Origin of the sequence: Roseovarius sp., assembly GCF_030373445.1 — a bacterium.
In the GTDB taxonomy this organism is placed as follows: domain Bacteria; phylum Pseudomonadota; class Alphaproteobacteria; order Rhodobacterales; family Rhodobacteraceae; genus Roseovarius.
Genome location: NZ_JAUCYU010000004.1, coordinates 54846 through 169508, shown reverse-complemented (window position 1 = coordinate 169508; position 114663 = coordinate 54846). Strand labels below are relative to the sequence as shown.

General features: G+C 64.2%; 106 protein-coding genes and 1 tRNA gene (2 of these 107 running past the window's edge). 36 read left to right on the top strand and 71 right to left on the bottom strand.

The genetic code is table 11. From position 1 onward, the window contains the following. Together QUV18_RS09200 and QUV18_RS09195 are read right to left on the bottom strand one after the other, a co-directional pair. On the bottom strand, nt 1-995 hold the 5' portion of the coding sequence (locus QUV18_RS09200) for an META domain-containing protein (protein ID WP_300893491.1). It extends 238 nt beyond the left edge of the window; only the first 995 of its 1233 coding nucleotides appear in the window; it begins with the start codon at nt 993-995; its stop codon lies off the left edge, out of view. Nucleotides 996-1187: 192 nt separating this feature from the next. Continuing rightward, nucleotides 1188-2951 carry a VWA domain-containing protein gene (locus QUV18_RS09195; RefSeq protein WP_300893490.1) on the bottom strand — a complete coding sequence of 588 codons (1764 nt, stop codon included), beginning with the start codon at nt 2949-2951 and terminating at the stop codon, nt 1188-1190. A 69-nt stretch (nt 2952-3020) separates the two neighbouring features. On the opposite strand from QUV18_RS09195, the gene QUV18_RS09190 reads away from it, so the two are divergent. Next, on the top strand, nt 3021-3143 hold the full coding sequence (locus tag QUV18_RS09190; protein WP_300893488.1) for a hypothetical protein: 123 nt from the start codon (nt 3021-3023) through the stop codon (nt 3141-3143). Here the strand turns inward: QUV18_RS09190 and QUV18_RS09185 are convergent. The 4 genes from QUV18_RS09185 to QUV18_RS09170 all read right to left on the bottom strand — a co-directional run bounded on the left by QUV18_RS09185 (nt 3134) and on the right by QUV18_RS09170 (nt 6613). Next, the gene (locus tag QUV18_RS09185; protein ID WP_300893487.1) at nt 3134-3670 is read right to left on the bottom strand and encodes an RNA polymerase sigma factor; all 537 of its coding nucleotides are present in this window, start codon (nt 3668-3670) and stop codon (nt 3134-3136) included. The two genes, QUV18_RS09190 and QUV18_RS09185, sit on opposite strands and share 10 nt — an antisense overlap. Nucleotides 3671-3822: 152 nt before the next feature. Then, nucleotides 3823-5301 carry an NAD-dependent succinate-semialdehyde dehydrogenase gene (locus QUV18_RS09180; protein ID WP_300893486.1) on the bottom strand — a complete coding sequence of 493 codons (1479 nt, stop codon included), beginning with the start codon at nt 5299-5301 and terminating at the stop codon, nt 3823-3825. A 116-nt stretch (nt 5302-5417) separates the two neighbouring features. Then, nucleotides 5418-6119, bottom strand: coding sequence for a response regulator (locus QUV18_RS09175; RefSeq protein WP_300893485.1), 702 nt, complete (start codon nt 6117-6119; stop codon nt 5418-5420). Continuing rightward, the gene (locus QUV18_RS09170) at nt 6116-6613 is read right to left on the bottom strand and encodes a MarR family transcriptional regulator (protein ID WP_300893483.1); all 498 of its coding nucleotides are present in this window, start codon (nt 6611-6613) and stop codon (nt 6116-6118) included. Before QUV18_RS09170 ends, QUV18_RS09175 begins: the two co-directional genes overlap by 4 nt. A gap of 170 nt (nt 6614-6783) precedes the next feature. On the opposite strand from QUV18_RS09170, the gene QUV18_RS09165 reads away from it, so the two are divergent. Together QUV18_RS09165 and QUV18_RS09160 are read left to right on the top strand one after the other, a co-directional pair. Further along, nucleotides 6784-7650: a branched-chain amino acid aminotransferase gene (locus QUV18_RS09165; protein ID WP_300893481.1), complete on the top strand. Its 867-nt coding sequence runs from the start codon at nt 6784-6786 to the stop codon at nt 7648-7650. A 234-nt stretch (nt 7651-7884) separates the two neighbouring features. Continuing rightward, nucleotides 7885-9435 carry an alkaline phosphatase D family protein gene (locus QUV18_RS09160; protein ID WP_300893480.1) on the top strand — a complete coding sequence of 517 codons (1551 nt, stop codon included), beginning with the start codon at nt 7885-7887 and terminating at the stop codon, nt 9433-9435. A gap of 70 nt (nt 9436-9505) precedes the next feature. Here QUV18_RS09160 and QUV18_RS09155 read toward each other — a convergent pair whose 3' ends face one another. The 11 genes from QUV18_RS09155 to eutB form a co-directional block, all read right to left on the bottom strand. Then, the gene (locus QUV18_RS09155) at nt 9506-10696 is read right to left on the bottom strand and encodes an ABC transporter permease (protein WP_300893478.1); all 1191 of its coding nucleotides are present in this window, start codon (nt 10694-10696) and stop codon (nt 9506-9508) included. Nucleotides 10697-10702: 6 nt separating this feature from the next. Next, nucleotides 10703-12343 (bottom strand): ABC transporter permease, encoded by a 1641-nt coding sequence (locus tag QUV18_RS09150; RefSeq protein WP_300893797.1) that lies wholly within the window; start codon nt 12341-12343, stop codon nt 10703-10705. A 197-nt stretch (nt 12344-12540) separates the two neighbouring features. Continuing rightward, nucleotides 12541-13656, bottom strand: a complete 1116-nt coding sequence (locus QUV18_RS09145) for an extracellular solute-binding protein (protein WP_300893476.1) — start codon at nt 13654-13656, stop codon at nt 12541-12543. 111 nt (nt 13657-13767) lie between these two features. Further along, nucleotides 13768-14871 carry an ABC transporter ATP-binding protein gene (locus QUV18_RS09140; protein ID WP_300893474.1) on the bottom strand — a complete coding sequence of 368 codons (1104 nt, stop codon included), beginning with the start codon at nt 14869-14871 and terminating at the stop codon, nt 13768-13770. 231 nt (nt 14872-15102) lie between these two features. Next, the gene (locus QUV18_RS09135) at nt 15103-16473 is read right to left on the bottom strand and encodes an aspartate aminotransferase family protein (RefSeq protein WP_300893472.1); all 1371 of its coding nucleotides are present in this window, start codon (nt 16471-16473) and stop codon (nt 15103-15105) included. 78 nt (nt 16474-16551) lie between these two features. Further along, on the bottom strand, nt 16552-18027 hold the full coding sequence (locus QUV18_RS09130) for an NAD-dependent succinate-semialdehyde dehydrogenase (RefSeq protein ID WP_300893471.1): 1476 nt from the start codon (nt 18025-18027) through the stop codon (nt 16552-16554). 158 nt (nt 18028-18185) lie between these two features. Further along, a complete protein-coding gene (locus tag QUV18_RS09125) occupies nt 18186-18677 on the bottom strand; it encodes an Lrp/AsnC family transcriptional regulator (RefSeq protein ID WP_300893796.1) in 492 nt (163 codons plus the stop codon). Between the two features lie 6 nt (nt 18678-18683). After that, nucleotides 18684-19442, bottom strand: a complete 759-nt coding sequence (locus QUV18_RS09120) for a nitrilase-related carbon-nitrogen hydrolase (protein WP_300893469.1) — start codon at nt 19440-19442, stop codon at nt 18684-18686. Beyond that, nucleotides 19439-20431 carry a cyclodeaminase gene (locus QUV18_RS09115; RefSeq protein WP_300893467.1) on the bottom strand — a complete coding sequence of 331 codons (993 nt, stop codon included), beginning with the start codon at nt 20429-20431 and terminating at the stop codon, nt 19439-19441. The genes QUV18_RS09120 and QUV18_RS09115 overlap by 4 nt, the downstream gene beginning before the upstream one ends. Next, the gene (locus QUV18_RS09110) at nt 20421-20999 is read right to left on the bottom strand and encodes a flavodoxin family protein (protein WP_300893466.1); all 579 of its coding nucleotides are present in this window, start codon (nt 20997-20999) and stop codon (nt 20421-20423) included. Before QUV18_RS09110 ends, QUV18_RS09115 begins: the two co-directional genes overlap by 11 nt. Next, nucleotides 20996-22003 (bottom strand): hydroxyectoine utilization dehydratase EutB, encoded by a 1008-nt coding sequence (gene eutB / locus QUV18_RS09105; protein ID WP_300893465.1) that lies wholly within the window; start codon nt 22001-22003, stop codon nt 20996-20998. Before eutB ends, QUV18_RS09110 begins: the two co-directional genes overlap by 4 nt. A 166-nt stretch (nt 22004-22169) precedes the next feature. On the opposite strand from eutB, the gene QUV18_RS09100 reads away from it, so the two are divergent. Then, the gene (locus QUV18_RS09100) at nt 22170-23354 is read left to right on the top strand and encodes a M24 family metallopeptidase (RefSeq protein ID WP_300893464.1); all 1185 of its coding nucleotides are present in this window, start codon (nt 22170-22172) and stop codon (nt 23352-23354) included. Nucleotides 23355-23406: 52 nt separating this feature from the next. On the opposite strand, the gene QUV18_RS09095 is transcribed toward QUV18_RS09100, so the two are convergent. The 4 genes from QUV18_RS09095 to QUV18_RS09080 form a co-directional block, all read right to left on the bottom strand. Further along, nucleotides 23407-23718, bottom strand: coding sequence for a type II toxin-antitoxin system RelE/ParE family toxin (locus QUV18_RS09095; protein WP_300893795.1), 312 nt, complete (start codon nt 23716-23718; stop codon nt 23407-23409). 20 nt (nt 23719-23738) lie between these two features. Beyond that, the gene (locus QUV18_RS09090; RefSeq protein ID WP_300893462.1) at nt 23739-23984 is read right to left on the bottom strand and encodes a type II toxin-antitoxin system ParD family antitoxin; all 246 of its coding nucleotides are present in this window, start codon (nt 23982-23984) and stop codon (nt 23739-23741) included. A 178-nt stretch (nt 23985-24162) separates the two neighbouring features. Beyond that, nucleotides 24163-25560 (bottom strand): aspartate aminotransferase family protein, encoded by a 1398-nt coding sequence (locus QUV18_RS09085; RefSeq protein WP_300893461.1) that lies wholly within the window; start codon nt 25558-25560, stop codon nt 24163-24165. Between the two features lie 90 nt (nt 25561-25650). Beyond that, nucleotides 25651-26358 (bottom strand): GntR family transcriptional regulator, encoded by a 708-nt coding sequence (locus QUV18_RS09080; protein WP_300893459.1) that lies wholly within the window; start codon nt 26356-26358, stop codon nt 25651-25653. Nucleotides 26359-26504: 146 nt separating this feature from the next. Here QUV18_RS09080 and QUV18_RS09075 point away from each other — a divergent pair, with 146 nt between their 5' ends. The 5 genes from QUV18_RS09075 (at nt 26505) to QUV18_RS09055 (ending at nt 31754) form a co-directional block, all read left to right on the top strand. After that, nucleotides 26505-27590: a polyamine ABC transporter substrate-binding protein gene (locus QUV18_RS09075; protein WP_300893457.1), complete on the top strand. Its 1086-nt coding sequence runs from the start codon at nt 26505-26507 to the stop codon at nt 27588-27590. Between the two features lie 69 nt (nt 27591-27659). Then, the gene (locus QUV18_RS09070) at nt 27660-28784 is read left to right on the top strand and encodes an ABC transporter ATP-binding protein (protein WP_300893456.1); all 1125 of its coding nucleotides are present in this window, start codon (nt 27660-27662) and stop codon (nt 28782-28784) included. 3 nt (nt 28785-28787) lie between these two features. Continuing rightward, nucleotides 28788-29678 (top strand): ABC transporter permease subunit, encoded by an 891-nt coding sequence (locus QUV18_RS09065; protein WP_300893452.1) that lies wholly within the window; start codon nt 28788-28790, stop codon nt 29676-29678. A gap of 82 nt (nt 29679-29760) precedes the next feature. Beyond that, nucleotides 29761-30576: an ABC transporter permease gene (locus QUV18_RS09060; RefSeq protein WP_300893450.1), complete on the top strand. Its 816-nt coding sequence runs from the start codon at nt 29761-29763 to the stop codon at nt 30574-30576. Beyond that, nucleotides 30573-31754, top strand: coding sequence for an FAD-binding oxidoreductase (locus QUV18_RS09055; RefSeq protein WP_300893448.1), 1182 nt, complete (start codon nt 30573-30575; stop codon nt 31752-31754). Before QUV18_RS09060 ends, QUV18_RS09055 begins: the two co-directional genes overlap by 4 nt. 9 nt (nt 31755-31763) lie before the next feature. Here the strand turns inward: QUV18_RS09055 and QUV18_RS09050 are convergent, their stop codons facing one another. The 15 genes from QUV18_RS09050 to QUV18_RS08980 form a co-directional block, all read right to left on the bottom strand. After that, complete coding sequence (locus QUV18_RS09050) at nt 31764-32714, bottom strand: DMT family transporter (RefSeq protein ID WP_300893446.1); 951 nt, start codon at nt 32712-32714, stop codon at nt 31764-31766. Nucleotides 32715-32965: 251 nt separating this feature from the next. Further along, nucleotides 32966-33967 (bottom strand): GlxA family transcriptional regulator, encoded by a 1002-nt coding sequence (locus QUV18_RS09045; protein WP_300893445.1) that lies wholly within the window; start codon nt 33965-33967, stop codon nt 32966-32968. Beyond that, nucleotides 33967-36438, bottom strand: a complete 2472-nt coding sequence (locus QUV18_RS09040; RefSeq protein WP_300893442.1) for an FAD-dependent oxidoreductase — start codon at nt 36436-36438, stop codon at nt 33967-33969. Before QUV18_RS09040 ends, QUV18_RS09045 begins: the two co-directional genes overlap by 1 nt. 47 nt (nt 36439-36485) lie before the next feature. After that, entirely contained in the window at nt 36486-37190 is a 705-nt protein-coding gene (locus tag QUV18_RS09035; protein ID WP_300893440.1) for a hypothetical protein, read from the bottom strand. Nucleotides 37191-37192: 2 nt separating this feature from the next. Beyond that, on the bottom strand, nt 37193-38221 hold the full coding sequence (gene tdh, locus QUV18_RS09030) for an L-threonine 3-dehydrogenase (RefSeq protein ID WP_300893794.1): 1029 nt from the start codon (nt 38219-38221) through the stop codon (nt 37193-37195). A gap of 16 nt (nt 38222-38237) precedes the next feature. Further along, entirely contained in the window at nt 38238-39161 is a 924-nt protein-coding gene (locus QUV18_RS09025; RefSeq protein WP_300893439.1) for a cysteine synthase family protein, read from the bottom strand. Beyond that, complete coding sequence (locus tag QUV18_RS09020) at nt 39158-40354, bottom strand: glycine C-acetyltransferase (RefSeq protein WP_300893438.1); 1197 nt, start codon at nt 40352-40354, stop codon at nt 39158-39160. Before QUV18_RS09020 ends, QUV18_RS09025 begins: the two co-directional genes overlap by 4 nt. 162 nt (nt 40355-40516) lie before the next feature. Beyond that, the gene (locus QUV18_RS09015) at nt 40517-42517 is read right to left on the bottom strand and encodes a hydantoinase/oxoprolinase family protein (protein ID WP_300893436.1); all 2001 of its coding nucleotides are present in this window, start codon (nt 42515-42517) and stop codon (nt 40517-40519) included. 44 nt (nt 42518-42561) lie between these two features. Next, nucleotides 42562-43617: a tRNA epoxyqueuosine(34) reductase QueG gene (gene queG, locus QUV18_RS09010; RefSeq protein ID WP_300893434.1), complete on the bottom strand. Its 1056-nt coding sequence runs from the start codon at nt 43615-43617 to the stop codon at nt 42562-42564. 89 nt (nt 43618-43706) lie between these two features. Beyond that, nucleotides 43707-44372, bottom strand: a complete 666-nt coding sequence (locus QUV18_RS09005) for a glutathione S-transferase family protein (RefSeq protein ID WP_300893793.1) — start codon at nt 44370-44372, stop codon at nt 43707-43709. Nucleotides 44373-44431: 59 nt separating this feature from the next. Then, on the bottom strand, nt 44432-45163 hold the full coding sequence (gene mtgA, locus QUV18_RS09000; RefSeq protein WP_300893432.1) for a monofunctional biosynthetic peptidoglycan transglycosylase: 732 nt from the start codon (nt 45161-45163) through the stop codon (nt 44432-44434). Between the two features lie 60 nt (nt 45164-45223). Next, the gene (locus QUV18_RS08995; RefSeq protein ID WP_300893430.1) at nt 45224-45595 is read right to left on the bottom strand and encodes a DUF4189 domain-containing protein; all 372 of its coding nucleotides are present in this window, start codon (nt 45593-45595) and stop codon (nt 45224-45226) included. A 232-nt stretch (nt 45596-45827) separates the two neighbouring features. Continuing rightward, on the bottom strand, nt 45828-50360 hold the full coding sequence (gene gltB / locus QUV18_RS08990; protein WP_300893427.1) for a glutamate synthase large subunit: 4533 nt from the start codon (nt 50358-50360) through the stop codon (nt 45828-45830). Nucleotides 50361-50364: 4 nt separating this feature from the next. Next, complete coding sequence (locus QUV18_RS08985) at nt 50365-51141, bottom strand: hypothetical protein (RefSeq protein WP_300893425.1); 777 nt, start codon at nt 51139-51141, stop codon at nt 50365-50367. Nucleotides 51142-51238: 97 nt separating this feature from the next. Continuing rightward, nucleotides 51239-52675 carry an NAD(P)-dependent oxidoreductase gene (locus QUV18_RS08980; protein WP_300893423.1) on the bottom strand — a complete coding sequence of 479 codons (1437 nt, stop codon included), beginning with the start codon at nt 52673-52675 and terminating at the stop codon, nt 51239-51241. Nucleotides 52676-52902: 227 nt separating this feature from the next. Between QUV18_RS08980 and QUV18_RS08975 the strand changes: the two genes are divergently transcribed. Further along, on the top strand, nt 52903-53706 hold the full coding sequence (locus tag QUV18_RS08975) for an undecaprenyl-diphosphate phosphatase (RefSeq protein WP_300893421.1): 804 nt from the start codon (nt 52903-52905) through the stop codon (nt 53704-53706). A gap of 2 nt (nt 53707-53708) precedes the next feature. On the opposite strand, the gene QUV18_RS08970 is transcribed toward QUV18_RS08975, so the two are convergent. Continuing rightward, a complete protein-coding gene (locus QUV18_RS08970; protein WP_300893419.1) occupies nt 53709-54698 on the bottom strand; it encodes a complex I NDUFA9 subunit family protein in 990 nt (329 codons plus the stop codon). A 148-nt stretch (nt 54699-54846) separates the two neighbouring features. Here QUV18_RS08970 and QUV18_RS08965 point away from each other — a divergent pair. Both QUV18_RS08965 and QUV18_RS08960 read left to right on the top strand, forming a co-directional pair. Further along, a tRNA-Leu gene (locus QUV18_RS08965) sits at nt 54847-54933 on the top strand. Nucleotides 54934-55048: 115 nt separating this feature from the next. Continuing rightward, complete coding sequence (locus QUV18_RS08960; protein ID WP_300893417.1) at nt 55049-56065, top strand: glycosyltransferase; 1017 nt, start codon at nt 55049-55051, stop codon at nt 56063-56065. Here the strand turns inward: QUV18_RS08960 and QUV18_RS08955 are convergent. Then, on the bottom strand, nt 56055-56876 hold the full coding sequence (locus tag QUV18_RS08955; protein WP_300893415.1) for an ABC transporter permease: 822 nt from the start codon (nt 56874-56876) through the stop codon (nt 56055-56057). The two genes, QUV18_RS08960 and QUV18_RS08955, sit on opposite strands and share 11 nt — an antisense overlap. An 89-nt stretch (nt 56877-56965) precedes the next feature. On the opposite strand from QUV18_RS08955, the gene QUV18_RS08950 reads away from it, so the two are divergent. The 9 genes from QUV18_RS08950 (at nt 56966) to QUV18_RS08910 (ending at nt 64291) form a co-directional block, all read left to right on the top strand. After that, nucleotides 56966-58477 (top strand): sugar transporter, encoded by a 1512-nt coding sequence (locus tag QUV18_RS08950; RefSeq protein WP_300893413.1) that lies wholly within the window; start codon nt 56966-56968, stop codon nt 58475-58477. An 8-nt stretch (nt 58478-58485) separates the two neighbouring features. Beyond that, entirely contained in the window at nt 58486-59139 is a 654-nt protein-coding gene (locus tag QUV18_RS08945; RefSeq protein ID WP_300893412.1) for an ABC transporter ATP-binding protein, read from the top strand. 84 nt (nt 59140-59223) lie between these two features. After that, entirely contained in the window at nt 59224-60381 is a 1158-nt protein-coding gene (gene glf, locus QUV18_RS08940) for a UDP-galactopyranose mutase (RefSeq protein WP_300893411.1), read from the top strand. A 95-nt stretch (nt 60382-60476) separates the two neighbouring features. After that, entirely contained in the window at nt 60477-61088 is a 612-nt protein-coding gene (locus QUV18_RS08935) for a ribonuclease D (RefSeq protein ID WP_300893410.1), read from the top strand. Nucleotides 61089-61090: 2 nt separating this feature from the next. Further along, nucleotides 61091-61705, top strand: a complete 615-nt coding sequence (gene lptC, locus QUV18_RS08930; protein ID WP_300893409.1) for an LPS export ABC transporter periplasmic protein LptC — start codon at nt 61091-61093, stop codon at nt 61703-61705. 98 nt (nt 61706-61803) lie between these two features. Continuing rightward, nucleotides 61804-62205 carry a lipopolysaccharide transport periplasmic protein LptA gene (gene lptA, locus QUV18_RS08925; protein WP_300893792.1) on the top strand — a complete coding sequence of 134 codons (402 nt, stop codon included), beginning with the start codon at nt 61804-61806 and terminating at the stop codon, nt 62203-62205. Continuing rightward, nucleotides 62202-62966, top strand: a complete 765-nt coding sequence (gene lptB / locus QUV18_RS08920; protein WP_300893408.1) for an LPS export ABC transporter ATP-binding protein — start codon at nt 62202-62204, stop codon at nt 62964-62966. Before lptA ends, lptB begins: the two co-directional genes overlap by 4 nt. Before the next feature lie 248 nt (nt 62967-63214). Beyond that, complete coding sequence (gene raiA, locus QUV18_RS08915) at nt 63215-63778, top strand: ribosome-associated translation inhibitor RaiA (RefSeq protein ID WP_300893407.1); 564 nt, start codon at nt 63215-63217, stop codon at nt 63776-63778. Between the two features lie 48 nt (nt 63779-63826). Then, a complete protein-coding gene (locus QUV18_RS08910) occupies nt 63827-64291 on the top strand; it encodes a PTS sugar transporter subunit IIA (RefSeq protein WP_300893406.1) in 465 nt (154 codons plus the stop codon). Nucleotides 64292-64298: 7 nt separating this feature from the next. On the opposite strand, the gene QUV18_RS08905 is transcribed toward QUV18_RS08910, so the two are convergent. The 8 genes from QUV18_RS08905 to cysQ all read right to left on the bottom strand — a co-directional run bounded on the left by QUV18_RS08905 (nt 64299) and on the right by cysQ (nt 73380). Beyond that, entirely contained in the window at nt 64299-65726 is a 1428-nt protein-coding gene (locus tag QUV18_RS08905; protein ID WP_300893405.1) for a sulfotransferase family 2 domain-containing protein, read from the bottom strand. A gap of 6 nt (nt 65727-65732) precedes the next feature. Then, nucleotides 65733-67433: a beta-1,6-N-acetylglucosaminyltransferase gene (locus tag QUV18_RS08900; protein ID WP_300893404.1), complete on the bottom strand. Its 1701-nt coding sequence runs from the start codon at nt 67431-67433 to the stop codon at nt 65733-65735. Nucleotides 67434-67452: 19 nt separating this feature from the next. Then, nucleotides 67453-68439, bottom strand: a complete 987-nt coding sequence (locus QUV18_RS08895) for a glycosyltransferase family 2 protein (RefSeq protein WP_300893403.1) — start codon at nt 68437-68439, stop codon at nt 67453-67455. 220 nt (nt 68440-68659) lie between these two features. Then, the gene (locus QUV18_RS08890; protein WP_300893402.1) at nt 68660-69682 is read right to left on the bottom strand and encodes a glycosyltransferase family 2 protein; all 1023 of its coding nucleotides are present in this window, start codon (nt 69680-69682) and stop codon (nt 68660-68662) included. Between the two features lie 44 nt (nt 69683-69726). Continuing rightward, nucleotides 69727-70710 (bottom strand): UDP-glucose 4-epimerase GalE, encoded by a 984-nt coding sequence (gene galE / locus QUV18_RS08885; protein ID WP_300893401.1) that lies wholly within the window; start codon nt 70708-70710, stop codon nt 69727-69729. A gap of 15 nt (nt 70711-70725) precedes the next feature. Then, a complete protein-coding gene (gene galU, locus QUV18_RS08880) occupies nt 70726-71619 on the bottom strand; it encodes a UTP--glucose-1-phosphate uridylyltransferase GalU (protein WP_300893400.1) in 894 nt (297 codons plus the stop codon). A 163-nt stretch (nt 71620-71782) separates the two neighbouring features. Continuing rightward, entirely contained in the window at nt 71783-72583 is an 801-nt protein-coding gene (locus QUV18_RS08875; protein ID WP_300893399.1) for a manno-octulosonate cytidylyltransferase, read from the bottom strand. Further along, nucleotides 72583-73380: a 3'(2'),5'-bisphosphate nucleotidase CysQ gene (cysQ, locus tag QUV18_RS08870; protein ID WP_300893398.1), complete on the bottom strand. Its 798-nt coding sequence runs from the start codon at nt 73378-73380 to the stop codon at nt 72583-72585. The genes QUV18_RS08875 and cysQ overlap by 1 nt, the downstream gene beginning before the upstream one ends. Nucleotides 73381-73515: 135 nt before the next feature. On the opposite strand from cysQ, the gene QUV18_RS08865 reads away from it, so the two are divergent. After that, on the top strand, nt 73516-74337 hold the full coding sequence (locus tag QUV18_RS08865; RefSeq protein WP_300893397.1) for an ABC transporter permease: 822 nt from the start codon (nt 73516-73518) through the stop codon (nt 74335-74337). After that, a complete protein-coding gene (locus QUV18_RS08860) occupies nt 74334-74945 on the top strand; it encodes an SH3 domain-containing protein (protein ID WP_300893396.1) in 612 nt (203 codons plus the stop codon). Before QUV18_RS08865 ends, QUV18_RS08860 begins: the two co-directional genes overlap by 4 nt. On the opposite strand, the gene QUV18_RS08855 is transcribed toward QUV18_RS08860, so the two are convergent. Further along, on the bottom strand, nt 74942-75547 hold the full coding sequence (locus QUV18_RS08855) for an alpha-ketoglutarate-dependent dioxygenase AlkB (protein ID WP_300893395.1): 606 nt from the start codon (nt 75545-75547) through the stop codon (nt 74942-74944). The two genes, QUV18_RS08860 and QUV18_RS08855, sit on opposite strands and share 4 nt — an antisense overlap. Before the next feature lie 216 nt (nt 75548-75763). On the opposite strand from QUV18_RS08855, the gene dnaK reads away from it, so the two are divergent. Both dnaK and dnaJ read left to right on the top strand, forming a co-directional pair. After that, nucleotides 75764-77680 carry a molecular chaperone DnaK gene (dnaK, locus tag QUV18_RS08850; RefSeq protein WP_300893394.1) on the top strand — a complete coding sequence of 639 codons (1917 nt, stop codon included), beginning with the start codon at nt 75764-75766 and terminating at the stop codon, nt 77678-77680. A gap of 65 nt (nt 77681-77745) precedes the next feature. Beyond that, entirely contained in the window at nt 77746-78900 is a 1155-nt protein-coding gene (gene dnaJ / locus QUV18_RS08845) for a molecular chaperone DnaJ (RefSeq protein ID WP_300893393.1), read from the top strand. A 42-nt stretch (nt 78901-78942) separates the two neighbouring features. Here dnaJ and QUV18_RS08840 read toward each other — a convergent pair whose 3' ends face one another. Beyond that, on the bottom strand, nt 78943-79785 hold the full coding sequence (locus tag QUV18_RS08840) for a DUF305 domain-containing protein (RefSeq protein WP_300893392.1): 843 nt from the start codon (nt 79783-79785) through the stop codon (nt 78943-78945). A 185-nt stretch (nt 79786-79970) separates the two neighbouring features. Between QUV18_RS08840 and QUV18_RS08835 the strand changes: the two genes are divergently transcribed. Together QUV18_RS08835 and radC are read left to right on the top strand one after the other, a co-directional pair. Further along, the gene (locus tag QUV18_RS08835; RefSeq protein ID WP_300893391.1) at nt 79971-80396 is read left to right on the top strand and encodes a PACE efflux transporter; all 426 of its coding nucleotides are present in this window, start codon (nt 79971-79973) and stop codon (nt 80394-80396) included. Nucleotides 80397-80986: 590 nt separating this feature from the next. Then, a complete protein-coding gene (gene radC, locus QUV18_RS08830) occupies nt 80987-81751 on the top strand; it encodes a DNA repair protein RadC (protein ID WP_300893390.1) in 765 nt (254 codons plus the stop codon). 6 nt (nt 81752-81757) lie between these two features. Here the strand turns inward: radC and QUV18_RS08825 are convergent, their stop codons facing one another. The 3 genes from QUV18_RS08825 to secA form a co-directional block, all read right to left on the bottom strand. Continuing rightward, on the bottom strand, nt 81758-83320 hold the full coding sequence (locus tag QUV18_RS08825) for a phosphate ABC transporter substrate-binding/OmpA family protein (protein ID WP_300893389.1): 1563 nt from the start codon (nt 83318-83320) through the stop codon (nt 81758-81760). 24 nt (nt 83321-83344) lie between these two features. Continuing rightward, nucleotides 83345-84382: a hypothetical protein gene (locus tag QUV18_RS08820; RefSeq protein WP_300893388.1), complete on the bottom strand. Its 1038-nt coding sequence runs from the start codon at nt 84380-84382 to the stop codon at nt 83345-83347. Between the two features lie 106 nt (nt 84383-84488). Further along, the gene (gene secA, locus QUV18_RS08815; protein WP_300893387.1) at nt 84489-87191 is read right to left on the bottom strand and encodes a preprotein translocase subunit SecA; all 2703 of its coding nucleotides are present in this window, start codon (nt 87189-87191) and stop codon (nt 84489-84491) included. A 185-nt stretch (nt 87192-87376) separates the two neighbouring features. On the opposite strand from secA, the gene QUV18_RS08810 reads away from it, so the two are divergent. From QUV18_RS08810 to QUV18_RS08795, 4 genes are all read left to right on the top strand, one after another. After that, a complete protein-coding gene (locus QUV18_RS08810) occupies nt 87377-88234 on the top strand; it encodes a peptidylprolyl isomerase (protein WP_300893386.1) in 858 nt (285 codons plus the stop codon). 2 nt (nt 88235-88236) lie between these two features. Further along, nucleotides 88237-89466: a bifunctional glutamate N-acetyltransferase/amino-acid acetyltransferase ArgJ gene (argJ, locus tag QUV18_RS08805; RefSeq protein WP_300893385.1), complete on the top strand. Its 1230-nt coding sequence runs from the start codon at nt 88237-88239 to the stop codon at nt 89464-89466. After that, nucleotides 89463-89861 (top strand): 8-oxo-dGTP diphosphatase MutT, encoded by a 399-nt coding sequence (gene mutT, locus QUV18_RS08800; protein ID WP_300893384.1) that lies wholly within the window; start codon nt 89463-89465, stop codon nt 89859-89861. Before argJ ends, mutT begins: the two co-directional genes overlap by 4 nt. A 142-nt stretch (nt 89862-90003) precedes the next feature. After that, nucleotides 90004-90216, top strand: coding sequence for a hypothetical protein (locus tag QUV18_RS08795; protein ID WP_300893806.1), 213 nt, complete (start codon nt 90004-90006; stop codon nt 90214-90216). Nucleotides 90217-90293: 77 nt separating this feature from the next. On the opposite strand, the gene infB is transcribed toward QUV18_RS08795, so the two are convergent. The 7 genes from infB to pip form a co-directional block, all read right to left on the bottom strand. Further along, the gene (gene infB, locus QUV18_RS08790) at nt 90294-92795 is read right to left on the bottom strand and encodes a translation initiation factor IF-2 (protein WP_300893382.1); all 2502 of its coding nucleotides are present in this window, start codon (nt 92793-92795) and stop codon (nt 90294-90296) included. Continuing rightward, nucleotides 92792-93424, bottom strand: a complete 633-nt coding sequence (locus tag QUV18_RS08785; protein WP_300893380.1) for an RNA-binding protein — start codon at nt 93422-93424, stop codon at nt 92792-92794. The genes infB and QUV18_RS08785 overlap by 4 nt, the downstream gene beginning before the upstream one ends. Before the next feature lie 26 nt (nt 93425-93450). Continuing rightward, nucleotides 93451-95082: a transcription termination factor NusA gene (nusA, locus tag QUV18_RS08780; protein ID WP_300893378.1), complete on the bottom strand. Its 1632-nt coding sequence runs from the start codon at nt 95080-95082 to the stop codon at nt 93451-93453. 2 nt (nt 95083-95084) lie between these two features. Beyond that, nucleotides 95085-95657: a ribosome maturation factor RimP gene (gene rimP / locus QUV18_RS08775; protein WP_300893377.1), complete on the bottom strand. Its 573-nt coding sequence runs from the start codon at nt 95655-95657 to the stop codon at nt 95085-95087. Nucleotides 95658-96060: 403 nt separating this feature from the next. Beyond that, entirely contained in the window at nt 96061-97482 is a 1422-nt protein-coding gene (locus QUV18_RS08770; RefSeq protein ID WP_300893375.1) for a pyridoxal-dependent decarboxylase, read from the bottom strand. 117 nt (nt 97483-97599) lie between these two features. Beyond that, nucleotides 97600-98226 (bottom strand): CDGSH iron-sulfur domain-containing protein, encoded by a 627-nt coding sequence (locus tag QUV18_RS08765; protein WP_300893373.1) that lies wholly within the window; start codon nt 98224-98226, stop codon nt 97600-97602. Between the two features lie 78 nt (nt 98227-98304). Then, entirely contained in the window at nt 98305-99303 is a 999-nt protein-coding gene (pip, locus tag QUV18_RS08760; protein WP_300893372.1) for a prolyl aminopeptidase, read from the bottom strand. 49 nt (nt 99304-99352) lie between these two features. Here pip and ubiG point away from each other — a divergent pair, with 49 nt between their 5' ends. Beyond that, on the top strand, nt 99353-100099 hold the full coding sequence (ubiG, locus tag QUV18_RS08755) for a bifunctional 2-polyprenyl-6-hydroxyphenol methylase/3-demethylubiquinol 3-O-methyltransferase UbiG (RefSeq protein ID WP_300893371.1): 747 nt from the start codon (nt 99353-99355) through the stop codon (nt 100097-100099). Nucleotides 100100-100102: 3 nt separating this feature from the next. On the opposite strand, the gene QUV18_RS08750 is transcribed toward ubiG, so the two are convergent. Genes QUV18_RS08750 through QUV18_RS08735 form a run of 4 tightly spaced genes read right to left on the bottom strand, consistent with a single transcriptional unit; the run spans nt 100103 to nt 102399 of the window. Beyond that, nucleotides 100103-100549, bottom strand: a complete 447-nt coding sequence (locus tag QUV18_RS08750) for a MarR family transcriptional regulator (RefSeq protein WP_300893369.1) — start codon at nt 100547-100549, stop codon at nt 100103-100105. Then, a complete protein-coding gene (locus QUV18_RS08745; RefSeq protein WP_300893368.1) occupies nt 100546-101379 on the bottom strand; it encodes a carbon-nitrogen hydrolase family protein in 834 nt (277 codons plus the stop codon). Before QUV18_RS08745 ends, QUV18_RS08750 begins: the two co-directional genes overlap by 4 nt. Beyond that, a complete protein-coding gene (gene grxC / locus QUV18_RS08740; RefSeq protein WP_300893367.1) occupies nt 101376-101633 on the bottom strand; it encodes a glutaredoxin 3 in 258 nt (85 codons plus the stop codon). The genes QUV18_RS08745 and grxC overlap by 4 nt, the downstream gene beginning before the upstream one ends. A 34-nt stretch (nt 101634-101667) precedes the next feature. Then, nucleotides 101668-102399, bottom strand: a complete 732-nt coding sequence (locus QUV18_RS08735; RefSeq protein ID WP_300893366.1) for a double zinc ribbon domain-containing protein — start codon at nt 102397-102399, stop codon at nt 101668-101670. Between the two features lie 15 nt (nt 102400-102414). On the opposite strand from QUV18_RS08735, the gene QUV18_RS08730 reads away from it, so the two are divergent. Both QUV18_RS08730 and hemH read left to right on the top strand, forming a co-directional pair. Continuing rightward, nucleotides 102415-103230 (top strand): methyltransferase domain-containing protein, encoded by an 816-nt coding sequence (locus QUV18_RS08730; protein ID WP_300893364.1) that lies wholly within the window; start codon nt 102415-102417, stop codon nt 103228-103230. A gap of 54 nt (nt 103231-103284) precedes the next feature. Then, the gene (hemH, locus tag QUV18_RS08725; RefSeq protein ID WP_300893362.1) at nt 103285-104343 is read left to right on the top strand and encodes a ferrochelatase; all 1059 of its coding nucleotides are present in this window, start codon (nt 103285-103287) and stop codon (nt 104341-104343) included. 15 nt (nt 104344-104358) lie between these two features. Here the strand turns inward: hemH and QUV18_RS08720 are convergent, their stop codons facing one another. Together QUV18_RS08720 and QUV18_RS08715 are read right to left on the bottom strand one after the other, a co-directional pair. After that, nucleotides 104359-104934 carry a DUF1801 domain-containing protein gene (locus tag QUV18_RS08720; RefSeq protein WP_300893360.1) on the bottom strand — a complete coding sequence of 192 codons (576 nt, stop codon included), beginning with the start codon at nt 104932-104934 and terminating at the stop codon, nt 104359-104361. A gap of 130 nt (nt 104935-105064) precedes the next feature. Further along, entirely contained in the window at nt 105065-105667 is a 603-nt protein-coding gene (locus tag QUV18_RS08715) for a L,D-transpeptidase (RefSeq protein WP_300893358.1), read from the bottom strand. 172 nt (nt 105668-105839) lie between these two features. Between QUV18_RS08715 and QUV18_RS08710 the strand changes: the two genes are divergently transcribed. Continuing rightward, a complete protein-coding gene (locus QUV18_RS08710; protein ID WP_300893356.1) occupies nt 105840-106382 on the top strand; it encodes a CAP domain-containing protein in 543 nt (180 codons plus the stop codon). Between the two features lie 12 nt (nt 106383-106394). Here the strand turns inward: QUV18_RS08710 and QUV18_RS08705 are convergent, their stop codons facing one another. The 6 genes from QUV18_RS08705 to QUV18_RS08680 all read right to left on the bottom strand — a co-directional run bounded on the left by QUV18_RS08705 (nt 106395) and on the right by QUV18_RS08680 (nt 112975). Continuing rightward, nucleotides 106395-106892 carry a L,D-transpeptidase family protein gene (locus QUV18_RS08705; RefSeq protein ID WP_300893354.1) on the bottom strand — a complete coding sequence of 166 codons (498 nt, stop codon included), beginning with the start codon at nt 106890-106892 and terminating at the stop codon, nt 106395-106397. A 79-nt stretch (nt 106893-106971) separates the two neighbouring features. Continuing rightward, the gene (locus QUV18_RS08700) at nt 106972-108195 is read right to left on the bottom strand and encodes a class I SAM-dependent RNA methyltransferase (RefSeq protein ID WP_300893351.1); all 1224 of its coding nucleotides are present in this window, start codon (nt 108193-108195) and stop codon (nt 106972-106974) included. A gap of 3 nt (nt 108196-108198) precedes the next feature. Beyond that, on the bottom strand, nt 108199-110064 hold the full coding sequence (locus QUV18_RS08695) for an ABC transporter ATP-binding protein (protein WP_300893349.1): 1866 nt from the start codon (nt 110062-110064) through the stop codon (nt 108199-108201). Between the two features lie 172 nt (nt 110065-110236). Further along, complete coding sequence (locus QUV18_RS08690) at nt 110237-111391, bottom strand: CCA tRNA nucleotidyltransferase (protein WP_300893347.1); 1155 nt, start codon at nt 111389-111391, stop codon at nt 110237-110239. After that, complete coding sequence (locus tag QUV18_RS08685) at nt 111388-111987, bottom strand: CoA pyrophosphatase (RefSeq protein ID WP_300893345.1); 600 nt, start codon at nt 111985-111987, stop codon at nt 111388-111390. The genes QUV18_RS08690 and QUV18_RS08685 overlap by 4 nt, the downstream gene beginning before the upstream one ends. Next, nucleotides 111980-112975, bottom strand: a complete 996-nt coding sequence (locus QUV18_RS08680) for an Hsp33 family molecular chaperone HslO (protein ID WP_300893343.1) — start codon at nt 112973-112975, stop codon at nt 111980-111982. Before QUV18_RS08680 ends, QUV18_RS08685 begins: the two co-directional genes overlap by 8 nt. A gap of 76 nt (nt 112976-113051) precedes the next feature. Here QUV18_RS08680 and QUV18_RS08675 point away from each other — a divergent pair, with 76 nt between their 5' ends. Further along, the gene (locus QUV18_RS08675) at nt 113052-113495 is read left to right on the top strand and encodes an NUDIX hydrolase (RefSeq protein WP_300893342.1); all 444 of its coding nucleotides are present in this window, start codon (nt 113052-113054) and stop codon (nt 113493-113495) included. Here QUV18_RS08675 and QUV18_RS08670 read toward each other — a convergent pair. Continuing rightward, nucleotides 113482-114663, bottom strand: partial view of a SpoIIE family protein phosphatase gene (locus QUV18_RS08670; protein ID WP_300893340.1) — the 3' portion only. 84 nt of this gene lie beyond the right edge of the window; 1182 of the gene's 1266 nt are visible here — the last part of the coding sequence; its start codon lies beyond the right edge, outside the window — the gene reads right to left on this strand; the stop codon is at nt 113482-113484. The genes QUV18_RS08675 and QUV18_RS08670 overlap by 14 nt on opposite strands.

The following is a 114663-nucleotide window of genomic DNA, read 5'->3' as shown; positions in this document are numbered from 1 at the left end:
ACCCGGCCATTGGCGTCAAAGCTGATGGTGATGTTCGAGCCGTCGATGATACCCATCTCGCCGACATCCTCGATCTGCCATTCCGCCCCGGTCAGCAGGCTCGCGGCATCGCCGCCGCAACCGCGCATCTCCTGCCCGTCCAGCGCCAGCGCGGCGCGGTGCGGATAGGGCATGCCGGTGGCATCGTCGTAGCAGATTTCCTCCTCCAGCCGAAGCCGGGCCTCGATATCGGGCATGTTGAGCACGTAGGCCCCGGGTTCGACCGCGACCTCGGGCCGCGGGGTCTTGAGCTGAAGGTCGCCGTAATCGGCCACCACCTCTGCCTCGGCCTCGCCGATGGTCACGTACCAGCCCGGCTCGTTGCCGACAGCGGTATAGGGCTCGGGCGTATGCTCGACCCTGGCACAGCCCGGCTCGGGCTCCGAGCCCAGCGTCAGCGTCGCCTCGGTGCCCTGCGACCAGAAGGTCACCTTCGGATCGGCCTGCGCGACATAGCGCGTGCCTTCATCCGCCGGGGCCTCCTCCATCGCGTAGTCCTGCCCGCCGACCCGCAGGGTGGGGGTGTCGTCGACCATGCCGAATTCCACGCTCGTCTCCCCGCAGGAGAAGTAAGAAGTGAAGGCCAGCGGCGTGTACTGCCGAAGCCTTACGTCACCCAGGTCGACATCCTCCGACCCGGCGCCGATGCGGATCCCCTGGGCCAGCCACATCGGGTCGCCATCGACCCGGACCATCGCGGTCAGCGTCCCGCTCAGCCCGCCGGGCACCTCCACCTCGAAGGGCATCGGCACCTGTTGTCCATCGGTCGTGAACCGGCTTTCGCCCAGCGTCGCATCCAGCGCGCCTTTCACCTCGACGGCCACCTCCGCCCCCTCGGGCAGGGCGATCCTTTGCAGGTAACTCAACTGGCCGGAAATGGTCCGGCCGCCCTCCTGCGCGCTCGCCGGCAGGCTCAGCACCAGCGCAAGAAAAAGGGACAGGGCAAATCGCACCATGTGACATCTCCAACAGGGATCGTTTCCATTAATACCACTTAGGCCTTGAACCCCTGAAGACGAAGGCCGTTCCATTGTTTATTCGCAAGAAACCGCGCGCGCCGGGACAGGGGCGCGCGCGGGGGCGGCAAGACGGCGGAGCTACACCGCCTTGCCGCGAGGGCCAGATAGCTGCTCGATTTGGCCCTTGTCTCAGTTCCGATCCAGACTTTGTGCCAGCCGCATCAGCCGCACCGCCTCGGCGCGATAGCCATACGCATCCTCGCCTTTCGCGGAATTCGCCAGCGCGATGGCATCGTCATAGGTCCAGCCGTTCAGGTAGGGGCTGTCCTGCAGGATCTGCCCGAACCCGGCAATCGCGGCGGCAAAGCGCATGTCGTCGCTGGTCTCTCCCCCGGCCACGATCGGCGTTTCGATCAGCTGGCTGGTCTCCTCGCCCGGCGCCTTGTAGCGCAGCTTGAGATAGCCCAGCTCCTCGCTCGCGCTCTGCGTCTCCACCGCGCCATAGCGCAGCGGGTCGGTCAGCCGCCCGTCGGAATCGACCAGCGTCACCTCGTAGATCGCCGTCACCGAATGGCCCGCGCCGATATCGCCGGCATCGACCGCGTCGTTGTTGAAATCATCCCGGTTCAGCGCCCGCGTCTCGTACCCGATCAGCCGGTACTCGGCGACGACACCGGGGTTGAACTCCACCTGGATCTTCACGTCGTCGGCAATCGGGTAGAGCGCCCCGGTGAACTGGTCCACCAGCACCTTCTGCGCCTCCGACAGCGTGTCGATATAGGCCGCCTGACCGTTCCCGTTCTGCGCCAGCGACTGCATCACCGCGTCGTCGAGGTTGCCGCGCCCGAAGCTCAGCACCGACAGGTAGGTGCCACTGTCGCGCTTGCCGGCGATAAACCGTTCCAGCTCCTCCGGGTCGCTGATCCCCACGTTGAAGTCGCCATCGGTGGCAAGGATCACGCGGCTTACCTCGCCCTCCTCGGTCATACCCTCGGCGACGGCATAGGCCTGCTGCAACCCGTCCTGCCCGGCGGTGTTGCCCCCGGCGCTCAGGTTGTCGAGCGCACCCAGGATGGTATCCCGCTCGGCCGCCGACGTCGGTTCCAGCACCTGCCCCGCACTGCCGGCATAGGTCACGATCGAGACCTGGTCCTGCGCCGACAGCTTCGACAGCATCAGCGCCAGCGACTGCTTCAGCAGGGGCAGCTTGTCCGGATGCTCCATCGACCCCGACGTATCGATCAGGAAGACAAGGTTCAGCGGCGGTCGGTCCTCGACCGCCGGCAACTCTCCCTGGATGCCGATATGCACGAGCTGCGTGTCGGGGTTCCACGGCGTGTCGGTCACGCTCACGGTCGACCGGAACGGCGCCTCGCCCTCGGCCGGTGCGGCATAGTCATAGGGGAAATAGTTGATCATCTCCTCGATCCGCACCGCCTCGTGCGGCGGCATCACGCCCCCGATCAGCGAGGAACGCACCACGGCATAAGAGGCCGTGTCGACGTCGATCGAGAAGGTCGAAACCGGGTCCTCCGCCGTCACCTTCAGCGAGTTCGGCTCCGCATGGGCATACGCCTCCGTATTGTTCTCGGGCCGGATCAGCACGTCCCGCTGCCCCGCCGGAGCGGTGTTGTTCAGCGTCCCGGCGGCGTAGCCCCGCAGCGCCTCTGTCGGCGCGGCCTGCATCCGTGGCGCCGGGCTGGGCGTCGCGGCGCCCGCCATCTCGTCGACGGCCAGCGACTCGGCGGCTTCCATCTCGAACAGTCCACCCACGGCGTCCGCTGGCGGCTGGGACAGGTCTTCCTCGGTCGCCACGGTCTTCTGCACCATAGGCCCCGGGCGCAACATGTCACGCCCGGCCTGCCAGTCGGGCACCACCACGACGAGACCCAGCGCCACCAGGGCCGTGGTCGCCGACATCATCCCGCGCGACGAAAGTTGTGTCGTTATCATTCTTGCTACTCCTCTGAACCAGCCCCTCCCAGGGCGATCAGAGGTAAGACGCACCCCCGCCCGGCTTTCTTGGAGCCGGTCGAAATTTTCCTGCGCGACGGTGAAATTCGCAGCCTTCCGGCCCGCGTCTGGCGCGGGGGTGGCGGCCTGCATCGCCTGTTTCAGATCATCGAGGTCGTCGGTCATGCCTGATCCTCTTTCTCGCGCTGCGCGCGCAACCGCTTCTTTGCCTCCGAGATGCGCCAGCTCACCGTGCCGGGCGCCACGCCCAGAACCTCGGCCGCCTCGTCATGGCTGAGATCGTCCAGCACCAGCGCCAGCGTGTCGCGCAGCTCTTCCGGCAGCGCCCGCATCGCCTGTGTCAGCCAGTCCACCGCCTCCGCCGCCTCGTCCTGCACGGCGCGCCGGTTCACTTCCCAGTCACCCCAGCCCTCGGCATGGCGCGCCCGCGTCGCGGCCTTGCGCCGCCGGTCATGGGCGGCGTTGACCACCACCCGCCACAGCCAGGTGCCGAACCTTGCCTCGCTGCGAAACCCCTGCAACCGCGAGGGCAGCGCCGCGCAGACATCCTGCGTCAGGTCCTCGGCCTCGGCCGCGGCACCGGTCAGGCGGAACGCCAGCCGGAAAACCCTGTCGTAATGCCGCTCCAACAGCAGGGTGAAGGCGTGCCTGTCCCCTCCCGCCGCGGCCCTTGCAAGGCTTTCATCACTTGTTTCCATGCGCATCACGTTTGTTGGACGCGCGCGAATGGTCAATCCTTGGCGGACCCGAAAGATTTTTTGGAATCTTTTCGGGGGACACATCGGCCCCCTCAAAAAGAAACGCCCCCGCAGTTTCTGCGAGGGCGCTCCGTCTTGACTGTTCCCCGGCCTCAGACCGAGGTGCAGATGTATTTCATCTCGAGGAAATCATCCATCCCGTGGTGGCTGCCCTCGCGGCCGAGGCCCGATTGCTTGACCCCGCCGAACGGCGCCACCTCGGTCGAGATGATGCCGGTGTTCACCCCGACAATGCCGTATTCCAGTGCCTCGGCCACCTTGGTGACGCGGCTCAGGTCCTTGGCGTAGAAATAGCTGGCCAGACCGAAGATCGTGTCATTCGCCATCTCGATCACGTCATCCACCGTGTCGAACTTGAAGAGCGGCGCCAGCGGCCCGAACGTCTCGTCCTTGCTGACCACCATGTCCTGCGTCACACCGGTAAGGATCGTCGGCGGCAGGAAATAGCCCTGCCCCTCCATCGGGTCGCCGCCGCCCATCAGCACGTTGGCCCCTTTCGACGTGGCGTCGGCCACGTGCTCCTGCACCTTCTCGATGGCGTCGCCATTGATCAGCGGCCCAAGCGTCGTGCCCTCTTCCAGCCCGTCGCCGATCTTCAGCTTCTCGACCGCCGCCTTCAGCTTCTCGGCAAAGGCGTCATAGACACCGGCCTGAACGTAGATCCGGTTGGCACAGACACAGGTCTGCCCGTTGTTGCGGAACTTGCACATGATCGCGCCTTCGACGGCGGCATCGAGATCGGCATCGTCGAACACGATGAACGGCGCGTTCCCGCCAAGCTCCATCGAGCATTTCATCACCTGGTCGGCCGCCTGCCGCAGCAGGATCCGGCCCACCTCGGTCGAGCCGGTGAAGGTCAACTTGCGCACGATCGGGTTCTCGCAGAATTCCTTGCCGATCTCGGACGAGCTCGACGAGGTCACGATGCTGAACACCCCCTTGGGAATGCCCGCCCGCTCGGCCAGGACGCCCATCGCTGTCGCCGAAAGCGGCGTCTCGGCTGCCGGACGCCCGACAAAGGCACAGCCCGCGGCCAGCGCCGGCCCGGCCTTCCGGGTGATCATCGCGTTGGGGAAGTTCCAGGGCGTGATCGACGCGGCCACGCCGATGGGCTGCTTGATCACCGTGATCCGCTTGTCGCGCTGGTGGCCGGGGATGGTCTCGCCGTAGATGCGCTTGGCCTCCTCGGCGAAGAACTCGATGAAGGACGCGCCATAGGCGATCTCGCCCTTGGCCTCGGCCAGCGGCTTGCCCTGTTCGGCGGTCAGGATGGTGCCCAGGTCATCCTGGTTCTCCATCATCAGGTCGAACCACTTGCGCAGCACGGTGGCGCGTTCCTTGCCGGTCCATTGCGCCCATTCCTTCTGCGCCTTCCCGGCCGCCTCGATCGCCTTGGCCACCTGCGCCCGGCTCATGTCGGCCACGTTGGCGATCACGTCGCCGCGCGCGGGGTTGGTCACCTCGAACGTGCCGTCGTCGCCATCCACCCACTCGCCGCCGGCATAGGCCTGCTCGGCCAGAAGGCTGGGATCCTTCAGAAGGGATTTCAGGTTCGTCGTCGTATCAAGCATCGGTCGGTCCTCCTGGAACTTGGTTGGCCAAAGGGAAACCACTTGGCGGCCGGAATGTCCAGATCACCCGGCCCCCCGCCGTTCGTCTTACCACGAAGACCCGGTATCCCGCTGCCTCAGTCCGGCGCCAGCATGTAGCCTTCGCCCCGCACCGTCTGAAGGTAGCGCGGCTGCTTCGGATCGGTCTCGATCTTCCGCCTGAGCCGCGTGATCTGCACGTCGACCGCGCGCTCCTGCGCCTGGCCCTTGTCGCGGCCCAGGTCCTCGACCAACTTCGCCCGGCTCACCGGCTCGCGCAGATGCTCCGAAAAGATCCGCATGAGCTGCACCTCGGTCGCGGTCAGCCGCACCGGCTCTTCCCCGCGCAGCAACTCCGACCGCTCGATATCGAACCGAACGGCGCCGAGTTGCAGCACCTTCGGCGCCATCGTCTCGGCCGGCGCCGCCGGCATCCGCCGCAAGATCGCGTTGATCCGCAGCAACAGCTCCTTCGGCTCGAACGGCTTGGCAAGGTAATCGTCCGCCCCGGCTTCGAGCCCCTTGATCCGGTCCTCGGTTTCGCCCTTCGCGGTCAGCAACAGGATCGGCGTCAGGATCGTCTCACGCAGCGCCTTGGTCAGCGCCACGCCGTCCTCGCCCGGCATCATCACGTCAAGCACGATCATGTCGAATTCCAGCCCCGACAGGATTCGCCGCGCATGTGCCGCATCCCGCGCCGCCGACACCAGGAACCCGTGCCGCGCAAGGAACTTGCGCAGCAGCCCGCGAATCCGCTCGTCGTCATCCACGATCAGCAGGTGCGGCGCCGGCTCGCTCATGCGCCGTTCTCCCGGATGCGGTGGTACATCTTGCGCAGCTCCGGCTCCATCATCGCCTCGAGCACCTGCCGGAACCCGGCCACCGCCTCCGGCCCCGCCGCACGATACGCCGCCCGCATCCGCGCCCTCTGCGCATCCGAAATCTTCCGCTCCAACGCGATCCCGTCCTCCGTCAGGAACAGGTTCCGCTCACGCTTGTCATTCGCCCCGATCCGGCTTTCCACCAGCCCGTTCTCGATCAGCGTGCGCAGCACCCTATTCAAAGATTGCTTGGTCACGCCGAGAATGCCAAGCAGGTTGTTCACCGTCGTGCCGGGACTGCGGGCGATGAAGTGCAACGCCCGGTGATGGGCGCGGCCATAATCCATGGTCGCAAGAATCCGGTCCGGGTCGGCGGTGAACCCGCGATAGGCAAAGAACATCGCCTCGATCCCCTGTCGAAGCTGCTCGTCGGTCAGAAACAGCAGGTTTTCACCGCCCTGAACGTCCGGCATGGCTCCTCCAAATCACAAGTTCCGCATTCCGCCACCGACATTATGTCAGCTTTGTTGACATTCCAAGATCAAACTGGTAGCGAATCGCAGTTTCCACGCAACTTTATGTCCGGATCGGACGTAAGCAACGCAACAAATGGAAACGCAAGCCTTGAACGAGGAGAACGAAGATGGCTGGCTACGACGATCGCGACGGAAAGATATGGATGGATGGCACCCTCGCCGACTGGCGCGATGCGAATGTACACATCCTGACCCACGCGCTGCACTATGCCAGTTCGGTATTCGAGGGCGAGCGCGCCTATAACGGCAAGATCTTCAAAAGCCGCGAGCATTCCGAGCGGCTGCACTATTCCGCCGGACAGCTCGATTTCGAGATCCCCTTCACCGTCGACGAGATCGAGGCCGCAAAGCAGGAAGTGCTCCATGCCAACGGCCTGACCGACGCCTACGTGCGCGCCGTCGCGTGGCGCGGCGCCGGCCCCGACATGGGTGTCGCTTCCGCCGCCAACCCGGTGCGGCTGGCCATCGCCGCCTGGGAATGGGGCGCCTATTACGGCGACGCCAAGATGAAGGGCGCCAAGCTCGACGTCTCCAAGTGGAAACGCCCGAGCCCGGAAACCATTCCCAGCCACGCCAAGGCGGCCGGCCTCTACATGATCTGCACCCTGTCGAAACACGCGGCCGAGGCGAAAGGCTGCTCCGACGCGATGATGTTCGACTACCGCGGCTACGTGGCCGAGGCGACCGGCGCCAACATCTTCTTTGTCAAGGACGGCGAAGTTCACACGCCCAAGCCTGACTGCTTCCTCAACGGCCTCACCCGCCAGACGGTGATCGGCATGCTCGAGGAACGCCAGGTCAAGGTGCACGAGCGCCACATCATGCCGGAAGAGCTGGAAAGCTTCCAGCAATGCTGGCTTACCGGCACGGCGGCCGAGGTCACCCCCGTGGGCCAGATCGGCAACTACAATTTCGAGGTGGGCTCCCTCGCCCGCGACATCGCCGAGGGCTACGAGCAACTCGTTCGCACCTGAGCGGCGCAGGTCCGCGCGACACCCGATCAAGCATGGCTGAAGGACAGCATGCGCTGTCCTTCCCGCACCCGGGGCGGCCGTCCAGGGCGGCCACCCGGTAACGGCATTTCCGCCGCCCCTCGCCCCGTCACAAAACCTTCGCCATTTCTTCAAACAGCCTTCGACATCCGGTCACGAAACATCGCTCTTTTCCGCGGCACACCGATCTTTCAGGAAACCGCGAAGGAGACCCACATGACCAAGCTGATCCGCCCCACCCGCCGCGCCGTTCTGGCCTCCGGCACCGCGTTCGCCGCCACGCTCGCCATGCCCGCCCTCAGCCGCGCCGCGTCGCGCCCGGCCTTCACCCACGGGGTGCAGTCGGGCGATGTCGATACGTCCTCCGGCATGATCTGGACCCGCACCGACCGCCCCGCCAAGGTCATGATGGAAGTCTCGACCACCGAAAGCTTCGACAACGCCATGACGCTTCCCCCGCTCGATGCCCTGCCAGAAAGCGATTTCACGGTGAAACGGCTGATCGACGGCCTGCCCTCGGATCAGGACATCTTCTACCGCTTCACCGCCCATGACCTCTCCGACATCAACGGCATCAGCGAACCGGTCACCGGCCGCTTCCGCACCGGCCCCGCCGGCCGCCGCGACATTCGCTTCGCATGGTCGGGCGACACCGCCGGCCAGGGCTGGGGCATCGACGACGAGGGCATGGCCACCTACGCCACCATGGCCAAACACACCCCCGATTTCTTCCTGCACTCGGGCGACACCATCTATGCCGACGGCCCGATGACGGACGAGGTCGAACAGGACGGCCAGGTCATCTGGAAGAACACCACCCTGATCGACGAGAAGCGCAAGGTCGCCGAAACCCTCGACGAGTACCGCGCCCAGTGGAAATACAACATGATGGACGAGCACGTGCTGGCCCTCAACGCCACCGCGCCGACCCTCTTCCAGTGGGACGACCACGAGGTCGTCAACAACTGGTCCTCCTCGCGCTCGCTGATGGAGGATGACCGCTATTCCGAGAAGTCCATCCACGTTCTCGCCGCCCGCGCCGCCCGCGCCTTCCACGAGATGACCCCGATCCGCTACACCCCGGCAGAGCCGGGCCGCGTCTACCGCAAGGTATCCTACGGGCCGATGCTCGAGGTCTTCTTCCTCGACCTGCGTTCGTATCGCGGCCCCAACTCCGAGAACATGCAGGACGACCTGACCGACGCCAGCCGCATCCTCGGCGCCCAGCAGATGGCCTGGCTCAAGCGCGAGCTGACGCAATCCTCGGCCACGTGGAAGGTCATCGCCTCCGACATGCCCATCGGCCTTGTCGTGGGCGGCGGCGAGGAAGCGGTCGCCAACGGCGACAACGGCCCGGCCAAGGGGCGCGAGCTCGAAATCGCCGAGCTTCTCCGCTTCATCAAGACGGCCAACATCACCAACACCGTCTGGTTCACCGCCGACGTGCACTACACCGCCGCGCATTACTACAACCCCGACAAGGCCCAGTTCCAGGATTTCGCCCCCTTCTGGGAGTTCATCTCCGGCCCGCTGCACGCCGGCACCTTCGGCCCGAACGACCTCGACATGACCTTCGGCCCCGAGGTGAAGTACGTGAAGGCCCCGACCGAGGAACAGGGCGCCAACCTGCCCCCCTCGGCCGGCCTGCAATTCTTCGGGCTGGTCGATATCGACGGCGCCACCCAGCAGATGACCGTCCGCCTGTTGGACCGCGCCGATACCGAGCTGTGGAGCATCACGCTCGACCCGGAAGGCATGGCGATCTGAGTCAGCGCCCGCGACAAACAAAAAAGGGCGGCGCATAACGCCGCCCTTTTCTTGTTGTTACCATTGGAACTCACCCCGGCGAAAGCCCCCGCATCCGCTCCGACCGGCGCCGCAGAAACTCCACCGTCGTCAGCAGCACGATCGAGATCGAAACCAGGATGGTGGCAACCGCCAGGATCGTCGGCGAGATCTGCTCCCGTAAACCGATGAACATCTGCCATGGCAACGTCTTCTGCCCGGCCGAGCCCACGAACAGAACCACCACGACTTCGTCGAACGAGGTGATGAAGGCAAACAGCCCCCCGGAAATCACCCCCGGAAGGATCAGCGGCATCTGCACCCGGAAGAATGTCGTAACCGGGTCGGCCCCCATGTTCGCCGCGGCCCGCGTCAGCGACCGATCAAAACCCACCAGCGTCGCCGTCACCGTGATGATGACGAAGGGAATCCCCAGCGCGGCGTGTGCAAGAACGACACCCCAATAGGTCCCCTGAAGCCCCAGCCGCGAATAGAAGAAATACATCCCCGCCGCCGAGATAATCAGCGGCACGATCATCGGCGAGATCAGGATCGCCATGATCGCCCGGCGAAACGGCACATGCTCCGAGCTCAGACCGATCGCCGCCAGCGTCCCGAAGCTCACCGACAGCAGCGTCGCCACAGGCGCGATGGCCACCGAGTTCCACAGCGCCTGCTGCCAGTCCGGCGATGTGAAGAAATCGCGGTAGTGCTTCAGCGAATACCCCTCGGGGTCGAACGACAGCATCTCCGGCGTGAAGGTAAAGAAATCCTCGGCGTTGAAGCTCAGCGGCATCACCACCACGATCGGCGTGATCAGGAAAAAGAAGATCATCCCGCAGATCACCCGGAATGCGAAATGCCCCAGCACCTGCCCCGGTGTCAGGTAGGGCAACAGCTTCTCCCGGTACCGGCCCTGTCCGATCCAGTAGATGAACCAGCCGTAGAACACCCCGAAGATCGCCCCCACGACGATCCCCGGTATCTCGCCGAACACGTAGCCCCCGGCGGCGAACAGCACCACCATGCCCCAGCGGAACGGTTTTTCCATGCTCTCGCTCAGCACGCCCTGCGCCAGGAAAGTCAGGATCGCCATAAGCACCGCCCCGGCAAGAATCCCCTGCCAGATCGAGCCCTGCGCGGCCCCCACGAAGATCCCGGCAAACGCCCCCGCGGCGGCCACCACGGGCACCGAAAAGCTCAGCGGCTTCTTCTCGACATACTTGAGTGTGTACGTGGCCATCTGCGCCTACCCCAGCTTCACGTTGTCGATGCCCACGATCCTGTCATAGGCCCAGTAAAGGATCAGGACCGCCGCCAGCAGGATCGTCCCCAGCGCGGCCGCGAGGCCCCAGTTGAGCGAGGACGAGATGTGATAGGCGATCCGGTTGGAAATGAACGTGCCGGTCGTGCCACCGACGATCTCGGGCGTGATGTAATACCCGATCGCCAGGATGAAGACGAGGATCGAGCCCGCACCGATTCCCGGCACCGATTGCGGGAAATAGACCCGCCAGAACGCCGTCCACTGCGTCGCGCCAAGCGACCGCGCAGCCCGCACGTAAGAGGGCGGGATCGTCGACATCACCGAATACATCGGCAATATCATGAACGGCAGAAGAATATGCGTCATCGCCACGATCGTGCCGAACTGGTTGTTGATCATCACCAGCCGGCCGAAATCATCCACCAGCCCCAGCCAGACCAGCACGTCGTTGATCACCCCCTGCTGTTGCAACATCACCTTCCACGCGCTCGTCCGCACCAGAAGCGAGGTCCAGAACGGCAGCAGCACAAGGATCATCAAGAGGTTCGCGGTTCGCATCGGCAGGTTCGACAGAAGATACGCCACCGGGTAGCCCAGAAGGATGCAGGACCCGCAGATCACCAGCGACATGAACAGCGTCCGCTGGAACAGCATGATGTAGATCTGCTGGTTCTCCGGCCGCGGCTCGGCGCCGTCGATTCCCTTCTGCATGTCGATGGCATTGAGGAAATACCCCTCGGTCAGCTCCGGGCTGTAGGTCTGGATCGTGCGCCAGTTGGCATTCTCGCCCCAGTCCTCGTCCATCTCGATGAAGGCATCCTTGAACGCGATCTGCGGCTGGTCCGCCAGCATCTCCTGCGCCGCGCGCAGCTCCTCGGCACCGGGGCCGTCATACTCCGAAAGGTCGGCGCCCGCCTGAAGCTCCTGGATCAGGGCGACCTTGACGGCCTCCCACGGCTCTTCCTCGGCAACGACATCCTCGTCGGCGAACACGGTAAAGAGGGCAAAGGCGGCATATTGGTTGACGGTGCGCGGCAAGACCCGCGTGATCGCCGAACCCGGCAGGAACCCGACATCGCCGCTGAAATTGTCTCCCGTCAGCCTCTCGAGCATCCCCCGCTGGATATCGAGCGGCTCGGCAGTCGGGGCCGAATTTTCGCCGCCCGTCATCAGCTCGTACCAGAACGCCTCGTCTTCCCACGCCTCGTTCAGGTCTTCCAGCGCATCGATCTGTTCCTCGCCGACGTCGTCGACGCTCCGCCCGCTGCCCCGGAACAGCGAGGACAGGCCGGTCTGCTCATAGTTCAGCCGCGAGCCAAGCCGCGTGTGCTCCTTGGCCTCGGCGGCGATGAACAGGTCATAGTAGAAATTCTCGAAAACCTCTTCGCCCGGCGCCCCGTCCTGCGACGCGTCCCAGTCCGAAAGGCTGGCCACCGTGCGCGGCAGGGTGTTGGAAACGATCTGGTTTTCCACCGACCGGAACAGCATATCGACGATCGGCGCAATGAAGGTGACAAGCACGAAGATCAGCAGCGGCGCGATCAGCATCAGCGCCCGCATCTTCTGAACCCTGAGCGCCCGGGCAAGGCTGCGTTTCAGCGGCGTCCCGTCCGCCGAGAGCATGCGCCCGTCCTTGTCGACATTGTCCGCGGCCTTGGCCTGGTCGCGCGGGTCGTCCGCTTTCGGAGCATCGACCGTCTTCGGATCGGTTGTGCCGTCGCTCATGCTGGTCCCCGTCACCCTGTTGGGTTGTCTCTGTCTTTGCAGCGAGGGCCCGGATGCACCGGGCCCTCCCCGTTTGGTTCAGCTACGCGGGCCTGTCAGCCGGCCAGCCACGACTGGAATTTCGCGTCGATATCGTCGCGATAGTCAGCCCAGAACTCGTAGTTGTAGAGGAAGGTGTTCTTCGAGTTCTCCGGATCGGTCGGCATGTGCGGCGCCATGTCGATACCCAGGTCGGCGTGCTGGCCAACCATCGGGGCCGACGATTCACGGGCCGGACCGTACGAGATGTACTTGGCCTGGTCCGCAAGGCGCTGCGTGTCCGTGGCGAAGTAGATGAAGTCGAGCGCACGGGCCAGGCGATCTTCCGGCAGGTTCGCCGGGATGATCCAGCCGTCAAGGTCGAACACCTGCGCGTCCCACATCATGGCGACGGGCTGGCCCTGCTCCTCGATCACGCTGAACAGGCGGCCGTTATAGGTCGAGCCCATGAAGACTTCGCCATCCGCCAGAAGCTGCGGCGTGTCGGCGCCGTCCGACCACCAGATCACATCGTCCTTGATCGTCGCCAGCTTGTCGAGCGCCTGCTGCTGGCCTTCTTCGGTGGCCAGAACGTCATAGACCTCGTCTTTCGCGACACCGTCGCACAGAAGGGCCCATTCCATGTTGTTGATCGGGCGCTTCTCGAGCGCGCGCTTGCCCGGATAGGTTTCCAGGTCGAACACGTCGCAGATCTCGCTCGGCGGCTCGACACCTTCCGGCACCATGTCGGTGCGATAGCCGAAGGTCGTCGAATACACGATCTGCGGGATGAAGCAGTCGCCGACAAGCATGTCGCCGAAATCATCCTCGGCCGAGGTGCCATCGGGCGCTTCCGCCAGCATCTCTTCCGGGTCGATCTCCATCGCCAGGCCCTCGTCGCACAGGCGCAGCGCATCCGCCGCAACCACGTCGACCACGTCCCAGGTGACGTTGCCCGCTTCATCCATGGCGCGCAGCTTGGCCACGGCCTCGTTCGAGCTTTCGTCCCAGACGATCTCGAGATCGGGGTTCATTTCCTTGTAGGGCTCTGCATAGGCCTTGACCTGGCTGTTCTGGTAGGCGCCGCCCCAAGAGACGAGCGTCATAGAATTCGCCATGTCCTGGGCCGTGACCGCACCGGCGGTCGATACGGCAACCGCCGTGGAAGCCAGGAGAGTCGTCGTCAGTTTCATGTCATTCTCCCATTTCATTCCCGTTTCTTGCTCTATGGGCCTCGCTCTACGGGTGAAGATCACGGGGCCTCACGTCATTCGCGCCCTTCGGGGCACGAAACTCTCTAAACTCTAGACCGCATCCAGCGCGCGGCAATCCTCGGGCAGCCAGCCGATCTCGATCTGTTCGCCCGGCTGAAGCCGCCGCTGGTCGGCGGAGTTCCGGGTCTTGATGATGAAATCGTCCTTGCCCGCCACCTTCAGCCGGGTGCGGAACACGTCGCCCATGTAGATGAACTCGGCCACTTCCGCCTTCAGCGTATGGGCCTTGTCGCCCAGCTTCTTCACGTCGACCTCGACCCGCTCGGGCCGGATCGAGATGGTCGTCCGCTCGCCGGGCTGGCTGACGTTCACGGGCTTCGCATCGATCAGTTCGCCATCGTCCAGCTCGACCACGGCAAGGTCGCCCTTGATCTCCTTGATCGTGCCTTCCAGCGTGTTGTTCTCACCGATGAACTGCGCCACGAAGCTGTTCTCGGGGCTTTCATAAAGCACGTCCGGCGCGGCGATCTGCTGAATCCGCCCGTCATCGAACACCGCCACCCGGTCCGACATGGTCAACGCCTCGGTCTGGTCGTGCGTCACGTAGACCGTGGTGATCCCAAGCTGGTGCGCAAGGTTGGTGATCTCGAACTGCATGTGCTCGCGCAGCTGCTTGTCGAGCGCGCCCAGCGGCTCGTCCATCAGCACCAGCTCCGGCTCGAAAACAAGCGCCCGTGCCAGCGCGACCCGCTGCTGCTGTCCACCCGACAATTGCGCAGGGCGCCGGTTGCCGAAATCGCCCATCTGTACCATGTCGAGCGCGCGGCGCACCTTCTCCTCGCGCTCCGACTTGCCCAGCTTGCGCACTTCCAGCGGAAAGCTCAGGTTCTCGGCCACGGTCATGTGCGGGAACAGGGCGTAGTTCTGGAACACCATGCCGATCCCGCGCTTGTGCGGCGGGATGTTGTTGATCGACACGCCGTTCAGCAGGATCTTCCCGTGCGTCGCCGTCTCGAACCCCGCCAGCATCATCAGGCAGGTCGTCTTGCCCGATCCCGACGGGCCCAGCATGGTCAGGAACTCGCCCTTCGGCATCGACAGGTTCAGGTCTTTGACGACAAGCGTTTCCCCGTCATAACTCTTTTGAACGCGTTCGAACGCAACGAACGCATCGCTGTTCTGCGATTCAGTCAAAAACGGCTCCCCATCAGTGTTACGCCGCGTGTTCTCCCGCGGTCATTCAAACTAAAACCACAAACCGGCTTCTGTGCAAGCAGGCTAGCGAAGTTTTTTAGGGCTTCAACCGGCAGCAGGAAAATCGATCAGATTTTGATCAAACTTAAGTCGATTTTCCTGCCGTCTCCCCGGTTAAAGCTTCAATTTCATGTCACCTTTTCGGTGATCTTGCCCAGTTCAGCGCCGGAATCAGCCCAGGATTTTCTGCGTTGCGGCAACAGTCTTGGTCACCACCTCGTCGGCCTCCTCCTTGGTCAGGCAGAAGGGCGGCGCAAAGCCAAGGATATCGCCCTGCGGCATCGCCCGTCCGATCACGCCGCTCTCGGCCAGCGCCCCGGCCACCTGCGGCCCGATCTTGTCACCGGCGTCAAAGAACGTCCGGCTATCGCGATCCTTCACGAATTCCACCGCGCACAGCATCCCTTCGCCGCGCACCTCGCCCACGTTCGGATGATCGCCCAGCGCCTCGGTCATGGTCTTCTTGAGATATCCGCCAACCTCGCGGTTGTTCGAAATCAGGTCCAGCTCGTCCAGCAGCTTGAGGTTCGCCACCCCGGCCGCCGCCCCGATCGGGTGCGCCGAGTAGGTCCAGCCATGGCCGATCGCGCCGAACTCGTCGGTGCCCTGCTCCAGAACCTTCCACATCTTCTCGCCCACGATGCTGCCCGAAAGCGGCGCATAGGCGCTGGTCAGCCCCTTGGCGATGGTAATCAGATCCGGCTTCAGCCCGTAATGGTCCGACCCCATCATGCTGCCCAGCCGCCCGAACCCGGTGACAACCTCGTCGGCCACGAACAGGATGTCGTGCTTGTCCAGAACCTTCTGGATCGCCTCCCAATAGCCTGCGGGCGGCGGCACGATCCCCCCGGTGCCCAGCACCGGCTCGCCGATAAAGGCGGCAATCGTGTCGGCCCCCTCGCGCTCGATCATCTCCTCCAGCTTGTCCACGCAATGCTGCACGAACTGCGCCTCGCTCTGGTCGAGATTATCACGGCGATAGTAATAGGGCGCCTCGGTATGCTTGATCTGCACCAGCGGCAGGTCGAACTTCTTGTGGAACAGCTCCAGCCCGGTCAGCGACCCGGTGATCAGGCCAGACCCGTGATACCCCCGCCAGCGGCTGATGATCTTCTTCTTCTCCGGCCGTCCGAGGATGTTGTTGTAATACCAGATCAGCTTGACGTTGGTCTCGTTCGCATCAGACCCGCCCAGCCCGAAATAGACCTTGCTCATGTGGTCCGGCGCCCGGTCGAGGATCATCTTCGACAGCGTGATACTGGCCTCGGTCCCGTGGCCGACATAAGCGTGGTAATAGGCCAGCTCGCGCGCCTGCTCGGCAATCGCGTCGGCAATCTCCGTCCGGCCATACCCCACGTTGACACAGTAGAGCCCGGCAAACGCATCGAGCAGCCTGTTGCCGTCACGATCCTCGATATGGCTGCCGCTGCCCCCTTTCACGATCCGGTTCGGCGCCTCGCCCCGCGCGAATTGCGCCAAGTGCGTCGAAGGGTGAAAGAAATTCTCGCGGTCCCACTGGTCCAGTTGATCGTTCCTCAGCATGTTCTTTCCTTTCCTTGGGGGCGTTTCACCCCTGCTTTCATCTTTCCAAAAATACTCAAGATCCCACGGCCGCCGCCATCACGCCCAGTCGCGGCAGACGTACTTGATCTCCATGAACTCTTCCATGCCCCGGCGGGCCCCCTCGCGGCCAAGGCCGGATTGCTTCACGCCCCCGAACGGGATCGGCGCGCCGGTCACCTTGGTCCGGTTCACCGCCACCATCCCGAACTGCAGCGCCCGGGTCATCCGGTAAATCCGCCGCGGATCATGGCTGTGCACATAGGCCACCAGCCCGTATTCCGTGGCATTCGCCTTGGCGACAACCTCTTCCTCGGTATCGAAGGGCGCAATCGGCGCCACCGGCCCGAACGTCTCATCCCGCATGATCAGGGCCTCATCCGGCACATCGGCCAGCACGGTCGGCTCATAGAACAGGGGCCCCAGCTCGTGTCGCTTGCCCCCGCACAGAAGCTTCGCGCCCTTATCCAGCGCATCCGCCACGTGCTCCTCCTGCTTGGCCACCGCGCCCTCGTTCATCAGCGGGCCGATATCGGGGTCATCCATGCCCCGGCCAATCGACAGCGCCTGCGTCGCCTCGGCGAACCGCTTGCAGAACTCCTCGTAGACCGGCCGCTCCACGAAGATCCGGTTCGCACCAAGGCAATCCTGCCCCGAGGTCGCGAACTTGGCCTTGATCGCCTCGCCCACGGCCCGGTCCAGATCGGCATTCTTGAACACGATCACCGGCGCATGCCCGCCAAGCTCCATCACCAGCTTCTTCACCGTCTGCGCCGAGTCGCGATAGAGCAGCTGCCCCACCGCCGTCGACCCGGTGAAGGACAGCGCCCTCACCCGCGCATCCGCCGTCCACGGCGGCACCACGGTCGAGGCCCGGCCCGTCACCACGTTGAACACCCCCGCCGGCACGCCTGCCCGCTCGGCCAGTTCCGCCAGCGCCAGCGCAGAGAACGGCGTCTCGTGGCTCGGGTGCGCCACCACGGAACACCCGGCCGCAATCGCCGCCGCCGCCTTCCGCGTCAGCATCGCCGACGGAAAGTTCCACGGCGTGATCAGCGCCACGACCCCCACCGGCTCCAGCCACAGCTCGACCTCCGCATCGGGAAGGTGGCTCGTCACCCCCTCAATGTTGGGTCGCTTGGCCTCCTCGGCATAATACTCCACGAAGCTTGCGGCATAATCGATCTCGCCCCGCGCCTCCGACAGGGGTTTGCCCTGTTCCAGCACCATGATCCGCGCAAGGTCTTCCTTGTGCTTGATCATCAGGTCGAACCACCGGCGCAGGATGGCCGACCGCTCCTGCGGCAGGGTCATCGACCAGCCCTCGAACGCCTCCTGCGCCGCGTCCACCGCCCCGGCGCTTTCCTCGGCCGACAGCATGGCCACCTCGCCGATGAAATCGCCCGTTGCCGGGTCATTGACCGCCAGCGTCTCGCCCGAGCCCGCCGCGCGCCACTTGCCACCGATATAGGAAAAGCTGCGAACAAGGGCCTTGTCGCCGATATCCGCCGTCGCCGTGATTGCCGTGTCCAGCATTGCCATACTCCATCTCCTTGTTGAGCCGAAGTATGATCCGTTCCCCAGGGAGGTGAGACTGAACAATGCCGGGCTTGCAGAAGAATCTTCTGCGTCTTCCCCGTAACCCGTAGGCCGGGCTTCAGCCCGGCACAGCCCCTATCCTCCCAGGCGGTGCCTCAGCCCGGCACCCCGCCATCCCCCAACAAAATATCCAAAGGCGGCGCCATGCCCCCCTTCACCCGCTTCGTCACCACGTAGGTGAAATACTTCGCCAGCCCCACCCGCGCATCCAGCATCGCGTCGATCAGGCGCTGGTAACTGTCGATATCCCGCGTCACGATCTCCAGCAGGTAATCGAACCCGCCGCCCAGCGCCCAGCAGCCGACAATCTCGTCATATCCCTGCACTGCATCCTCGAACACGCGAAACGCCGCCGCCGTATGATCGGCCAGCTCCGCCGCCACGAAGACCCGCACGTAAGGCCCCAGTTTCTTCAGGCTGATCTCGGCGTGATACCCCTCGATCACGCCCGCCTTCTCAAGCTTGCGCAGCCTCTCCCAGCACGGGCTCGCCGAAAGTCCCACCTCTTCGGCCAGCTCCGCCTTGGTAATCCGCCCGCGCACCGACAGCACCTTCAGGATGTCGATATCGCGGTCGTCCAGACGCACCATGCCCTACAGTTTCCGACTATCGACAAGGTAGGGCAGCCTTGCCTGCGCCGCCTCGACCCGGTCCAGGTCGATATCAATGGTCACGAACCCTTCCTCGCCCACCGGCACGGCACTCACCTCGCCATCCGGCGCCACGATCCGCCCGCCGCCGTAGAACCCAAGCCCGTGCAGCTCGCCCGCATGGTCCGCATACCCGATATAGATCCCGTTCTCGAAGGCCCGCGTCGGCACCACCTTTTCCGCCACGATGCCCCAGTCGCGGCCCAGCGCTGTCGGCACCAGCACCAATTGCGCCCCGCCCAGCGCCGCCTGTCGCAGGCTCTCGGGAAACTCAACCTCGTAACAGATGATCATCGCCACCCGCACACCGCCCACCTCGGCAAACGTCACCGCCTCGCCCAGCCCGAACGCCTCCACCTCGAAACTCTGCGGCGAGGCCAGCCTCTTCCGGTGATTGGCCAGCATCTGCCCCTCCGGCCCGAGCAGCGCGGCGGAATTGTAAACGCCATCCTCCCCCCGCTCCGCATAGCCCCAGGCCAGGGCCGTGCCGTGCAAAATCGCCAGCCCGGCCATCCGCTTCGCGAATGTGCCAGTAGGTGCCTCGGCCAGCTTCCCGTAATCGGCCTTCTGATCATACCCCGTCGCGAACAATTCCGGGCACAGCACCAGGTTGCAATGCTGCCCTGCCATGTGCTTCTCAAGCCCGGCCAGCTTCTCGTCCTGCGTCGCCGCCGCGCGGCACTGATAGACCCCCAGCTTCATGACTTTATCACCGTCCCGGCATCCCCACCGGCCAGCTTGGCCGCAACGTGGCTGGCAATCGCCGTATCCTGCGCGCCGGTGCCCGTCAGGTCGGCAATGGTAATATCCTCGGCGCTCTTGCGCCCTTCACTCTTCTTCGTGATCACATCGCCCAGTTCCACCGGCGTGCCTCCTGTCCAAAGCCCCGCCGCGATCGCACTGCGAAGCTCGCCCACCTTCTCGGTCTGGCTGCCCCGGTCGGCGACATACAGATCCGCCTTCACCAACGCCGCCGCCTCGATCTCGTTCTTCCCGTCCTGGTCCGACCCCATCGCCGTCACATGCAGCCCGGGGTGCAGCCACTCGGCCTTCAGCACCGGCTCCTTCGCCGGCGTCGTCGTCACAACCAACTGGCTTTCGGCCACGAGTTGCGCCGGATCAGAGACGATTTCCGCCTCCACGCCCAGCGAATTCTTCAGGTCCTTCGCACATTCCGCCGCTTTCTGCTCATCCCGCCCCCAGACAATCACCCGCTCGAAGGGCCGAACCAGGTGCGCCGCCTGCATCTGCAACCTCGCCTGCACCCCGGTGCCGATCACCCCGGCCGTCTTCACCACCTCCGGCGCCAGGTGACGCGCCGCCACGGCGCCAGCGGCAGCCGTGCGGATATCCGTCAGGTAGCCATTGTCCAGGAACAGGGCCTTCACCAGCCCCGTCTGCGCCGAGAACAGGATCATCAGCCCGTTCAGCGACGGCAGCCCCAGCTTCGGATTGTCGAAGAACCCCGGGCTCACCTTGATCGCGAACCCCTCGAAACCCGGGATATAGGCGGTCTTCACATCCACCTCTCCATTCGCCGCCGGCAAATCCATCGACAGGATCGGCGGCATCACCACCTCGCCCCCCGCCAGCGCGGCAAACGCCGCCTCGATCACGTCGACCGTCTCGAGGTCCAGCGCCACGACCTCGCGCAGCTCCGCCTCGGTCATGATCCGGATATCATTCGCCATCACTCTCTCCCTTCACCAGCTCACCGGCCAGCGTTTCAGCACGCTCCAGCGCCTCGGTGTCACTCATCACGTCGCCCGCCGCCCGCACGTTGCACGACCTTATCAACTCCCGCCGCTTGAACCCGATCCGGTTCAGCGCCGGCCCGTACTGCTCCAGCAGATCGCCGTACAATTCCGGCCCCTCGCCCTGCACCTGCACCAGCACCAGCGCCATGCCGGGCTTGAACTCCGTCGGCTCCGGATTAGTCAGGTAATCGGGTCTGAACAGGCCGAAAAACCGGTCCAGCGCCAGCTTCATCTGCCCGGTAATGTTGCAGAAATAGATCGGCGTCGCCAACACCAGCACATCCGCGCCTTTCACATCCTCCAGCACCGGCGTCAGGTCATCCTCCGGCCCGTCGAGCCCGGCGCTGCCATCACCCACATAGCCCGAATACTGCAACCCGCGCAGCGCATGGGTCACGATCTCCGCCCCCTGCTTCGCCGCCACCTCGCAGAACCGCGACGCAAGCTGGTCACTGTTCCCGCCCGGCCTCGGGCTCCCCAACAGACAGACAATCTTGCTCATGCCGCCCTCCGATAGGGCTTGCCCGCAACCGTCACGTCACCCAGTTGCACATCCTGCCCCGTCATGATTCGCGTGAACATCTCCATATCGAGGTTCCGCCCCGTCACGATCGTCGCCGTCGGCCCGCTCAGCGTCACCTTCCCGGTCAAGACCGCCGCCATACCGACCACGCAAGCCCCCTCCGCCACGATCCGGTCCTCGTAATACAGCACCTGCATCGCGTGATAGATCTCGTCCTCGCTCACCAGAACCACCTCATCCAGCAGATCCCGGCACATCGGGAACGACAGCTTGTTCGCCATCCCGATTCCCCCGCCCAGGCTATCTGCCAGCGAGGCCACTTCCTCGACCTCCACCGGCCGCCCGGCCCTGATGCTTTCATACATCGCCGCGCCCCGGTCCATGGTGATCCCCACCACCCGGATATGCGGCTTGATCGCCTTCGCCGCCAAGGCCACCCCGGCGGCCAGCCCGCCACCCGACAAAGGCACCAGAATCGTCTCTAAATCGGGCCGTTTCGCCATCATCTCCAGCCCGATCGTCCCCTGCCCGGCAATCACCGCCGGGTCATCGAAGGGCGAGATTTCCACCAACCCCTCCTCCTCGACCAGCCGCAGCGACTCCGCCAGCGCATCATCCTGGCTCCGCCCGGCAATCCGCACCTCCGCGCCCAGCGCCCGGATGCCATCAACCTTCGCCTGCGGCACCAGCTCAGACATGCAGATCACCGCCCGCATCCCTTTTTTCCTTGCCGCGAACGCCACCCCGCGCCCGTGATTGCCCGTCGAACAGCACGTCACGCCCGGCGCATCCATCACGTTCGCGACCGCATTGAACGCCCCCCGCAACTTGAAGGCGCCAATCGGCTGCATGTTCTCCAGCTTCAGCAGGAAGTCCTGCCCCCCGGCCTCGGTCATGAACGGCGACGGCACCAAAGGCGTGCCATCGGCCACCCCCCGCAAGACTTGCGCGGCGGCATGGATATCGGCCAAGGTCGGCGTCATGGTTCACTCCCTCGTCTTCAGGGCACTCTTGCCCCCGGTCCTGCCTACGTCAACTCCGCCCCCGTCCGGAGGTTCAAAAACGACATCCGGCGGCGGGTTTCTTGGGGCAGGACAAGGCATTGCCCCCCACGGTACCCCGGAAACGACCCCCAATTCAGGATAACCCATGCTCCAGAAAGACCTTCCCTTCACCCAGGCCGAGTTCGACCGGCGGCTCGACCTGACCCGCACGGCGATGGAGGCGGCGGGCATCGACCTGCTCTTCGTCACCGACCCCTCGAACCAGAACTGGCTGACGGCCTACGATGGCTGGTCCTTCTACGTGCACCAGGGCGTCATGGTCCCGATGGAGGGGGATCCCATCTGGTGGGGCCGGCGCATGGATTCCTTCGGCGCCCGCCGCACCTGCTGGATGGCCGAGGAGCAGATCCTCGGCTACGGCGACCATTTCGTGCAATCGACCGAGCGCCACGCGATGCAGGATCTCGCCGGCCGCATCTACGCGCTGGGCCTTGGCTCCGTCCGCATCGGCGTCGAGATGGAGAACTACTATTACTCCGCCAAGGCGCACGAGGTTCTCACCGAAATGTTGCCCGACGCCACCTTCGTCGACGCCACCGCGCTGGTGAACTGGCAGCGTCTGATCAAGTCGGAAGAGGAGATCGCCTTCATCCGCAAGGCCGCGAAGATCTCCGAGAAGGTCGTGCAAACCGCCATCGACAAGGCCGAACCCGGCCTGAAGAAAAACGAGCTGGTGGCCGAGATCATGCGCGCCGGCATCGCCGGCGTCGATGACATCTGGGGCGATTACCCGGCCATCGTGCCGCTCACCCCTTCCGGCCTCGACGCCACCGCCGCACACCTCACCTGGAACGGCGACGAGATGCGCAAGGGCGAGGCGACCTTCTTCGAACTCTCCGGCTGCTACCGCCGCTACCACGCCCCGCTCTGCCGAACCGTCTATCTCGGCAAGCCTCCGAAAGAAGTGCTGGCCGCCGAGAAGGCCCAGCTCGAAGGCATCGAGGCCGGTCTCGCCGCCGCCCGCCCCGGAAACCGCGCCTGCGACATTGCCAACGCCTTCATCGGGGTGCTGCAGAAACACGGCATCCACCGCGAGGGGCGCTGCGGCTATCCCATCGGCCTCAGCTACCCGCCCGACTGGGGCGAACGCACCGCCTCGATCCGCTCCGAGGATGAAACCGTGCTCGAACCCGGCATGACCTTCCACTTCATGCCCGCCCTCTGGCTCGAAACCTGGGGGCTCGAGACGACCGAAACCATCCTCATCACCGAAACGGGCGAGGCCGAAACCCTCTGCGACATGCCCCGCAAGCTCTTCATCAAGGACTGACCCGCCCACGCGGCCTGCACACGAAAGGGCGGCCATCCGGCCGCCTTTTTCCTCACTCGCCGAGATCACCCCGCAACGAGGCGGGGATATCCCGCGCGCCATGCAGTACGCGCCAGAGATCGATGAAATCCTCGTCCTCGCAGTAGAACGCGAGATAGCCGAATCCCTTCACCGGCCAAACCCTAAGCCCGGGCCGGTCCAGTTCCCATCCAAACCGAGGCGATCCAGACGCGGGGTGGGTGGAAATATGCTCGCATGCCGCCTCGAAGGCATCGATGAACCGAAGCGCCGCCTCCAACCCCGCCTCGCGGGCAAGATAATCGACAGCCTCTTCGACATCCCTGCTGGCGGCCCGCCGTGGCACGACAGGCCTTGCGGCCTGCGTCACCCGTCTTGACCTGCCGCCCGGGCCGCCCTGTCCCTGAGCGCATCGAAGGTCTTTTCCGTGATCGGCTCGTCCTGCGCGCTTCGCCGCCCCTCATCGAGCAGGGCGCGCAGCGCCTGCCGATCAAGGTCACGTCGGATCAGATCGCGAACATACTCGCTCGACGTGCCGTAACCCCGCGCCTCGGTCTGCTTGTCCACCGCAGAGCGCATGTCGTCAGGCAGGGAAATGTTCATCGTGGCCATGACGAAAAGATGCGCAGTATGGCAAATTTTGTCAAGGATGGCCGGCAGCGATGGGGGACCATGCTGCGCTCAAGCCCCGTAGGCCGGGCTTCAGCCCGGCACGACCGGTCTATAACCAAAAAGGCAGCCAACCCGGCTGCCTTTTCCTTTTCTAGACCCTGTCCCGGCCCAACAAGCCTCAGCTCGCCGCCTTCATAAGCCCTTCATCCTGAAGCTGCTTATGCGCCAGGTCGAGCGCCTTCCACGCCCGCTCGGCCAGCATGTCGACTTCTTCTTTCGTGATCACCAGCGGCGGCGAAATCACCATCCGGTCGCCCACGTGGCGCATCACCAGACCGTTGGCAAAACAATGCTCGCGGCAGATCAGCCCGGCCGTCCCCTTGTCGGCGGCAAAGGCCGCGCGGCTCTCCTTGTGCGGCGTCAGTGCGATCGAGCCCATCAGGCCCTGGATCTTCGCCTCGCCCACCAGCGGGTGATCGGCCAGAGCCTCCCATTTACCTTTCAGGTAAGGCGCGGTCTCCTTCCCGGCCCGTTCGACGATCCCTTCCTCGTCCAGGAGCCGCAGATTCTCCAGCGCCACGGCACAGGCCACGGGATGCCCCGAATAGGTATAGCCGTGCGCGAACTCGCAATTGTTCAGCACCTCCGCCACCTCGTCACACACGACCGACCCGCCAATCGGCGCATAGCCCGAGCTCAGGCCCTTGGCGATGGTCATGATGTGCGGCCGGATGCCGAAGCTCTCGCAGGCGAACCAGTCGCCCGTCCGCCCGAACCCGCAAATCACCTCGTCGGCGATCAGCAGGATGCCGTACTTGTCACAGATCCGCTGGATCTCGGGCCAGTAGCTCTTCGGCGGGATGATCACGCCCCCCGCACCCTGGATCGGCTCGCCGATGAACGCGGCCACCTTCTCCGGCCCCAGTTCCTCGATCTTCTCTTCCAGCTCGCGCGCCCGCATCAGCCCGAATTCCTCGGGGTCCATGTCACCGCCCTCGGCGTACCAGTGCGGCTGGTTGATGTGGTGGATATTCTCGATCGGCAGGTCGCCCTGTTCATGCATCGGCACCATGCCGCCAAGGCTGGCGCTGCCCATGCTCGACCCGTGATAGGCATTCTTCCGCGAAATGATGATCTTCCGCTCCGGCTGTCCCTTCTCGGCCCAATAGGTGCGCACAAGGCGGATATTGGTGTCGTTCGCCTCCGACCCCGAGCTGGCAAAAAACGTGTGGTTCAGGTCATAGGGCGACAGCGCCGCGATCTTCTCGGCCAGCGCGATGGCCGGCACGTGGGTCGTCTGGAAGAAGGTGTTGTAATAGGGCAGCTCCTTCATCTGCCGCGCCGCCGCCTCGGCCAGCTCGTCGCGGCCGTACCCGAGGTTCACGCACCACAGCCCCGCCATCGCGTCCAGCATCTCGTTGCCGTCGCTGTCGGTCAGCGTCACGCCCTTGGCGCGGGTGATCACCCGCACGCCCTTCTTGTTCAGGTCGTTCCCGTGGGTGAACGGATGCAGGTGGTGCGCCGCGTCGAGCGCCTGCAGTTCAGCCGTGGGCATGTGATTGGTGATCATCGTCATGGCAAAACCTCTTCTGGCAGGAATCACGTGAATGCGGCCTCTGCCGCGGTCAAGCCCAGAATATGATCAAATTAATCAATGTCAATCGAATCAGGTCGCAGGCCCCGGTTTGCCGAAGGAAAGCCGCACCTGCTCCATCCCCTGCACCACGTCCTCGCAAATCGCCTGCGCCGCGCGCTCGCCGTCACCCGCCCGCATCGCGTCGAGCACCTCCTTGTGCTTGTCGGGCAGGTTCTGCGTCCCCATCCGCCCGCACACCACTCGAAGCGACGGCCCGAACCGAAGCCACAGCCCGTCGGCCATGTTCGCCAGGATCGGCTGGTCGGCCAGGTCATAGATCGCCTTGTGAAAGGAATAGTTCCGCTCGAGGTAGATCCGCAGGTCCCCGGTCTCGATCGCCCGGTCAAGCTCGGCATCCAGATCTGCCAGCCGGTCAAGGTCATCCGCGCTCGCCCGCTCGGTCGCACATTGGGTCAGGTAGGGGTCAAGCCACTGGCGCGCAACGATTAACTCGCTGACATGATTCGCTGTCAGTTGTGGCACCGAAACCCGCCTGTTGCCCTGGAACTCCAGCGCCCCTTCCGCGATCAGCCGGCGGATCGCCTCGCGCACCGGCGTCATGCCCGCGCCCATCCGATCGGTCAGCCCCTGGATGGTCACCGGCTGCCCCGGCGCAAGGTCCCCGAACAGCACCATCGCGCGCAACTGCCGGTAAATCAGCTCATGCGCCGGCAGCCGCCCGGGCTCCTCCCCCGGTTTGCCCATTTTCTGTGCCGCGATCGTCATCCGTTGGTTCATCTCTCTCCGCCACCTCCCGAGTGTTCTTGCGAGTTTAACGGCAAGGTGGAAACATTACTATATTGCCATGCCCGGAAAATTTTGATCAAATCCGCAGCAAGGCATGACACGATGCCGATCCAACGCCGATCCAACGGGAGAATGACATGAGATCGCTGATACTGACGACCGCCGCCACGCTTGCACTGGGCACGGTCGCCGCCTCCGCCCAGGAGGTACGCGTCTACAACTGGTCCGACTATATCGACGAGGACTTGCTCACCAAGTTCGAGGAGGAAACAGGCCTCGACCTCGTCTACGACGTCTTCGATTCGAACGAGGTACTCGAAACCAAGATGCTCGCCGGCGGCTCGGGCTACGACGTCGTCGTCCCCTCCGGCACCTTCCTGCAGCGCCAGATCATGGCCGGCGCCTTCCAGAAGCTCGACAAGGAACAACTCCCCAACCTCGAGCACATGTGGGACACGATCCAGGAACGCACCGACGCCTATGACCCGGGCGGGGAATACTCGATCAACTACATGTGGGGCACCACGGGCCTCGGCGTGAATGTCGACAAGGTCAAGGAAGTGCTGGGCGAAGACGCCCCGATGGGCTCGCTCGACCTGATCTTCGACCCCGCCAACATGGAAAAGCTGGCCTCCTGCGGCGTCCATTTCCTCGACGCCCCGACCGAGCTGATCCCCGCGGCGCTCGCCTATATCGGCGAAGACCCCGACAGCCACGATCCCGACGTGATCGCCAAGGTCGAGCCGGTGCTGGAAGCGGTCCGCCCGCATATCCTCAAGTTCCACAGCTCCGAATACATCAACGCGCTCGCCAACGGTGACATCTGCGTCGCCTTCGGCTGGTCCGGCGACATCCTCCAGGCGCGCGACCGCGCCGACGAGGCCGACAATGGCGTCACCATCGCCTATAACGCGCCAAAGGAAGGCGCGCTGATGTGGTTCGACCAGATGGCCATCCCGGTCGACGCCCCCAACCCCGAGGGCGCCCACACCTTCCTCAACTTCATCATGGATCCCGAGAACATCGCCGCGGCGTCGAACTACGTCTACTACGCCAACGGCAACAAGGCCTCGCAGGAGCACCTTGTCGAGGACGTGATCGAAGATCCGGCGATCTACCCCGACGAGGAAACGCTGCAGAACCTCTACACCACCACGCCCTACCCGGCGAAGGTGCAGCGGGTCGTCACCCGCCTCTGGACCAAGGTCAAGTCGGGCACGTAAGACCCGCCTTTCCGGCCCGCGCGACCACCCGCGCGGGCCCCAATCCACACGCATAATCGGGGAACAGGCATGGGGCAGACCGTTTTCGAGCCGTGGAACGACCCGGACGCCAAGCCGCTGATCCAGTTCAGGAACGTCAGCAAGCGCTTCGGCGACTTCACCGCCATCGACAACCAGTCCTTCGACATCTACGAGCGTGAATTCTTCGCCCTTCTCGGCCCCTCGGGCTGTGGCAAGACCACGATGATGCGCATGCTCGCCGGCTTCGAGACCCCGACCGAGGGCACCATCCTCCTTGGCGGTCAGGATATTGCGCCCATCCCGCCCAACAAGCGCGCCGTGAACATGATGTTCCAGTCCTACGCGCTCTTCCCCCACCTCTCCGTCTGGGAAAACATCGCCTTCGGCCTCAAGCGCGACCGGCGCCCGAAGGACGAGATCGAATCCCGCGTCGCCGAAATGCTCAAGCTCACGCGGCTCGAACAGTTCGCCCGCCGCAAACCCCACCAGATTTCCGGCGGCCAGCGCCAGCGCGTCGCCCTCGCCCGCTCCCTCGCCAAGGCGCCGAAACTCCTCCTCCTCGACGAACCGCTCGGCGCCCTCGACGCCAAGCTGCGCCAGGACACCCAGTTCGAACTGATGGACATCCAGGAGAAGACAGGCACCACCTTCGTCATCGTCACCCACGATCAGGAAGAGGCGATGACCGTCGCCTCCCGGGTCGCGGTGATGGATCACGGCCGCATCGTGCAGGCCGACATCCCCGCCAAGATCTACGAACAGCCCAACTCCGTCTACGTCGCCGACTTCATCGGCGAGGTCACGATCATCGACGGCACCGCCACGAAGGTCGATAACGGCTACGAGATCGACTTCGCCGAGGGCCAGCCGACACTCTATTGCCAGACCGACAAGCAGCTCGCCAACGGCCAGTCCTGCCACATCGCCATCCGGCCGGAAAAAGTCTCTATTTCAGCCGAAAAACCCGCCGACCGCCGCAACATCCTGCAAGGCAAGATCCACGACATCGCTTACCTGGGCAACATCTCGACCTACCACGTCAAGCTCGCCAACGGCAAAATCGTCAAGGCGCAAACCGCCAACACCCGCCGCCTCGCCCACCGGCCCTTCACGTGGGAAGACGACGTCTACCTCAGCTGGTCCGACACCGCCGGCGTGCTGCTGGAGCGCTGAGAGATGCGCCGCGCCGCCCTCATCCTCGTCCCGTATCTCTGGCTTCTGGCGCTGTTCCTCGTGCCCTTCCTGATCGTCCTCAAGATCAGCCTGTCGGACATCGCCCTCGCCATCCCGCCCTACACCCCCACGCTCGACCTCTCGACCGGATGGCAGGGCGTGAAAGACTTCTTCGCCGCCCTCGACCTCGAAAACTTCGAATTCCTCACCACCGACGATCTCTACTGGAAGGCCTACCTCTCCTCCGTCAAGATCGCGGCCATCGCCACCTTCCTCACCCTCTGCGTCGGCTACCCCATCGCCTACGGCATGGCCAATGCCCCCGATCACTGGCGCCCGACCCTGATGATGCTGGTGATCCTCCCCTTCTGGACAAGCTTCCTGATCCGCGTCTATTCCTGGATGGGGATCCTGTCGACCGAGGGCTATCTCAACCAGTTCCTCCTCGGCATCGGCGTGATCTCGACACCGCTGACCATCCTCAACACCAACACCGCCGTCTATATCGGCATCGTCTACACCTACCTGCCCTTCATGATCCTGCCGATCTACGCGGCGCTCGAACGGCTCGACGGCTCGCTTCTCGAAGCGGCCGAAGACCTCGGCTGTTCCCGCATCTCGGCCTTCTGGCTGGTCACCGTGCCGCTGTCGAAGAACGGCATTATCGCCGGCTGCTTCCTCGTCTTCATCCCCACGATCGGCGAATTCGTCATCCCCTCGCTGCTCGGCGGCTCACGTACGCTGATGATCGGCAAGGTCCTGTGGGAGGAATTCTTCAACAACCGCGACTGGCCCGTCGCCTCGGCCGTGGCCGTCATCCTGCTGCTGATACTGATCATCCCGATCATCCTCTTCCAGCGCAACGAACAGAAACAGCGGGAGGCCGACCAATGACCCACGCCACCGCCCCGAAATCTTCAAAAGATTTCGAACAGATTTCTTTTCAAGAAATCGCCCCCCACCCGGAGGCCACCGCATGAGACGCCTCACCTGGTTCAACGCCACTTCCATGACCCTCGGCTTCGCCTTCCTCTACCTGCCGATGGTCATCCTCGTGATCTACAGCTTCAACGCCTCCAAGCTCGTCACCGTCTGGGCGGGCTTCTCGACCCGCTGGTACGGCGAACTCCTCGGCAACGTGGCTTTCCTCGACGCCGCCTGGGTCACGCTTCAGGTTGCCGTCGTCAGCTCCACCATCGCCACCGTCCTCGGCACCATGGCGGCCTATGTCCTCGTCCGCGCCGGCCGTTTCGCCGGCCGCACGCTCTTCTCCGGCATGATCTACGCCCCCCTCGTCATGCCCGAGGTCATCACCGGCCTCTCGCTCCTCCTGCTCTTCATCGGCATAGGGCTCGACCGCGGGGTGTTCACCATCATCCTCGCCCATACCACCTTCTCGATGTGCTACGTCTCGGTCGTCGTCTCCTCCCGATTGGTCAGCTTCGACCGCTCGCTCGAGGAAGCGGCGCTCGACCTCGGCTGCACCGCCGCCGAGGCGTTCCGCCTCGTCACCCTGCCGATCATCGCCCCCGCCGTCATCTCCGGCTGGCTGTTGGCCTTCACCCTGTCGCTCGACGACCTCGTGATCGCCTCCTTCACCGCCGGCCCCTCCTCCACCACCCTGCCGATCAAGATCTGGTCGTCGATCCGCCTTGGGGTCAGCCCGGAAATCAACGCGCTGTCCACCATCCTGATCGCGATCGTCGCGGTCGGCGTCATCACCGCCTCGCTGATCTCCAAGCGCGCCACCCTGCGCCAGCGGGCCGACGAACAGGCAGCCTTACGCACATGACCGATCTTGCCCGCATCTGGGAACCCAAGGCCTACGGCCCCTCGCCGATCCGCGATTGCTGGTGGGCCGACACCGTCGCCCCCGGCGACTGGCCCGCCCTCGACGGCGACACCACCACCGATGTCGCCATCGTCGGCGCCGGCTTCACCGGCCTCTCCGCCGCCCTTCACCTCGCCGAGGCCGGCGTGGGCGTCACCGTGCTCGACGCCCAGCACCCGTTCTGGGGCGCCTCGGGCCGCAATGGCGGCTTCAACTGCCTCGGCGGCGCCAAGGCCAGCCATGACGAGATCGCGAAGAAATTCGGCCAGTCCGAAATGCTCGACTACGCCCGCGCCGAACGCGCCGCCGTCGAAACCGTGGGCCGGCTCGTCGACCGGCTCGACCTCGATGTCGACCGCCATTCCGACGGCGAAACCATGCTCGCCCACCGGCCGAAAGATTTCGAACACATGCGCAAACGCGCCGGCCAGATCAAGGAACTCTACGGCGTCGAGCCCACCATCATCCCGCCCGAGGAACTGGCCCAGTCCGGCCTCAACGGTCCCTTCCACGGCGCGGTGACCAACCCGCTCGGCTTCGCCCTCAACCCCCGCAAATACGCGCGCGGCCTTGCCCATGCCGCCCGCGACGCCGGTGCCGCCATCCACGGCCACTCCGCCGTCACCGGCATCGAACCCCGCGCCGACGGCTACCGCCTCCACACCGCGTCTGGTACCGTCCGGGCGAAGAAATTCATCATCGCCACCAACGGCTACAGCTCTGACAACCTGCCCTCGTGGATGGCCTCACGCTACCCCGGGCTCAGCCACACAGACGCCACCGAAGCCACGATCCAGAAGAAGATCCGCGCCGATTTCGACGCCATGTTCCCGGCCTGGCGCCATGTCGAAACGCCCCATTACTGGTCCGGCTTCGTCTGCATCTCCCGCGACCTGCTGCCCTATGCCGGCCCGATCCCCGGCATGGAGGGGGGCTTCGCGGCCTTCGCCTACCACGGCAACGGCGTCTCGATGGGCAGCTACTCGGGCACGATCCTCGCCGACCTGGTGCAGGGCAGGACACCATCCACACCCTACCCCGCGCCCATGAGCCACACGCCCCGCCGTTTCCCGCTCGGCCGCTTCCGCCGCCTTCTCATGCGGCCGGCCTACCTGCAATACGCCCTGCACGACCTCTGATGCCGCGGCTCAGCCCTGCGGCGTCTTCGCCTCCCGCGCCTTCCCGCGCTGAAGACCCAGGTGCCGCTCCCGCAGGATGATGATGATCCCGGCCAGGATCACCAGCGCCGCGCCCAGAAGCATCGGCCGCGTCGGCACCTCGTCGAAAATGACATAGCCGATCACGATGGCAAACAGCATCGAGGCATAGTCGAACGGCGCGATCACGCTCGCATCGGCAAAGCGATAGGCCGAGGTGATGAAGATCTGCGCCAGCCCCCCGATCAGCCCGGCCAGCACCAGCAGCACCGCCTCCCGCCCCTCCGGCATGACCCACGCGAAGGGCGTGCCGGGCATGGCGAACCCGATCAGCATCGTCACCAGCGACAGGATGGTCGAGGTCATCGAGAAATAGAACACGATCGCGCTGGTCTGCTCGGTCTGCACCAGCTTGCGGATGTAGATTTGCGCCAGCGCCGCACAGGTCGCCCCCAACAGCACCAGCACCGCGCCCACCGCTTCCGCCGTCTGCACCGTCGGCCCGGAGAGCGTCGTCAGCCGCGGCGCCAGCACGATCAGCACGCCGACAAGCCCCAGCGCCACGGCGCCGATCCGGAACACACCTACCTTCTCGTCAAGGAACATCGCCGCGAACACCACCACCAGCAGCGGCGCGGTATAGCCCAGCGCCGTCACCTCCGGCAGCGGCAACAGCCCCAGCCCGGCAAACATCAGCGCCATCGCCGTGGTCCCCACCACGCCGCGCCAGAAATGCGCCATGGGCGATTTCACTTTCAACCCGGTCGCCAGGTCCCGACGCACCGCCAGCCAGATCAGGATCACCGGAATGGCAAAGAGCGAGCGAAAGAACACCGCCTCGCCCGGCGGCACGTGGTCGGCCGTCGCCTTGATCAGCGCCGACATGACGATGAACAGCAACACGGCACATAGCTTGAGGGCAATGCCCTTGAACGGGGCCATCGGCGCATCTCCTTGCCCCCTGATTGGCCCGCCGCCGCCCAAAGGTCAACTCCGCCGCGCGCAACCCCGCCATGCGCCGCCTGCCTCGCTGTCGGATGCCTCCGGCGGGGATATTTCACGCCAGAAGAAGCGGGGACCTGCGGCCGTGTTTCTTCTGGCCCGAAATATCCCGGGGAGTTTGAGGGGCTGGCCCCTAAAGGCCTGCGTGGCCCGAACGCAAACCAACCGGATGCGCCCGGAAGGCGCGCCGCCTACCCGCCGCCCTCCGCCGCCCACAACAGCTTGCGCCCGCCCGCCTCCTTGCCGGGCGTCACGCCGAACGCCGCATTGTAGCTGCGCGAGAAATGCGAGGGGCTCACGAACCCGCACAACACGCTCACCTCCGCCACCGACAACTCGGTCTGCCGCAACACCTGCCTTGCCCGCTCCAGCCGCAGCGACAGGTAGTATTTCCCCGGCGAGGTCCCCAGGTGCTTCGCGAACAACCGCTCCAGCTGCCGCGTCGACACGCCCACCGCGTCCGCCACCTCGTCCGGGACCAGCGGCTCCTCGACATTGTTGCGCATCGTCTCCACCGCCAGCGCCAGCTTGCGGTCGCGCACGCCGGTCCGGTCCTGCACCGGGATACGCTGCGACTGGCTGTGATCGCGTGGCGCGGTATAGACCATCTGCTCCGCCACCCAGTCCGAAATCTCCTGCCCGTAATCCTCGTGGATCAGATGCAGCATCAAATCCATCGACGACGCGCCCCCGGCACAGGAAAACACCCGCCCGTCGACCGAGAAGATCTTGTCCTCGATGCTCACCCTTGGCAGCGCCTCGACCAGCGCGGTCTTGTACTCCCAATGGGTCGAAATCCGCTTCCCCGCGATCAGCCCGGCCAGCGCCAGCGTATAGGCCCCGCTCGACAGCGACCCGAAACTCAGCCCCTTCCGCGTCTCCCGCCTGAGCCACGCCAGGACCGCTTTCGTGCTCCCCGCCGCCACGTCCTCCCCGGCACAAACCACCAGCGTGTCGTCCCGCCGCAGCTCGCACAGCCCGTCATCCACCTGCACCGTCACCCCGTTCCAGGCCGCCGCCTCCCCGCCATCGGCACTCACCAGTTTCCAGGTGTAGAACGTCCGCCCGCCCGCGTGCCGGTTGGCCAGCGTCAGCGCCTCCAGCGCACAGGTGAATCCCAGCATCGAGAAGCCGGGAATCAGCAGGAAAACATAGCGCTTCGGCCTGTCTTCCGGGGCGCTCACGCCCGCCATCACGACCTCATCTTCGCCCCGTCCGCATCGTAAACCGGCCCGCCCTGCACATGCGCCGCGTAGATCTCGCCCAGGATCTCCACCTCGAGCACCGTCCCCGGCACCGCATGTTCGGCGCCCACATAGGCCATCGCCATCGACTTGCCCACGCGATGCGCATAGCCGCCCGACGTGATATACCCCACGGCCGCGCCATCCTTCAGCACCGCCTCGTCCAGCGTCACGTCAATCGGCGTGTCGACCACCAGCGTCACCAGCTTCCGGTCAACGCCTTCCGCCTTCACCTTCTCCGTCGCCGCCTTGCCGGAGAACTCCTTCGTCCAGTCGATAAAGCCATCCATGCCGCTCTCGACCGCGTTGAAATCCGGCCGGAACTCCAGCCCCCACGCGCCCCAGCCCTTCTCGAGCCTGAGGCTCATCAACGCCCTTGCCCCGTACCAGCGATAGCCCAGGTCGGCCCCGGCCACCTCGATCGCCTCGCTCAACCGGATCAGGTACTGCGGCCGGCAATAAATTTCGTACCCCAGCTCACCCGAGAAGCTGATCCGGTTCAGGATCACCGGCACGCCGCTAACAAACGTCTTCCGCGTATCCCGGAACTTCAACGCCTCCGCGCTTACCTCCTCCCGCGTGATCCGCCCCAGCAACTCGCGCGATTTCGGCCCCGACAGCGCAATCCCGTGCCACTCCGCCGTCTGGTTCTCGTGAACCACGCTCTCCGGCAACGTCCTCGCCCAGAACCGCCCATGCGCATCCTGCATCGCGCCCGACCCGAACAGCATGAACTCCTCCTCGCCCAGGCAAGCCACCGTCAGGTCCCCATAAAGCCGCCCCTTCTCCGTCAGCATCGGCGTCAGGCTGATCCTCCCCGGTTTCGGAATACGCCCCGCCATCACCCGGTTCAGCCAGTCCCTTGCCCCCGGCCCGGCGACCCTGTGCTTGGCGAAATTGGCGATCTCGATCCCGGCCACCCCCTCCTGCACCGCCTTCACCTCCCGGGCGACATAGTCGAACGACCGGTTCCGCTCGAACGTCGGCGTCTCATGCGCATCCTCCGGCCCGTCCGCGAACCACAGCGCATTCTCCAGCCCGAACGATTGCCCCATCACCGCCCCCTTGGCGATCAGCCGATCATAAAGCGCCGTCGTCTGCTGCCGCCGCCCCTTCGGCAGGGTCTCGTTCGGGAAGGTCATCACAAAGCGCCGCTCGTAATTCTCGGTCGACTTCACCGTGCCCCAATCCGGGCTCGCCCAGTCGCCGAACCGCGCCACGTCCATCGCCCAGACGTCAATCGACGGCTCCCCGTCGATCATCCATTCCGCCAGCGTCAGGCCAACCCCGCCGCCCTGGCAGAACCCGGCCATCACCCCCACGGCACACCAGTAATTCCGCATCCCCGGCACCGGCCCGATCATCGGGTTGCCATCCGGGCCAAAGGTGAACGGCCCGTTGATCGCATCCTTGATCCCCGCATTGCCCAGCGCCGGGATCCGCTCGAACCCAAGCTCCAGCCGGTCCGCGATATGCTCCAGGTTCGGCTGCAACAGCTCATGCCCGAAATCCCACGGCGTGCCCTCCACCTTCCACGGCACGCCCACCGGCTCGTAGGTGCCCAGAAGCATCCCGTCCCGCTCCTGCCGGAAATACAGGTTCGCCTCGTAATCGAACCCGCAGGGCAGGCGCGATCCGAACGTCGCCACCTCCTCGATCCGGTCGGTCAGCAGGTAATGGTGCTCCATCGGCTGCACCGGCAGGTGCAGCCCCGCCATATGCCCCACCTCGCGGGCCCACAGCCCGCCACAGTTCACCACGTGCTCGGCAATCACCGTCCCCCGCTCGGTCGTCACCTCCCACTGCCCGTCGGGCCGCATCCGCGTCGCCGTCACCGGCGTATGGGTGAAATACTGCCCCCCGTAATGCCGCGCCGCCTTGGCAAAGGCATATGTCGTCCCCGACGGGTCAAGATCGCCATCCTGATCGTCCCACAGCGCCGCATGGTAATATTTCGGGTTGATCAGCGGATGCCGCCTTGCCACCTCATCGGGGCTGATGAACTCCTGGTCCAGCCCCATGTACCGCGCCTTCGACCGCTCCCGCTTGAGGTAATCGTACCACGTCCTGTTCGACGCCAGGTAAAAGCCCCCGGTCAGGTGAAGCCCCACCGACTGCCCCGACAGCTCCTCGATCTCCCGGTAAAGCCCGATCGTGTAGCTCTGCAGCCGGCTGATATTCGGGTCGCTGCTGATCGTGTGAATCTGCCCCGCCGCATGCCACGAACTCCCGCTCGTCAGCTCGTTCCGCTCCAGCAGGATCGTATCCTTCCATCCGAACTTGCTCAGGTGAAACAGGATCGAACAGCCAACCACGCCGCCCCCGATCACCACCACCTTGGCATGGCTCGGCAACGGCTTGCCCCGCCCGCTTTCGTCCGTCTGGATGTTGAGCGTCGATTGCGCCAGGTTATCGCTCATCGCCTTCGTCCCTTCCGTCATGCCCGCCACCGCACGGCGCCCGTCTCCTAGGGGTCTTCCCCGATCATCGCGTGAAACGACCACGCCCCGCTCAAAGCCGCATCCTCGCAGCGCAATTTCACCAGTATCAGTCTCTGTTCCTGCCGAAAAAGCGTCTGACGATCCGGCAGCACCCGGCAATCCCAGTCTCCCTCGGCGTAAAGATCATAGAAATCGATCCGCTCCGCGCGCCGATACTCCGCCTCGCTCTCGATTGGCGGGTAGGCGTCCCGCAGGATACCAAGCTGCGCCCGCCCGGCAGCGCGCAGCCCGAACGCCGTCAGCACCGTTTCCCCGTCCCGCACCAGCGCGCCCTCCTCCAGCGTCACCCCCTCCTCGGGCCACGCGTTCGGCGACAGGGGCTGCGCCCCGGCATCCCGCAGAACCGCCATCATGTCATGTACCTCGCCCGGCCGCTCCGTCACCATGCCGGGGTTCAACAGTTCGCCCGTCTCCAGCCGGCTCACCGCCACCCGCCTGAGCGGCCAGAACCGCGTCGCCTCCCCGGTTTCGAGACTGATTTCCACCAGGTGCTGATCCCGCAGCTCGTCGTAATGCGAGCCGATATTGTCCACCACGTCCCGCAGCACGTAGAGATGGCTCTGCGTCGCCGCCACCATCCTGTCATCCGACATGGTCGCCCTCGGCGGTGTCGCCATGGCCGGTCCGGCTGCCCATGCCGCCAGCCCCAGGATCACCGCAAGCCAGCGCATCCTCACGCTCCCCAATCCATCACGACCTTGCCGGAATTGCCCGAGATCATCGCGTCAAACCCCTGCTCGAAATCATCGACCGGTATCCGGTGCGTGATAAGGCCCGTCACATCCAGCCCCGACTGCACCAGCGCGATCATCTTGTACCATGTCTCGTACATCTCGCGCCCGTAAATGCCCTTGATATGCAGCATCCGGAAAATCACCGTGTTCCAGTCCACCGGAAACTCCGTCGGCGCGATCCCCAGCAACGCGACCTTCCCGCCATTGTTCATCCGCGAGATCATCTGCTGCATGGCGGCACTGGCACCAGACATCTCGAGCCCGACGTCGAACCCCTCGGTCATGCCGATCTCGTCCATCACGTCCCGAAGCTGTTCCTTCGAGACGTCGACGACATACTGCACCCCCATCTTCCGCGCGAGGTTCAGCCGGTAGGGGTTGATATCCGTGATCACCACCTTCCGCGCGCCCACCTTCTGCGCCACCAGGGCCCCCATGATCCCGATCGGCCCGGCGCCCGTCACCAGCACGTCCTCGCCCACCAGGTCGAAACTCAGCGCCGTATGCACCGCGTTCCCGAACGGGTCGAAGATCGCCGCGATCTCGTCCGGGATGTCCTCCGGAATCGGCACCACATTGCTCTCCGGAATGCACAGGTACTCGGCGAAACTCCCCGGCCGGTTCACGCCAACCCCCTTGGTGTTCCGGCACAGGTGCCCCCGCCCCGCCCGGCAATTCCGGCAGGCGCCGCAGACGATATGCCCCTCACCGGAAACCCGCTGCCCGATCCGGTATTTCACCGCTGCCGCCCCGGTATCGACGATCTCGCCCACGAACTCGTGCCCCACCACCATCGGCACCGGCACCGTCTTGGCGCTGAACTCGTCCCATTTCCAGATATGCACATCCGTCCCGCAAATGGCCGATTTCTTCACCTTGATCAGCACGTCAGCCGGCCCCGGCTCGGGCACCGGCACGTATTCCATCCAGAGCCCCGGCTCCGGTTTCGCCTTCACCAGCGCCTTCATCTCGTTCTGCATCGCGCTACTCCCACAAATCCGTGCTGAGATACTTGAGCCCGCTGTCGCACACCACGAAGGCGACACAGCCGCCGCTTTCCTTGCCCTTCAGAAGCCGTACCGCCGCGGCCAGGTTCGCCCCGGCCGAATACCCGCCGAAGATTCCCTCCATCCGCGCCAGAAGCCTCGCATGCTCCGCCGCCTCCGCGCCGGAAACAGTCTCTGTTCCAGCCAAACTCACGCCATCCAGATGCACCAGGTCCGGCATCGAATACCCGCCCCCCTGGATCGGATGCGCCGCCTGGTCCGGCTCCACCGCGTAACACCGCACGCCCTTCCGCCCGAAGAACCTTGCCGCCCCGCCCAGCGTGCCGCCAGACCCGATGAAATCGCAAAACGCCGTCACCGCCCCTTCCGACTGCCCCCAGATCTCCGGCGCCGTCCCCGTCTCATGCGCCCGCGGGTTGCCTTCCCTTGCAAACTGGTCCGCCCGAAACGCCCCGCGCTCCGCCGTGATCCGCTGCGCCGCCTCTTCGACCAACGCAAGGTCCACCCCGGAAACCTCCCCCGGCTTCGATCCCTTCGCCTGCGGCACCAGGACAACCTCGGCCCCCAGCGCCCGCATCATCCTGGCCCGCTCCTCGGAATTCCCCTCGCTCATCACGGCCACGAACGGATGCCCAAGCACCCCGCACACGATGGAAAGCCCGGTCCCCATATTGCCCGAGGTCAGTTCCACCACCGCCTGCCCCTCGGCCAGCTCCCCGCTCTCCCGCGCCGCCTCGACAATCGCCTTCGCCGCCCGGTCCTTCTTGGAAAACCCCGGCAACAGGTAATCCAGCTTCGCCAGCAACCTTCCCTCAAGCCCCAATGCGTCTCTGATACGGCTCAATTCGACCAGCGGCGTGCCTTCCATCGCGCCGATCACCGACGGCAGAACCCCACTCACGAGATCACCCCCAGCTCGCGCCCGACCTCCTCGAACGCATCGATCGCCCGGTCCAGCATCTCCCTCGTCAGCGCCGCGCTCATCTGCGTCCGGATCCGGTCCTGCCCCTTCGGCACCACCGGGAAGCTGAAGGCGGTGACATAAACCCCCTTCTCGTTCAACTTCGCCGCCATCTCCTGCGCCAGCTTCGGATCACGCAGCATCACCGGGATGATCGCATGCTCCCCCGGAAGCAATTCGAACCCCAGCGCACCCATCCGCTCCCGAAAATACGCCGCGTTCTCCCACAACTGCGCCCTGAGCGCCGCGCCATCCTCCAGCAAATCGAACACCTTCAAAGACGCCCCGGCAATCACCGGCGCCAGCGTGTTGGAAAACAGGTAAGGGCGCGACCGCTGCCGCAGCCAATCCACCACCTCTCGACTAGCCGCCGTAAATCCGCCCGAGGCACCCCCCAGCGCCTTGCCCAGCGTCCCGGTGATGATGTCCACCCGGCCCATCACCCCGCAATGCTCATGCGTCCCCCGGCCGGTCTCGCCCACGAACCCCGTCGCATGGCAATCGTCGATCATCACCATCGCGTCGTACTTGTCCGCCAGGTCGCAAATCTCCGCCAGCTTCGCGTAATACCCGTCCATCGAGAACACGCCATCCGTGGCAATCAGCCGGTGCCGTGCCCCCTGCGCCTCCTGCAAACACCGCTCCAGGTCGGCCATGTCCGAATTCGCATACCGATACCGCTGCGCCTTGCACAGCCGCACCCCGTCAATGATGCTCGCATGGTTCAGCGCATCCGAAATGATCGCGTCCTCAGGGCCCAGAATCGTCTCGAACAAACCCGCATTCGCATCAAATGCCGCGGCATAAAGAATGGCATCCTCCATCCCCAGGTACGCCGCCACCCTTGCCTCGAGCTGCTTGTGCTCCTCCTGCGTCCCGCAGATGAACCGCACGCTCGCCATCCCGAACCCGTACCGGTCCAGCGCGTCATGCGCCGCCGCGATCACCCGCGCATCATCCGCCAGCCCGAGGTAATTGTTCGCACAAAGGTTCACCACCTCCTTGCCGCCCGAAAGCGTCACCTCCCCCGCCTGCATCGATGTGATCACACGCTCGGTCTTGTAAAGCCCCTCGTCCTTCAGCTCCTCCAGCCGCTCTCCCAGATCCCCGTCAAACCTCTCGCCCGCACGCATTGCTCGCTCTCCTTTTCCAGTCCCCCGGGCATCTTCTGGCCGGAAATATCCCGGGGGAATCGCCGCCCCGCGGCGATGGGGGCAGCGCCCCCGACTCCATATCCAGGCGCACCGCCTCTCCCCCAAGGCTTCCCGCGCAATCACCCCGCCGTCAACCGCAAGCTAACCGGCGATCCGCGGACGCCCGCTCGCCTCCACCGTGATCTCCGCCTCCAGGAACACCTCCCGCGCCTCCGCCTGCGCCACCTTCATCTCCCGCGACGCGCTCACGTGGATATCCTGCGCCCCGGCCCGCTCGGCTTCAGCCCTCGCGTCCGACTCCAGTGCCCCCTGCAAGGCCGCCATCGCCGCCTCCGCATCGCTGAAATCCTCCGGCCCGCGCTCCAGGTGCACCCGGAACCGCCCCTCCGCCGGGCTCGTCACCGTCCCGCTCCGCCGGATCGTCACCCGACCGACGACCGCACCGATCGCATTCGCCACCCCCGCATGCTCCGGAAGCACCATCCGACACGACAACCGCTCGCCCACCGCCCCGTAATAGGCCGGCGCCGACGCGCCCAGCCCCACAACCGGCAGGTTCAACCCCGCCTCCAGCCGCATCAGCCCCCGGTGATGGTCCAGCCCCTTCTGCAACAGCACGTGTCGCGCCAGCACCTCCGGCGACAGCCCGAAATCCACCTCTTCCTCGGCAAAAGCAGTCTCTAACAAGGCCAAACTCGTCTGGTGCGTCAGCTGGTCGATGATCATCTGTGCCATCGCCAGCGGCTCGGGGTTGAGCCGGTTGCCACTCCCCGTCCGCTTCCGCCCGATCAGCGCCACCGCCTTCTCGGCCGCCTCCCCATCCCACTGCGCCTGCCGCCCCAGCACATGCGCCGCATCCGACGGCGTCACTCCCGAGACCTGCACCAAGCCCCGCTTCACCAGCCGCATCAGCCCGGCCATCTCCAGCCGCGTCTTTAGCACCGCCCCCAGCGGCTGCACGGCCACACCGATCCGTTCCAGAAGCGCCGCATCCTTCGCCTGCAAACCGCCAGCCTCCACCCCCGGCACCGCCCGCACGAACCGCGCATCATGCTCGCCGGGCGTCTCGCTCCGCAACTGCTCGTCCAGCACCCGGTGCACCAGCTCCGGCGCGTCCATCGCCATCAGGCTCACCGGCACCACCCGCCGCGGCCCCAGGCTCACACCGCCGATCAGCCCCTCGTCCATCACGTGAACTTCGCTGTCCCCGCCCAGCCCCGTCGTCCGCATCGCCACGGCTTCCACCATCGTCCGCCACGGCCCGACCCTGGCCCCCGCCGGGTCGATCGCCGGCTTGCCTTCCCGCAACACCGCCACATCCGTCGTCGTCCCGCCAATGTCGGACACCAGCGCCTCGGTCTCCCCGGTCATCCAGCATGCGCCCACGATACTCGCCGCCGGCCCGCTCAGGATCGTCTCGATCGGCCGCTCCTTCGCCTGCCCCGCCGAGATCAGCGCGCCATCGCCCCGCACCACCATCAGCGGCGCATGGATCCCCAGCTCGACAAGCTTGCCCTCCGCCTTCTCGATCAGCCGCGTGATCATCCCGATCAGCCGCGCGTTCAGCACGGCCGTCAGAGCCCGCTTCGGCCCGTTCAGCCGCGCCGACAGGTGATGCGAACACGACACCGGCTTGCCCGTCGCGGCCCGGATCATCTCCGCCCCGCGCAGCTCATGCGCCGGGTTCCGCGTCGCGAACTGGCTCGCCACGGCAAAGCCGGAAACGCCCATATCAGTCTCTAACCAGGCCGAAAGCGCGGCTTCATCCAGCTTCGCCGCCTCACCTCCTGCATGGCTGTGCCCGCCCGCGATCACCAGCGCCGGATCACCCCCCAAGGCCTCGCGCAGCCCGTGGCCCTCAAGATCGCGCTCCCGGAACCCGATATAAACAAGCCCCACGCGCCCGCCCTGTCCCTCGACCAGCGCATTGGTCGCCAGCGTCGTCGAGAGAGAGGCCAGCCCGATCTCCCCCACATCCGCCCCGCTCTCCGCCAGAACCGCCGCCACCGCCTTGCCGATCCCCTCGGCCAGGTCATGCCGCGTGGTCAGCGACTTGGCGCTCGCCACCACCTCGCGCTCATCCCTGATCAGAACGGCATCGGTATAGGTCCCGCCGGTGTCGACCCCCAGCAAAAGCGCCATGCGCCCGTCTCCTTGTGTGTCTCTGTCAGCGGTTTACCGGCTTTTCAGCCCCGGTCCATCCCGTTTGCGGCATCATCCAGTCGCCCCACCGCCCAGCGCGCCGCATCCGCCACCGTCGCGTCCGGATCCTCGCACAATCCCTGCGCCACCGGCCGCAGCGCCGGCACCCCCGAATTGCCGATCGCATACAGCACGTTCCGCACGAACCTGTCCCGCCCGATCCGCTTGATCGGGCTGCCCGAGAACCTCTCGCGGAACCCCGCATCGTCCAGCGCCGCCAGCTCCGCCAGCCCCGGCGCTGTCAGGTCGTCGCGCGCGTGATACTTCACCTCCCGCGCCTCCACGGCGAACTTGTTCCACGGGCACACCGCCAGGCAATCGTCGCACCCGTAAATCCGGTTGCCCATCTTCGCCCGCAGCTCTTCGTCCACCGGCCCCTTGTGCTCGATCGTCAGGTAGGAAATGCACCGCCTTGCATCCAGTTGGTAGGGCGCCGGAAACGCCTCCGTCGGACAGACATCCAGGCACGCCCGGCACGACCCGCAATGGTCGCTTTCGGCCGGATCAGTCTCTAGTTCCAGCGTCGTGAACACCGACCCGATAAAGAACCAGTTGCCCAGTTCCCGGCTCAGCAGGTTGGTATGCTTGCCCTGCCATCCCAGCCCCGCCGCCTGCCCCAGCGGCTTCTCCGGCACCGGCGCCGTGTCGACGAAAACTTTCACATCCCCGCCGCCTTCCGCAATCAGCCACCTTGCCAGCCGCTTCAGCCGCTTCTTGACCGTGTCGTGATAATCCCTGTTCCGCGCGTAAACTGACACCGTGCCGACCTCCGGCTGATCCAGCGTCGCCATCGGGTCCATATCGGGCGTGTAGCTCTCCCCCAGCACGATCACCGACCTTGCCTCGGGCCACAGAACCTGCGGCGCCCCGCGCCAGTGGCTGCGCTCCGCCAGCCACCCCATCTGCCCGTGCCGCCCCTTCTCCAGGAACTCCGCCAGCCGCCCCGGCACCTGCGGCACATCCCAAGGCCGGCACACCCGGCACGCATCGAACCCTTCCTCGAGGGCCCGCGCCACCAGCCTGTCCTTCACATCACCCATGCTTCTTCTGGCCGGAAATATCCCGGGGGAGGCGTTGAAGCCCGCAGGGGTTCAACGACGGGGGCAGCGCCCCCGAACACGGTCCACGATCAGAAATCCAGGTCCGCATAATGCGCCGGCTGCGGAAACCCCGGGATCTGGTCCGCCAGGATCCCCCGGAAGGCCGGCCGCGACTTGATCTTCGCGTACCAGTCCTTGACGATCTCCGATCGGTTCCAGTCCACGTCCCGGATATAATCCAGCGAGCTCAGATGCGCGGCCGCCGTGAAATCCGCCAGCGTCATCACGTCACCGGCCAGCCACCGCCGCTGGTCCAGCAGCCAGGTCATGTAATCGAGGTGAAACTTGATCGCCTTCGCCCCGGCCTTCACGTTCGAGCTGTCCGGAAACCCCTGCTTCATCACCTTCTTGTTCACCCGCTCGTAGAGCAGGTTCGAGGTGACCTCGCTATGAAACTTGTCGTCGAACCAGTTCACCAGCCGCCGCACCTCGAACCGCGCCTCGGCCGATTTCGGCATCAATGGCGGCTCGGGATACTTCTCCTCGATATACTCGCAGATCGGCGTGCTCTCCGCCATCATCCGGTCGTCAAGCTTCAGCACCGGCACCTTGCCGGCCGGGTTGCGCCGCAGGAAATCGGGGCTCTGCTCCCAGTATTTCTCCTCCACCAGCTCGCACTCGATCCGCTTCTCGGCAAGCACGAGCCGAACCTTGCGGCAAAAGGGGGAAAGGGGAACGTGATAAAGCTTTGCCATGACCGTCTTGCTGTTCTGCGCCGGGCTGCGTTTCTCCATGCCCGGAATATCGATGTAATTCAATCCTCGAAACAGGCCGATCTGCCGTCGCGGCGGATCGTGGCCGCCCCGTCGAGGATCGAGGCCGCCCGTTTGCGCACATAGGCCGAGGGGTTCGAGGCCGACCGCCCCTTCGGGTCCGGCAACACCGCCGCCAGCCGCGCCGCCTGCGTGGGCGTAAGCTTGTCCGGCCCCACGCCGAAGTAATGCCGCGCCGCTGCCTCGACCCCGAACACCCCCTCGTCGAACTCCGCCACGTTGAGATAGACCTCGATGATCCGCCGCTTCGGCCAGACGATCTCGACCACCGGGGTGATCATCGCCTCCAGCGCCTTCCGAAGCCAGTTCCGCCCGTGCCACAGGTAGACGTTCTTCACGGTCTGCTGGCTGATGGTCGAGGCGCCGCGCCCCGCGCCTTCCTCGATGGCATTCCGGATGGCCGACATGTCGAACCCCCAGTGGTTGCAGAACTCGGCATCCTCCGCCGCCACAGCCGCCCGCGCCATCACCGGCGCCACATTCCTCAGCGGCACCCACACGTGGTCGATGCGGCCCAGCCGCGCCTCTTCCTGCCGCATGTAGATCGTCTTCGGCGGGTTCAGCACCCGGTGCGCGATGATCACGCAGGTCGCGACAACCGCCACCAGCAGGATCAGCCGGATCCCCCAGCGCCATGCAAAGGCAACCGGGCGAAACCGCCGTTTCGCCTGCCCGCCCGTCTTCTTCGATTTTGCCGGTTTGCGCTTTGCCATCCCGTGTCCGCTACAGCGCCCGCAGGTGTCTTTCAATACCGGCGTCCCCGCGCCGGTGCGTCAGAACGAACAGGCCCAGACCCGGATCGAACAGCCGTAATCGTACTGGTTGCAATAGCCCATGGCGATGTTCTCGGCGCCCGCGCGGCTCGGGCTGTGGCCCCAGCCCCAGCCGTTGTTGGCTCCCACGGCCATCGCCCCGCAGGTGTTGTAGAAGGTCTTGATCTCCGTGCAGTTGCCCCCGCATTCCTGGTGGACGCGGTTGAACGCCTCCTGCTGCGAGGGATAGCTGTGCGCCCAGCCATAGGCGCCCCCCGGGCCAAAGCCCACCGCGCCCCAACAATACTGATACCCGCACTGCCCGGCCGCCACCGGCCCGGCCGCAAGGCCAAGCGCCGCAACGGCGCCGGAAATGAATAAACGAATTTTCATTAGTGATTCTCCCGGTTACCCGGCGTCAGTATCCGCCATTTCCGGATTTTCGCCAAACTTCAACAGCTTGGGCAGGGCAGATTGCCCCTCTCGCCGGGCCATCCGGCCACAGGTCGGGCACCCTCGCTTCTTCTGGCCCCAAATATCCCCGCCGGAGGCATCCGACAGCGTGTCGGGCCGCGAGCGGTGCAAATCACCCGCTCACGGCCCGGTAAACCTGCCGAAATCGACCCTATTCCGCCGGAATAGCCTCGTTTTCGTTGCCCAGCGGATATTCCAGCTTGTCGAGCATCTCGGTCGGGCAGATCTGCAGGAAGTTGCCCTTCTCCAGCTCCCAGTACTGCAGGATATCCTGCGCCCGCCGGCTGCCTGTCTCCTCGGCATGACGCTCGATCAGCTCTTCCAGCTCGGCCAGCCAATGGTCCTCCGTCACCGGGCAGACCACCACCGAGGTCGCGTTGATCAGGTTCCGCGCCTTGCCGTCCGGGTCATACAGGTAGGCCATGCCCCCGGTCATCCCGGCGGCAAAGTTCGCGCCCACCTCGCCAAGGATCACGGCAACGCCCCCGGTCATGTACTCGCACCCGTTCGAGCCGCAGCCCTCCACGACCACGTGCGCGCCCGAGTTCCGCACCGCGAACCGCTCGCCGGCCCGGCCACTGGCAAAGAGATACCCGGCCGTCGCGCCATACAGAACGGTGTTCCCGATGATCGTGTTGTCCGCGGCCACCAGCGGGCTCATCTGCGGCGGGCGCACCACGATGGTGCCCCCCGACAGGCCCTTGCCGACATAATCGTTGGCATCGCCCGACACCTCGATCTTCAGGCCCGGCGCGGCAAACGCCCCAAGGCTCTGCCCCGCGCTGCCGGTCAGTTTCACCGTCAGGTGGTTGGGCTGCAGCGCGTTGCGCATCCCGAAGTTCCGCACGATATGGCTCGACACCCGCGTGCCGACGGTCCGGTCGGTGTTCTGCACCGCGTAATGCAGCTGCATCTTCTCGCCATCGTTCAGGAACCGCGCCGCATCCCGCACGATCTCGGCATCGAGCGTGTCCAGCACCTCGTTCCGCGGCTTGTTGCGGTCATAGACGATGTCCTTGGCCCCATCCACGGTGATCAGCATCGGGTTCAGGTCAAGGTCGTCCAGGTGCGCCGAACCCCGGCTGACCTGCGTCAACAGGTCGGCCCGCCCGATCACCTCGTCCAGCGACCGCGCACCGATGCTGGCAAGGATTTCCCGCACCTCCTGCGCGTAGAAGGTGATGAGGTTCACCACCTTGTCCGCATTGCCGGTGAACTTCGCGCGCAGGCTCTCGTCCTGCGTACACACGCCGACAGGGCAGGTGTTCGACTGGCACTGCCGAACCATGATGCACCCCATCGCGATCAGCGCGGCGGTGCCGATGCCATACTCCTCGGCCCCCATCATCGCCGCCATCACGATATCGCGGCCCGTGCGCAGGCCACCGTCGGTCCTAAGGGTGACCCGGTCGCGCAGGTGGTTCATCGACAGAACCTGGTGCGCCTCGGTCAGCCCCATTTCCCACGGCAGGCCCACGTACTTGATGCTGGTCGCCGGGCTCGCCCCGGTGCCGCCATTGTGGCCCGAAATCAGGATCACGTCGGCCTTGGCCTTGGCCACGCCCGCGGCAATCGTGCCCACGCCCGACTGCGCCACCAGCTTCACACAGACCTTCACGGTCGGGTTGATCTGCTTGAGGTCGTAGATGAGCTGCGCCAGATCCTCGATCGAGTAGATATCGTGGTGCGGCGGCGGCGAGATCAGCGTCACGCCCGGCGTCGAATGCCGCAGCCGCGCGATCAGCTTGGTCACCTTCATGCCGGGCAGCTGCCCGCCCTCGCCGGGCTTCGCGCCCTGCGCCACCTTGATCTCCAGCTCCTCGCACTGGTTCAGGTACTCGGCGGTCACACCAAACCGGCCCGACGCCACCTGCTTGATCTTCGCCGACGGGTTGTCGCCATTGGGCTCCGGCGTGAAATGCGCCGGGTCTTCCCCGCCCTCGCCACTGTCCGAGCGCGCGCCGATCCGGTTCATCGCCACGTTCAGTGTCTTGTGGGCTTCGGGCGACAGCGCGCCAAGGCTCATCCCCGGTGTCACGAACCGCTTCCGGATCGCGGTCACGCTTTCCACCTCTTCCAGCGGAATCGCCTTGCCCAGCGGCTTGATCGCCATCAGGTCACGCAAATGGATCGGCGGGTTCGCCTGCATTGCCTGGCTGTACCGCTTCCAAAGCTCGAAACTCGCCTTGTTGCAGGCCATCTGCATCATGTGCATCGTCTGCGCGCCCCAGGCATGGGTCTCGCCCGACTTCCGCGCCTTGTAGAACCCCCCGATCGGCAGGATATCCTTGCCGCCCTTGAAGGCCTGCTTGTGCACGTCCTGCAGCTTGGCCTGGATCCCGCTGACCCCGATGCCGGAAATCCGGCTGGTCAGGCCCGGGAAATACTCCGCGCACATCGCGCGCGACAGCCCCACCGCCTCGAAGTTCAGACCGCCGCGATAGGACGAGATCACCGAGATCCCCATCTTCGACATGATCTTCAGCAGGCCCTGGTCGATCGCCTCGCGATACCGCGCCACGTTCTCGGTCAGCCCGCCATCCAGCAGCCCCCGCTCGATCCGGTCGGCCAGGCTGTCCTCGGCGAGATATGCGTTCACCACCGTCGCGCCCGCCCCGATCAGAACGGCGAAATAATGCGGGTCCATGCACTCCGCCGACCGCACGTTGAGGCTGCAGAACGTCCGAAGGCCCTTCCGCGTCAGGTGGCTGTGCACCGCGCTCGTGGCCAGGATCATCGGCATCCCGATCCGTTGCTCGCTCACCCCGGTATCCGACAGCACGATATGCCCGGCACCCGAGCGCACCGCATCCTCCGCCTCGGCCCGGATCCGCGCCAGCCCGTCGCGCAGCGCGTTCTCGCCCGGCGCGAAGGTACAGTCGATCTGCGTCACCTCGCCCTCGAACTCGCGCATCAGCGCGGCCCATTGCGCATTGCCGATGAACGGGCTTTCCAGCACCACGATCTCGGTCTGCGCGCCGCTCTCGTCCAGCACGTTCTTCAGGTTCCCGAACCGCGTCTTCAGGCTCATCACCCGGAACTCCCGAAGCGAGTCGATCGGCGGGTTGGTCACCTGGCTGAAATTCTGCCGGAAGAAGTGGCTCAACGGCCGATAGCTCTTCGACAGAACCGCGCTCGGCGTGTCATCCCCCATCGAGGCGACCATCTCCTTGCCGTCTTCCGCCATCGGCGACAGCACGCTTTCCAGCTCCTCGATCGTGTAGCCCGCCGCGATCTGCCGCCGGCGCAGCTCGGCCCCGGTGTAAAGCGGCTTCTCCGTTACCCCGGCCAGAACCTCGTCCATGTCGTTGATCTTGCCGACCCACTCGCCGAACGGCAGCGCCCGCGCCAGTTTGTCCTTGATCTCGGTGTCGTGGTAAAGCTGCCCCTTCTTCATGTCGACGGCCAGCATCTGCCCCGGGCCAAGCGCGCCCTTCTCACGCACCGTGGCCTCGTCGATCGGCACCATCCCGGCCTCGGACCCGGCAATAACCAGCCCGTCGCCCGTCACCACGTACCGCATCGGCCGCAGCCCGTTCCGGTCCAGCCCGGCACAGACCCAGCGGCCATCGGTCATCGCCAGCGCCGCCGGCCCGTCCCACGGCTCCATCACCGAGTTGCAGTAGGAATACATGTCCCGCCACGCCTCGGGCAGCTCCTCGGCCTGCTTCGACCAGCTTTCCGGCACCAGCATCGTCTTGGCCATTGGCGCACTCCGCCCGGCCCTGACCAGAACCTCGAAAACAGAATCCAACGCCGCCGAATCCGAAGACCCGCCCGCGATGATCGGCTTGATATCCTCCGCATGATCCCCGAACGACGCGCTCGCCATCCGGATCTCGTGGCTCTTCATCCAGTTGGTGTTGCCCTTCAGCGTGTTGATCTCGCCGTTATGCGCCAGCATCCGGAACGGCTGCGCCAGCCACCATTGCGGGAAGGTGTTGGTCGAATAGCGCTGGTGATAGATCGCAAACGCGCTGATGAACCGCTCGTCCTGCAAGTCGGGATAGAAATCCGCCACCTGCTCGGCCAGCATCATGCCCTTGTAGATGATGCTCCGGCAGCTCAGGCTCGCGATATAAAGCCCGTGAATCCCCGCCTCGGCCACCGCCTTCTCGATCCGGCGGCGGATGACGTAAAGCTCCCGCTCGAAATCCTCCTCGTCGATCCCCTTGGCGTTGGAAATCAGGATCTGCTCGATCTCCGGCCGCGTCGCGTTGGCCTTCTCGCCCAGAACGCTCACATCCACCGGCACGTGCCGCCAGCCATAGATGTAATGCCCCATGCGGATGACTTCCGTCTCCACGATCGTCCGGCAGGTCTCCTGCGCGCCGAAATCCGTCCGCGGCAGGAAGACCTGCCCCACGGCCATCAGCTGATCTTCCCGCGGCTCGTGCCCGGTGCGCCGCACCTGGTCATAGAAGAAGGGCACGGGGATCTGGATGTGAATGCCGGCACCGTCGCCGGTCTTGCCATCGGCATCCACAGCGCCCCGGTGCCAGATCGCCTTCAGCGCGTTGATCCCGGCATCCACCACCTTGCGGCTGGGGGACCCATCCACCGACACGACAAGCCCGACGCCACAGGAGGAATGCTCCTCCTCCTCGGAATACATGCCGTTCTCGGCCAGCCACTTGCGCTTGGCTTCCTCGTTCTTGGCCCAGTTGGTGTCGAATTTGGTCATGGCATTATCCTTTCGCGGATAGGCTGTTCGGCGCGGCAATGCTGCTGATTGCCTCGCAGTCGTATTGTGGCTGATCGCTCTGGAACATGGGATCGACGGGAAAGATGATTTCGACAGGTCGATAATTCACACGTTCCGTCCCGCCGGCGCCTTCCACAAGGCTGGTGCCCCACAGGAGTGCACCGGAAGCGGGCTCGTAGTAATACTCTCGTCTGGTCACGTGCTCGTACGCATTCATCTGCGACACCGCATCAAGAGCCAGGACCTTTAGGCGAATGTCACCAACGGCGAATTCTTCCCCCGTATCCCGAACCGTGCCAGAGAACGTCTCCGGCAAAGGATCGGCAAACAGGGGATGATGAGTCCAATAATCGATCTCGAACGCATCGGACCCACCTTCGAGCACCTCCACAATCGAGAACCTGTCACGCGCCTCGATCATGGAGTACCACATGTTCTCTCCGCTCGCGTTCCACGTCGAAAGCGCGTTCCCGTCCCGGTCAGCAAACTCGATGTGGTAAAGCCCCGAAGATGCGATGGACTCGTTTCGAAAGATCGTCTCGCCTGCGTGGTCACACGCAAGAATGCGCTGCATGACGCAATTGCGCAGATGGGCAACAAACACGGGCTCGCACTGATCTGCCGCAACAAGCGGGCGGTGCTCGGTCTCGGCACCGACGGAACCGGCAAACATCCCGACAGCGGACAGGGCAGGCAGCCCCAGCCTCAGATGGCCGATGATCCGTCGGAAGCCCCTCATCACTGTTAACCGTTCCTTCATCCGATGGGTCAGGCCACCTGACGCGTCTGCCGCCGGGCGCCGCTCATGGCACCGACGCAATACCGACAAGATACCGACGTTATACCGACGTCGCATATCACTCCGCCGCGATGGCCTGCCGGCCACCGTCGAGATCCTCCAGAATCGCCTCGGCCGCGTCGCGCCCGTCGCGGATCGCCCAGACCACAAGGCTGGCGCCCCGCACGATATCGCCCACGGCATAGACCCCATCCATCGCCGTGCGGCCGGTGGTGAATTCCGCCTTGATCGTGCCCCAGCGGGTCACGGCAAGCTCTTCCACGCCCCACAGCGTCGGCAGCTCTTCCGGCTCGAAGCCCAGCGCCTTGATCACCAGGTCGGCAGGCTCGTCATAGTCGGCCCCCTCGATCTCCTCCGGCGTCTGCCGCCCGGTCGCATCGGGCGCGCCAAGGCGCATCTGCTGTACCTTCACCGCCGTCACCGGGTCGCCCACGAACCCCTTGGGCGCGCACAGCCATTCGAACACCACGCCTTCTTCCTCGGCGTTGGCCACCTCGCGCTGGCTGCCCGGCATGTTCTGCCGGTCGCGCCGGTACAGGCACTTGACCGAGGTCGCCCCCTGCCGCACCGCCGTACGCACGCAGTCCATCGCCGTGTCGCCGCCGCCGATCACGATCACCCGCTTGCCCTCGGCGTTCAGCTCGCCGCTCTCGAATTCCGGCACCTCGTCGCCGAAACTCTTCCGGTTGCTCGCCGTCAGGTAATCGATCGCCCGCACGATGCCCTTCGCCCCCGACCCCGGGCCGGGAAGGTCACGGCTCTTGTAAACACCCGTGGCAATCAGCACCGCGTCATGCTTTCCGCGGATTTCCTCGAAGGACATGTCCTTGCCCACATCGCAGTTCATCACGAACTCCACGCCACCCTTCTCGAGCTGCGCGTTGCGGCGCATGACCACGTCCTTCTCCAGCTTGAAGCCGGGAATGCCATAGATCATCAGCCCGCCCGAGCGGTCATACCGGTCATAGATCGTCACCTGCACACCGGCGCGGCGCAGCATGTCCGCCGCCGCCAGCCCGCCGGGCCCGGCACCGATGATCCCCACCGACTCGGGGCGCTCCTCGCCGGGCGTGATATCCTCGACCCAGCCTTCCTCGAAGGCGGTATCCGTCAGGTATTTCTCCACCTGCCCGATCGTCACCGTACCGTGGCCCGACTGCTCGATCACGCAGTTGCCCTCGCACAGCCGGTCCTGCGGACAGATGCGGCCACAGATCTCCGGGAAGGTGTTGGTCAGCTGGCTCAGCTCGTAGGCTTCCTTCACCCGGCCTTCCGCCGTCAGGCGAAGCCAGTCGGGAATGTTGTTGTGCAGCGGGCAATGGCTCTGGCAATAGGGCACACCGCACTGGCTGCAGCGACCAGACTGCTCCTTCGCCTTCTCGGCGGCATACTCGGCATAGATCTCGTGAAAGTCCTTGTTGCGTTCGGTGGCTGAACGCTTTTCTGGCATGGACCGTTCTACAGTCACGAATTTCAACATGGGCTGCTTTGCCACGGGGTCGTCTCCGAATTTCAGAAATACCGCGCTTGTTTACTTTATGGTAATCCGGAAATAAAGTCAGAAAGACTGACCTAATACGAAATAAATCGCTACAACTGTCGCTTTTTCTTTATCTTATGGTCATAAATTAAGTCCGAATCGGACATAAATCAAATCTTTCCCCCACGAGTCAGTGGTTTATAGCTGGGCCCACCCTCCTCTGGCCCGCCGGGACCCCGCTGATGCCCCTGTTCCACCTCGTCATCATCGCCCTGATTCAGGGGCTTACCGAGTTCCTGCCGATCTCCTCCTCCGGCCACCTGATTCTCCTCCCCCACCTCACCGGCCTCCAGGATCAGGGCCAGGCCATCGACGTCGCCGTCCACGTGGGCACCCTGTTCGCCGTCCTGCTCTATTTCTGGTCCGACATGCGCAAGGCGATGCTGGGCCTGCCCCGCCTCCTCATGGGCCGCGCCGATACCGAGGGGGCGAAACTCGCCCTGCTCCTGCTGGTCTCCGCCGTGCCGGTCATCGCCTTCGGCCTGATCCTCAAGCTCACCGGGCTCGACATCTACCTGCGCTCGGTCGCGGTGATCGCGTGGTCGATGCTGATCTTCGGCATCCTGCTCTACTGGGCCGACCAGTTCGGCGAGACCACCCGCTCCCAGAAGGACTGGACGCTGACCGACGCCATGGTCGTCGGCGTCTGGCAGGCCATCGCCCTCATCCCCGGCACCTCCCGCTCGGGCATCACCATCACCGGCGCCCGATTCCTCGGCTACAACCGCCACGACGCGGCAAAGCTGTCGATGCTGATGTCCGTGCCGACCATCGTCGCCAGCGGCGTCCTGCTCTCGGGCGAGGCGCTGCTCAACGCCGATCTCGCGCTGCTGAAAGACTGCGGCATCGCCGCCGCGCTGGCCTTCGTCGCGGCCCTGCTGGCGCTCAGCATCATGATGCGCCTCCTGCGCACCGTCAGCTTCACGCCCTACGTCATCTACCGGGTGATCCTTGGCGTCATCCTGCTGGTCGTCGCCTACGCCTAGGCCTAGGCGCCGCGCAGGTTCGAGGCCGACCGCTTGATGTCGTCGTACTGCCCGTCCGGCCGGAACCGCCACAGGTAATCCGGCAGCACCGCCTCCATCGCGACCGGGTCGATCCCGAGGTCGGCGAAGGTCTTGGCGCCCTCCGACACCACGTTGTCATCCTTGAGCGTCTGCACCTGGTCGCGGGTGATCTGCGGCGGCACGAGGCCCAGCGTGATCGTCTGCACGAACTCCATCACCCCGGCCATGATCGAGGCGATCCAGAACGGGATGTTGATGATCAACCGCCGGCGATGGATCACCCCCAGCATCTGCTGCATCAGCTCGCGGAACGTGTTCACGTCCGGCCCGCCCAGCTCGTAGATCCCCGGCGCGGCCGTGCCTTTTGCCCCCATCTCGGCGGCGGCGGCCACGTCGTCGACCCAAACGGTCTGGAACTTCGTCGAGGCCCCGACGACCGGCAGGATCGGCCCGAACCGGGTCATCCCGGCAAAGCGGTTGAAGAACGAATCCTCGGCCCCGAACATCACCGACGGTCGCAGGATCACGGCATCGGGGAACGACTCGAGAATGGCATCCTCGCCCTGTCCCTTGCTCTGGCCATAAAGCGTCTCGGCCTCCGCATCGGCCCCGATGGCCGAGATATGCACCAGCCGTGCCACGCCCTCTTCCTTGGCGATCCGGCCGATTCGCGCGGCCCCCTTGTTCTGCACCGCGTCGAAATTGTTCTTGCCGCCCTTGTCGAACGTGCCGATGCAATTCACCGCGGCATCCGCCCCGCGCAGCACCGAGCGCACGCTCTCGTCATCGCGGATGTTGCACAGCACCGGCTCGACCTGGCCGACGACGCCATAGGTCCGCACATAGACCGCCTCGTTCGGGCGCCGCACGGCCACCCTGACCCGCCAGCCCGCCTTGGCCATCCGCCGCGCGATATACCGCCCCAGGAAACCGGAGCCCCCGAAGATCGTGACGAGTTTTGACGTGGGCATATGCTGGCCTCCGCAGTCTTGCCGTTCACCCCTCTTCCTAGCCTCCCGCGCGGGCTTCGACAAGGCGTGATGCCCGAATGCGCACACACCGGAAAATCGCCGTTGACAGCGCCCCGGCCCCCGGCTAAACGGCGTCCTCACGACACCGGCCCAGGTGGCGGAATTGGTAGACGCGCTAGCTTCAGGTGCTAGTGTCCGTATGGACGTGGAGGTTCGAGTCCTCTCCTGGGCACCATTCCCCGAACATGCAACTTCCCGCCTTGGCCCGGCCCGTGCACCGGCAAACGAATTGACATGGCGCGCCAAGTGTGGGCTTTGCCGTGGGCAGAAGAAACAGGGCCTGAATTCAAGTGTCGGACCAGCAAATCAGCACGCCCAGCCGACTTGTCGCCGTCGTGGTCACCCATGACAGGCTCGACAAGCTCAAGCCGACGATCGCCCGCCTGCTCGACTCCGCGCCCGAACACCTCGCCGCCATCGTCGTCCTCGACAATGCCTCGACCGACGAGACCGCGAACTGGCTTGCCAGCCTCGACAATCCCCGGCTCGACATTGTCACCAGCCGGGTCAATCTGGGAGGCGCCGGCGGGTTCGAGACCGGCATGCGACACGCGGTCGCGCAACACGACCCGGACTGGCTCGTGGTGATGGATGACGACGCGCGCCCATTGCCTGGCGCGCTGGAAGCCTTCCACGCCCTGCCGCCGCATCAGTGGGACGCGATCGCCGCTGCCGTCTATTTCCCCGACGGCCGGATCTGCGAGATGAACCGCCCCTCGCGCAACCCGTTCTGGCACTGGCGGCTGTTCCTGCGTACCTTCCGCAAGGGGCGGAACGGCTTCCACATCCCCCATGCCGAGTACGACGGAGACGGCTGCGAGATCGACGTGACCTCCTTCGTCGGCTTCTTCATCTCCCGCAAGGCGCTGGCCATGGCCGGCTACCCCGACGGCCGACTGTTCCTTTACGGCGACGACGGCCTCTACACCCTGGGCCTCAGCCGCAAGGGCGGGCGCATCGCCTTCCTGCCCCAGGTCGCCTTTGAACACGATTTCACCACCTTCGGCGGCTCCGGCGTCGCCAGCGGGCAACGGTTCCGGCCGCTCTGGAAGGTCTATTACCACCACCGAAACCTGCTTCTGCTCTACCGGATGGCCGCCGGCTGGCTGTTCTGGCCTGCCCTTCTGATCGTGCTGCCGAAATGGTTCTCCAAGGTCCGCCACCACCCCGGCTCCCGCCGCGCTTTCCTGCAACTGATGAGCCGGGCAGTTCTTGACGGCCTGCTCAACCGGCTCGACATCAGCCACGACGCGGTCCGCCGGATGGCCGGCCCCGACACCGGCAGGACCGGGCGGTCTAGCGGTTGAGGATATCGCGACTGTACCGCCGCGTCAGCAAGAGCCCGAAGAACAGCAGCGAAATGCTCACGTAGAACACGAAAACCGTGTCGATATAGGTCGGCGAATAGGTCGTGTAGAACCCGGTCCGTACCAGGCCGGTGACATGCATCAGCGGGTTATACCAGAGGATATCCTGCGCAAGCTTCGGCAGGTCTTCGTAAATGTAGATAATCCCGGACGCGAGGAACAAGGGTCGTGTGATGATGCCCCAGACCATGTCCCAGACCGGGAACAGCCCGATCAGCGTGCAGTTCAGCGTGCCGACCCCGAGGCCGAGCAGCATCGCGAGCGCGAACGCCTCGACGATTGGCCCCAGCTCGAGAACCGTGCGATTTTCCGTGATGCTGAGAATGATGATGAACAGGATGATGCTCGTCATGATCCCGGTCAGGCTGTTCAGCACAAAACGCGCGACGAGAGCGTCGAACCAGTTCACCGCCGGGAACCTCAGCAATGCCTTTGAATAGCTGATCGCCATCGACGTGCTCTTCGAGATCAGCTGGTAAAGGTTGAAGACCACGTAACCGGTCGCGTAAAAAAGGATAAAGCTCGTGCCGAGCGACGGTGTCCGCAACAGCAGCGAAAAACCAATTGCCAGGAACAGGATCGCGGCCAGGGGCTCGACCACACCCCAGATGTAGCCACCCGGCGTGCGCCCGTATCTGGTCGACATTTCCCGCAGCATGAGCGCGAGAATGTTGCGGATGACCGAGAAGCGCACGCGGCTATGCCTGACTTCCCTGTTCTCCGGCGGACCCGCCGAGCCTGTAAATGCCATGTGACCACGGTTGCTCTGGTGATTTCGACGGATAGTATGCTAGACACGGGGCACGATTACAAACGGCTTGAGGCCTGGATCAGACAATAATGACAAATCGCAGCTCAGCGGCGCATGACGCGGCCGCAAAAGAGGGCCAGCCGGGCAATTCCGACGACCCGAACACCGCAAGGGAGTCTCGGTCCGGCACAGGCGGTGCGGATGGTCACGAGGCCGTGCCGTTCGCAACGCGTCGCGGCTCCGATCCGGAACCGGCAGACGATCCCGCGCCGGTCCGCCGTCCGGTGACCGCCGACGCGCCCGACCCCGCGCCGGGCCAGCCGAAAGGCCCGGGCGGCAAGGCTGCGCAAAAATCCGCTCCTCCCGCCGGCAAGAAGGCGCAATCCGGCCAGGCCGCCGGGCCGCAAGGTCAGAAACCCGGTCGGAACGCCGGCAAGCCCGCTGACACCCCGCCGCCGAAGGTGCGCCCGGTAGCCGGCCCGGCAAAGCTTAAGAAACGGCACTGGGGCCTGATCACGTCCTTCCTGTTCCTGACTGTCATCCCCTTCGTGGCCACCGTGGCCTATCTCTTTACCGTTGCCGAGGACCAGTATCACTCGATCGCCGGCTTCACCGTCCGCAGCCAGGAGCAGGGCGGCGCCAACGAACTGCTCGGCGGCCTCGCCGACTTCGCCGGCGCGTCCACCGCCTCCGACAGCGATATCCTGTACGAGTTCATCCAGAGCCAGGAGATGGTCGAATCGGTCAACCAGGCCGTCGATCTGCGGACGCATTACTCGCAGTACTGGCCCAACGACTGGGTCTTCTCGATCTGGAGCGACGCCTCGCAGGAAGACCTGATCTGGTACTGGAACCGCATGGTCGGTGTCTCCTACGACGCGTCGACCGGCCTGATCGAGGTTCAGGTCAAGGCCTTCGATGCCCAGATGGCAAAGCGGATCTCGAGCGAGATCGTGGCAATCAGCCAGGCGCGCATCAACGAGTTGAACCTGCAGGCGCGCGAAGACGCGATGAGGTACGCGCAGGATGACCTCGACGAGGCCATCGAGCGCCTCAAGAACGCGCGCGAAGCCATCACCGAATTCCGCACGAGGTCACAGATCGTCGACCCCGAGACCGATATCCAGACCCGCATGGGGGTGATGACGAGCCTGCAACAGCAGCTGGCCTCAGTGCTCGTCGAGTATGATTTGCTGCGCGGCACCTCGAGCGAGAACGACCCGCGGATCAGGGAAGCCCAGCAGCGTATCGAAGTGATCCGCGACCGGATCGCGATCGAACGGCGCAACTTCGCGTCCTCCAGCACGGAAACCGGCGGCGTCAGCCAGGATTACCCCTCTCTGATCGCCGAGTTCGAAAGGCTGACCGTAGACCGCCAGTATGCCGAGCAGGCCTATACCGCCGCGCTGACCGCGCTCGAAACCGCCCGGGACGAGGCCAACCGCCAGAGCCGCTACCTCGCCACCTATATCAAGCCCACGCTGGCACAGGCGTCCGAATACCCCCAGAGGCTGATATTGACGGGGCTGGCTGCGCTCTTCCTGCTGCTCTTCTGGTCGATCCTCGCGCTGGTCTACTACTCCATCCGGGACCGGTCCTGAGGCCCGCCATGATCCGCTTCGAGAACCTGAGCAAGAGCTTCTGGATCAAGGGGAAGCAGAAGGTCGTCATCGACAACCTGAACCTGACGCTGCCCAGCGGCCGCTCCCTCGGGCTGCTGGGGCGCAACGGGGCCGGCAAATCGACCCTGCTGCAGATCATCGCCGGCACGATGAACGCCGACAGCGGGCGCATCGTCACCGACGGGTCGATCTCCTGGCCGGTCGGCCAGGCCAACTCCATCCACCGCGAGCTCAGCGGCGCCGAGAACGTCAAGTTCCTCGCCCGCATCTACGGCGTCGACACCGAAGAGCTGATTGATTTCGTCGAGGAGTTCTCCGAGCTCGGGGATTTCTTCTACATGCCGGTTCGAAGCTACTCCTCCGGCATGCGCGCACGCCTCGCCTTCGGCGCGTCGATGGGCATACATTTCGACACCTACCTGGTCGACGAGGTGACCGCCGTCGGCGACGCCCGCTTCAAGTCCAAGAGCCAAGAGGTGTTCCAGGCCCGGATGTCGCATTCCAGCGCCATCGTCGTGAACCACTCGATGCCCAGCCTCCGAAAGTATTGCGATTCCGGCCTGGTGCTCGAGAACGGCAGCGTGACCTATTTCGAGGATCTCGACGAAGCGATCGAGTATCACACCGAACAGTTGAAATGACCCGGCCGTCCGGCTGATCGGGTTGCAGTAGCCGGCCTTTCACGTTTAACAGCCAGAACACGAATCCGCGCGAGGCGCACAGGCATGGCGACAGGAAAACTCCTCATGGTGGGGGCCGGGCTGTCCGGGGCGGTCATCGGCCGCGCCCTGGCCGATGCCGGGTTCGACATCACCGTGGTCGATGCCCGCACCCATATCGGCGGCAACTGCCATACCGAGCGTGACCCGCAGACCGGTGTCCTAGTCCATACCTACGGGCCGCATATCTTCCACACGGACGATGCCGAAGTCTGGGATTACGTGAACGGGTTCACCCCGTTCCGGCCCTACATCAACCGGGTCAAGGCCACCGCCCGCGGACAGGTCTTTTCCCTGCCCGTCAACCTGCACACCATCAACCAGTTCTTTGGCACCACCCTGCGCCCGGAAGAAGCGCGCGCCTTCATTGCCGACGCGCAGGCCGACACCACCATCGACACCCCGCAAAACTTCGAGGAGCAGGCCCTCAAGTTCATCGGACGGGACCTCTACGAGACCTTTTTCAAGGGTTACACGATGAAGCAGTGGGGCTGTCACCCCACCGAGCTGCCCGCCTCGATCCTCAAACGCCTGCCGTTGCGCTTCGACTACAACGACAATTACTACAGCCACCGCTTCCAGGGCCTTCCCGAGCAGGGCTATACCGAGCTGGTCGCCCGGATCCTCGATCACCCGTCCATCACCGTTCACCTGTCGACCCGGTTCGACCGGTCGCAGGCGGCCGACTTCGATCACGTCTTCTATTCCGGCCCGCTCGACGGGTATTTCGACTACCGGCTCGGGCAGTTGGGCTATCGCACGCTCGATTTCGAACGCTTCACCCATGAGGGCGATTACCAGGGCTGCGCGGTCATGAATTTCGGCGACGCCGACATTCCCTACACCCGCATCACCGAACACAAGCATTTCGCCCCGTGGGAGAGCCACGCCGCCTCCGTGTGCTACCGCGAATACTCCCGCGCCTGCGGGCCGGAGGACATTCCGTATTACCCCATCCGGCAGGTAAGGGAGAAGGCGCTGCTGGCCGAGTATGCGGCGCTTGCCGAAACGGCCGGCAATACCACCTTCGTCGGGCGGCTCGGCACCTATCGCTACCTCGATATGGACGTGACGATCCGCGAGTCGCTCGAGACCGCCCGCGGTTTCCGGGACGCCTTGGAAAACGGACGCCCCGTCCCCACCTTCTTCAGATCGCCGCTCTGACCCCGCACCGGTCGCCCGCACGGGCACGGCTTTGATGATTGACATGAATTGCCGCGCCGGTGAAAAGTCCGCGCGCAGCAAGGGAAAGAGGCGACATGGCGAACCATCTCTACCGCAACGACCTGCCCGACGGGCTCGACCTCGGCCCCGTGGTGGCCATCGATTGCGAGACGATGGGACTCAACCCGCAACGCGACCGCCTCTGCGTGGTGCAACTTTCGGGCGGCGACGGGAATGCCCATATCGTCCAGATCGCGCAGGGCCAGGCCAGCGCCCCCAATCTCGAAGCCCTGCTCGTGAGCCCCGACGTGCTCAAGCTCTTCCATTTCGGCCGGTTCGACATTGCCGCCATGTACAACGCCTTCGGCGCGCTGGCGGCGCCGGTCTACTGCACCAAGATCGCCAGCAAGCTGATCCGCACCTATACCGACCGCCACGGTCTCAAGTACCTGTTGCAGGAATTGCTCGGCGTCGACATCTCGAAACAGCAGCAATCCTCCGATTGGGGCGCGCCCGAGCTGTCCGAGGCGCAGCTCGACTATGCCGCCTCCGACGTGCTCTACCTCCACCAGCTTCGCGAGAAGCTCGACGAACGCCTCGCCCGCGAAGGCCGCACCGACCTCGCCGGCGCCTGTTTCGGCTTCCTGCCGACCCGCGCCAGGCTCGATCTCGAAGGCTGGCCCGAGATCGACATTTTCGCCCACTGACGATGGCGCGGCGGGACAATCTTCATTCCCGTGTCGTGGCATGGATGAAGATCATCCTGCCGATGGCCGCGCTTGGCATCCTCTCGACCCTTTTCCTGATCTCCAACAATTTCGACCCGAACGAGGGGCTGCCGATGGTCGATATCGACCTCCAGCAGCGCGCCCAGGACCAGGGCGCCACCAATGCCACCTTCGCCGGCGTCACCAGCTCGGGCGACGAGGTGATCGTCCAGACCGTCCGCTCACGCCCCTCGCCCGAGGATTCCCGGCTCTTCCTCGCCGAGGACGTCACGGCCGACTTCCTGCTCAGCTCCGGCGCCAAGGTGAACATCACCTCCGACCGCGGCGAGATGAACCAGTATACCCAGACCGCCTCGCTCGCCGGCAACGTGCATATCGAAACCACCACCGGCTACGTGATGGAGACCGAGCTGCTCAAGGCGCGCTTCGATGATCTCTACGCCGAAAGTCCCGGCCCGGTCGAAGGCACCGCCCCCGCGGGCGACCTTTCGGCGGGCCGGATGGTACTTGAGAACAACGCCGAAACCGGCAACGCACATTTGCTTTTCACCGACGGGGTCAAGCTGATATACCAACCGCAAATTTCCGAGGAATGATCCCCGTGTCCTATTGGTTCAAAGCATTTGCCGCCGCCGTTTTCCTGGCCGTACCCGGCCTCGCCGCGGCACAGGGGGCCCAGGTTGCCTTCGGAAACATGCAGGAGAACAGCAACCTCCCCGTCGAGGTGACCTCCGACAATCTCGATGTCGACCAGGAGGACGGCACCGCCGTCTTCACCGGTAACGTCAAGATCGGACAGGGCGACATGCGCCTGTCGGCCCCGCGCGTCCTGGTCGTCTACAAGGAAGACCAGAGCGGCATCAAAACCCTTCAGGCCACCGGCGGTGTCACGCTGGTCAGTGGGCAGGATGCCGCCGAAGCCGCCCGCGCCGACTACAATATCGAGACCGGAATGATCGAGATGCAGGGCAACGTGCTGTTGTTGCAGGGCGCGAACGCCCTATCTTCGGAGACCATGGTTGTCGATACCCGCGCAGGTACCGCCCGCATGTCGGGCAGGGTCAAAACCGTCCTCAATCAGGGGGGCGAGGAATGACCGTGTCCGAACGCCACCTGCACCTGGCGCATCACAACACCGGGCTCAGCGTGAAGGCCATCCGCAAGAGCTACAAGAAGCGCGTTGTCATCCGCGACGTCTCGCTCGAGATGGAACAGGGCGAGGTCGTGGCGCTGCTCGGCCCCAACGGCTCGGGCAAGACGACGACGTTCTACGCCATCGCCGGGCTGGTCTACCCCGAGGGCGGGCAGGTCATGATCGACGGGCGCAACGTGACGACCCTGCCGATGTACCGCCGTGCCAAGCTCGGCATCGGTTACCTGCCGCAGGAAATGTCGATCTTCCGCGGAATGTCGGTCGAGGACAACATCATGTCCATCCTCGACATCTCGGAACGCGACCGCCACAAGCGCCGCGAAAAGCTCGAGGGGCTGCTCTCGGAGTTCTCCATCGAGCACCTCCGCCGCGTCCACGCGCTGGCGCTGTCCGGCGGGGAACGCCGCCGGGTCGAGATTGCCCGCTGCCTCGCCGCCGACCCGAAATACCTGCTGCTCGACGAACCGTTTGCCGGGGTCGACCCGATCTCGGTGGGCGATATCCGCCGCCTCGTCGCCGACCTCAAGACCCGCGGCATCGGCGTTCTGATCACTGACCACAACGTCCGCGAAACGCTCGAGATCGTCGACCGCGCCTATATCCTGCATGACGGCCAGGTCCTCATGTCCGGCAGCCCGAAAGACGTGGTCGCCAACGAGAATGTCCGCCGAGTCTATCTCGGCGACAATTTCCGGATATCCTGAACAACGCCCGGCACTTGGCCGCGTTTCGCGTCATCCGCCCGTCATACTCCATTGACAAGCGCCCCGGAAACCGCGTCAATTGTCACATGAACTTCTGGCTTACCGTCTGTCGTCGCATAGGCCCCGCATCAACGGGACGGCGCAGGAACAAGCCCGAAGCATGCTGCCACGTGTTGTTTGGATCAGGCTTTTCCGGGGGCGTCACTCTGCCGCCGGCCGATCCGTCGCGTCACTAAAGAGGAGGCACGATGCGCTATCAGATCAGTGGAAAACATATCGACGTCGGCGATGCCCTGAAGTCCCATGTGGAGCAGGAGTTGCAAGGCGTCATCGAGAAGTATGCCGAACGGCCCACCGATGCGCAGATCATATTTTCCAAGAGTTCGAGCGAATTCGCCTGCGAGGCGACCGTTCACCTCTCGACCGGTCTGACGGCGCAGGCCAAGGCGCAAGCCCATGAAATCTATGCCGCTTTCGACCAGTGCAGCGAGAAGATGGAGAAACAGCTGCGGCGCTACAAACGCCGCCTGAAAGATCATCATCGTGCACGCGCAGTGCCTGTTGAACTCGCAGGCGCATCGTCCTATATCCTCGCGTCTGAAAAAGAAGGCGAGGATTCGGAACCCGAAAGCCTGCAGCCGATCATCGTGGCCGAGATGGAAACCAAGATACCGTCTCTTTCGGTCGGCGAAGCGGTCATGCAGATGGAGCTTGCAGGTGTTCCCGTACTCGTCTTCAGGAATGAAGGGAAGAACGGGCTCAATGTCGTATACCGCCGGGACGATGGAAACATTGGCTGGATCGACCCCTAGAACGAGTAGCTGGGTATAGGGTAGCGGGCCGTTTCCGCGGAGCAAAAGATGGACGTTTCAATGATCCTCAAACCCGAGGCCGTGCGTGTATTGTCTGGTGTATCGAGCAAGAAAAGGCTCTTTCACGAACTCGGCATGATCGTGGAATCCGCCTATGATGTCAGCCACACCAACGCGATCGACGCCTTGCAGGAGCGCGAAAGCCTTGGGCCGACGGGCGTCGGCCACGGTGTTGCCCTGCCCCACGCCCGGCTCGACTGCGTCGAGGAAGTGATCGGCGCCATGGTCGTGCTGGAAAAGCCGATCAATTTCGACGCGGTCGACCGCCAGCCGGTCGACCTCGTCTTTTCCCTCTTCGCCCCCAGCGATGCAGGGGTCGAACACCTCAAGGCGCTTGCGCTCGTATCGCGCACCCTGCGCGACCCCGCGCTCTGCGCCAAGCTGCGGGCCAACTCCGACCCGGCCACGCTCTACACGATCCTGACGGAATCCCAGTCGGTTCAGGCCGCCTGACCGGGGCTCACCCCCACGGCCCGAACCCGAACAGGATGTAGTCGCGCTGATAGACCTGCGCGGCAAGCGCCTCTATCTCCGCGTCGTAGATATCTGCCAGCGCATGCGGGTTGTCCGCCTCTGCCGGCCCCGGCGCCGGGGCGTCGGGGTATCCCACTTCCCCCGCCAGCCGCGCCAGCGCCGGCCGCATTTCCTCTTCCCGAAGGATGACGTCCGGCAGCACGAACTGCGCCATGCCCTGCAACGCCGCCGACTGGCTCGCCCAGTGCGCGTCGACCCGGATGCTGGTCTGACCGTTCAAATTGGCCTTCAGGAACTCGAGAAACGCGACAAAGGCCGCGCGATGGGCCGCCACGTCGTAATCTTCCCCCGGCTGATCCCCGGGAATCGGCAGCTTGTGGAAGTTCCGCAGCGTCTTGCGGATATCGGCGAACGTCCCCGGCCCCCGCGGCAGGATACGGGAACAGAACGCCGCATGCGCCCGCGCCACGGGGTGCCGCAGCACGGTAAAGCTCCGGTGCCCCGGCTTGCTCCGCTTCCACTTGCGCAGGCCCTTCTGATTCATCTGAGTGGGCAGCGTCTCGACCGGCACGCCGTCCAGACCCGCCAGCCACTCCAGCACCTCGGCCTCCGGCCCGCCACGCATCGGCATGAACAGAAGCGGCGCCCGCGCACCGGTCACGAAGCCCGGCACCGCCGGCCCGCGGCGCGGCTCGAAGTTCGGCGTCCGGCTCAGGTTGAACCTGTCCAACCCCGAGATCGACCGCTCCATCGCATCGAAGTTCGACACCTTCTCGGACAGCGGGCTGGGGTTCTGCTTCTTCAGCGACTCGTCCAGCTTCTCCAGCCGCTCCTCCGACCCGAGGAACATCGCCAGCCCGTTCATCACCTCGACATCCTGCAGGTCTTCGTAATCGACGTAGAAGGCCGTCTGCCCGCTCACCTGCAACCGGTTCATCAGGTAGACCTGGAACTCCTGAAGCTCGGCGACATGCGCTTCGAACTCCTTCGCGTCGAACGCCACTTGGCTATCCTTGCGACGCTTGACGTTGGTCAGCTTCCACTGCCCCGTCGCCTGCGCGATCTTGAACGAGACATAGCTCTCGGCCGGGTTGCGGGTCAGGATGATCTTGGCACAGCGCGGATCGTCGAGACATATATCCAGCACCCGCGGGTCATGGTCGTGGAAGAACCGGAACCCGCCCATCCCCTCGGTCTTGTCCCGGATCGTCGCGATCAGCGCGGCCGGGTTGGCCTCCCGGTCGGCCTGGGTCACGCCAAGGATATGCGTGGCGTTCGGGTAGCCGATGAAATGCGGGTTGAACGCCTCGCCGTGACAGGTGAACCCCTCGAACGCATTCAGGTTGGTCTCGAGGAAATTCGACCCCGTCCGCATCTCCGCGAACACCACGAAATAATCGAACCTGTCCCCCATCTCGCGTTACCGCACCAGGTAGGGTTTGCGTTTCGATTGCTGCGGCTCGTGCCGGCCATGCGCCACCGGGAAATCCCCCATCAGGTAGGGGTGCATCCCCTGGTTCTTGAGGTTCTGAAGGAACTGGCCAAACCCGGTCAGGTCGGCCATCTTCGGCACCTCCGCCAACCCGCGCTGATACTGCTTGCCGATCTCGTCGATGACCGTCTGCAAGGGCTCCATCGGCGCCTCGATGAACTCCGCCAGCGTCCAGATACGGATTCGCGCCTTGGCCCATTCAGACCGCAGCGCCTTCAGATGCTCGCTCTCGATCTGCTGCAACAGCGCGGCCTCCTTCCGGATGTCCGAGAAATTCTTGTTCGACTTGAACAGCGGAATGGCCCACGCCCCGGTGATCACCGAGATCTGCGCGTTCGGGTCCTTGGCGATATCCCACTCGATCTCCTCGATCATGTCGCGCGGCCCGAACTGGAAGCACTGCCGCTCGCCCCGCGTGTTCCAGATCAGGTTGGTCAGGAAGGCCCGCTTGTTGTAATCGCGCAGCTTCGCGCTGTCGCTCAGCGCGCCGTTCATCACGTGCTGCCCGTCGGAATACTCCACCCGCTCCTTGGCGAAGAGGTGGCCATGCACCCGCGCGCCGGTGGCCTTGGCCAGCCACGGCTCGAAATTCTCGAACAGGTCGCTGAACCCCTCGAAGACCGAGTACTGCGCACAGGTCAGCCCGCCCTCGCGCCCCGGCGCGGGGAACCGGCTCTGCATGTAAAGCCCCGGCCGCCCCCGCGTCCGCCGCTCGACGGCTTTCGAGAAGATCCGGTCGATCTTGCCGGGGTTCGGCTCGGTCCGTTTCATCGCGCTGTCCTGGTCGGTCAGGAAGGCATCGTACAGCCGGTTGGCAAACGGCCAGATCTTCCGCGCGACAAAGCAATCCGACCGCCGCAGAAGCTGCAGGTGGTCGTCGTAGAAGATGTGCGGCTTGCCCTGGTAGTCGAACTTCGACAGCGTCAGCGACCGGCTCTCGATCTTGCGGGAATAGAGCCGCGCCAGCGTCTGGAAATAGCTCTCATCGGGAATCCACACGCGCCGGAAATACCGGTCATATGCCTTGCGCTCGGGGTCTTCCAGGATGGCCGACAGCGTCTGCCGCGTCAGGCACCACCACTGGCTACCCATATGCGGCACCACGCCGTTGGGAATGTGCCGCTTGTAGCCCACCGCCCGCTGGAACTGCACGTACTTGTCGAACAGGTAGCGCTGCTGGCGCCACGAGAACGGAAACCGCAGCGTGAACCGCTCCTGGTCCAGCCCGCCGATCGTCCACGGAACATCCGCCGTCGTCGCCGACTCGATGAAATCGGTGGTCTGCCGGTCGGCGAGATAGTCGATCAGCTCCTGAACCGGACGCAGCGGAAGACAGGCGCCCGATGCAAGGTAGACGTGCCGCACATCGGCAAACTCCGCCAGCATCGTCTCGCCCGCCTCCTGCGTCGCCGCGACAAGGCCCCAGGTGCCCCATTCGCACCGGTGCCGCTTGACGAAACGCACGTCCGGCAGGTCCGACATTGCATTGACGAAAGTGTTGTAGGTCTTGGAAGGCACGTTCCTGTCGACGTGGAAGACGATCGGGCAACCGGCCGCGGCCCAGTGCCGGGCCACCTGCTCGGCCCGGTCGAACGCCGTATGTACCAGCATGATGATGCCAACGCTCATGCCCGTGCCGCCCCTTCCCTCACGCCCAGTTACCCTTTGACATCAGTCCGAGTATCTCTAGTTGCCGCCAGTTTATATATTTTTCCGACCAATTGCACCAAAGCTCTGGATTCCTCTGAATACTTGCGGCGTATGCCTTGTACTCCACGCTGCCGGAATAGTGCTGCCGCCGCTTCAGCTCCTCCTCCGCCTTCTGCGGCAGGGTGTCGAGGAACTTGGTATGAAGCAGCACCCCGCTCGCCTTCTCGCCGCCCCACTGGTCATAGGTCAGGTTCAGACCCCGCGGCAAAAGCGTGTGGGTCGAACTCACATAGGCATAGCGCCGGTCCCACTTCACCAGCGGTATCTTGTTCAGCGCCGGCGCCTTCTTGGGCCGGTCGGGGAAGAACACCCGCGCCCTCGGCCCGCCCTGGATCCACAGGTTCCAGTAGGACCGGTTCCGCTCGATCATGTAATTCCCCGGGTCGAACCACGCGGCAATCTCCACCGGGTCCTGCCCGGGCCGGTAATTCACCGCATCGATCCGGCCTTTCGGGTACATATCCAGAAGCATCGCCCCGAATGACCGCACCCCGGAACTGTCCAGCCAGTCGGTCAGCGCCCGCACCGGCCGGGTGTCGCAGAACGGGTAGACGAACAGCTCGTCCGGGTCGACCACCAGCGTCCAGTGCCCGTCGCCATACTTCCGCTGCAGCCAGTTGAGCCAGTCGACGCCAAAGCGCGACCGCTTGTAGCTGGCCTTGGTGGTCCACAGCGACACGTCCGGCTGCCCGGTCAGGAACTCCCGCCCGCCATCGTCGCTGTCATTGTCGACCATCAGGAAATGCGACACGCCCAGCTTGCGGTAATACTGAAGGAAATAGGGCAGGCGCACGTTCTCGTTCCGGAAGGTCGAGAACAGCAGGATATCACCGGGCTTTATCTGCTTGGTGCGGTCGCGCACCGGCTTCACGGCGAAATGCTTGCGCCACGCCCTGATCTGGGCCCGCTTCCGGCGCAGCCGCATGATATATGACTGCCAAAGGCTCACTGCTTCCTGCCCTGCTTCCGCGCCACCATGACGCCGGACATTACGCCCCGATCGTTAACGTAAGCCTGCCTGCTGCCAAACGCCTGAAACCTGGCTGATCCCCCCGGCCCCGGCAAGGCGGCCCCCAACTCGTAGGGGGCACAATACGCAAGCATCTGAAAATGGCAACAAATCAGGCGGGCAGCGGGGAACATGATCAAATCCAGTTGCCCCGCGACATCAGCCCCATCGCCTCGAGCTGCCGCCAGCTCGTCAGCTTCGTCGACGCCTCGCACCAAAGGTCGGGGTTTTCCACCAGCGCATCATAGTAGGACTCGTATAGCGCGCTGTTGGCGAAATGCTCGCCCCGTTCCTTTTCCTCGGCCGATTTATCCACGATCGTGTGCAGGAATTTCGTATGCAGTAGCAGGCCCGAGGTCTCCTCCCCGCCGGCCTCGTCATACACCCGGTTCAAATCGCGCGGCAGCAGCGCGTGGGTCGAGTTGATATACACGTAGCGCCGGTTCCACTTCACCAGCGGCACCTTCCCCATCGTCGGCGCGCGACGCGGCTCATCGGCAAAGAAACACCGCGCCCGAACCCCGCCCTGGATCCACAGGTTCTGATGCACCGGCTGCTTCTGGATCATGTAATTTCCCGCATCGAACCAGCACAGCGCCTCGAACGGGTCTTCGCCGGCGCGATACTCCTGCGCCCTGACCGGCCCCTTGGGGTACATGTCCAGCATCATTGTCCCGAACGAGCTTCGCCCGGTGCGTTCAAGCCAATCAACCAGCGCGGGAAGCGGGCGCGTGTCATGATGCGGGTAGATCAGGATTTCGTCGGCATCCAGCGTCAGGCACCAGTGCCCATGCGCATGCCGGATCATCAGCCAGGTCAGCCAGTCCAGCCCGAAACGCGACAGCCGGTAACTCTCGGGCGTCGACCACAGCGAAACGTCGGGCTGCTGGGCAAGGTATTCCCGCGTCCCGTCATCGCTCGCGTTGTCGACGAACAGGAAGTGCGCCACCCCCAGCTTGCGGTGATGTTCCAGGAAAAACGGCAGGCGCACCGCCTCGTTCCGCACCGTCGATGCCGCAAGGATCGCGCCGGGCGCGATTTGCGCCGTCCGGTCGATCACCGGCGAAAGCTGCCGCCGCTTCCGCAGCGCACGGAACAACAGCCGCCGCCGCTTCCAGCGCAGCCTGTATTTCGTCGACGCCTCCGCCAGCCAGCCCATCTGCCCGATGTCCGTTTCCTGCAGCCTCGGCGCCAGAATCGGCGTTATTTGTCGTAATGTCCAGTTTGGTGCCAGCGCCACGCGTCGGCGATCATCTCGGCCATGGTCGAACGCTTGGGCTCCCATCCCAGCTCGGCCTTGGCCCGGGTCGAGCCGGACACCAGCTTGGTGCAATCTCCGGGTCGCCTGGACCCCTCGATCACCGGCACCTCGCGGCCCGTGGTGGCACGCGCATGGTCGATCACCTCGCGCACGGTAAATCCGCTGCCGGTGCCCAGGTTGAACACCCGGCTCCCGCGCTTTTCCTCAAGCCATTTCAGGCCAAGCACATGCGCTTCCACCAGGTCCATCACGTGCACGTAATCGCGGATGCAGGTGCCGTCGGGCGTGTCGTAATCCGTGCCGAAGATCGTCAACGCATCCCGCTTGCCGTCCACCGCATCCAGCACCAGCGGGATAAGATGCGTCTCCGGCTGGTGGAACTCGCCCACCTCCGCCTCGGGGTCGGCGCCGGCCACGTTGAAATAGCGGAAGATCACGCTCCGCATCCCGTGCGCCGCCTCGAAATCCGTCAGCATGTCCTCGATCGCCCTCTTCGAGGCGCCATAGGCATTGATCGGCCGCTGCACGCAATCTTCGTCGAGCACCACGTTGTCCTGGTCGCCATAGGTGGCACAGGTCGACGAGAACACGAAATCGAGACACCCGGCCTCCACGGCCGTCCGCAACAGCGTGACCGAGCCAGACACGTTGTTGTCCCAGTAGATACCGGGGTCGCGCATGCTTTCACCCACCTGGCTCAGCGAGGCGAAATGCATCACCGCGCTGGGCTGGTAGGCCGCGAAAACCTGCGCCAGCCGGTCGGCATCGCGCAGGTCGCCCTGCTCGAACGGCCCGAACTTCACCGCTTCTTCCCAGCCGGTGCACAGGTTGTCGTATGTCACCGGCGTATAGCCTGCCGCCTTCAGGCACTTGCAGGCATGCGAGCCGATATACCCGGCGCCGCCGGTGACGAGGATGTTGCTCAATTCAGGTCTCCGGCTTTACTGGGCGGCCTTCTCGGCGTGGACCACCTCGTTCAGGAAGGCCCAGAGATCGGCGCGGAGGTCGTCACGCGCAAGCGCGAAGGCCACCGTCGCCTGCAGGTAGCCGGCCTTCGAGCCACAGTCGTAGCGCTGCCCCTCGAAGCGGAAGCCATAGACTTCCTCGCCGTCGTCGCGGGCGTCGTCAATGGCATCGGTCAGCTGGATCTCGCCGCCGGTCCCGGCCCGCTTCTTGTTGAGCTGCTGCAGCACTTTCGGCGTCAGGATATACCGCCCGATCACCGCAAGGTTCGACGGCGCCTCGCCCGGCGCCGGCTTCTCCACCAGCCCCTTGGTCGAGACGATCCGGCCCATGTCCTCCTTCACGTCGAGAACGCCATAGGCCTGCGCCTTGTCCTCTGGCACTTCCATCGCCGCGACGATGTTGCCCTGCGTCTCCTCGAACGCCTCGACCATCTGCGCGAGGCAGGGCTTTTCGGCGGCGATGATGTCGTCGGGCAGCACCACGGCAAAGGGCTCGTTCCCGATCAGCCGCCGCGCGCACCACACCGCGTGGCCCAGCCCCATCGGCTTGGCCTGCCGGAGATAGGCGACTTCGCCGCTGTCCATATCGGTGCTTTTCAGGATATCCAGAAGCTCCGTCTTGCCGGCCTTGCGAAGCTGCTGTTCAAGCTGGGGCGCGTTGTCGAAGTAGTCCTCGAGCGCGCTCTTCCCGCGCGACGTCACGAAGATGAATTCCTTGATCCCCGCCGCACGCGCCTCGTCGATCGCGTATTGCACCAGCGGACGGTCGACCAGCGTCATGATCTCTTTCGGCACCGACTTCGTCGCCGGTAGAAACCGCGTTCCAAGACCCGCGACCGGAAAGATCGCTTTCGACACTTTTTTGCGCATGAGCAGCTCCTCGCTCTGATTTCGGGCTTTCTCTATACCAATTTGTGAACACACGCACGGGCCCGAAGGAAATTCATTCTTTATTAACAGCCTTTGAGCAATATTTCTCTCAGCCTGCCAGCCGACAACCGATAATAATCCTCTTTATGCCTTTAAATAAGGCTCAGGCAAGACCCATGGCTTGCATCATCGCCTCAATTCTCTCCACGTCCTCGGGGTTGTTCAGCTCCCAGAACTGCCGCCCGCGCGCCTCGACCTCCACGCACAGCACCGTGTGACCGTTCTCCATGAATCGAAGCTGTTCCAACCCCTCCAGGTCTTCCAGCGGCCCGGCCTCCATCGTCGGATAGGCGCGCAACGCGCCGGGGCGATAGGCGTAGACCCCGACATGGTGATAAACCGGCGTCGCCTCCTCGTCGGCATAGGTCCTGCCGGTATAGGGTACGACTTCCTTCGAAAAATAGAGCGCGTGCCGGTCCCTTGTGAACACTGCGGTCGTCCCGCCCACGCGCCCCTGCGCCCGGTCCTCGAGGAAGCTGCGATGCGCGCGGCCGTCACAGACCAGGACCGGCGTTGCCACGTCCGCCTCCGAGTCGCCCCGGATGCCCGCGATCAGGTCTTCCACGAACCACGGCGGCGTCAGCGGCGCGTCCCCCTGCAGGTTCACGACGATATCGTAACCCCCGCCCAGCGCGTCCAGCGCCTCGGCACAGCGTTCCGTCCCGTTCCGGCAGCCCTCCGAGGTCATCACAACCTCGGCGCCGAATCCCTCGGCCGCCTCGCGGATGCGATCGTCATCGGTCGCAACCACCACCCGGTCGACCCCTTCGACGGCCTTCGCCGCCAGCCAGCTCCGCTCGACCAGCGAGCGTTTCTCGCCGGTGGCGCCGGTCAGCTCGACCAAAGGCTTGCCCGGATACCGGGTCGAGGCATAGCGCGCCGGGATGACGATCAGCACACCCATCAGGCGGGCTTCAGCTCCACGCCGGGCGCATAGGCGATGAAGAACGGGTTGGCATAGCCTTCCTTGCCATAGGTCAGCGGGCTGTGGTCATCGAATCGCACCACCTTGCCGCCCGCCCCCTGAAGCACGGCATGGCCGGCGGCGGTGTCCCATTCCATTGTCCGGCCCACGCGCGGGTAGAGATCGGCCTCGCCCGTCGCCACGAGACAGAACTTGAGCGACGAACCCGCGCTCTTGGAATCCTTCACCGCGTACTTGTTGATGTAATCGTCGGTCGCCTGGTCCCGGTGCGACTTGCTCGCCACCACCATCAGCGCGCCGTTGTCGGCATCCGCCACCCGGATCGGCGACAACTCACCGGGGGCGTCCTTGTCGAACGGTCCGGCTTCCTCGACCGCGCTGCCATCCGCCAGCGTGTAGAACATCCGCTCCTTCGCCGGGGCATACACCACGCCCCGGGTCGGCACGCCGTTCTCGACATAGGCGATGTTCACGGTGAAATCGCCCCGCCGGTGGACGAACTCCTTGGTCCCGTCCAGCGGATCGACGATCAGGAACGTCTCGGCCCTCTCGCTATGCGACGCCGCCTGCTCCTCGGTCACCAGAAGGACGTCCGGAAACGCCTTGCGCAGCCCCTCCGAGATCAGCGCATCCGCCGCCTCGTCGGCTTCGGTCACCGGGCTGTCATCCGATTTCACCTTCACGTCGAAGTCGTCCGAATTGTAAATGTCCATGATCCTGTCGCCGGCCTCCAGCGCAAGGCGGCGGGCGACGGGCACGAAGTCGGAATAATCCAATGGGCTGCTCCAAATAGGGGTTGGGCCGGATCACGGCCATGTTGCTAGATCGGTCGGCGCCCCTTATGATACGATCATAACGGGTCGGCAAGAAATCCGTGGCATATTTCGAGCAGTTCACAGGCGGCAGGACAAATGTTTCAGCAGACAAGACCGCGATCGTTCATTCAGTCCGCGTTCGCCATCGGTGAACTGATCTATCACGCCACCGTCCGCAAGGTGCGCAGCACCCACAACAACGCCTTTTTCGCCATCGCCGTGAACATGCTACAGGCGGTCGTTCTCGTCGCCGCCTTCTACGTGATGTTCACCATCCTCGGCCTGCGCGGGGCGAAGCTGCGTGGCGATTTCCTGCTCTACGTGATGTCGGGCATCTTCCTCTACATCACCCATGTCAAATCCGTCGGCGCCGTCTCGGGGGCGGAAACCTCCGCTTCGCCGATGATGCAGCATGCGCCGATGAACACCATCATCTCCATCGCCGCCGGCGCGCTCAGCACGCTCTACATCCAGGCGCTGTCGCTGCTCACCATCCTCTTCGTCTACCACGTGGTCTTCAAACCCTACGAGGTCGATCAACCGGTGCTCGCCTTCTCGATGTTCCTCCTGGCGTGGTTCACCGGTTGCGCCGTGGGGCTGGTGCTGCTGGCCGTCAAGCCGTGGTTCCCCACATTCGTGTCCGTCTTCACGCAGGTCTACCAGCGCGCCAACATGATCGCCTCGGGCAAGATGTTCGTCGCCAACGCCCTGCCGCCCACGATGCTGATGCTGTTCGACTGGAACCCTCTCTTCCACTGCATCGACCAGGCGCGCGGCTTCGTCTTCATCAACTACTTCCCGCGCAACTCGAATATCGAGTACCCGATCATCGCAGCCCTGGTGCTGATCATGCTGGGGCTGATGGGCGAATTCTACACGCGTCAGCATGTCTCCAGCAGCTGGGGCGCACGCCGGTGAGGCGCGCGTTCCTCCTCTGCCTGTGCCTCTGGCTCGTCCCGGTGGCTGCCTCGGCCCAGACCCTGCCGGCGATCTACGACGTCTCCGGCGTTGCCGCCAACGATACGCTCAACGTCCGCTCGGGCCCGTCCACCGATCACGCCGTGATCGCCAAGCTGCCGCCCGATGCCGCCGGTCTCGAAGTGGTCGATTCCGACAAGACCGGCGAATGGGGCCTCATCAATACCGGCGAGGCGTCCGGCTGGGTCGCCCTGCGCTACATGGCCCGCCAGCCCGGCCAGCCCGCCACCGGCCTGGCCCGCAACCTCGCCTGTTCGGGGACAGAGCCGTTCTGGTCCTTCAGCCTCACCCCCGACCGCAAGGCTGAGATGACCCGCCTGGACACCAAAGTGCCCTTCGCCGATGTTCTCGTCGTGCCCTCGGCCAACCGGCCCGACCGGCACGCGCTCTTTGCCGACGGCGGCGATACCGTGGTCACCGCCATGGTCGGCCGCAACCAGTGCTCCGACGGCATGTCCGACCGCGCCTACGGCCTCGGGATCGACCTGCTTGTGACCGACAAGACCGAGGTGAAGGTCTATTCCGGCTGCTGCTCGGTCGCACCCTAATCCACCACCCGCATCGTCAGGTTGATCCGCCCGCCCCTGGGCAACAGCGTCGAAGTCCCGAACCGGATCTTGTCGAGCCCATGGTAAAGCAGCCGCGCCTCGCCCCCCAGCACCACCACGTCGCCCGACCGCAGCCAGACCGACTGCGTCTTGCCGCCCCGCGTGGCGTTGCCGATCCGGAACAGCCCCTCGTCGCCCAGCGACACCGACAGCACCGGCCAGCCGAAATCGGCCTCGTCCCGGTCCTGGTGCATCCCCATCCGGGCGGCCTCGTCATAATAGTTCACCAGGCAGCAATCCGGCATCCGCTCTTCGCTGACCAGCGCCCGCCAGATCGCCAGCACGCTCTCCGGGATCGCCGGCCAGTCCTGCCCGTCGGGATGCTGCCGCTCGTACCGGTATCCCTTGCGGTCCGAATACCACCCGTATGTCCCGGCCGAGGTCATCTTCACCCGCATCGGCTTGCCATAGGGCGTCATCGGCGAGAACAGCGGCGCCGCCTCCGCCACCCCGCGGATATCCTCGACCACCCGTGCCTGCCCCGCGCGGTCGAGGAATCCCTCGTAAACATCCACGCCCCTGATCGTCTGCGTCGGCTTCATCTCACCCTCCGGTCCGATTCCGCGTCCTTCCTACCTCAGTTGTTCCAATTTTGCAGGTTACGCCGCGCAGCGGCGCTTGCAGGGGCCAACCGGCCTGCCTATATACGCCCGGAAGCGCAGGACGGGCCTCGCCCGGTCTGCCCGAGTATCGGGGCCGGATGCCATAAAGGGTCCGGTCATCGTTGAAATCGCCTTAAGAAGAAGGGATCGAAAAACATGTCCAAAGTGATTGGTATTGACCTCGGCACCACCAACAGCTGCGTCGCCCTCATGGATGGCAGCCAGGCCCGCGTGATCGAGAACTCGGAAGGGGCACGGACGACCCCCTCCATCGTTGGCTTCACCGAAGACGAACGCCTCGTCGGCCAGCCGGCCAAGCGCCAGGCGGTCACCAACCCCGAAAACACCATCTTCGGCGTCAAGCGCCTCATCGGCCGCCGGGTCGACGACCCGGATCTCGCCAAGGACAAGAAGAACATGCCGTTCTCCGTCATCGACGGCGGCAATGGCGACGCATGGGTTTCCGTGCGGAACGAGAAGTATTCGCCCTCGCAAATCTCTGCCTTCATCCTCGGCAAGATGAAGGAAACCGCCGAAAGCTACCTCGGCGAAGAGGTGACGCAGGCCGTCATCACCGTTCCCGCCTATTTCAACGACGCCCAGCGTCAGGCCACGAAAGACGCCGGCAAGATCGCCGGCCTCGAAGTGCTGCGGATCATCAACGAACCGACCGCCGCCGCGCTGGCCTACGGGCTCGACAAGGAAGACACCCATACCATCGCGGTCTATGACCTCGGCGGCGGTACCTTCGACGTCACCATCCTCGAGATCGACGACGGCCTCTTCGAAGTCAAATCCACCAACGGCGACACGTTCCTCGGCGGTGAAGACTTCGACATGCGCATCGTCAACTACCTCGCGGACGAGTTCAAAAAGGAACACGGCGTCGACCTCACGCAGGACAAGATGGCCCTGCAGCGCCTGAAAGAGGCGGCCGAGAAAGCCAAGATCGAGCTGTCCTCCTCCTCGCAGACCGAGATCAACCAGCCGTTCATCTCGATGAGTTCGAGCGGCCAGCCCCTGCACATGGTCATCAAGCTGACCCGCGCCAAGCTCGAAAGCCTCGTCGGCGACCTGATCCAGGCCTCGCTCAAGCCGTGCAAGGCCGCGCTGAAAGATGCCGGCATGTCGGCCAGTGAAATCGACGAGATCGTTCTCGTCGGCGGCATGACCCGCATGCCCAAGGTCGTCGAGGAAGTGACCAAGTTCTTCGGGAAAGAGCCCCACAAGGGCGTCAACCCCGACGAGGTCGTCGCCATGGGCGCCGCCATCCAGGCCGGCGTGCTTCAGGGTGACGTGAAAGACGTGGTCCTGCTCGACGTGACCCCGCTGTCGCTGGGCATCGAAACGCTGGGCGGTGTCTTCACCCGCCTGATCGACCGCAACACCACGATCCCGACCAACAAGTCGCAGATCTTCTCGACCGCCGAAGACAATCAGTCGGCCGTGACGATCCGTGTCTTCCAGGGCGAGCGTGAGATGGCCGCGGACAACAAGCTGCTCGGCCAGTTCAACCTCGAGGATATCCCGCCGGCCCCCCGCGGCATGCCCCAGATCGAGGTGACCTTCGACATCGACGCCAACGGCATCGTCTCCGTCGGCGCCAAGGACAAGGGCACCAACAAGGAGCAGAAGATCACGATCCAGGCGTCGGGCGGCCTGTCCGAGGAAGACATCGACAAGATGGTCAAGGACGCCGAGGAGAACGCCGAAGCCGACAAGGCCCGCAAGGGTATGGTCGAGGCCCGCAACCAGGCCGAAAGCCTCATCCACTCGACCGAGAAGTCGATGGAAGAGCATGGCGACAAGGTCGACCCGACCACCATCGAGGCGATCGAACTGGCCATCGCGGCGCTCAAGGACGAGCTCGAGAAAGAGGATGCCACCGCCGAGAAGATCAAGGCCGGCATCCAGAACGTGACCGAGGCCGCGATGAAGCTGGGCGAAGCCATCTACAAGGCCAGCCAGGAAGAGTCGGATGACGAGCCCGCCGCGGCCGACCGCAGCGGTTCGGACGACGACGATATCGTCGATGCCGACTTCGAGGATCTCGACGACGACAAGCGCGCGTGAGCGGCGCGACGGTTGACCGGGGGCCCGCTCAGGGCCCCCGTTTGACCTTTTGAAGGAGATCCGAGATGTCCAAACGCGACTATTACGAAGTACTTGGGCTCTCAAAGGGCGCGTCGGCAGACGAGATCAAGAAAGCCTACCGGAAGAAGGCCAAGGAACTTCACCCCGACCGAAACAAGGACAACCCCAACTCCGAGAAGGCATTCAAGGAGGCGGGCGAGGCCTATGACGTCCTGAAAGACCCCGAGAAGAAGGCGGCCTATGACCGCTTCGGCCACGCGGCCTTCGATGGCGGCATGGGCGGCGGCCCGCGCCCCGGCGGCATGGGCGGCGGCGCCGGCCAGGGCGATTTCGCCTCGGCCTTTTCCGACGTCTTCGACGACCTGTTCGGCGATTTCATGGGCGGCCAGCGCGGCGGCGGACGCCAGCGCGCCTCGCGCGGGTCCGACCTGCGCTACAATCTGCGCGTCACGCTCGAAGAGGCCTATGGCGGCCTGCAGAAGACCATCAACGTGCCCAGCTCCGTCACCTGTGACGCCTGCGACGGCACCGGGGCCGAAGGCGGCGCCGAGCCCACCACCTGCCCGACCTGCTCGGGCATGGGCAAGGTCCGCGCGCAACAGGGGTTCTTCACGGTCGAACGCACCTGCCCCACATGTTCGGGGCTGGGCCAGATCATCAAGAACCCGTGCAAGTCCTGTCACGGCCATGGCCGGGTGGAACGCGACCGTTCGCTCAGCGTGAACATCCCCGCGGGCGTCGAAACCGGCACCCGCATCCGCCTCGCCGGCGAAGGCGAGGCCGGGATGCGCGGCGGTCCGGCGGGCGACCTCTACATCTTCATCGAGGTGGCCCCGCACGAGCTGTTCCAGCGCGAGGACAAGAACCTGTTCTGCCGCGTGCCCGTCTCGGTCAGCACCGCCGCCCTTGGTGGCGATATCGAGGTGCCCACCATCGACGGCGGCCGCAGCCGGGTGAAGATCCCCGAAGGCTCGCAGACCGGGCGCCAGATGCGCCTGCGCAACAAGGGCATGCCCTCGCTCCGCGGCGGCGCCCATGGCGACATGTTCATCGAACTGGCGGTCGAAACCCCGGTCAACCTGACCTCGCGCCAGAAAGAGCTTCTGCGCGAATTCGCCGGTCTCAGCGAAGACAACAACCCCGAGAGCAAGAGCTTCTTCTCCTCGGTGAAAAGCTTCTGGGACTCGATGAAAAGCTGATCGCCCTACCCGGCGCGCCCCTTCGGCGCGCCGGTATGCGCTTCAGGCTCCCTTACACTCGTAAAACCCGCGATAGCCCACCGTCAGCCCCGCATCGAGGGTCATGACAAGGTCGGCCGCCGCTTGCGTGGCACCCTCCACGCGTGTCACCTGCAAATAGACGCCCTCGGCCGCAAACCCGGCCTCCGCATCGCCCTGCAGTTCAACGAGCCGCCCGTTCACCTTCATCACCGCCGCGCCGCTGCCATCGGTGGCAAGAACCGCCGGGCTGTCCAGCGTCCGCAGGAACCGGCAATCCGCCTCGCCATCCAGCACGCCGCCGATCTCGTCAACGCTCATCGCCTCGGCATCCAGCGTCTCGACCCGAACCTCCGACAGCGCCTCGTCAACGGTGGCCACCGGCGCCACCTCGCCGCCTGACCGCGCGGGAATGGGCGCGCTGCCCTCCTCGGGATGGGCGATCAGGTATTTCATCTCGGCAATCTCCTTGTTCTGCGCCGCGATGATGCTGTCGGCCAGCTTCCGCACCCGCGGGTCGGAAATGTTCGCCCGGCTCGAGGTCATGATGGCAATCGAATGGTGCGGAATCATCGCCCGCATGAAGCTCCGGTCCTCCACCGTCACCTGACTGCGCACGAGGTACAGCATCGCCGCGAACAAGATCACGCTGCCCGTGAAGATCGCGATATTCGCCTTCCGGTTCGTATACATCGCCAGCATGAAGGACAGCATGATCACCGCCATGGTCGCGCCCATCAGCACCGCCATGTAGGCCCGCGTCTCGCTGAAAAGCGCGTGCGGCCAAAGATAGGTGTTCAGGTACATCAGCCCGAACATCACCAATGTCGAGGTCCCGATCATCGCGAAAAAGCGCCAGTAGGACATGGAAAACCTCCTTTCGTATCGATCCTCCCTACACAATCAACGGGGTTACAGCGCTGGAAGGTTCCATGACGTCCTGCGGCTTGATTTTCCGAAGCCGGGTGCGTATCTCCCCCTCAGGCAAGGACGACCTCGCCCGATCCACCGATCTTTCCACGGGACGACCCGGCACTTTTCGGAGATTTCCCGTGCGTACCACCCTCGACCGTATCCGCCAGGCCCTCGCCTTCGAGATCCTCGGCATCCTCATCGTCACCCCGCTCTTCTCATGGCTGTTCGATCACGGCATGGCCGAGATCGGCGTGCTCGCCATCATCAGCGGTACGCTGGCGACACTGTGGAACTATCTCTTCAACCTCGGCTTCGACCATGCCCTCCTGCGCTGGCGCGGCACGGCCCGCAAAACCCTGCCCCTGCGCATCGCCCACGCCACCCTGTTCGAGCTGACCTTCATGGCGCTCCTCCTGCCGGTCGTGGCGTGGTGGCTCGGCATTTCGCTCCTCGCGGCCCTGCTGCTCGACCTCTCCTTCGCGGTCTTCTACCTCGGCTACACCTTCGTCTTCACGCTTGGCTACGACCGCCTCTACCCGCCCGAGGCGCCGCAGCGGGCTTAGAGGGTGGCGACGTAGGCGCGGTTTGGCCACTAGAGTTTCGATAGCTGGCTAGGCAAGTTCGCACCTGCCTAGCCTTATCTTTTGAGCGGTACTACCCGAGCCGCTTGCATTCCCGGCATTTCGGCTTTCCGCCGGTGCCGGAACGCAGATTTTCGCGCTCGATGTTGTTGCCCGTATTACAGTTGGTATCGTCGTGATACACATCTGATTTGATTGAGTGCCAAGGCGCTCTCTTTGCCATTTCGATGGCCTTTCTCCGGTCTCGCCGGATTGAGGAGATCGCCCTTGACAGCTTCAGCCTTTAAGATTCTACTGGCTGAGTCCACGCAGTCTTGAGCAACCTCGGTTGCGGTTGACTGAAGGTAAAGCGTTGCCGGGAGAGGTAAGAGAATCCCGGCAACGCGCCTTCAGGCACCGTATGATTCCGTGTAGTTGCCGTTGAGTCAACTATTTCTTGTGGATAAGTAAGCGCTGACCGCTATTTGAAGGGCCAGGTTCTTGATATAGTGGTTGCTTTCATCGTTCGCACAAGGGCTCCCACGGAATTCCGCTTAACCCTTCGCTAACCAAACTCCCGCATCGTGAGGGGCATGAGCAACCCTCGTGCCTTCTCCGACCTGTCCCTCCCGCTCTTCGACAGCGACGACTGCGCCGCGCCCGCCAGCGAGCGGAAGGCGAAACAACCCTCCTACCTCCGCGACCACCGCAAACGCCTGCGCGACAGGTTCCTCGCCGGCGGCCCCGCCGCCCTGCCCGATTACGAGATGCTGGAGCTTGTCCTCTTCCGCGCCATCCCCCGGCGCGACGTCAAACCCCTCGCCCGCGCCCTGCTCGACCGGTTCGGCGACTTCAACGGCGTCCTCTCCGCCCCGCCCGACCAGCTTGAGGCGCTCGACGGCGTGGGCGAGGCGGTGATCTGCGAGCTCAAGGTGATCGAGGCCGCGGCCCACCGCCTTTCGCAATCCCGCATCCGTCACAAACAGGTGCTTTCCTCGTGGGATGCGCTGCTCGACTATTGCCGCACTACCATGGCCCACCGTCCCACCGAACAGTTCCGCGTCTTCTACCTCGACCGCAAGAACATCCTCATCGCCGAGGAGGAACAGGCCGAGGGCACCGTCGATCACGTCCCCGTCTACCCCCGCGAAATCGTGAAGCGCGCGCTGCTGCTCAACGCCAGCGCCCTCATCCTTGTCCACAACCACCCCTCGGGCGACCCCACCCCGTCAGAGGCCGACATCGCCATGACCCGCCAGGTCACGCGCGCCGCCGACGCGCTGAACATCGTGCTGCACGACCATGTCATCATCGGCAAATCGCAGGAGCTCAGCTTCCGCGCCGAAGGCTACCTGTAAGCCCGCTCAGCGCACCCAGACCTCGACCCGCCGGTTCACCTGCCGGCCCCAGGCGCTGTCGTCGCAGGCCATCGGCATCGCCTCGCCAAACGCCTCCGTCTCCAGCCCGATCCGCGACAGGTTCGCCGTCTCCGCCGCCTCGACCACGGCATCGCGCACCGCGTCCGCCCGCCGCTGGGCAATCTTCAGGTTCGCGACCGCCGACCCGTCACTGTCGCTGAACCCCACGAAGACAAGCCGCCGCGCATCGTACAGCCCCACCTCCATCGCCCGCGCCAACTGCTGCACGTTCGACCGCGATTGCGCGTCCAGCCGCACCGACCCGGTCTCGAACCGGAAGGTTGTGGTCAGCCGGTCAAGCGGCGTCAGGAACGCCACCATCCGCTGGAGCTCCGCCAGCGACGTCTCCTCGCCCGCCCGCGCAATGGCATTGGCAAACCGGTCCCCCTGCTGGTGAATCGGTATCTCCTCCGGCGCCTGGTCGACGAACCCGGCCCGCCGCATCACGAGCTGCGCCGACGGGTCCCGCAAATAGCCCATGAACTCGCGCACCAGCTTGGGAAACCGCCGCGCCGGAAGGTACAGGAACATCGGCGAGGTCAGCGGGTAATCCTCGGTTTTCACCGCCTGCCGCCCGGCCCGCAGCACGAACCCGCACTCCCCCCGGATCGCCAGCTCCCACGCCGCGTCCGTCTCCGACCGGCTGGTCACCCCGATCGCGAACGGGTCGGCCGCCACGGCCTCGGCCAGCCCCGGCCCCGCCGGATGAAACGTCACCTCTTCAAGCAACGCCTTGAACGCCGGCTTCAGAAGCCGGTCCTCCGTCGCCTGCCCCAGCCCCGAACGCGGCCCGTGCACATGCACCGCGATCGGCGCGTTCGGCCCGCCCAGCGCCTCCCAATTGTCGATCTCGCCGGTCAGAACCCGCACCAGCTCCGGCACCGAGACCGATTGCACCGGGTTCGACGGCGCCACCACCGGCACCAGCGCGTCCAGCGCGATCACCCGGCTGCCGTTGCGCGACGACAGGTCGCCGATCCCGGCCTCCTGCCCGCGCGCCACCTCCTCGCGCCGCACCTCGCGCAGTGCCATCACGATATCGGCCTCGTCGGCCAACAGGTCGGCAAACCCCTCGTCGGTGTTGTTCAGCCGAAAGGTGAACTCACCCAGCACCCGGTTGTCCTGCGCCGGGTCGGTGATCCGGTAAATCGCCTCGTTGTCCGAGATGATCTCCCGACCCGCCTCGAAACTGTGGCGGATCGCGAACGCCTCCAGAAGCGCCGGCATCAACACCCGCCCCACCGTCGGCGCGCCGGAAAACGTCACCCGCGCCACGAAAGCCTCGAGATCGGGGCAGCCCGGCCCCTCGCACAGCACGCCCGAGCCGTCGACCGTCAATTCCCCATAAACCGTATCGACCCGGTAGAACTCGCCATCGAAACCCAGCAGGTTGCCGGAAATCTCGACATCGCCATCGCGCGAGATAAGCGTGACATCCTGCGCCAGCCCGTAACCGGCAAGCGTGCAAAGAAGAAGTGCGGCGAAACTCGCCGCACGTACAATCGCCATGAAATGACTCCCGGCCGCAGCGTTCTAGTTGCGGGCGATATTCAAGTCATCAAACAGGTTTTTCAACACCAGATAGTCGCCAACCGCGTCACATTCCGGCATCGCCAGCACCAGTTCCTTCGCGGCCATCCGGGCGTTGCCGGATTTCTGAAGGATCTGCGCCTCGATATCGGTGTTGCAGTTGTCCTCGGTCACCTCGGCTTCGAGGTTGATCATGATCACGCCTTCCTTCAGCGCGGTGCCCGACGGGAAGGTATAGATCTCTGCCATCATCGGGTTGAACGCGTCCGGGTCGCCCAGACGGGTGATGAACCCGCCTTCGCCCTTCGCCGCGCTGGCAAGGTCACGCGCGGCCCCGGCCCAGACATGGCCCGCACCCTCGTACCCCGCCTCGTATTCCAGCGCGTGAATCTGCAAGCCCTCCGGCCCGTTCCACTGCACCACGGCGCGATCGTAATATTCCAGCGTCCCGATGTCGGCATTGGCCACGGCACTTGCACCGCTGGTGAAGGTCGCGATGAAGATCGCCGCCTTGTTGAGCGCGGGCACGCTGATCTCGGCACGTCCTTCGTCATCGGTCGCATCCGCGAACATCATGCCGTTGTGGTGCAGGGTGAACCGCTCGTTGGCCAGGCACGGCGCGTTCAGCGTCAGCTTGACCATCGCGGCGGCCACAGGCTGTGCGTCGAAGGCGATGTCGCAGCCAAAACTCGGCGCCGGCTCTTCCTGCGGAAGCTCGGTGATCGGCTCGTCTTCCAGCGCGGCCAGCGTCACCGGGTTGTCCGGCAGCATCTCGGGCTGCGGCGCGGCCGAGGGCGGCACCGGGATGGCTGCAGTCAGCGCGATATCCTCGAGCTGAACTTCCTCGTCCCCGTCCACCGGCGCCCTCAGCGCCTCTTCCACCATCGGAACCACGTCCTGAATGGCGCTGACCGAGGCCACCTGGACGGAGCCGGGCGTCGAACGGTCCGGCGCCTGCATGTAATGCTGCATGAAGAAGCCCGTTCCCACGGCACAGAACAACGTCCCGAGGATCGTGATAATACGTCTGGCACTGATCATGGCATACTCCCGCACCGAAAAGATCAGCGGCAGGGATAGAAAGAGAAAAAGGCCGCCATGAGGCAGCCTTATGATTTGATTATGCTCAGGTTAGGGCGCCCGGGATTCAGACGAACTGGCCGTGGCAGTGCTTGAACTTCTTGCCCGAACCACAGGGGCAGGGCTGGTTCCGGCCCGGATTCCCCCATGTTTCCGGATTGGATTCGTCGAACCCTTCCGGCGACGACGTCTCCTGCACGATCTGGCCTTCCTTCTCGGTCTCGGCCTGCGCCGCCATCGCCGCGCGCTGCTGCTCGATATCGGCCAGCATCGACTGCTGCTCTTCCTCGGTCATCGGCCGGATCTGCGACAGTTTCTGCGTCACGTCCTGCCGCAGGCTGTCGAGCATCGTCTCGAACAGCTGGAACGCCTCGGTCTTGTACTCGTTCAGCGGGTCGCGCTGCGCATAGCCGCGGAAGCCCACAACGCTGCGAAGATGCTCCAGCGTCAGCAGGTGCTCGCGCCATTTCTGGTCGATCGTCTGAAGCAGGATCTGCTTTTCGATGCTGCGCATGTTCTCGGCACCGAAGGCGGCGGTTTTCTGCGCCATCATCTCGTCGGCGGCCTTCTCGACCCGCTCGGCGATATCCTCGTCGTCCACGCCTTCCTCGTCAGCCCATTCCACCACCGGAAGCTCGAGGTTCAGCTTCTCGCGCACCGCCGCGTCGAACCCTTCCATGTCCCACTGGTCGGCATAGGTCTTGGGCGGCATGTACTGGTCGACCAGCTCGTCGATCACCTCGCCGCGCATGTCCTGCACGATCTCGCTCAGGTCCGACGCCTTCATGATGTCGAGCCGCTGCTTGAAGATCACCTTCCGCTGCTCGTTCATCACGTCGTCGAATTTCAGCAGCTGCTTCCGGATGTCGAAGTTCCGCCCCTCGACCTTAGCCTGGGCCCGCTCCAGCGACTTGTTCACCCACGGGTGAATGATCGCCTCGCCTTCCTTCATGCCGAGGCCCGACAGCACCTTCTCCAGCCGCTCCGAACCGAAAATCCGCATCAGGTCATCGTCGAGGCTCAGGAAGAAGGCCGACCGCCCCGGGTCGCCCTGACGGCCCGACCGGCCACGCAGCTGGTTGTCGATCCGGCGGCTTTCATGCCGCTCGGTGGCCAGCACGAACAGCCCGCCCGACTCGATCACCGCCTGCTCGTCGGACTCGTGATCCGCCTCGATCCGCTGGCGGATCTCCTCGGGGTCCTTCTCGGGCTCGGCGGCAATCGCCTCCATCACCTTGAAGTCCACGTTGCCGCCCAGCTTGATGTCGGTGCCCCGCCCGGCCATGTTGGTGGCAATCGTCACGGCGCCCAGCCGGCCCGCATCGGCGACGATCTGCGCCTCCTTCTCGTGCTGGCGCGCGTTCAGGACGTTATGCTCGATCCCCGCCTTGGTCAGCAGCTGGCTCAGCATCTCCGACTTCTCGATCGACGTGGTCCCCACCAGCACCGGCTGCTTCTTCGCGTGGGCCTCGTTGATCGCCTCGATGATGGCGTTGTACTTCTCTTCCTGCGTCCGGTAGACGGCATCGTCCTGGTCGATCCGGGCAATCGGCAGGTTCGTCGGCACTTCCACCACGCCAAGCCCGTAGATCTGCGCGAATTCCTCCGCCTCGGTCGCCGCCGTGCCGGTCATGCCCGCCAGCTTGTCATACAGCCGGAAATAGTTCTGGAACGTCACCTGCGCCAGCGTCACGTTCTCGGGCTGGATGTCACAACCCTCCTTCGCCTCGATCGCCTGGTGCAGACCCTCCGACAAGCGCCGCCCCGGCATCATCCGCCCGGTGAACTCGTCGATGAGCACGACCTCCTTGCCGCGCACGATGTAATCCTTGTCCTTCTGGAACAGCTTGTGCGCCCGAAGCCCCTGGTTCACGTGGTGCACGATCGTCGTGCTCTCGGGGTCGTAAAGCGATTGCCCCTCTTCCAGAAGCCCGTTCTCCCGAAGCGTCGCCTCGAGAAACTCGTTCCCCTCGTCGGTGAAGGTCACGTTCCGGGTCTTCTCGTCCACCGTGTAGTGATCCTCCGACAGGGTCGGGATCAGCTTGTCGATGGTCACGTAAAGCTCGCTCCGGTCCTGCGCCGGGCCGGAAATGATCAGCGGCGTCCGCGCCTCGTCGATCAGGATGCTGTCCACCTCGTCGACGATGGCGAAATGATGCCCGCGCTGGCTCATCTCCTTGAGCGACGATTTCATGTTGTCGCGCAGGTAGTCGAAGCCAAGCTCGTTGTTGGTCGCATAGATCACGTCACAGGCATAGGCCTGCTTCTTCTCGCCATCCGGCTGCTGCGGGTAAACCACGCCCGTGGTCATGCCCAGCGCGCCATAGACCTTGCCCATCCACTCGGCATCCCGCTTGGCCAGGTAATCGTTGACGGTAACGATATGCACGCCCTTGCCGCTCAGCGCGTTCAGGTAGGCTGGAAAGGTCGCAACCAGCGTCTTGCCCTCGCCGGTCTTCATCTCGGAAATGTTACCCTGGTGAAGGAAGATGCCGCCCATCAACTGCACGTCGAACGCCCTGAGGCCCAGCGCCCGGCGGGCCGCCTCGCGGCAATTTGCAAAGGCTTCCGGCAGGATCGCGTCAAGGCTCTCGCCCCCGGCGACCCGCTCCTTGAGGTCCGCCGTCCGGTCGATCAGCCCCTGGTCGCTCAACGCCTCGAACTCGGGTTCCAGCGCGTTGATCTTCTCGACCAGCGGCCGTGTCGCCTTTACCTTCCGGTCGTTCGCCGTCCCGAAGATTTTCTTGGCGACAGTGTTGATACCCAGCATAGCGTGTCCGTTCCGGTGTTTCGCAAGTTCGTGAAAGGCAATTGCTTGCCCCTGCCTCTATGCGCCCCTAGAACGGGGCCAAGCGGGCGGTCCTGCCTTGATCATAAGGCGATGTAAGGGGCCGCCGAACGAGTGTCAACGTAACAGGGCGCCGCGCCCTGATCCCGACCAGAAAAGGACAGCCCATGCCCGCAACCCTTCGCCCGATCCTCGCCGCCGCCTTCGCCGCGGCGATGGTGACAAGCCCCTTTGCACAGGCACAGGAAACCGCCGATCCGAACGAGGTCGTGGCCACCGTCAACGGCACCGAGATCACCCTCGGCCACGTCATCGCCGTCCGCGCCGATCTGCCGCGGCAATATGATCAATTCCCGCCCGAACTGCTGTTCCAGGGCATCATCGACCAGCTCGTGCAACAGACCCTGCTGCAGCAATCCTTCGAGGGCGACCTGTCCCTTCAAAGCAAGATCCTGCTGGAGAACGAGGAACGCGCCGTCACCGCCGGAGAGGTCATCGCCCAGGTGATGGAAGGCGGCGTCGACGAAGCCGAGCTTCAGGCCGCCTATGAAGAGCAATACCCCGAGGAAGCCGGCGAAATGGAGTACCGCGCCTCGCACATCCTCGTCGAGACCGAGGAAGAAGCGCAGGCGCTCGTGACCGAACTCGAGGACGGCGGCGATTTCGCCGCGCTCGCCCGCGAGAACTCCACCGGTCCCTCCGCCTCCGCCGGCGGCGATCTGGGCTGGTTCGGCGAAGGCGACATGGTCGAACCCTTCTTCGAAGCCGTCGCCGCGCTCGAGACCGGCGGCGTATCCGACCCGGTCCAGACCCAGTTCGGCTGGCATGTCATCACCCTCGCCGAAACCCGTGAAAAGGAACGCCCCGCCTTCGACACGGTTCGCGACGAGCTCGAGAACCAGGTGCGCGAGCAAATGCTTGCCGCCCATGTCGAGAAACTGTCGGAGAACGCCAAGATCGACCGTCCCGACATCTCGAACATCAACCCCGAAGCCATCAACGACCCGAGCGTTCTGGAGAACTGAACATGGGCGCAACCCCTCCTCTTTCCCCGCTGGCCCCCGCGGCGTTCCCGTCGCTGCCCGAGATCGGCGGGGTCAGCTTTGCCACGGCAGAGGCCGGGGTGCGCTATGCCGGGCGAACCGACGTGATGCTGGCGCTGCTGGCGCCGGGCACGGCCATGGCCGGGGTCTTCACCCGGTCGGCCACCCGCTCGGCGGCGGTGCTCGACTGCCAGAAGAAGATCGCCTTCCAGTCCGAGGCGGGCGCGGCGATCATCGTGAATTCCGGCAACGCCAACGCCTTCACCGGCCGCAACGGCGAGGCGGCGGTCACCGCCGTCACCTCCGCCGTCGCCAACACCCTCGACGTGCCAGAGGCGCGGGTCTTTTCCTCCTCCACCGGCGTGATCGGCGAACCGCTGCCCCACGACCGCATCGCTGCCAAGCTTGACGAGCTGAAGGGCAATCTCGACCCCACCGGTATCGAGAACGCCGCCCGCGCCATCATGACCACCGATACCTTCCCCAAGGGCTCCGGTACGCAGGTCGAGATCGACGGCCAGCCGGTGCGCATCGCCGGCATCGCCAAGGGTTCCGGCATGATCGCCCCCGACATGGCGACGATGCTGGTCTACATCTTCACCGACGCCGCCATCGAACAGCCGATCCTGCAATCCATGGTATCGGCCCTGAACCAGACCACTTTCAACTGCATCACCGTCGATAGCGATACCTCCACCTCCGACACGCTGCTCGTCGCCGCCACCGGCGCCTCGGGCATCCGCGTGACGGAAAACAGCATCACCTTCATGGAAGGGCTGCGCCGGGTCATGCTCGACCTCGCCCACCAGGTCGTCCGCGACGGCGAAGGCGCCACCAAGTTCGTCTCGGTCTCCGTCACCGGCGCCTCCAGCGATGCCGACGCCCGCACGCACGGGCTCGCCATCGCCAACTCGCCGCTGGTGAAAACCGCCATCGCCGGCGAAGACCCGAACTGGGGCCGGATCGTCATGGCCGTCGGCAAGTCCGGCGCGCCCGCCGACCGCGACACGCTCAGCATCTGGTTCGGCGATATCCTCGTCGCCAAGGATGGCTGGGTGAACCCCGACTACTCGGAAGATGCGGCCGCCGCCTACATGAAGAACCCCGAGCTCGACATCCATGTCGACCTCGGCCTCGGCGGCGGGCGCGCCGTGGTCTGGACCTGCGACCTGACCCACGGCTACATCGACATCAACGCCGACTACCGCTCATGAAAACCATCTTAGTCTCGGCCGTCGCCCTCATCGACGTCGACGGCCGCGTCCTCCTCACCCAGCGCCCCGAGGGCAAATCCATGGCCGGCCTCTGGGAGTTTCCCGGCGGCAAGATCGAACCCGGCGAAACTCCCGAGGCCGCACTGATTCGCGAGCTGCACGAGGAACTGGGCATCGAAACCTGGCAAAGCTGCCTGGCGCCCCTCACCTTCGCCAGCCACGGCTACGAGGATTTCCATCTCCTCATGCCCCTCTTCGCCTGCCGCAAATGGGAGGGGACACCGCAGGGCCGCGAGGGCCAGACCCTCAAATGGGCCCGCGTGAACGAATTGCGCGACTACCCGATGCCTCCCGCCGATATTCCCTTGATCGCCATGCTTCGCGACTGGATCTGACCGCCAGGATCGGCAAATCCGCCGCGCCGTCGCCTGCCTGATTCGTTAAAAATTTCTATACCTTACGACCGGCCCCGGCCTCGCCTGTTAACCTTTTGGCAATGCCCGGTGGGTAGTTTTGGACACGCGATTCCCACGCCGTATGACATTTTTGCGAAAATTCCTTCTTTCGCTGAAATTTCATGCTACTTTTAAACAATCGCATCTTGGGGTAATTGAAATGCTCAGAACAATATCGATCGGCACTAGCGTTCTGATTCAAGGCCTGTTCGTCAAAGCTCTGCCCGATGGCCGGATCACGGTCCGCATCGGCGGCAAGACGTACAGCGGCCGTCCGGTGACCCGGGCCGCCTGACCAGAACGACCAAATTCAGACGCGAAGGGGCGGAATAACATCCCGCCCCTTTTCGATTCCGCTTCCCTCCGCCGGGATCAGTCGAGATTGCGCTCGACCTCTTCCCGCTCGAAGATCTCGATCACGTCGTTCGGCCGGATATCGTCGTAATTCTCGAACGCCATCCCGCATTCCTGGCCCGACTGCACTTCCGACACCTCGTCCTTGAAGCGCTTCAGCGTCTTCAGCGTGCCTTCGTGAATCACCACGTCATCCCGCAGCAGGCGCACCCCGGCAGACCGGCGCGCGATCCCCTCGGTGACAAGACAGCCGGCCACCTTGCCGACGCCCGACACCTTGAAGACTTCCTTGATCTGCGCATAGCCGATGAAGTTCTCGCGGATCTCGGCACCCAGCAGGCCGCTCGCGGCCGCCTTCACGTCATCCACCAAGTCGTAGATCACGCTGTAATAGCGGATTTCCACGCCCTTCTGGTTCGCAGAGTTCCGCGCCGGCGCATTGGCCCGCACGTTGAACCCGATCACCGGCGCGCCAGACGCCTCGGCCAGCCCGATATCCGATTCGGTGATGGCGCCGACACCCGCGTGAAGCACGCGCACGCGCACCTCCTCGTTGCCGATCTTCTCCATCGCCTGAACGATCGCCTCGGTCGAGCCCTGCACGTCGGCCTTCACCAGGATAGGCAGTTCCTTGACGTTCTCGTTCTCCTTGGCCTGCGCCAGAAGCTGTTCCAGCGTGGTCCCGGCCCCGGCAGCGGCGCGCTTCTCCTTCGCGGCCTTCTGGCGGTACTCGGCGATCTCGCGCGCCTGGCCTTCCGACTGAACCACGTTCAGAACGTCGCCCGCCTCGGGCGTGCCGTTCAGGCCCAGCACCTCGACCGGCACCGACGGCCCGGCTTCCTTGACCCGCTCGCCACGGTCGTTGATCAGCGCGCGCACCTTGCCGTACTGCTCGCCCACGACGAAGATATCGCCTTGGTGAAGCGTCCCGCGCTGCACGAGAACCGTCGCCACGGGGCCACGGCCCACGTCGAGCTGCGCCTCGATCACGGCGCCTTCGGCGGCCCGCTTCGGGTTCGCCTTCAATTCGAGGATCTCGGCCTGAAGCGCGATCGCCTCAAGCAGGTCATCCAGGCCCTGTTTCGAAACGGCCGACACTTCCACGTCCTGCACGTCGCCCGACATCGCCTCGACGATCACCTCGTGTTGCAGCAGCTCGGTGCGCACCTTGTCGGGGTTCGCTTCGGGCTTGTCGCACTTGTTGATCGCCACGATCATCGGAACGCCGGCGGCCTTGGCGTGGTTGATGGCTTCCACCGTCTGCGGCATTACCGAATCGTCGGCGGCCACAACCAGCACCACGATATCCGTCACCTGCGCACCACGGGCACGCATGGAGGTAAACGCGGCGTGGCCCGGCGTGTCGAGGAAGCTCAGGACAGAGCCGCTCTCGGTCGTCACCTGGTAGGCGCCGATATGCTGGGTAATGCCCCCGGCCTCGCCGGCAACCACCTTGGCATCGCGGATCGCGTCGAGAAGCGAGGTCTTGCCGTGGTCGACATGGCCCATCACGGTGATGACCGGCGGCCGCGGCAGCAGGTCCTCGTCCTTGTCCTTGACGCTGTCGATCACGTCTTCCACGTCCGAATCCGACACCCGCACGACGCGGTGGCCGAACTCCTCGATGATCAGCTCGGCGGTATCGGCATCGATCGTCTGGTTCTGCGTGACCATCATGCCGTTATTCATCAGCGCCTTGATCACGTCGCCGACGCGCTCGGCCATGCGGTTGGCCAGCTCCGACACCACGATGGCTTCGGGAAGCTGCACGTCGCGGACGACCTTTTCACGCTCCTGCGCGCCGCCCATGGCCTTCTGCCGGGCACGCTCCTGCTTCCGCTTCATCGCGGCCAGCGACTTCTGCCGCCCGCCTTCGCCGCCCGAAAGCGCCTGGTTCAGGGTCAGCTTGCCGGAACGGCGGCCATCGTCGCGGCCCTTGCCACGGCCCTTGCCGCCCTTCTGGTCACGGTCGGCCTTGGCATCGTCGCGGCGCGGCGGTGCGGCCTTCGCTGGCGCGCGCGACGGCTGCGACTCGTCCGGGGCGGGCTGCGCGGCGGCCTCGGCGGCCCGCTGCGCGGCATCCGCCTCTTCCTGGCGCTTGCGCTCTTCTTCCGCGGCCTTCGCCTTGGCCTTCTCCTCGGCCTCGCGCTGTTCGCGTTCCTTGGCCTCGGCCTCTTCGCGGCGGCGTTGCTTTTCTTCCTCGCGGGCCTTCTCCTCGGCCTCGCGCTGCTGGGCTTCCTCGACCTCGCGTTCCTTCGCGGCCTGCAACGCCTTCATGCGGCGCTCCATCTCCGCATCGGAAATCCCGGCGGGACGTTTGCTGCCATCGGCCGACGACTGCGAAGACCCGGGCGCAGACCGTCCGGGCGCGCCGCCGGGTTTCGCCGGCTTGACGACGCGCTTGCGCTTGGTTTCCACCACGACGTTCTTGGTGCGACCATGGCTGAAGCTCTGCTTCACGTTCCCCGACCGGGGACCGCCACGCACACCCAGAGTTTTCTTCCCGTCGTTGTCGCTCATCTGGTCTTTCTTCCTTTCCGATGGCTCTCGTCGCCACCCGAGCCGCGCAGGCCTTTCAGCCTTGCCGCTTCCTCTACAACACGTTGCGGCAAACCGCCATCCCCCAGTGCGGCATGGATAACGGTTTGTCGCCCGAAGGCCCGGCCCAGCTCGTCCGCCGTAAGCCAGCCTATGAAATCTCCGCCATATGGCGTGCTCAGCTTCGATTTCCCCCGCTCGGACCCGTCGCTGGCCTGGATCAGGACACTCGCCTCTTCCTTCTGAAGCCAGTCCTTGACCTTCTCGTATCCACACACGGCCCCACCGCCCTTGCGGGCAAGGCTGATCAGGTTCGTCACCCGAAGCGCCAGCTGCGCCTCGACGAAATCCGCCAGCCCCTCGGGCACCTGCACCGGCTGCTTGGCGGCGCGGGCGAAGAGGTTCTTCGCCGCGGCCTTCTCCAGCGCGGCCCGGTCGGCCGTGACCCAGATGCCCCGGCCCGGCAGCTTGCCCAGAAGGTCGGGCACGATCTGGTTATCGGGCCCGACGACGAACCGGATCATCCCCTCGGCCGGGCGCACCTCGCCCGTGGCAATGCACTTGCGATCTGGACCTTCGGTCCGGTCCTTGGGCTGCCCACCGCGACCCATGACACGCTACCGCGAGGCCTGAAGGATCAGGCCTCGCCCTCCTTTTCGACTTCCGCGCCCTCTTCGAGCCCTTCCTCGTCGTCCTCGTCGCCTTCCAGATCGGCGGGATCGACCCAGCCCAGCGAAATCCGGGCGGTCATTACCAGGTGTTGCGCTTCCTCGAGCGAGACATCGAAAGGTTCGAGAAGGCCGTCATCCTTGACGCGCTCGCCATCGACCGTCGTCCAGCCGCCGGCCAGTTCCCAGTCGGCACAGGTGGCGAAGTCTTCCAGCGTTTTCACGCCATCCTCGGCCAGTGCCCTCACCATCTGGGGTGTCAGCCCCTCGAAGTCAATAAGGCTGTCCTCGGCCCCAAGCTCGCGCGCCTTCTCCAGCGCCTCGCGCGCCTGCGCCTCCAGAACGTCGCGCGCCCGCGCCTGAAGCTCGTTGGCGGTGTCCTCGTCGACGCCGTCGATCACCAGCAGCTCGTCCAGCTCGACATAGGCCACCTCGTCGAGGTTGGTGAAGCCTTCCGAGACCAGAAGCTGGGCAAAGAACTCGTCGAGGTCCAGCGCTGTCATGAACAGGTTGGTCCGCTCCTCGAATTCCTTCTGGCGGCGCTCGCTGTCCTCGGCCTCGGTCATGATGTCGATATCCAGACCGGTCAGCTGGCTCGCCAGCCGCACGTTCTGACCCCGACGGCCGATGGCGAGGCTCAGCTGATCCTCGGGAACGACAACCTCGATCCGCTCGGCTTCCTCGTCGAGAACCACCTTGCTCACCTCGGCGGGCTGCAGCGCGTTCACAAGGAAGGTCGGCTGGTCCTCGTTCCACGGGATGATGTCGATCTTCTCGCCCTGAAGCTCGTTCACCACGGCCTGAACCCGGCTGCCGCGCATACCCACACAGGCGCCCACCGGGTCGATCGAGTTGTCGTAGGAAATCACCGCGATCTTCGCCCGGCTGCCCGGATCACGCGCCACGGCCTTGATGTCGATGATGCCGTCATAGATCTCCGGCACCTCCATCTTGAACAGCTCCGCCATGAATTCCGGCGCCGTCCGGCTCAGGAAAATCTGCGGGCCCCGCGCCTCGCGCCGCACATCCTTGATGTAGCAGCGGATGCGGTCACCATTACGATAGCTCTCGCGCCCGATCTTCTCGTTCCGGCGCAGGATCGCCTCGCCCCGGCCCACGTCGACGATGACGTTGCCGTATTCCTCGCGCTTGACCACACCGTTGATGATGGTGCCCGCACGATCCTTGAACTCGTCATACTGCCGGTCCCGCTCGGCCTCGCGCACCTTCTGCAGGATCACCTGCTTGGCGCTCTGCGCGGCGATCCGGCCCATGTCCACCGGCGGCACTTCCTCGACGAAGGTGTCGCCCACCTTCGGATCGTCCAGGTACTGCTTCGCCTGCTCGACGGTCATCTCGGCCTGGTAATTCTCCAGCTCTTCATCCTCGACCACCGTCCGCACGCGGGTGAACGTCGCCCGGCCCGTCTTGCGGTCGATGCTCACGCGGATATCCATCTCGGCGCCGTACCGGCTCTTCGCCGCCCGGGCGAGGCTTTCTTCCATCGCCTCGACCACCAGGCCGGGGTCGATCATCTTCTCCCGCGCCACGGCCTCGGCGGTTTGCAGCAGCTCAAGCTGGTTTGCAGAGGTAATTGCCATTCTTATGTCTCCTCCGACCCGTCGGTCTCGATATCGTCAAATTGTTCTTCGTTGAGCACGCCCGCATCCTTGCGCGCCTTAAGCATGTCGCGGATCAGCTCGTCGGTCAGCACCAGCTTGGCATCCGCCAGCCAGTCGAACTGCAGCCCCACCGTGCCCTCGTCGAGATTGATCAGCACCTCGCCGCCCTCGACACCGGCCAGCACGCCCTTGAACCGCTTGCGCCCCTCGATAAGCTCGTGCGTCTCGATCTTCGCCTCGTAGCCCTCGAACTCCTCGAAATCCTTCAGCCGCGTCAAAGGCCGGTCGATCCCGGGGCTCGACACTTCCAGCGTATAGGCATCGGTGATCGGGTCCTCGACGTCCAGCACGGCACTCACCGCGTTCGAGATATCGGCGCAATCATCCACCTCGATCCCGCCGTCGGGCTTCTCGGCCATGATCTGAAGCGTCGCGGACTTCCCCCCCATCAGCCGCACGCGCACGAGCTCGTACCCCATGTCCTCGATGACGGGGGTGATGATCTCGGCCATCCTGCGGTCGATGGCGGACTTGGCGATCAGGGTGTTGCTCATCGGTCCTTCAAACACAAAAAAACGGGCGCGCGGCCCGTCGTAGCTATCCGGTGGAGCCTCCGGTGTGGACCCGAAAGCGCCGCTGTTGATGGGGGATATACGCCCACCGGTGCGAGTCTGCAAGGGGTGTCTTTGCCCAAGTTCAACTCCCGAGACGCGCGGCACCGCCCATTTCGCTCGAAGCTAAGCGATGAGACGTGCGATCGCCAGGCCGCGGGGTGGCGATCCAACGTGGGTCGAGGGCACTTTATGCCTGCCAAGTCCGAACAACTTCGGCCCGTGGCGCTGCCCTCTCCCAATCGCCAGCCCATCGGGGCGGCCCCCTCTCGGCGATTGCCATGCAATCGCCTGCCGGGCAGCGGGCGATCGCGCGGCGGGCTGAAGCCCTCGATTCCGCGCGGCATTATACCTCAACCGACCTCACCTCCCGTTCCACCGCCGCAACCGCCAGCCGGATATCCTCCTCTGTCGTCCGGTGGTTGACGATCGCCGCCCGAAGGCACTCCCGACCGTTCAGCGTCGTCGTTGAAAACACCGCCTCCCCCGAAAGCTGCAACGCCGTGGCGACCGCCGAGGCCTCCCCGCGCCCCAGGTAGAAACAGCACACGTTCGCCTGCACCGGCTGCGCCAGCTCCAGCACCTCCGACGCCTCCACCAGCTCCGCCATCAGTGCTGCCTGCCGGCAATTGTCGCTGATCGTCGCCGAAAGCGCCCCGGTCCCCGCCGCCTTGATCGCGGCCCAGACCTTCAGCGCCCGGAATCCCCGGCTCAGTTCCAGACCGTAATCGGTGAACCACGTCTCGCCCCCGCCAAGGCCCGCCCCCTGCCCTTCGAGATAGGCGGGCCGGGTCGAGAACGTCCGCCGGTGCAGATCGCCATCGCGCATCAGCACCATGCCGCAATCATAGGGCACCCCGATCCACTTGTGAAAATCCGCCGCGATGCTGTCAGCCCGGTCGACGCCCCGCACAAGCTCGCGCCACGGATCCTCCGCCAGCACCGCCCAGAAACCGAAGGCGCCGTCGACGTGAAACCACAGCCCCTCGCGCCCGCACAGTCCGGCAATCGCATCCAGCCGGTCGAACGTCCCGGTATTGACCGACCCCGCCGTGCCCACCACCGCCATCGGCAGGATCCGCGCGGCACGATCCTCGGCAATCGCCGCCTCCAGCTCCTCCATATCCATGGCACCATCCGGCCCCTGCGGGATATGTCGCACGGCCCGGCTGCCATGCCCCATCACCTCCATCGCCTTCTCGATACAGGCATGCGCACCTTGAACGGAATAGACTCTAACTCGCCCCAATCCGGCGATTCCGTCCTTTCGCACAGCATCCCCGAACAGCTTCATCCGCGCCGCGCTCAGCGCTAGGATCGTTGCCTGGCTGGTGCCGGTGGTCAGAACCCCTGACGCCCCCTCCGGAAGCCCGGCCTGCCGCCGCGACCAGTCGATCACCGCCTGCTCCACCGCCATCGCCCCGTGATCCCGCCCGCCAAGGTTCGAATTCATCGCCGCCGCCACCATCTCGGCGGCCACGCCCACCGGCTGCCCGGTGCCATGCACCCAGCCAAAGAACCGCGGATGGGTGTTGCCCGTCGCATAGGGCATCACCTCGTCCCGCATCATCGCGAAAACCTCCGCCTCGCCCAGCCCCTGCTCATGGGTGCCCAGCGCGACGGTTTCGGCCATGTCATCAGGCTTCGGAACCCACGGCAGGTCGCGCGCCTGCTCCACCCGGTCGAGACAGACATCGGCCAGCTCGTGAAACGCGCGCCGGAACGCCTCCGGGTCAGCGGGGTCGATGCGGTATCCGGGCTTGGTCATGGGGGCGCTCTCGTCTCGACCCGTCCGGGCACGGCCGGGTTTCCTTCGCTTGATAACCTGCAACGACCAACGTGATGTCGCAATAGTGGGAAAGGCTAGGGCGCCGCGCCGAGATCCCTACTCCGCCGTCCACCCCTCGTCCCGATGGGTGCCGTCACAATACGGCTTGTTCCCCGACAGTCCGCACCGGCACAGCACGTATTTCTTCGACGACATCCCCTCCGCCTGAGCCCCGGCGGGCGAGGTCACGTTCTGCACCCAGTACGGCCCGTTCTTCTCGACAGTGATGTCGCAGCGCTCCGACAACCGGTGCTCCCGCCCGCCATCCGCGCGCTTCAGCGCCAGCGCGCCCGAGGGGCAGGCGGCGACCACCTCCTCCACCTCGGCCCGCGTACCCTTGTCGGGCTGGATCCACGGCTTCTGCTCGGGGTCGAAAACATGCCCGGCGATCCGCCCGCACTCGGCGGCATGGGCACAGATGCGCGGATTGAACGTCACCGCCACCTCCGCGCCCTCGTAGCTCAGAAGCTTGTCCTTGCCGGCGGGCTCTCCGCCGTCGCTCTTGAACCCAACCTTCTCGTGGCTGCCATCACAGAACGGCTTGTTCCCGGAATGCCCGCACCGGCATAGCGCCATTGTGGGCTTCACCTCGATGTCTTCCCCGTCGGGGCCTTTCATCCGGCGGATATGCTTGGCGACGAAGGGCCCGTTCTCGCGCGCTTCGATGGCTGGTTTGTCCGACATGATGTATCTCCTTGTCAGAAGGAAGGTAGCACATGTCTCGGTTCCGCCCACCGACGTGATACCGACAAAATACCGACGTTATACCGACGTTGGATTTTCGGGGTTTCCGTCGCGCCCCAGCGCCTGCATCACCCGCACCAGCTCGGCGCTGATTCCCGGCTCCGAAAGCGCATGGCCGGCCAGCGGAATCATCCGCAGATCGGCCATTTCCCAATCCCTCGCTAGGCGATAGGCCGATTCCGGCGGGCAGATCATGTCATATCTGCCTTGCACGATCGTGCCGGGAATGTGGGAAATTTTCGGTATGTTATCAAAGATTTGCCCATCCTTCTCCAGGAAACCGGCATGGGTAAAATAATGGTTCTCCAGCCTCGCAAAGGCGCGCGCATAATCCGGCGGGCTGTCCCCGCCCACCCCGCTCGACCCGACGGTGGCCAGCGCATTCTCCCACGCCGCCCAGGCCTTCCCGAACCTCGCCTCCTCGGCCCGATCCCCCGAGAACAACCTTTTATTGTAGGCCGCGATCATATCGCCCCGTTCTTCCTCGGGTATAAGCCTCTGAAACTGCTCCCAAGTTTCCGGCCAGAACCGGCCCGCGCCGCCACCATAGAACCAGTCCAGCTCGGCCCGGGTCATGGTGAACACCCCCCTCAAGACAAGGTGCACCGCCCGTTCCGGATGGCTCTGCGCATAGATCAGCGCCAGTGTCGCGCCCCAGCTTCCGCCGAACACGATCCACCGCTCCACGCCCAGCGCCTCGCGAATTTTCTCAATGTCCGCAACAAGATGCCACGTCGTGTTGGCCTCGACACTCGCATGTGGTTTCGACCGGCCACAGCCGCGTTGGTCGAACAGAATGATCCGGAAGACCTTCGGATCGAAATACCGCCGCATCGCCGGGCTGCACCCACCCCCGGGCCCGCCATGCAGCACGACAACCGGCTTCCCCTCCGGGTTCCCCGACTGCTCGACATAGATCGTGTGCCCCTCGCCAACATCCATCATCCGCCGGTCGAACGGCTCGACCGGGGGGTACAAGTACTGGACTGCGCTCTTTTGGCCTGAGTATTTATCCATGACCGTCCTATATACGAGGGCGTGACCAAAAGAGCATATGGAGAGCAGAATGCAAGCCGCTCAGACCACGATTGATGCCGCCGAAGTCGCAAAGTTCGAGGCAATGGCCGCCGAATGGTGGGATCTGAACGGAAAATTCAAGCCACTGCACATGCTCAACCCTTGCAGGCTTGACTATATCACCAGCCAGATCGCCGCCGAATTCGACCGTGACCTCAACGTAACATCACCTTTCGAAGGCCTACGGATTCTCGACATTGGCTGCGGCGGCGGCCTTCTGAGTGAACCGATGGCGCGTCTTGGCGCCGAAGTCGTGGGCGCCGATGCGGCGGAGCGGAACATCCCCGTGGCGCAAATTCATGCCGAGCAGTCGGGCCTGACCATCGACTACCGCCACACCACGGCCGAGGCGCTGGCCGCGGCGGGTGAACAATTCGACGCGGTACTGAACATGGAAGTGGTCGAACATGTTTCTGATCCGCTGGCCTATCTTACCGCCTGCCAGCAACTGCTGAAGCCCGGCGGCATCCACATCTGCTCGACCATCAACCGCAATCCGAAGAGCTTCGCCATGGCCATCGTCGGGGCCGAATACGTGATGCGCTGGCTGCCCAAAGGCACGCATGAATGGTCGAAATTCATAACGCCGGACGAGCTCTACAAGCTGCTGGAACAAGCGGGGCTGTCGCCGGTCGATCGCAAGGGGTTCGTCTTCAACCCGGTGACATGGACATGGTCGCTTTCGGATCGGGACCTGAGCGTGAACTACGTCACCGCCAGCCTGAAGCCGGCCTGACGTTCAGCCGCCGGATTCCATTTTCGTGCGTAGCTCGCGGAGTACCGGCAGCGTCGCGCGCACCTTGTCCTCCCCCAGTTCGTCGACAAGCTCGGAAATCAACGGTGAAATCGCGGAAATCGCCGCATCGCGCGCCTGCCGGCCGGCGGGGCTGATCGTTACCATCTTCCGTCGTGCATCGTCCCAGTCGGGACGGATATGCACGTAACCGGCCCATTCCAGTTTGCCGAGCGTGTTGGTCATGGCGCCGCGTGTCACGTGGAACGACTTGGCCAGCTGCGCCGGGCTGCGCTCTCCCCCGATGCGGGCGAGGTGGTTCAAGACCGAGAAATGCGAGATTTCCATACCCTTGGGCAGCACCCGGCTCAGCTTGTTGCGGATGAGCTGTTCATTGGTCAGGATTTCGCTGAAAAGCGTCACCGCAAGTGGATTGCCGGGTTTTTCTGTCATTCGGGGTCGTCGAACCGGTTGGCCTGCCGCAAGGACGGAATGCGGCGCCTCGCTTCTTCCACGTCTTTCCTGTCCAGATCAACGTATATCACACCCGGCGCTTCCCCCGCATCCGCCAGAATGTCACCCCACGGGCCAATTGCCATGGAATGCCCATAGGTTTGGCGCTGTTTGCCACGCGTCGCAGGGTGTGTGCCGGTCTGGGCCGGGGCCAGCACGTAAGACCCGGTCTCGATGGCCCGGGCCCGCAAGAGGGTTTCCCAATGCACAGCCCCGGTAACCGCCGAAAAGGCCGAGGGCACCGTCAGGATTTCAGCCCCTGCCTGTGCCAGCTTGCGGTAAAGGTAAGGGAAACGCACGTCGTAGCAAACGGTCAGCCCCACGGTCCCGAACGGGGTTTCCGCGGTTACCGCGCGTTCGCCCGGACGATAGCCATCGGATTCGCGATACACTTCCGTTTCCGAAACCTGAACGTCGAACATGTGGATCTTGTCGTAGCGCGCGGCAATCGAGCCATCGGGCGCGATCAGGAAGGACCGATTGGCAAAGCGGCCGTCGGGATCGTCGGTTTTCACCGCGATGGAGCCGATCAGACACCAGACCCCGGCCGCCCTGGCCTTCTGACGCAGGGCGCCAAGGGTATCGTCTTCGCCTTCAGGCTTCAGAACCTCTTTCTGCCGTGTCCGGCTGGTCGACAGACAGTTGGTCACCTCTGGCGTCAGGATGAACCCGGCACCTTGGCCAACCGCCTCGTCGAAAAGCGCGCCGACGGCCGCAATGTTCGCAGCGGGGTCGTCTCCACTTGTCAGCTGAAGCAGCGCCGCCTTCATGCGGCAAGCAGCGGGTCCAGCTTCCCGGCGCGCTCGAGCGCGTAAAGCTCGTCGCATCCGCCGACATGGGTATCACCCACGAAGATCTGCGGCACGGTACGCCCGCCGTTGGCACGATCGATCATCTCGGCCTTTCGCGAGGGATTGGCCAGAACATCGATCTCCGAGAAACTGATGCCTTTTTCGGTCAACAGCCGCTTGGCCGCGTGGCAGAAGCCGCAGAGCGGCGAGGTGTAGATTTCGACCGGTTTCATAACGTGCTCCCGAATGTTTGCGTTTCAGGAGAACTTAGGGATGCTTGGCCACGCGCGCCAGTACCAGAATGCGCACATCTTCGGCACCGGCCGCGTAGCATGCCATCGTTGCCGCTGCCAATGTCGCCCCGGAGGTCATCACGTCATCCACGAGAAGGATGGTCTTGCCTTGCGCGAGATTGGCACGCGCCGGTTTGACGGAGATCGTCCCCGACAGTGACTGAAACCGCTCGTCGAAGCCTTGCCCCTCGAGCGGAAGGGTCCGGACGTTGCGTTGCAGCAGATCGGGGCAGTGGCCGGTATCCAGCCGCCGGGACAGCCCGTTGGTCAGGAGGGCCGACTGGTTATACCGGCGGCGCAACATCCGGGTCCAGTGCAGGGGAACGGGGGCGATCAGGGTATCCGCCGAGACGAGAGGTCGCGCCGCATGGGCGAGCCACAGCACCGCGGGCCGGACAATTTCCTGGCGGTCGCCATGCTTGAGCGCCAGAACCAGCTTCCGACCATTCTCATGATAGAGCATGGCGGCGCGGCCCGCGCTCCATGGCCTGGCGATCCTGAGGCAGTCATCGCAGGTTACCGTCTCGCCCTCATCCTCTCCGGGAAGGGGGACGCCGCACAGGTGACAGGACAGTCCGGAGATGAACGCCGTATCACGCCAGCAGGGCCCACAAAGGCCGAATTCGCTTTCCACCTGGGTCCCGCACAGGATACAGCGGGGCGGATAAATCAGCTGCAGCGCTGTTTGAAAAGAAACCAACGTCATCTTACCTTTTGCGCCATGACAACTCCGCTTACCGATCGCGCGGCCCTGATCCGCAACCGTGCCCGCGCGGCGGCCGCGCCGGTTACGTTCCTTCAGGAAGCGGCCCGCGATGAAATCGAGGATCGTCTGGCTCTGGTTAAAAAATCCTTTCGTAATCCGGCCGTAATACGGGGATTCGAAGATGTGTGGGATGATTTTTTGCCCGGCTCGCAGGTTGTTGAAGACCAGGAGACCCTGCCGCTGGAACAGAACGGGCATGACTTGGTGGTTCACGCCATGTGCCTGCATTGGGCCGACGACCCGGTTGGCCAGTTGATCCAGGCGCGAAGGGCGCTTTGCCCCGACGGGCTTTTCCTTGGGGTCATGCTGGGGGGAGAAACGCTCCATGAGTTGCGGGCGGCGCTGGCCCAGGCGGAAGCGGACCTGTTCGGCGGGCTTTCCCCGCGAGTCGCGCCCATGGCCGAGATACGCGACCTCGGCGCGCTGCTCCAACGGGCGGGTTTTGCCTTGCCCGTGGCGGACAGCGTGCGGCTCACGGCGAACTACGCTTCACCGCTCCGACTCATGCGGGAACTGCGATTCATGGGTGAGGGCAATGCGCTCCACTCCCGGCGGCGCACGCCGACTTCGAAAGCACTTTTCCAACGTGCCGGCGAAATCTACGTCGAGAGCTTCGGTGACAAAGAAGGGCGTGTCCCCGCCACTTTCGAATTTATCGTGCTGACAGGCTGGGCCCCGGACCCGAGCCAGCCGCAGCCATTGCGCCCCGGATCGGCGTCGAAACGGCTGGCCGATGCGCTTGGCGCCGAGGAAACAAGGCTCAAAGATTGACGGCACGGCGGAACCCGTTATGTCCACCGCTGACAGGAACGAAAGACAGTGCCCATGCCCGAAGCCAGCGTCCGGCCCGACCATGCCCCGGCTGACCACCCGGCGATCCCGCAAGCGAAAACCGGCGTGCTGCTGGCCAATCTCGGTACGCCCGATCACTACAGTTACTGGCCGATGCGCCGGTATCTGGGCGAGTTCCTGTCAGACAGGCGGGTGATCGACTACAGCCCTTGGAAATGGCAACCGCTGCTTCAGCTTGTGATCCTGTCGAAACGGCCGTTCACCAGCGGCAGGGCCTACAAATCGATCTGGAACGAGGAGAAGGGGGAAAGCCCGCTGATGACCATCACCCGCCACCAGACTGCCAAGCTCTCGAAAGCGCTTGCGGAACGGTATGGCGAACAGGTGATGGTCGATTTCTGCATGCGTTACGGCAACCCCTCGACGCAATCGAAGGTACGTGCGTTGACCGAGGCTGGCTGTACACGCATTCTCTTTTTCCCGCTTTACCCGCACTACGCCGGGGCAACATCGGCAACCGCGAATGACCAGTTCTTTCGCGCCTTGATGAAGGAAACCTGGCAGCCGACGGCACGCGTGGTCGAGCCTTACTTCGAGCATCCGCTTTATATCGAAGCGCTGGCGCAATCCGTCGAGCGCGCCTATGGCGGACTTGAGGCCAAACCCGAGATCCTCGTGGTGTCCTATCACGGGATGCCCAAGCGATACCTTATGCAGGGTGATCCCTATCACTGCCAATGCCAGAAGACGACGCGCCTGCTTCGGGAGCGGCTGGGGTGGGACGAGGCGCAGATCACCACGACGTTCCAGTCTGTCTTTGGCCCCGAAGAATGGCTGCGACCCTACACGGTGGAAGAAGTTGCCCGGCTGGCGCGCGAAGAAGGCAAGAAGCGGGTCGCGGTGATTGCGCCGGCGTTTTCAGCCGATTGCATCGAGACGCTGGAAGAGATCAACGAGGAAATCCGCGAAAGTTTCGAAAAGGCGGGCGGGGAGGCGTTCACCTATATTCCCTGCCTCAACGACGATGACGCGCATATCGGAGCGTTGACCGAGGTGATCGCGGATAACCTGAGAGGCTGGGTCACGCCATAAGGCCGGAGATACCGGTTACCTGTCGTGAATGCCCATCCCGTCCATGATCCGGTCATAGTGTTTTTCGATCCGGGCGGTGCGCGTCTTGGATTGCTTGGCATCCGAGATGTGCAGGATGTACCCGCGTTGTCGCCCCGGTGTCAGCCCCTCGAACGCCGCTTTGAAACCAGCGTCCTGCGCCATCTTCTCATTCAGCTCTTCGGGGTAAACCAGCTCTCGTTTTGCCTTGAAATCCACCTTTCGGCCGGCCTTGTGCACCTCTATCGCACTTTCGATGATGGCGCGCAGGGTTTCTTCCTGCGCATCGATCTCGGCCAAGCTGCGAAACCGCAACTGGCGGGCGGCCTGTGAATTCTTTCCGGGCGCCACGAGCACACCTTTCGGGTCATCGATGAGAGCACCGCGCATGAAGCCGAGCCCGCAATAGTCTTTCATCTCGTGAAGTATCACGACGTTCCCACCTTCGTAGGTGTAACAGGGCTGTCTCCACTTGAGCTCTTCCTTCAAGGGGTATTCGAGAATGATTTCCCGCAGGCGGTTCAGCTCTTCCGGGAACCGCTTGGCCTTACGGAAGTATGGGTCGAGTCTCATTCCGGCGCCTCCTCCTTCCAGAATTGGCCGGAGCGTAGAACCTGCGCGATTTTGTCGCAAGGACAGTCCGATATGAAAAAAGGGGCGGCGCCACGCGCCACCCCTTTGATATCGGAACGTGCCGTTCTGTTCAGATCAGAAGGACCTGCGTGCCGACCTTGGTCAGCCCGAACAATTCCTGGATGTGTTCATTGTAAAGCCCGATGCACCCGTTCGACGAGCGGCGCCCGATCTTGCGGGTGTCGTGGGTGCCGTGGATGCGATAGTAGGTCCAGCTCAGGTAAAGTGCATGGGTGCCGAGCGGGTTGTCGGGGCCCGGGCCAACGTAGCTGGGCCAGTCGGGGTTGCGTTCCAGCATGGAAGGCGTCGGACGCCATTCGGGGCCGACGATCTTCTGTACAACGCTTGTACGGCCCCGGCGGGTGAGTTCCTCGGTCATGGGAACGCTGGTGGGGTACAGCTTGTAGACCGACTGATCCTCCGACCAGAAATGCAGGGCGCGCGATTGGGTATCGACCAGAACCGCACCGTTGTTCAGGTTGGAAAAGTAGGGTTGCCAGTGCAGGGTCCGAAAGCTCGATATATTGCGCCGCACGCTCTGCGAGATGTCGCCCTCCATCTCCGTCGTCGCGGCGCTGTTCATGCTTTGCGCCACTGCCGGGGCGCCGAGCGCCGCGGCGCTTCCGGCGAGAAATGCCCGTCTGCTCACGCCGCTGGAAAGTAATTTCGCCATTGCTAATTCTCCGTGAATGCTGGCTTTTACCGGCGCAGACTATAGTGCGGGAAAGCCGCAGTCGCAATTCAAACTCTTGGACTGCGGCGATGCGGCGCCCAAGCGTGTTTGAACTACCCGGTATAGCGGGCTAAACGGATGAGACTTTCGACTCAATAGGTGGCTGAGCTTTATGGCGCGTATCATCGGACTTCTGTTTTCGACACTTGTTCTGCTTTCCGCATGCAGCAGCACCATGACCGGGCCGCCAGCGGGCACGGACGGCAGCAGCAGCACCCGCATTCACCGTATCAGCCCCAGCGAGACATCAACGATCCAGTACAGGATGCTGGATTCGGTCAACGCCCTGCGGCAGGCTGCCGGCGCGGCGCCCCTGACGCTTGATTCCCGGCTGAACGCAGCCGCCGCTACCCATTCTCGAGACATGTCCCTGCAAAACCGGCCCTGGCATTTCGGTTCTGATGGCTCTTCACCGATCGACCGGGTGCGCCGCGTTGGCTACGGCGGGTCGCTCATCGGCGAGAACATCTCCGAAACCTACGAAGACGAACTGGAAACGCTGGCCGCGTGGATGGAAAACGAGAACACGCGCCGGACGATCCTGTCGAAGGAAGCCACCGAAATGGGTTTCGCGTGGGAGCAGGAAGCCAATGGCAAGATCTGGTGGACGCTTGTGACCGGCCGCGGCACTGCCCCGGCCGGTACGACCTCCTGATGCTGACGCCTGTCAGGGCGTCAGGATGATCGGCGTCCCGTTGTTGACCATCGCATAGACCCATTCCATGTGACGGTTCTTCAGAGAGATGCAGCCCTCTGTCCAATCCTTACGCTTGTCGCGAGGGTTGGCGTTCGGCCGTCCGTGAATGAAGATGTCCCCGCCTGGCCTCTTTTCATTGGCCTCTGCAAAAGCCCGGTCAGTTGGGTTGGGATATGAGATGCCGATCGACAGGTGGAACTTGCTGTTCGGATTACGTCTGTCGATGTAGTAATACCCCTCGGGCGTCTTGCCGTCGCCCTCGAACTGCTTGTGGCCGCGAGGGGCAAAGCCCAGCTCAACCGGATAAGTCTTGAGCACGCGGTTATGATGCATCAGGTATAGCCGTCGCTCGTCCTTCTGCACGATGACCTGAGTCACCTCTGGCCCGTTGTATTTTTTGAACTTCGATCCGCACCCTGCCAGCCCGACCGCCAGCAGGATCACGGTTATCAGTTTGATCGCCTTCATGGCCTGTCTCGATTTCCTTGCCCTGATGCGGCGCATTTTACAGAATTTCGCGAGGTTGGGCCAAGGAAAATGCGCAGCATTACGAGGCGTTTTTCCGGAATTTTGCAACAAGCTCGACATGCACGGACCAGCGGAACTGGTCCACGACTCGCAAGTGGGTCAAGTCATAGCCGTGGCGCACCAGCAAGGCTGCGTCACGGGCGAAGGTGACCGGATTGCAGGATACATGTGCGATCACCGGAAGGCCGGATTGCGCAAGTTGCGCAATTTGAGCCTCGGCACCCGCGCGAGGCGGGTCGATGATGGCCGCGTCGAAGCCAGAAAGCTCTTCAGCTTGAAGTGGCTGGCGGAACAGGTCGCGGGTTTCCGTCGTGACTTTCCGGAGGCCCTTCGCACGTCGCCACCCCGCGTCGAGGGCAACTGTCATCGCAGGATCGCCTTCCACGGCGTGGACCGCCGCCTTTCGCGCCGCCGGAAGAGAAAAGGTGCCGCAGCCTGCAAACAGATCGATGATGGAAGACGCCCCGTCGACAATGCCGAGCACGTCGGTCCGAAGCGTCTCTTCGCCTTGTTTCGTGGCCTGCAAAAAGGCGCCTGCTGGCGGCACCACCGAAATACCGTCAATCCGCTGCTCCGGTGGCAGGCGAGTGGCAATCGTTTCCCCGTCCCAGCTCAGCCTCGCAAGGTCAAATGCCTGGCAAAGCTCCGCCAATGCCATTCGCAACGGCCCGTCCAGCGGCTTGCCCTCGGTGACCGCTATGTCCAGGCCCGGTTCGGACAGCGTTGCCGCCACGCGCAATGCGGTCTTGCGGCTTGCACCAGTCTCGGCCAGCTTCTCGGCCACCGGCAATGCCGCCATCAGGCGCGGATGAAGTAGGCGGCAATCCGGGATTTCGACAATTGCATCGGACCGCTTGCCGTAAAACCCCGCCATGGCTCCTTTCTTCGTTCGGCGCGCCGCGAAGGTGGCCCTGCGCCGTGAGTTTGGCGGCGACGTATGGATGGGCAGGAAATCCGTCTGAAGGCCCTGTGCCTGCAGGGCCGTTCTGACGATATCGATCTTCCAGTCAGCCAGGGCCGAATCTGACAGGTGCTGCATCTGGCAGCCGCCACAGGATTTGAAGTGACGACAGGGCGGCGCGACGCGGTCGGATGACGGCGTGACAATGCGAACGTCCTTGAGGTGGTCACCGTCCGGGATGCCGGTCACAACCTCACCCGGCAGGGCGCCCGGCACATAGACCGGACCTTCGGCGATCCCGTCGCCAAGATGACCCAACCTCCTGATCCTGTAGTCGGTCAATCGTTACTCCGCCGCGGTCTCGGTCTCGTCGTCGCCGTCGACATCGGCGTTCAGGAATCCGCCCGACTGACGCTCCCAGAAGCGGGCGTAGAGACCGCCCTTTTGAAGCAATTCGGAGTGGGTTCCTTCCTCGAAAATGCGACCCTGTTCCAGCACGATGATACGATCCATCTGGGCGATCGTCGACAGTCGGTGGGCAATGGCAATAACCGTCTTGCCCTCCATCATCCCGTAAAGGGTTTGCTGAATCGCCGCCTCGACCTCGCTGTCGAGCGCGCTGGTGGCCTCGTCGAGCAACAGAATCGGCGCGTCCTTCAGGATGACCCTTGCCAGCGTGATCCGCTGGCGTTGTCCGCCGGAGAGCTTCACGCCACGTTCACCGACATGCGCATCATAACCGGTGCGACCCTGTGGATCTTGCAGGTCAAGGATGAACTCATGCGCTTCGGCCTTGCGAGCGGCTTCCAGCATTTCTTCCTCGCCCGCATCCGGCTTGCCATAGAGAATGTTGTCGCGCACCGAACGGTGCAGAAGCGCACTGTCCTGCTGTACCATACCCACATGGTCACGTAGGCTGTCCTGTTGGACCTGGGAAATATTCTGCCCGTCAATCAGGATGCGCCCGTCTTCGGCATCGTAGAAACGCAGGAGCAACTTGACGAGCGTCGATTTCCCGGCCCCCGATCGCCCGATCAGGCCGATTTTTTCGCCCGGTTCGATGGTCAGGCTGACCCGGTCCAGCCCGCCGGCGCCGCGCCCGTAATGGTGAGATACCGCCTGAATATCGATCCGGCCATCCGTCATCTTCAGGGGTTTGGCATTCGGCTCGTCGACAAGGTCGATGGGTTGGGCGATCGTCTCCATTCCTTCGGCGACGACACCGAGCTGGCGGAAGAACGTCGTGAGCGCCCACATGATCCAGCCGGTCATGGCGTTGAGCCGTAGGGTCAGCGCAGTGGCCGCCGCCACGGCACCCACGGTCGCGCTGCCTTGCATCCAGAGCAGCATGGCCCAGCCGACAACACCCACGATCAGCAGCCCGTTCAGGATCACCAGTGCCACGTCCATTATGGTGTAGATGCGCATCTCGGCCCGGAAGGTGGTGCGTGTATTTTCGATGGCTTCTTTGGCGTATTCAAGTTCACGCTGATGGTGCGCGAAAAGCTTGACCGAGTGAATGTTGGTATAGGCATCCACCACGCGCCCGGTCACCTGAGAGCGGGCGTCCGACGCTGCTTTCGACGCCGGTCCCACGCGCTGCATGACCCAGCGAACGAGGATGGCGTAGAGCACCAGCCAGATGACCATCGGGATCGCCAGCCGCGGGTCGGCATCTGACAGCATCAGCGCGGCGCCAACCACGTAGGCCAGCGCGAAGGTGATCGCGTCAAACACCTGGAACACGGCCTCACCCGCCGCGGGCGGGGTCTGCATGATCCGGTTGGCGATACGACCCGCGAAGTCGTTCTCGAACCAGCCCACCGATTGCCGCAATACGTGCTTGTGCGAGCGCCAGCGGATCAGGGTGCCGAAGTTCGGGATGATCGTGTTGTTGAGCAACAGCACGTCGATTGCCTGGACCAGGGGCCGCAGGATCAGAATGAAAAGGGCCACGACGATCAATTCGAGGCCGTATTGCTGCCACACGGCTTCCGGCTCGCCCGAAAGGCGGTCTACCAGCTGACCCATGTAATAGATCAGCCAGAGTTCAATACTTGCAACGAGTACCGAGAATATCGCGGTCACCCAGAACACCCGTCGAAATGGTCTCATGTAGTCACGCATGAATGGCCAGAGACGGGTGGGAGGTGTATCGGTTTCCGAATACTCACAATACGGATCGACGAGATTCTCGAAAAACTTGAACATGGAACGGCATCCTGGTGGGGGGCGCAAAGGCAGCGCGGCTCAAGCCGCGTGCGGTATCACATGGGGCGGATTATGGGCTTAGCTTAGCCAGATCCCGCGATACATATTGCGTCCCTCCTTCGTCAGTCCTGCGACGATGGCCCGTTCTTGATCAGATTGTCAATTGAAGTCTCTATGACAGGTCGGAACCAAGCAGGTCCTGGCGGCCGAGCGTGAAGCCGGACTCGATCCATTTCCTCTCCAGTTCGCTCAGCTTTTCGCCGAGGGCCGGGCCCTGATACGCTGGCATGAGGTCAGCCGCGGATACCGGGAAATCGGCCGAGGCGCCCTGCGCGATTGTTTCCAGTTCGATCTCGGAGGGTTCACGGTTCTCTGCCGCTGATCTCAGCAACAAGATGTCGACCCCGGCCTCCTTGCCGAACCTGTACCCGATCTCTCCGGCACCGGACGCGGCCGTCAGGCCACGCAGGATCTGGGCAAGCTGTTTCGTTTGGGACCGGCTCAAACGGAGATGCTCGGCCTGATCCGATCCGCCAAGGGCAGCCAGCCTGCGGACAGGATCCACCGGAACCGAAAGCGACTGTTCAAGATGAACGAGCGGCCCCAGAAGGCTGTCATCCGCACCGGGCAGGATATGTCTCAGGATGCCGGCACAGCGCATCGATGCCACGGCCGCCGCAGGCTCCGGCGCCGCGAGAAGTTTCAGAACTTCCGATCCGACCCGTTCCTTCGACAGAGTCTGGATACCCTCCGCCAGCTTGGCACATGCGGCAAGACCGTCCGTGTCCAGACCTCCCGAGCCGTACCAGGCGTGAAACCGAAAGAAGCGAAGAATGCGCAGGTAATCTTCACGGATCCGCTGCTCCGGATCCTCGATGAATCGGACATGGCGCGACTCCAGGTCGGGAAGACCATTGAGGGGGTCGATCAGTTCGCCATCCGACCGCGCGTAGAGGGCGTTCATCGTGAAATCGCGGCGATGCGCGTCTTCCTCCACATCGTCAGAAAAGGCCACCGTGGCGCGGCGGCCATCGGTTTCGACATCCTTGCGGAACGTCGTAACCTCATGGGGGACACCATTTGCGACGACGGTGATCGTACCATGTTCCAATCCAGTGGGAACCGCCTTCAGGCCGGCCGCTTTTGCCAGCGCAATTACACGGTCCGGACGGGCATCGGTGGCGATGTCGATGTCGCGTACCGGCACACCGAGAAGATCGTCCCGTACACAGCCTCCGACGAATAGCGCCTGGAAGCCGGCGCTTTCAAGTAAGCGGCAGACGGACTGCGTTGGCGCTTTCCTGATCCAGTCTCCGGTAAGCTTCATCTACTTTCAAGCGCGTCAGCCATGGACCGCAGGATACGCGCCGTCGCCCCCCAGATATAGTATGGACCGAAAGGAACCGTATAGTAGTGCCTTCGGCTCCCCCGCCAACGGCGTGACTGCACGGTGAAGTTTGCCGGCGTCAGGACATGTTCGAGCGGCACATCGAACACCTCCTCGACCTCGCCAAGCTCCGGGACCGGTGTGAACGGTTCCCGGACTAGCGCGATGACTGGCGTCACCCAAAAGCCGGTTACCGTTTCATGGGCTGGCATGAGGCCGAGAACCTCGACATTCTCCGGTGCGAGGCCGATCTCCTCGTGCGCCTCGCGGAGGGCGGCCGCCGTGATATCGGCGTCGCTCTCGTCCTGCTTGCCACCCGGGAACGCGATCTGGCCGGGGTGATGCTTTAGCGCCGATGACCGCTTCGTGAGGTACAATCGCGATGTTTCACCCTGCGTCAGAACGGGTACGAGCACGCCCGCCGGGCGAAGACTTCGTCCCTCCGGGAGAACGGTATCCGGATTCAGATCATAGTCGGAAGACGGCGCACGAGCCTGGGAGACGGCAATTCGCAGCCGGCCGGCTGCGTCACTCATCGTCATTTGGCTTGTCGGGCGCGTCGAACCCGAGCGTCGCCGGGTCGAGCCTGTAATGGGCGCCGCAGAACTGACAGTCTGCGGTCACGATCCCTTCCTCGGTCGTCATGGTTTCGATATCGCGGACAGAATAGATCGACAGGCTTTGCCGCACGCGGTCTTCCGAGCACGTACACCCAAAGCGAACCGGCTGAAACTCGTAGGCACGAGGAGCTTCCTCGTGGAACAGTCGCACGAGAAGATCGGCCGGTGCGACCGATGGACCGATCAACTCCAGCGCCTCGACGGTATCGAGCAGGATGTTGACCCGGTTCCAGTTTTCTTCGCCATCCTCGCCGACCACGTCATCCGCAACCAGAAGGCCCCCTTCGCCCGTGCCGCCACCCGTTATGCCGGGAGAGGCCTTGGGCATGTGCTGTACCATGATGCCCCCGGCGCGCCAGTGTTCGGATTCACCACGCTCGGTCGATTTCCCGAAGCTTAGTTCGAAGCGTGTCGGCAACTGTTCGGACTGCGCGAAATAAGCCTCGGCACAGGCGCTCAGGCTGCCGCCGGCGATCGGCGTGATCCCCTGATACGGATCGGACCCAGCGCCCTGATCGATGACGACGGAAAAATACCCCTTGCCGAGCTGGTCGAATGGTCGTTCGTCAGTTACGCGATCTCGGTCGAAGGCGGCATACGCACGTATGCGCGCCATTTCGCCCTCATCCTGCGGCGCATAATAATCAGTCGCGATCATGCGAACCGGGCCGTCTGTCTGAACTTGAAGCGAAAGTTTCCACCGCAGCTTGATGGTCTGTCCGATGAGCGCGGTCAGCAGCGCCATCTCGGCCACAAGCGCCTCGACAGCGGGCGGATAGTCGTGCTGACGCAGGATACCGTCAAGGACACCGTCAAGCCGAGCGAGCCGGCCGCGCATATCGGAGGCATCGAGCTGGAACGGCAGGATCGTATCGTCCCACGCGATTTTCTGACCAAGTGTCATGGAGTTTCCTTAAGCCGCGGAAATTGGCATACCGCGACTATATATGAACCGCCAGTGATGATCCAAGAGAGGCTGCATGATCCCCAGATTTGGCCCGGTGCCCCGCCGCGACATTGCTTACTCATACCGCATGGGGGCTTATGCCATCCTTCCCAGGGACGGGCAGCTCCTGCTGACGCTTCAGCATGAGCCGGAACCGGAATTGCAATTGCCCGGCGGCGGGATAGACCCGGGCGAATCGCCGCTTCGCACATTGCACAGGGAAGTTTACGAGGAAACTGGCTGGATCATCGCTGAACCGAGACGGGTCGGGGCGTTCCGGCGTTTCGTATACATGCCGGAATACGACAAATGGGCAGAAAAGCTTTGCCTGATATATGCCGCACGTCCCGTCCGAGCTCACGGAGCGCCAACGGAAGAGGGGCACACGGCCCTATGGTCGAGCCCGGCCTTCGCCGCTGAAGCGCTCGGGAATTCCGGAGACCGGCATTTCGTCAGGACATATCTCAACGCCCGTTGAACTCGAGCAGCACAGCCGAGACATCATCGTCGAACTGATCGGAACCCGTGATCTCGGCCAGTTGCCAAACGAGGGATTCAAGGCAATCGGCGCCGCGCGATTGACGTAATCCCTGTATCACATCTGCAAGGCCGGTCTCGGCCAGCATGTCACCGTTGGATTTGTGGCATTCCATCATGCCGTCCGAATAGATGAACAACCGATCGCCCGGGTTCAAATGTACTTTCCGGGTCTGATACGTGGCGCGGCCCAGCAGACCGACGGGCATGCCGCCATCGCCCGCAAACTCAGTGGTCCCATCAGCCCGCTGCACCAACGGTGGGGGGTGGCCGGCCTGAACATACGTCACCTCACCAGACCCGAGATCGACGAGCGCCAGCAAAAGCGTCAGGTAATGCTCCGTCTCGATCTCGCCAAGGATGAGTTCATTGAGTATGGACGCCGTTTGGCCGGGGCAACGGGCGTGGAAACGACCCTGCTCATCGGGGAAAAGCGCAATGTTCTGCTCAGGCGTCGTTGCAGACAGGTAACCCGCGAGCCGCGCCGTCATCAGTGCCGAGCTGATGCCGTGACCCGATACATCCATGCCATAAACGCCGATCTGTGACTCGCTGACCTGGAACATGCCGACAAGGTCCCCCCCGACATGGCCGCATGAATGCAGCACCATAGAGACTTCGGCGCTTCCAAAGTCACGATACCGTTCCCGTACAAGCGACTGTTGCAGTTTGCGGGCCTCGATCAGGTCGCCGTTGATAGCCTCATGAATTTGCTGAAGCTCGCTTAGCGTGGATCGAACAAGCCGGTTCTTCTCGGTCAACTCCCGCTCCATCCGGAGCACCCGTTCCGCCGCTGTGATGCGGGCACGAAGGTCGGCCGCATTGACCGGCTTGGTCAGAAAATCATCGGCACCGGCATCGAAGCCGCGGGCCATATCCTGCCTGTCGCTCTTCGATGTCAGCAGGATAAAGTAACCGTAGCCGTCGCGGGGCATCCGTCGGAAGGCATGGCAAAAATCCAGTCCGTTCATACCGGGCATCATCCAGTCACTGAAAACGAGGTCTGGCGGGTCCGTTCGACACATGCGAAGCGCCTCGCGGCCCGAGGCCGCTTCGCGCACCGAATAGCCCGCCTCGTGTAGCATGCGCGACAGGGTCAGTCGCTGCGA

Bases quoted from the DNA above. Each gene is read 5' to 3' on its own strand.
- lptB (WP_300893408.1), top strand. From the start codon at position 62,202: ATGACCGTGTCCGAACGCCACCTGCACCTGGCGCATCACAACACCGGG.
- QUV18_RS09015 (WP_300893436.1), bottom strand. From the start codon at position 42,517: ATGGCGCTTTTGCTGGGGGTCGACACCGGCGGGACCTATACCGATGCC.
- QUV18_RS08895 (WP_300893403.1), bottom strand. From the start codon at position 68,439: ATGCGGCTGCGCCGGAAGCGGGCCCAGATCAGGGCGTGGCGCAAGCAT.
- QUV18_RS08855 (WP_300893395.1), bottom strand. From the start codon at position 75,547: ATGAAGCCGACGCAGACGATCAGGGGCGTGGATGTTTACGAGGGATTC.
- hemH (WP_300893362.1), top strand. From the start codon at position 103,285: ATGCCCGAAGCCAGCGTCCGGCCCGACCATGCCCCGGCTGACCACCCG.
- QUV18_RS08875 (WP_300893399.1), bottom strand. From the start codon at position 72,583: ATGGGTGTGCTGATCGTCATCCCGGCGCGCTATGCCTCGACCCGGTAT.
- QUV18_RS09060 (WP_300893450.1), top strand. From the start codon at position 29,761: ATGAGACGCCTCACCTGGTTCAACGCCACTTCCATGACCCTCGGCTTC.
- QUV18_RS09170 (WP_300893483.1), bottom strand. From the start codon at position 6,613: ATGCCGGACGTTCAGGGCGGTGAAAACCTGCTGTTTCTGACCGACGAG.
- QUV18_RS09045 (WP_300893445.1), bottom strand. From the start codon at position 33,967: ATGGCGGGCGTGAGCGCCCCGGAAGACAGGCCGAAGCGCTATGTTTTC.
- gltB (WP_300893427.1), bottom strand. From the start codon at position 50,360: ATGACCAAATTCGACACCAACTGGGCCAAGAACGAGGAAGCCAAGCGC.
- QUV18_RS09075 (WP_300893457.1), top strand. From the start codon at position 26,505: ATGAGATCGCTGATACTGACGACCGCCGCCACGCTTGCACTGGGCACG.
- QUV18_RS08770 (WP_300893375.1), bottom strand. From the start codon at position 97,482: ATGACCAAGCCCGGATACCGCATCGACCCCGCTGACCCGGAGGCGTTC.
- QUV18_RS08695 (WP_300893349.1), bottom strand. From the start codon at position 110,064: ATGTTCAAGTTTTTCGAGAATCTCGTCGATCCGTATTGTGAGTATTCG.
- QUV18_RS08955 (WP_300893415.1), bottom strand. From the start codon at position 56,876: ATGGCATTTACAGGCTCGGCGGGTCCGCCGGAGAACAGGGAAGTCAGG.
- QUV18_RS09090 (WP_300893462.1), bottom strand. From the start codon at position 23,984: ATGGCCACGATGAACATTTCCCTGCCTGACGACATGCGCTCTGCGGTG.
- raiA (WP_300893407.1), top strand. From the start codon at position 63,215: ATGCGCTATCAGATCAGTGGAAAACATATCGACGTCGGCGATGCCCTG.
- radC (WP_300893390.1), top strand. From the start codon at position 80,987: ATGAGCAACCCTCGTGCCTTCTCCGACCTGTCCCTCCCGCTCTTCGAC.
- QUV18_RS08935 (WP_300893410.1), top strand. From the start codon at position 60,477: ATGGCGAACCATCTCTACCGCAACGACCTGCCCGACGGGCTCGACCTC.
- QUV18_RS09065 (WP_300893452.1), top strand. From the start codon at position 28,788: ATGCGCCGCGCCGCCCTCATCCTCGTCCCGTATCTCTGGCTTCTGGCG.
- QUV18_RS09115 (WP_300893467.1), bottom strand. From the start codon at position 20,431: ATGGCGAATGATATCCGGATCATGACCGAGGCGGAGCTGCGCGAGGTC.
- QUV18_RS08825 (WP_300893389.1), bottom strand. From the start codon at position 83,320: ATGGCGATTGTACGTGCGGCGAGTTTCGCCGCACTTCTTCTTTGCACG.
- QUV18_RS09005 (WP_300893793.1), bottom strand. From the start codon at position 44,372: ATGGCAAAGCTTTATCACGTTCCCCTTTCCCCCTTTTGCCGCAAGGTT.
- infB (WP_300893382.1), bottom strand. From the start codon at position 92,795: ATGAGCGACAACGACGGGAAGAAAACTCTGGGTGTGCGTGGCGGTCCC.
- galU (WP_300893400.1), bottom strand. From the start codon at position 71,619: ATGCGCAAAAAAGTGTCGAAAGCGATCTTTCCGGTCGCGGGTCTTGGA.
- QUV18_RS08950 (WP_300893413.1), top strand. From the start codon at position 56,966: ATGACAAATCGCAGCTCAGCGGCGCATGACGCGGCCGCAAAAGAGGGC.
- QUV18_RS08865 (WP_300893397.1), top strand. From the start codon at position 73,516: ATGTTTCAGCAGACAAGACCGCGATCGTTCATTCAGTCCGCGTTCGCC.
- ubiG (WP_300893371.1), top strand. From the start codon at position 99,353: ATGCAAGCCGCTCAGACCACGATTGATGCCGCCGAAGTCGCAAAGTTC.
- mtgA (WP_300893432.1), bottom strand. From the start codon at position 45,163: ATGGCAAAGCGCAAACCGGCAAAATCGAAGAAGACGGGCGGGCAGGCG.
- mutT (WP_300893384.1), top strand. From the start codon at position 89,463: ATGAAAACCATCTTAGTCTCGGCCGTCGCCCTCATCGACGTCGACGGC.
- QUV18_RS09135 (WP_300893472.1), bottom strand. From the start codon at position 16,473: ATGCTGAGGAACGATCAACTGGACCAGTGGGACCGCGAGAATTTCTTT.
- QUV18_RS08890 (WP_300893402.1), bottom strand. From the start codon at position 69,682: ATGGGCTGGCTGGCGGAGGCGTCGACGAAATACAGGCTGCGCTGGAAG.
- QUV18_RS08785 (WP_300893380.1), bottom strand. From the start codon at position 93,424: ATGGGTCGCGGTGGGCAGCCCAAGGACCGGACCGAAGGTCCAGATCGC.
- glf (WP_300893411.1), top strand. From the start codon at position 59,224: ATGGCGACAGGAAAACTCCTCATGGTGGGGGCCGGGCTGTCCGGGGCG.
- lptC (WP_300893409.1), top strand. From the start codon at position 61,091: ATGGCGCGGCGGGACAATCTTCATTCCCGTGTCGTGGCATGGATGAAG.
- tdh (WP_300893794.1), bottom strand. From the start codon at position 38,221: ATGAAGGCGCTGGTGAAGGCGAAACCGGAGCCGGGGCTCTGGATGGAA.
- nusA (WP_300893378.1), bottom strand. From the start codon at position 95,082: ATGGCAATTACCTCTGCAAACCAGCTTGAGCTGCTGCAAACCGCCGAG.
- QUV18_RS09110 (WP_300893466.1), bottom strand. From the start codon at position 20,999: ATGAGCAAGATTGTCTGTCTGTTGGGGAGCCCGAGGCCGGGCGGGAAC.
- QUV18_RS08685 (WP_300893345.1), bottom strand. From the start codon at position 111,987: ATGAGTGACGCAGCCGGCCGGCTGCGAATTGCCGTCTCCCAGGCTCGT.
- QUV18_RS09155 (WP_300893478.1), bottom strand. From the start codon at position 10,696: ATGGCCACGTACACACTCAAGTATGTCGAGAAGAAGCCGCTGAGCTTT.
- QUV18_RS09035 (WP_300893440.1), bottom strand. From the start codon at position 37,190: ATGCGCTGGCTTGCGGTGATCCTGGGGCTGGCGGCATGGGCAGCCGGA.
- QUV18_RS09100 (WP_300893464.1), top strand. From the start codon at position 22,170: ATGCTCCAGAAAGACCTTCCCTTCACCCAGGCCGAGTTCGACCGGCGG.
- grxC (WP_300893367.1), bottom strand. From the start codon at position 101,633: ATGAAACCGGTCGAAATCTACACCTCGCCGCTCTGCGGCTTCTGCCAC.
- QUV18_RS08945 (WP_300893412.1), top strand. From the start codon at position 58,486: ATGATCCGCTTCGAGAACCTGAGCAAGAGCTTCTGGATCAAGGGGAAG.
- QUV18_RS08750 (WP_300893369.1), bottom strand. From the start codon at position 100,549: ATGACAGAAAAACCCGGCAATCCACTTGCGGTGACGCTTTTCAGCGAA.
- secA (WP_300893387.1), bottom strand. From the start codon at position 87,191: ATGCTGGGTATCAACACTGTCGCCAAGAAAATCTTCGGGACGGCGAAC.
- QUV18_RS08720 (WP_300893360.1), bottom strand. From the start codon at position 104,934: ATGAGACTCGACCCATACTTCCGTAAGGCCAAGCGGTTCCCGGAAGAG.
- QUV18_RS09130 (WP_300893471.1), bottom strand. From the start codon at position 18,027: ATGCTGGACACGGCAATCACGGCGACGGCGGATATCGGCGACAAGGCC.
- queG (WP_300893434.1), bottom strand. From the start codon at position 43,617: ATGGGTGATGTGAAGGACAGGCTGGTGGCGCGGGCCCTCGAGGAAGGG.
- QUV18_RS08705 (WP_300893354.1), bottom strand. From the start codon at position 106,892: ATGAAGGCGATCAAACTGATAACCGTGATCCTGCTGGCGGTCGGGCTG.
- QUV18_RS09150 (WP_300893797.1), bottom strand. From the start codon at position 12,343: ATGCTCTCGGCGGACGGGACGCCGCTGAAACGCAGCCTTGCCCGGGCG.
- QUV18_RS09050 (WP_300893446.1), bottom strand. From the start codon at position 32,714: ATGGCCCCGTTCAAGGGCATTGCCCTCAAGCTATGTGCCGTGTTGCTG.
- QUV18_RS08900 (WP_300893404.1), bottom strand. From the start codon at position 67,433: ATGAGCGTTGGCATCATCATGCTGGTACATACGGCGTTCGACCGGGCC.
- QUV18_RS09070 (WP_300893456.1), top strand. From the start codon at position 27,660: ATGGGGCAGACCGTTTTCGAGCCGTGGAACGACCCGGACGCCAAGCCG.
- QUV18_RS08840 (WP_300893392.1), bottom strand. From the start codon at position 79,785: ATGTCCTACTGGCGCTTTTTCGCGATGATCGGGACCTCGACATTGGTG.
- dnaK (WP_300893394.1), top strand. From the start codon at position 75,764: ATGTCCAAAGTGATTGGTATTGACCTCGGCACCACCAACAGCTGCGTC.
- QUV18_RS08905 (WP_300893405.1), bottom strand. From the start codon at position 65,726: ATGGGGGACAGGTTCGATTATTTCGTGGTGTTCGCGGAGATGCGGACG.
- QUV18_RS09120 (WP_300893469.1), bottom strand. From the start codon at position 19,442: ATGAAGCTGGGGGTCTATCAGTGCCGCGCGGCGGCGACGCAGGACGAG.
- lptA (WP_300893792.1), top strand. From the start codon at position 61,804: ATGCAGGAGAACAGCAACCTCCCCGTCGAGGTGACCTCCGACAATCTC.
- QUV18_RS08810 (WP_300893386.1), top strand. From the start codon at position 87,377: ATGCCCGCAACCCTTCGCCCGATCCTCGCCGCCGCCTTCGCCGCGGCG.
- QUV18_RS08795 (WP_300893806.1), top strand. From the start codon at position 90,004: ATGACATTTTTGCGAAAATTCCTTCTTTCGCTGAAATTTCATGCTACT.
- QUV18_RS09175 (WP_300893485.1), bottom strand. From the start codon at position 6,119: ATGAGCGAGCCGGCGCCGCACCTGCTGATCGTGGATGACGACGAGCGG.
- QUV18_RS08745 (WP_300893368.1), bottom strand. From the start codon at position 101,379: ATGAAGGCGGCGCTGCTTCAGCTGACAAGTGGAGACGACCCCGCTGCG.
- QUV18_RS08690 (WP_300893347.1), bottom strand. From the start codon at position 111,391: ATGAAGCTTACCGGAGACTGGATCAGGAAAGCGCCAACGCAGTCCGTC.
- QUV18_RS08715 (WP_300893358.1), bottom strand. From the start codon at position 105,667: ATGGCGAAATTACTTTCCAGCGGCGTGAGCAGACGGGCATTTCTCGCC.
- pip (WP_300893372.1), bottom strand. From the start codon at position 99,303: ATGGATAAATACTCAGGCCAAAAGAGCGCAGTCCAGTACTTGTACCCC.
- QUV18_RS08820 (WP_300893388.1), bottom strand. From the start codon at position 84,382: ATGATCAGTGCCAGACGTATTATCACGATCCTCGGGACGTTGTTCTGT.
- QUV18_RS09145 (WP_300893476.1), bottom strand. From the start codon at position 13,656: ATGAAACTGACGACGACTCTCCTGGCTTCCACGGCGGTTGCCGTATCG.
- QUV18_RS08975 (WP_300893421.1), top strand. From the start codon at position 52,903: ATGCCCCTGTTCCACCTCGTCATCATCGCCCTGATTCAGGGGCTTACC.
- QUV18_RS08675 (WP_300893342.1), top strand. From the start codon at position 113,052: ATGATCCCCAGATTTGGCCCGGTGCCCCGCCGCGACATTGCTTACTCA.
- QUV18_RS09080 (WP_300893459.1), bottom strand. From the start codon at position 26,358: ATGAACCAACGGATGACGATCGCGGCACAGAAAATGGGCAAACCGGGG.
- QUV18_RS08910 (WP_300893406.1), top strand. From the start codon at position 63,827: ATGGACGTTTCAATGATCCTCAAACCCGAGGCCGTGCGTGTATTGTCT.
- QUV18_RS09185 (WP_300893487.1), bottom strand. From the start codon at position 3,670: ATGGAAACAAGTGATGAAAGCCTTGCAAGGGCCGCGGCGGGAGGGGAC.
- QUV18_RS09055 (WP_300893448.1), top strand. From the start codon at position 30,573: ATGACCGATCTTGCCCGCATCTGGGAACCCAAGGCCTACGGCCCCTCG.
- QUV18_RS09180 (WP_300893486.1), bottom strand. From the start codon at position 5,301: ATGCTTGATACGACGACGAACCTGAAATCCCTTCTGAAGGATCCCAGC.
- QUV18_RS08970 (WP_300893419.1), bottom strand. From the start codon at position 54,698: ATGCCCACGTCAAAACTCGTCACGATCTTCGGGGGCTCCGGTTTCCTG.
- QUV18_RS09085 (WP_300893461.1), bottom strand. From the start codon at position 25,560: ATGACGATGATCACCAATCACATGCCCACGGCTGAACTGCAGGCGCTC.
- eutB (WP_300893465.1), bottom strand. From the start codon at position 22,003: ATGACGCCGACCTTGGCCGATATCCATGCCGCCGCGCAAGTCTTGCGG.
- argJ (WP_300893385.1), top strand. From the start codon at position 88,237: ATGGGCGCAACCCCTCCTCTTTCCCCGCTGGCCCCCGCGGCGTTCCCG.
- QUV18_RS08710 (WP_300893356.1), top strand. From the start codon at position 105,840: ATGGCGCGTATCATCGGACTTCTGTTTTCGACACTTGTTCTGCTTTCC.
- QUV18_RS09160 (WP_300893480.1), top strand. From the start codon at position 7,885: ATGACCAAGCTGATCCGCCCCACCCGCCGCGCCGTTCTGGCCTCCGGC.
- QUV18_RS08680 (WP_300893343.1), bottom strand. From the start codon at position 112,975: ATGACACTTGGTCAGAAAATCGCGTGGGACGATACGATCCTGCCGTTC.
- QUV18_RS08995 (WP_300893430.1), bottom strand. From the start codon at position 45,595: ATGAAAATTCGTTTATTCATTTCCGGCGCCGTTGCGGCGCTTGGCCTT.
- rimP (WP_300893377.1), bottom strand. From the start codon at position 95,657: ATGAGCAACACCCTGATCGCCAAGTCCGCCATCGACCGCAGGATGGCC.
- QUV18_RS08730 (WP_300893364.1), top strand. From the start codon at position 102,415: ATGACAACTCCGCTTACCGATCGCGCGGCCCTGATCCGCAACCGTGCC.
- QUV18_RS09195 (WP_300893490.1), bottom strand. From the start codon at position 2,951: ATGATAACGACACAACTTTCGTCGCGCGGGATGATGTCGGCGACCACG.
- QUV18_RS09020 (WP_300893438.1), bottom strand. From the start codon at position 40,354: ATGCGTGCGGGCGAGAGGTTTGACGGGGATCTGGGAGAGCGGCTGGAG.
- QUV18_RS09040 (WP_300893442.1), bottom strand. From the start codon at position 36,438: ATGAGCGATAACCTGGCGCAATCGACGCTCAACATCCAGACGGACGAA.
- QUV18_RS08735 (WP_300893366.1), bottom strand. From the start codon at position 102,399: ATGACGTTGGTTTCTTTTCAAACAGCGCTGCAGCTGATTTATCCGCCC.
- dnaJ (WP_300893393.1), top strand. From the start codon at position 77,746: ATGTCCAAACGCGACTATTACGAAGTACTTGGGCTCTCAAAGGGCGCG.
- QUV18_RS08765 (WP_300893373.1), bottom strand. From the start codon at position 98,226: ATGTCGGACAAACCAGCCATCGAAGCGCGCGAGAACGGGCCCTTCGTC.
- QUV18_RS08985 (WP_300893425.1), bottom strand. From the start codon at position 51,141: ATGAAGGAACGGTTAACAGTGATGAGGGGCTTCCGACGGATCATCGGC.
- QUV18_RS09165 (WP_300893481.1), top strand. From the start codon at position 6,784: ATGGCTGGCTACGACGATCGCGACGGAAAGATATGGATGGATGGCACC.